Below are 115,343 nucleotides of genomic sequence, written 5' to 3' on the forward strand. Positions count from 1 at the left end.
AGCCAGAAAAATCATTGAGTTGATGGCATATTTACAGGCTTTGGAAAACATCTTCTGGTGGAAATCTGAATCAAATGTAAAAGAATTTTAATAAAAGACAAAAATATCCTTTTATATTTTTTTAAAATTAGATTGAAATACCCAGAAGGACTTTGGAATTTTGAGGGAAGATTATTTTATTTCAGACTGATTACTCTTAAAAATATGAAAGCACTTTCTCAAGTAGGGAAATATGGATTAAGGGCCATCCTATATTTGGCGGCAAACCCTTCGGAAGGACAATACATGAGTATTCGACAGATTTCAGATGAATTGAAATTATCATTTCATTTTATCACCAAAATCTTCCGTGAACTCACCGCAAAAGGAATTCTGATCTCCTACAGAGGACCATCTGGTGGAGTGGCCCTCGCAAGGCCCGCAGATCAAATCATGTTGATTGATATCATACAAGCTTTGGAAGGAGACGATTACTTTGATAAATGCCTCATCGGATTACCCCATTGTGGTACTGCCAAACCCTGCCCGGTTCATGAGTTTTGGAAAGAGATCAAAACTAAACTCCAAAAAAACTTTTCTGAGACCAGTTTGGCCCTTTTGGGTGAGAAAATCCGAACGCAGGAAGTCAGACTAGACGATTAAAAAAATTTATCCCTATTTGGGATTAAATACTCTTAAATATGAATTAATCTTTACACCCTCGATTATGAAGACAGAACTCAGCTTCTTAAGTTACCTGATGAAGCCAAAAAATTGGTGGCTTCCCTTCTTTCTCATTTTCACGGTGAGTATAAGCGGATTGATTTTCATCGGCTACCAGACTTACAGTGAAGCCCCACCCATTCCGGATTTTGTGGATTCGCAGGGGCAAGTCCATATCTCTCAATCCGACATTCTGGCCGGTCAGGAGGTTTTCCACCGCTATGCCCTCATGGAATATGGGAGCATGTTTGGAGACGGTGCCTTGCGTGGTCCTGATTTCACGGCTCAATCACTTCATATCATAGCAGAATCTATCAAGGATTTTTACCTGATAGAATCCCCTAAAGAAGTCCGGCCTTTGGAAATAGCAGGAATTGAAGCCCAGGTAAAAACCGAAATCAAATTGAATCGATATGATCCGGAAACCAATCAGACGCATCTGAGTTCTGCCCAGGTTTTTGCTATAAGTGAGGTCGGAAGCTTTTATCAAAAGATGTTTTTTGATCCGGATTTTCATGAAGCCTTTAAACCCGCAGGATACCTGACAGATACCAAGGAGATCGAACAGCTCAGTAAGTTTTTTTATTGGGGTGCATGGGTATGCGGTGTAACCCGGCCGGGGGAAACATACAGCTATACTCACAACTGGCCTTACGATCCTGAGGCGGGAAATACACCTACTGCTTCCACCATGCTTTGGAGCATTTTGGGATTGTTTGGATTGATTTTGGGCTTGGGTGCAGTGATGTATTATTACGGGCAATTTGAGCAACTCAGTGATGATTATTATTCAAAAGGTGCCTCTGAAATGGTAACGGAAGCTAAGCTTCGAACCTTCCTGCCAACCCCCACCCAGCGCGCCACTTTTAAATTTTTCTTTGTCGCTATTTTGTTGTTTTTGATTCAGGTGCTGGCAGGAGTGCTCACGGTGCATGATTTCGTAGGTTTGACCAACTTCTTTGGTCTGGATCTTCAGGCCTTGATCCCTGTGACCATATCGCGAAGCTGGCATCTTCAGATTTCCTTGTACTGGATTTCAGCCTGCTGGGTCGGAATTTCCTTTTTTGTCCTTCCTCTTCTGGGAAATGGTGAACCGAAAGGTCAGCTTAAACTCATCAACTTGCTGTTCGGTATTTTCTTTGTTTTAGTAGCAGGGTCTATTGTAGGAATTTATCTGGGGCCCAAAGGATTTTTGGGCGGGCTTTCGCGCTGGATAGGACATCAGGGCTGGGAGTTTGTCGAGCTGGGTCGTGCCTACCAGTACATGCTGCTCCTTGTGTTTGCCCTTTGGGCCGTGATCGTCTATCGGGGACTCAAGGGAGTCATGGATAAAACCAGACCTTGGGAACTTCCAAACTGGCTTGTCTATGCGGTAGTATGTATTTTGCTCCTGCTTATTTCAGGATTTGTTGCCAGCCCTGAGACGAATTTTGTGGTTGCTGATTTTTGGCGCTGGATGGTTGTTCACATGTGGGTCGAGGCTTTCTTTGAGGTTTTCACCACCATCATTGTCGGGTACATGATGGTGGTGATGGGGTTGGTAAGCCGGCAGGCGGTAACCAAAGTAGTGTATTTGGCAGCCCTCTTGTTTTTAGGCTCCGGACTATTGGGTATTTCCCACAATTTCTATTGGAATGCCAAGCCCGTGGCAACCTTGGCTTTAGGATCTGTATTTTCCACATTACAGGTAGTCCCCTTGATATTGCTCACATTAGAAGCCTGGAGAATGCAGCGAATGCCTCAGGTTTTGGCCAAAAAGCAAGAAGAATTTGGGCGTTCCTCGCTCTTTGCTATGCCGGGCGTTTTTCTATATATCCTTGGGGTTAACTTCTGGAATTTCTTTGGGGCGGGGGTATTCGGGTTGATCATCAATCTGCCAATTGCCAATTACTATGAACACGGCACTTACCTTACTGTAAATCACGGCCATGCAGCCCTAATGGGTGTATATGGAAACCTTTCCATCGCAGCTATTCTTTTTGCAATTCGCTTTCTGGTCAAGCCAGAGGTATGGAACCCGAGCTTGGTGAAAATTTCATTTTGGTCGATCAATCTGGGTCTGGCTCTCATGGTTGTATTGGACTTATTTCCAGCAGGCATCCATCAGCTTTTCACCGTCATGGATAAGGGCTATTGGTTTGCTCGCTCTCAAGAATTTATAGGAAGTGTCCCATTCCAGACCATGACCTGGCTGAGAATTGTCGGTGGCTCCATTTTCTTGCTTGGAGGAGTCCTGCCACTGGTCTGGATCGTCCTAAAAAGCACGAAACACCTGAAGCCCAAATCACCTCTTGCATCCGGCCCCTTCCGAAAGGAGCGAAAATCACCCGCACTCAATTAAGCTAAATTAAATTCACTATGCACCAAGCCACCCATGATTATGCAGTCCAACTAGAATGGACGCAGGGCCGGATCGGACAACTCAGCAGCCCCGAACTGGAAACCATCATTGAATGTGCTACTCCGCCTGAATTCCCTCACGGAATACCCGGCATCTGGTCACCGGAGCATTTGTTTACTGCCGCGGTAAGCTCCTGTCTGATGACCACCTTTCTATCGGTAGCGGATCATTCCAGCCTCAAATTCGAAAAATTCACCTGCCGAGCAGAGGGCATCCTAGCCAAACAAGACGGTAAATGGATGATGACAGAAATCCATCTTTTTCCAGAATTGACATTAAGCCCCGGAGAAAAAGAAGAACGGGGGATCAAAGTCTTGGAAAAGGCTGAAAAGGCTTGTCTGATTTCCCATTCCATCAAAACAGAGATCAAAATGACACCAACTATTCTTCAATACGAACTTTATTAAGTTTAACCATTACAACTGATGAAAGGGGCAAACTCTTCGATTTTGCCCCTTTTTTCTGTACAAAGTCCTCTTCGATGACTGAATCATGGAAGGATAACAAATGAGACTTTTATTAGCGATAGTTTTGTCGGAAATGATTTTTATCATACTTTTACTTAAACTTAAACACCCTTTGATGTTTTCTAAAGCCTGCGAATACGGAATTAAAGCCATGATTTATGTCGGTACTCAATCGCTCAAAGGCGAGCGGGTAAAAATTGGAGAGATCGTGGAGAATGTAGGTTCGCCGGAAGCTTTTACGGCCAAAATTCTGAGTGAATTGGTGAAAAATGGGTTAATAGAATCACTAAAAGGTCCATATGGGGGCTTTTACATTCCATCAGATCAAATGGAATCAATTAAGGTCATCCATATCGTGTCAGTGATTGATGGAGATGCCATCTTTTCCGGCTGCGGACTGGGCCTAAGGGAATGCAATGCCCAAGAGCCTTGTCCCATGCATACTAAATTTGTAAAAATCAGATCAGAATTAAAACAAGCTTTGGCAAGTACCAGCTTATTGGAATTGGCAAATGGGATCAAATCTGGCAAAACTATTTTGGTCCGTTGAGTCAACTTTTTTTGATCTTATTGTCGACATTTTTGTCGGAAATAAAGTTCGAAAAATCCGTTCCTTTTGAAGGAACGCATCCAATGGAACAGTCTCTATTTTCTTAGTGAAATCGAGCATGGCTGTCTGCCATAGGCTTATCGGAAGCGACACACACTGGGATGCCCCCCGATAGCTATCGGGGATAATCCATGCGGGATTCTCCCGATCCGCCGAGACGGACAGGACAGGCTATGTGGCCAATGAAAAAAAATATAAATATGAAACGCACTACAATTATTTTATTTCTTTTGGGACTTTCAATCTTTGAGGTCCAAGCCCAAACTGTACCCAACCCAAACACAGCGCAATGGTGGTCAAGTCCGGGAATTATCGGTACAGCTTTGCTCATTGCCATCGTTTCTTTTGTCGCGATTATCATCATTGGGTCAAGGCTTTCTACCCTGATCCAACACCTGCAGAAAAAAACGGAATCCAAAAACAAGGAGTCTCTGAAATCCGAATTGATCAATTTGGAAGCAGAAGAATTGGATCTGATTTTAGAAAAACGAAAAGCAGCGAAAACCTACAGCCTGACGGGCAATGAACTCTCCGGCCCGAACTCCATCGACGACGGCCGAGGATTGGTCACCAAAATCACCCATGATCCAGAAAATCCGCTCGTAGATGAAAAAATGAGGGAAACACTCCGCTTAGAAACTCCCGTAGCACTTCGTAATCTGTTGGTTTGGTACTTGGGGGCTGCAGTTTTTTGGTTGGTTTTTGGAACTCTGGTCGGTCAATATGTCGGAATGAAATTTATCTGGCCGGAAATGGATCAAAGCGCCTGGTTATCCTTTGGTAGACTCCGTCCTGTACACACGAATACAGTCTTTTGGGGCTGGGCCTCTTTGGCTATGGTTGGTCTGGGGTATTTTGTTATTTCCCGTACCTCCAACACTTCCATTTTCAGCTATACTGTGGCCAAGGTTGCTTGGTACCTCATGAATTCTGCCGTATTGGTCGGGAATATACTGCTCATGAGTGGGGTGAACAATGGAGGAGGCGAGTATCGGGAATACATCTGGCCGGTGGCCTTACTCTTCGCTTTGGGTTTGATTTTGACATGTTATAATTTCTATAAAACCGTAGCTGACAGAAAGATCTCAGAAATTTATATTTCCAATTGGTACCTGATGGGAGGCCTGATGTGGACCATCACATTGGTAGTGATCGGGTATTTGCCTAGCTACCAAGACGGACTGGGCGAAACAGTGATTCAAGGTTATTACATGCATCAGGGAGTCGGCATGTGGTTTATGACCTTTACCCTGGGATTGGTTTACTATTATTTGCCCACTGCTTTAAACAAACCAATTTATTCCTACTCTCTTGGGGTCCTGGCATTTTGGACACAGATGCTCTTTTATACATTAATCGGTACCCATCACTTTGTATTTAGTCCCCTACCCTGGTGGCTGCAGACTGTGGCCATCGTATTCAGCGTAGGAATGTTTATTCCGGTACTCGCCGGCACGACCAATTTTCTGATGACTATGAAAGGAAGTTGGAGTGCTATTTCCAAAAGCTACGTTTTGCCCTTTTTCTTGGTAGGCGTGGTGTTTTACTTTGTGGGATCTACGCAAGGAAGTCTACAAGCTTTTCGTCTGACCAATTTTATCTGGCATTTTACGGATTTTAATGTAGCCCATTCGCACATGACCATGTATGGGATCATCACATTTCTTCTATGGGCATGTATGTATTCTATAGTACCAAAAGTCACCGGAAATGAACCTCCCGGTTTGGGAGTAGGTATTCACTTTTGGATGGCGTTTGTAGGGCTTTTTGCCTATATGATCTCCTTGATGGCAGGAGGCACGCTTCGGGGTTTGAGCTGGATAGAAGGAGAACCATTCATCCAATCAGTCGTCTTAATGCAGCCCTATTGGGTTTGGAGGGCGATTGGTGGGTCTTTGATGTTTGTCTCGCACCTAGTATTTGCCTATAATTTTTATGAAATGGCAAAAAAAGACAAACGTCCCCCTGTCCGACCTACCACTCCATTTTCTTCTGCTCAAGCTTAACTTATTCTGCCATGTTTGACTTTCATAAAAATCATAAACTACTCTTTGCAACCGCATTTCTTGGTTTCGCGATGCTGAGTACTGTCATCGCAATTATACCTGCCCTGCAAATGCAGGAAGTCAAGCCTCTACCCGGGATGAAAGACTTAAACTCCGAAGAACTAAAAGGTTTACGGGTCTACGTCTCCGAAAACTGTATGGCTTGCCATACGCAGCAAGTTCGAAATATCGAAATGGACCAAGTCTGGGGCCAAAGACCCTCTTTAGCCTCCGATTATTACTACAGCAAAAAGCGCTTGGATCTCTGGCGCCAATCCCCATCACTCCTGGGAAGTGAGCGAACTGGCCCCGACCTCACTGAGGTGGGCAAAAGACAGCCCGGACAAGAATGGCACCTTCTCCACCTTTACAATCCGCGAATCGTGGTCAAGGAATCAATTATGCCGGCTTACCCTTGGCTTTTTGAAGAAAAATCACCCGCCATGGTCACTCAAAAAGATGTGCTGGTGCCCGTATCCGATGATTTGCTTAAAAACCCTGGCTACAAGCTCGTTGCCAAACCGGAGGCCATGGCCCTGATCGCCTACCTTCAGTCACTAGTCCAAATCGATGTCGGTCAAAACCTAGGGCCGGACTTTATCCCCTCCACACGAAAAAAGAAAGATCAGGCGGATGGACAAGAATCACTTGATCTGGTCGGAGTTCAGCTCTATGCAGAAACCTGCGCAGCCTGTCACCAAACATCAGGAGAGGGAATCGCAGGGGCTTTTCCTCCTCTGGCAGGAAGCAAAATTGTCAACGACCCTGATGCCAATATCCTCGTGCAAATCATTCTGTCCGGTTACGATGCGAGGCCTGAATTTGGCGCAATGCCCGGATTTGCCAATCTTCTGACCGATGAAGAAATCGCTGCCATTGCCAATCATGAGCGAAACAGCTGGGGAAATCAGGCTCCTGCGGTGACACCCGGGCAGGTCGCAGAAATCCGAAAATTTATCCAAAAACAATAATCCCTACACCATGCAATCCTCAGAAATCTACCTCGAATCCCTTATCACTGCTACCCCTCAAGAAGGAAGGGATCTGGCCATCAAGCTTTCCCGAAAATCCATTGCAGCGATCCAAACCAATCCTGATGTGCGAAAAAAGCTACGTGCGGATTACGCCGAAGACACCGCTCAGCTTATTGCCTCAGCACAAGTCATTGCCTTGGAATTTCAAACCATCGCCAGGGCAAATAACTACTGGAAACCATGAAAAAATATATGCTCTGTTTTTTGATTTTTTTTGCATCAGTACTTCAGGTCTTGGCATGTGAGGTATGCAAGCGAAATCAGCCGGAGTTACTTCAGGAAATCAGTCACGGTACCGGTCCACAGGCAGAAAGCGACTATTACATCATAGGTTTGGCAGTCATACTCGTGGTACTTACGCTGATTTTCAGTCTCAAATACCTGCTTAAACCCGGAGAGCGAAATCCAAATCATATCAAAAACATCATTCTAACTCAACAGCCTGACCTATGAATGACAATCGAAAAATCCGGGTTTTTCTAGATGAGGATCCGGTGCCTTTTGCAGAGTTTAGTCCTCCGGTAAAATTTGTTTTGGACACCACAAAAATCCCGGACGGCAAGCATCAGTTACGAATTGTGGCCCAGTCAACATCGGGTAAGGAAGGGATCAAAACAGTTTCTTTCGAGGTTAGAAACGGTCCTTCAATCTCAGTATTGGGGCTACATGATGGAGAGGTAGTCACCGATCAGGTACCCGTCACCATCAATTCCTATGGCAGTGAGCGCAATGATTTCTTCCTGATCCGAGGATCTGAGACCCCCAAAGGAATTCCGGCCTGGGTCTGGGCTACAGTGATATCCTTTGTCGGATTTGCCCTCTTTTACTTTATCATGTACTGGAATCCGGATCAATATAAATCCTTCTTCTAATGAACAAATCAGACATCACCACCCTGAGCGATATCAAGATTCTAGTTGACAGCTTTTATGGGAAAGTACGAAAAAACGAAATGCTGAAAGATATTTTCAACTCGGTGATTGAAGAGCGATGGCCGGAGCATTTGGAGAAAATGTATCGATTCTGGCAGACCGTCTTATTGGAAGAACACACCTATTATGGCAGTCCATTTACTCCTCATGCTCATCTTCCCGTAGACAAAGCTCACTTTGAGCAATGGATTGAGTTGTTTTTTGAGACGGTGGATGAAAATTTCACCGGAGAAAAAGCTGATCGGGCCAAATGGCAGGGACAACGAATGGCGGAAATGTTTAACTTAAAAATCAACTATTACCGCAATTCTTCTGTCCACCCTATCCTATAATTTCAATTCATTTCAACTATCCAAATCATGTCACCCCTAACTCCTCTAAAGCGCGACCCGGCTCTCCGACATCTCAGCCACGACCATCACCATGGACTGTTACTTTGTTGGAAAATCAGACAAGGTTTCAAACTCAGAATCGAACCCTCACGCATGAAAGTGTATTGTCAATGGTTTTGGGAAAATTACCTGGAAGCCCATTTTGAGGAAGAAGAAAAAGTCATTTTCCCAATACTTTCTGAAGAATACCCACTAATCAAGCAGGCATTGAGTGAACATAAAAGACTTAGAAAGCTATTTTCCATATGGGAAGATCCTGAAAAAACTTTGGGTCAGATCGAAGAGGAACTTGAACGCCATATCCGGTTTGAAGAACGAATACTTTTCCCGGTGATTCAAGAAAAAGCTTCCGTGGAGCAGTTGGAGACAATCGCCAAATCCGGAGACCGGGAAAAATTTCAAGAAAACGAAAGTGATCCTTTTTGGATTAGGTAAAAACTAAAGTCTTTTCCAAAATTGGATTTTCTCCAGATACTTCATTTCTCGGATATTGCCCTCCTGATAGGGATACAGCCTGTTTTTTGAAAGATTTTTGATCAAAATCGAGACTACGAACAGTGTCAATACTCCTGTTATAACTGGATTGATCACATAGAAATAGCCCATTTCCCTCACTTCCTCAGAACCAATGTTTGCAATCATTGCAATGGCACCACCGGGAGGATGCAGTGTTTTGGTATACTGCATAACCAAAATGGATAAGGAAACCGCCAAAGCCGGCGAAATCCAAATGTAATCCGTACTCGAGAAAAGCTGGTAGACACTGACTTCTATGAAAGCTGAGATAATGCTGCCGAAAATCAGTTTTCTGGGTTGGGCAGCGGGGCTATTTGTCATCCCAAAAAGTAAAACTGAGCTTGCTCCAAAGGCCCCAATCAGAAAAAGAGCATCAAGATTTCCAATTGCGTAGAAGACATTCTGCATCAATCCAATGCTACCCAATCCCAAAAATGAACCCACAAAGGCCCATAGGTTAACAATTGGATCGTGCGAAGTCTCACGATAGGCAATCAGGCGGGCTTTTCTTATTCCCCTTTCCCATTAAGGGAATGAAAAACAGCTCGATAATGCCAAAGCGAAATTTTTTCTATAGGATGGAAACCGAGAATATTAGAAACGACAAACTTTGCTTGAACTTGCCTTTCCTTGAGACGATGTTTGATCATTTCCAAGGCTGCCTCAGAAATATCCAAGACCGTAATATCCTGAAAACCATCCGCCAAGAGATAGTCCACTAATTTGCTATCTCCTCCTCCTACATCCAGAATTGCTTCGTCTTTTGCTAGTTTCGCTTTGCCAATGAAATCCAGGGAAATCTGTGGCTTAGTCTGATGCCATCCGACTTTGGTGGTGTCTTTGGTCTGATAGACGGTTTCCCAGTGATTTTCCAGCGTAGCTTCCATGGTCAGTTTGATTAGCATCAAGATGAACAGAAAATCACCTGTTTACCGTAACCTTAGTCATAGAGGCAGAAATCGATTCCGTAAAACCCCATCGCTGAAGCTTTCATCAATGGCTTGATAACCCGAGATTTATCCAACTCAATATCACTGCTTATCTCTATGAGAAACTCACTTTGGCTTATCCTTCTTGGTTCCGCACTATTAGTTGCCTGCACCTCCAGTCCTAAATTCACCCAACCCGATCTTGGCAATCGAACTGCTCCCCTCCTTGAGATTGAAGAATATAAGTTTAAAGACCTCAACAAAAACGGTACAATTGACCCTTACGAAGACTGGAGACTGCCGGTAGATCAGCGAATAAATGATCTGATTGCTCAGATGACTTTGGAAGAAAAAGTCGGTTTTATGTTGATCAGCACCACCCGTCTTGCGGGAGATTTTGCTTTTCAACCCGGAGCTCCCAGAGGAGAAATCACATCCGGGTTTAATGAGGAAGATTTGATTCAGCCAAACAATATGTTTACAAGGCAACCCCTTGCCACCCCGCTAATGTCAGCCTCCGGCACGACCAAAGGTGTCAAAGAGCGTCATCTTCGACACTTCATCCTCAGGGCAAATACCAACGCAGAAATTATGGCTGAATGGAGCAATAACCTGCAAGCTCTTTGTGAGGATACTCGACTTGGTATTCCAGCCATTGTGGCTTCCAACCCAAGAAATCACATCACCATGGATGCTGCAATCGGGCTGAGTCAAGGCGCAACCGTCTTCTCGAAATGGCCGGGAGAACTTGGGCTGTCAGCTACCAGGGATTTGGAATTGGTCAGAAAGTTTGCCGACATCGCCCGACAGGAATGGGCTTCAGTTGGGATCAGAAAAGGTTATCAATACATGGCTGATCTTGCCACCGAACCTCGCTGGCAGCGAAACGAAGGTACTTTTGGTGAAGATGCAGATTGGGCAGCAGCTATGATGCGGGAAGTGGTTCTAGGATTTCAAGGGGAAAAATTGGGACTTGGCTCAGTTGCTTTGACAACAAAACACTTCCCAGGTGGAGGTCCGCAAGTGGAAGGACAAGATCCACATTTTGACTTCGGCAAAGATCAGCATTATCCCGGTGGAATGTTTGATTATCACCTTAAGCCTTTCCAAGCAGCCATCGATGCGGGTACTTCTGCGATCATGCCATATTATGCCAAACCGATTGGAACCGAATACGAAGAAGTGGCTTTTGCTTACAACAAAGGCATCATCAAGGATTTGTTGCGGGACAAAATGGGTTTTCAGGGAATCATCAACTCCGACACCGGTCCTATCGAGATGCAACCTTGGGGTATGGAAAAATACAGCATTGAGGAGCGCTATGGAAAAGCGATTGAAGCTGGAGTGGATCTTTTTTCGGGTACGGGAGATCCCACGCAATTGATGGCTGCTGTGACAATGGGGTATGTGACTGAAGAGCGGATCAATGAATCCATTTTCCGACTGCTCAAAGAAAAGTTTGATTTGGGGCTCTTCGAAAATCCATATGTCGATGTAGAGCAAGCCAAAAAATTGGTGGGTAATCCGGAATTTCAGGAAGCAGGTGACCTAGCCATGCGAAAGTCTATCGTTTTGCTAAAAAACGATCAGCATCTTCTTCCGATCAAACCAAAAACCAAAGTTTACTTTGAAACCTATTTTGAAAAATCAAAAGACACCCCTCCATCAATTCCTTTTACTTCCTCTGACCCTTCTTGGGGATTTGAGCTCGTGGCAACACAAGATGAGGCTGACTTGGTCGTCCTTTGGCTTAATCCACACTTCAGCTCTCTATTCAGTAGCGACGGTTCCGAGATCGATGTTCGTCTGAGCAAAAACAAGATCAATACAGACTATGTCAATGGGGTTTTGTCCAAAAAACCAACGGTTACTGTTATCAATTTCACCAATCCTTGGGTTATTTCGGAGATTGAGGGAGAAGGACTTCACACCTTAGTAGCTACCTTCGGCGCAACCCCTGAGGCTATTCTGGACATCTTGAGCGGGAAAGTCAGACCTTCCGGGAAATTGCCTTTCACCATCCCAGTCTCTGTAGAGGCCGTTAAATCCAACCTATCCGACGTACCGGGTCATCAAGAAAAAGAGGGATATGCGCTATTTAAGTTTGGACATGGGTTGAATTATTGAATAGTCCATCTTCACATGATCTGACAATCATCCCACTACTTCTATGACGGTTTTTTTTGTGTTATAATAGTGAAACTCAATTTCTCCAAACTACATCATTCTGATTCAAAACAGGTTTTTGACTTTTCCCCAAATCTTCTAAGGTCTCCTTATCCCCATTAAAATGCTGAAGATAATAGGTTTCGGTGTAGCCTTTTTCTCTCAGCCAATCCTCCATTTTTTCTATTTCTCCTGCAGTCAAAAGCTTTGAATGAATGGTGGTCCGAACTTCAAATCGAAGGGATGAGGAGAGTAGGAATTCGAGCGATTTTTCAAAAGCTAAAAACAAGTCTGATCGGGTAATTTTCCAGTAATTGCCTGCCATAGCCTTAAAGTCCAAGGCTACATAGTCTACCAATTTCTCCTCAACCAACTGGCGAAGTACCTCGGGCCGACTGCCGTTTGTGTCGATTTTTACTTCAAACCCCATGGCTTTTACTTCCATAGCAAAAGATATAATTTGAGGATGAATCGTACATTCTCCTCCACTGAATACTACTCCATCCAATAGGTCCCTACGGGAAAGCAAAAATTCACGAACATGCCCCCAACTCCGCTTACCCTTGCCAAGCACAATCTCGGGATTGTAGCAATAGCTGCAGCGCATGTTGCAGCCGGCAAACCACAGGATGCAGCCTGTACGATCCGGGAAGTCAAGCAACGTAAAAGGGGAGATACTGAAGACAGGCCTCCCCTTTTCCAGGCTACTCGACAAAGTGGGTGCGCTGCTTGTGTTCACCTTTTTTACCGATGTTGAAGCTTTCCACGGGTCTGTGATAGCCCATTACCCGGGTATATACAAGGCATTTTGTGCGTTTTTCCTCATGGTTTTCGAGTAAATACTTGGTGTTGATTTGTTCAGTGCTTGTCTGCATGGTGTATTGGATTTTGGTTTAAATCATTCAAAAGGGCTTCGTCACATGTTGGACAGTACTCATGCTCTCCATTGAGGTAGCCATGAATCGGACAGATGCTGAATACCGGAGTCACGGTGATGTAAGGAAGCTTAAAGTTGGAAAGGACCTTTTTGACTAGTCTGCGGCAGGCTTCAGGCGAGGAGATTATCTCACGCATGTAGAGATGTAGGACTGTGCCTCCGGTATACTTGCATTGGAGCTCATCCTGAAGGAAAAGTGCCTCAAATGGATCGTCGGTATAGTCCACCGGGATTTGGGAGCTGTTAGTGTAATAAATATTTTCACCCATTCCAGCCTGGATAATCTCCGGAAAACGCTTCTTGTCTTCCTTGGCAAATCGGTAAGTGGTACCCTCTGCAGGCGTGGCCTCCAGATTATAGAGGTTACCGGTTTCCTCCTGAAATTCCTTCATTCTTCGCCGTACATGCTCCAGAAGTTCTGAGGCTATTTTTTGACCAAAATTTCCCGTGATATCTTCAGATCCTTCCGTGAAATTGAGGATCATTTCATTGAGTCCGTTGACTCCGATAGTGGAAAAATGATTTCGAAAATGCTTCAGATAGCGCTGAGTATAGGGATACAGTCCCCGATCATACATGTCCTGAATAAAGACTCTTTTCTTTTCCAAGGTTGATTTGGCAATCCGCATGAGGAAATCCACTCGCTCGAATAAGGCAGTTTTATTTCCTTGATACAAATAGCCCAGTCTAGCCATATTGATCGTCACCACGCCAATACTACCTGTCATTTCTGCACTCCCAAAAAGTCCATTTCCCCTTTTTAACAATTCTCTCAAATCCAATTGAAGTCGGCAACACATGGACCGGACAGCATTGGGCTTGTAGGCATGGGGATTTTCGACTCTTTGTCCATTTTCATCTACAGTGTATTGACTTCCGATGAAATTCTGGAAATAAGAAGATCCGATTTTGGCTGTGTTTTCAAAAAGAAGATCAGTATTGGATCCATACCAATCAAAATCCTCAGTGATATTGACCGTGGGAATGGGGAATGTAAAAGGCTGCCCATTGGCATCTCCTTCGGTCATGATCGTGTAATAGGCCTTGTTGATCAGGTCCATTTCCACTTGAAAATGCTTGTAGGTCAATGCTTCCAAAGAATTCACGCCTCGCTTTTTAGCCTTTTCCATCAGCAAATCCGAATCGATACCCATGAAAAGGTGCAGGTCATTTTTAGTCGGCATTTGGTCTTTGAGATCCTCAGGAACAACCCAATCCAGCGTCACATTGGTGAAAGGCGATTGGCCCCAGCGTGCGGGCACATTGAGGTTATAGACAAATGAGCGTACGGCTTTCTCAATTTCTTTATAGGAAAGCTGATCCTTGAAAACATACGGTGCCAAATAGGTGTCAAATGAACTAAATGCCTGTGCCCCTGCCCACTCACTTTGCAATATTCCCAGGAAATTGGCCATTTGCCCCAAAGCCTCCCGAAAGTGGGAAGGAGGCTTACTTTCGACCCTACCACGCACACCGTTGAAGCCCTCATTCAATAAGCCTCTTAGGCTCCATCCTGCGCAGTAGCCTGTGAGGCAATCCAAGTCATGGATGTGAATGTCTCCATTGCGGTGGGCATAGCCTTCTTCTTTGCTGTAAACTTTATCCAGCCAGTAGTTGGCGATGATTTTTCCAGCCACATTGTTGACCAAGCCGGCATTGGAATAGGAGGTATTGGCGTTGGCATTGATTCGCCAATCGGATTGACTGATGTATTCTTCGATAGTCTGTGTGCTGTCCACTAAGGTCGTGTCCTCATTAAGTCCTGCCACATGCTCCCGCTGCATTTTACGGGTATGGCGATAGAGCATAAAAGAGCGCATTACATCAAAGTATCCTGCGACAAAAAGTTCTTTTTCAATAAGATCCTGGATTTCTTCAACGGCCCAGACAGTCTTTGATTCAAGATGACCGAGTATTTTGTTGAAAATGGACAGGTCATAAGAAATTGAAACAGATTGAAAACCCTTCTTCAGGGCATCTTCTATTTTATAAGGAGCAAATGGTGCGTATTCTCCATTGCGCTTGATGACAAAGTGATCCATAGATTGAAGGTTTTGGGAGAAATTAGACAAAGTAATTTTAGAGAAAAAAACAGGCCATTCGGGAGATTTTGGAGGTAATAATGGTCAGGACAGACACTGATTTAAATCATACTTTTTTGTCTGAAATAAGAGCCTTCGGGCTTGCGGTCTCTTGCTTTAAAGGGTATTTTTATCTTTTTATTAACAACTAAAATTGGGAATTCGGCTCATACTATCCTTGGCTTTGGAAGACAACAAGTTTCAACACGGGCAGATGTCTGATTTTCAATCTATCAAGTCTGAATAGGTATGGATTTTCCAACTTGAAACCCCACGAAAGTATGAGAATTTTACAGGAGCAGATCCGAAAGAAATTAAAAGAGAAAAATGCAGTCCTCTTGGCACATTACTATCAGAGACCTGAGATTCAAGAAATTGCGGACTTGGTAGGAGACAGCTTGGAATTGGCCCGAAAAGCCTCCCAAGCAACTCAAGAAGTAATTGTCTTTGCAGGTGTTCATTTTATGGCTGAAACTTCCAAAATTCTAAATCCAAACAAGAAAGTGCTTATTCCGGATTTAGATGCCGGCTGTTCCTTAGCCGACTCTTGCCCAATGGACGAATTTCTGAAATTCAAAAACCTTTACCCCGAACATCTGATTGTCTCCTATATCAATAGCAGTGCTGAAATCAAGGCACTCAGTGACTACATTTGTACCTCAGCAAACGCTGTAAACGTGATCAAATCCATTCCCGAGAACCGTCAGATTATATTTCTCCCGGACAAAAATTTAGGAAATTATTTAATCCGGGAGACAGGCCGGAATATGCTACTATGGGAAGGTGCCTGTTCAGTCCATGAAACATTTTCCATAGAGAAGCTCATGCAGCTGGTCCAACATTACCCAAATGCCAAAATTTTAGCTCATCCTGAATGCAAACGCGAACTCCTGCTTCTCGCAGATTTTGTAGGCTCCACCTCCGGTATGCTCAAATGGATTCAGCAAGACGATCATCACACATTTCTTATAGGTACTGAAGCAGGAATCCTTCACCAAATGCAGCTAAAGGTCCCACAAAAGACCCTGATTCCTATTCCTGCACATGAAGACAACTCCTGTGCTTGCAGTGAATGCGCATATATGAAGGTGAACACACTATCGAAACTTTTAATCTGTCTAGAAACCGAATCCCCGGAGATAGTGCTGGATCCGGAACTCAGTGCCAAAGCTCTGATTCCAATTCAGCGCATGCTGTCGATATATTAATATGGAAGAACCGGAAATAATCATAATTGGAAAGGGAATTGCGGGAATGGCTACAGCCATTTACTTGGCTGAAAACAGCAACAGCCTAAAAATTCTATTGCTTGATAAAAGTGATGACAACGACTGCTCCACTCGATTTGCGCAAGGTGGACTTTCGGCTGTTTGGTCAGAAAAGGACAGTAAAAAAAAGCACTTGGAAGACACACTTCGCGCGGGAAGATATCAAAACAACAAAAGTGTGGTCAAGGATTTTGTCGAAAATTGTCCAAATCGAATTCATGATCTAATCCGATGGGGTGTAAAATTTGATCTAAATGCAGATTTCTCCCAATCACTCCATCGTGAAGGAGGGCATCAGGAATCTCGTATCCTCCATATAGGCGATCATTCCGGGCAGTCAATTCATAAGGTTTTACTTTCGAAAATTCAACAAATTAAATCCATCAAGGTCTGGAATTCGGCCTATGCTGTGGATCTGATTCAGCAAAACAAGTCCTGTTGCGGAGTCAAGGTCTGGGATGAAATTAGTGAAACACTCTACTTCCTGAAATCCTCCGCTGTAATCCTGGCCACAGGAGGTTCCGGTCAAGCTTTTCCCATGACTACCAATCCGCCCGTCGCTTCAGGAGATGGCATTGGGTTGGCAGTTCGGGCTGGACTTCTCACCGAGAACATGCACCATTTTCAGTTTCATCCGACTTCCATATGGACAGGACACCTAGGCACCGTCCCCCTCATTACGGAGGCACTTCGTGGCTCAGGAGCACTGATTATCAATAATTTGGGAGAGCGATTCTTATTTCGGTACGATCCCCGTGGTGAATTGGCCACTAGGGACGTCATTTCCCAGGCTATTTGGGAAGAGCTTAATTCCAGCCCAAGCAGACAGATCTATCTGGACGCGAGACACCTGGAAGAATACTTTTTAAAAGAATATTTTCCACACGCCTATGATACATGCGAAAAACTCGGATTGAACTTAGCCATCAACCTAATCCCAATCAGCCCGGCAGCACACTATCAATGTGGCGGTATACCTGTGGATCCAAATGGAGAAACCCGCATGAAAAATTTATTTGCGGTTGGGGAAATAGCCTCCACAGGACTTCATGGAGTCAATCGACTCGCCTCAAACTCTCTACCGGAAGCTTTGGTTTTCGCCAAAAAAATTGCTGATAAAATTTGCTCAAAAAGGAATGAAATATCACCTGAATATGTAGTTTTATCCGGTAAACCTACTACTCCTCCCATTGTTTCCAATTCTGAGATTTTTAGGTTTAAGGTTTTCGTTCAGAGGGTTTTACTGGGCGAAAAATTAGACGTTGTACCCATTCTCCTATCCATTCAGACTACCTATGAAAAACTGGATTTATTCATAGATCAGCATATCATTGACCAAAACCTTTTATCTAATCGAAACATCCTTTACACCCTGTATGAAATCTTAAATTCATTTCTTGAAAATGATTTACCTCACCAAAAAAATCGAGTTCGAAGCAGCACATCGAATCAGTAACTATCCAGGAACTTGCAGTGAAATCCATGGACACACTTATTACCTTGAAGTAACTGTCTCCGGAAAAGTCGACTGGAATACGGACATGGTTCTGGATTTCAAAATATTGAAAAGCATCATCCAAACAGGTGTAATTGATCATTTTGACCATGCCCTGATCCTAAAAAGGAATTCAGAAAATGAAAAAATATTTTCTTCTTATCCCGGAAAAATCGCCTGGATGGAATCGGAACCGACTGCTGAACAAATGCTGCTTTGGATCGTGTCTTCAATTTCACCCCTTCTACCCGATGAAATATCTCTGGCCAAATTGAAACTACACGAAACCTCCGGAAGCTGCGCATCCTGGAAAGATAATAAAAGATAATTTTATCTTTTATTAAAATAATTCTTAAATTTGGGTACTCAAGGGCTTCATCAGTTCTTTTTCTTACACTTAATCCCGGACAACTTTATCCGTTTAATATGGAAACACTTGCCCAATTACCCATTCGAGAGATTGTTGCCAAAGATTACAGAGCTGCCTTGGTTTTCCGGGCATTTGGAATTGATTTTTGTTGCAAAGGAGATCTCACCCCTCTGGAAGCTTGTACCCGGAAAAAGATAGACCCTAAGGAACTATTAAATAGGTTGATAGAAGCCTTTACTTCTCCAAGAGAAGAACAGTTTGATTTTGCTTCCTGGCCACTGCCGCTTTTGGTAAAATATGTAGAAACCAAACATCACAAAATGATCAGAGATAGAATCCCCATGATTCAAAATTTTCTCAAGCGCGTCGTCAAAGTGCACGGAAACCATGAACCCCACCTTCGAAAGGTTAAGCAGCTTTTTGACAAAGCAACCCAAAACTTGGCTGAGCATTTGAAACGCGAAGAATTAATTATTTTTCCCTATATCAAAAAAATCTCCGGGGATCAGAATCGGAGAAGTCTACTACTGGGCCCGGCATTTGAGCCCATTAGAGAAGCTATTCACAAACTTATGGAGGAGCATGAACAGGAGGGAAACTACCTGAACGAAATCAGAGTACTCACCCATAACTTCACACCGCCAGAATATGCCTGCAACACTTATAAAGTAGCTTTTTCTCTGTTGGAGGAGTTTGATAAGACTATGCAAAAGCACATGCATCTAGAGCATCATATTCTTTTTCCAGCAGCTTTATCCATCGAATTAGACCAAGACTTCAATTAACCCAGAATTCCCGAATCAGTATTCCCGCCTTTCTCTTGCCCGTCGTGTTGATAGGGCTTGTTGCCGGCATTTCGGGAGGATGGATCCGATTGGGAAGTCCGATAATTCCTCTGGCTGAAGCCGGATTGAATCACGGACTGCTTATGGTGGGAGAATTTTTGGGTTCGCTGATATCCCTCGAACGGGCCATGGTCATGAAAAAAAAGATCTGGCTGATCATTCCCCTTTTCACTGGTCTTTCCGGCATATTCTTTCTGATTAATCTGGACCAAGCGGGCATGGGAGCCCTATTGGCCGGATCTTTTGGACTGAGTGTGATCATGCATTTTCAGACCATTCGACACCCTTTTTTCCACAGTATTCTCCTCTACCTGGGAGCTGTTTGCTGGTTTATCGGAAATTTTCTTGCCTGACATTTTGGGATGATTGCTGAAGGAAGTACTCGGTGGATTGGATTTTTGCTTTTCACAATCGTCGGAGAACGATTGGAGTTAAGCCAGTTTCTACCCGTACCCACCTGGTCTAAGCAGGCCTTGGGCATACTCCTGAGTTTATTTTTCATCGGTCTAGTCCTACCCTTTCACGGTATCGGAAATGAAGTCATGGGAATGGCAGGGCTACTGATCTCCGTATGGCTGTTAATTTTTGACATGGCAAAAGTTGCCGCAAAGAAAAAGGCTCAATTCCGATACATCGGTGTAGGACTTCGAGTCGGATATCTCTGTCTAGGAGCTCAGGGATTGATCTTGCTATTCATGGAAAGTCACCCGCTATTTTATGACCTGGTGCTTCATACTTTCTTCTTGGGATTCACTTTGCTGGATCTAAACGTAAGTTATCCCCTTGGCAAAATGCTCCTCCTCAAAGGGGGCATCCAAAGTCTCCTGGATGAAACCTTTTTCGAACACTTGTCATGCCCGATAGGCTTGGATAGAAGTCCGATGTATGCGCCGGGAAGAAACTTCTTTGTAATGGTTAGTTTTAAGTTTCCATGATCGGATGTAATAAAAAAAGTCAGATCTACCGGGTTTTCAAAACCTTATAGTTCATATTTGAAAAAAAAAGTGGCTTGAATTCTATTTCAAGCCACTTTTTTTTAGTGTCAAGAACTCCTCTTTAATCAGGCCTAGCCACTTCCATGACCTTAAAAATATGAAGCAAATCAGGGAAAACCGCATCCATGAAAACATTAAAAAGGTGATTGGTGCCGTATTGTGGTAAGAAGGAACGGTCTTTTTCCTCTCCGTTTTTCGAGTCGCTGAGGATTTCTCTTCCCAAGGCAAACTCCACCTTTTTACTTTTTACCGAGTCCAAACTGAACTCTTTTTTAAGATCCACCCCTAGATTCCAACCTGAAATCGGGAGTTGGTTGAAATTCTCACCGGTTTGCATATAAGTAAAGCCGCTTGTTTTCAGCTTTTTGGGGCTCCCAGACTGAAAACCAGAAAGACCGAATGTTTGCCTAAAAAAACCTCTCCGGTATTTTTTCTCTTCCCTCATTCCAAATAAGCAAAAAAAAGGAAATAGCCCTCGAACCTTTCTCGTATCGCACAAATTGAGCCGTTTTAAATTGATTAGGCTGCTCGTAAGTGGTCTCCGAAAGCCGGGCATTTGCCATCTGGAAAAATCCAAACATCCAAAAAACCTCAAGCAAATTCCATTTTGATTTCACAATCTTAGCTTTAGTGGTGATCTATTTTATCTGCCAAATCAGGTGCTTTTGACTGGAGCATATTTTTGGTGACAACAGACATCCACCAAAAGCAGCCAATTGAAATCACCAGCATCAACATCCAGCTGCTCGTCCAAATTCCTGTACCTTCCAAGAGATAGCCAAAAAGAATGGGACAAAAGAATCCACCAAGCCCTCCGATTACGCCTACCATTCCCCCTACAACTCCGACTTCATTAGGGAAATAGTCAGGAATAAACTTATAAACGGATGCTTTCCCGATTCCCCATTCAATTCCCACGATCAAGGTAAGCAAAGCAAACACCCACATATTAGCCTCAAAATTGATCCTTGTTATCCCTTTTACAACAAGTTGCCTTTTTTCCACTTCATCCCCTGCTTTCACAACTGGTTCTTGCCAGGAAGATTTTTGGGGGAAGATGGGGGTATTCAACGACTGGACTTGGTCTGAGGAAGTCATTGGATAAAAAGAATAGGTCTTTCCATTGTCCATGACGATTTCATCAGATGCTACCTCAGCGACAATTCCCTTTTGAGTGGCATTGATTCCTTTTCCGGGAGAGAAAATTTCCATTTTAGGAACCATCAGTAAGGTGCTGATCACTATTGACCATTTGAAGACTCCAAACATGACCTTTCTCGCACCAAATTTATCACTCATCCAGCCTCCCAGAGCCCGGATAATTCCAGAAGGAAGACTGAATAAAGAAGCAAATAGCCCAGCAATGACCAAACTTGTCCCATAGACATTGGTGAAATAGGGCACCAGCCACTGAGAAAAGGCAACAAAACATCCAAAAACAAGGAAATAATACAGTCCGAATCTCCACACACGGATATTTCCCAATGGCTTGAGCGTTTGGGCCATTGTCCGGGTGGATAGAGCCGGTTTTTTATTTTTTGCCAAAAGGGCAAGCACCACAGCCATCGTTACTAAAACCGCGGCATAGATCATCGGCAGCATCTTCCATGCCTCCGGATTTTGACCGTTTTGAGTGAAGGTGTTAAGTAAGGTGGGTGCTAGCAAGGTGGTAATTGCGGCACCTGCATTTCCTGCCCCAAAAACACCCAAGGCTCTTCCCTGCCAATGTTTTGGATACCATACGGAAGTGTAACCAATTCCCACTGCAAAACCTGCCCCAGCAAGCCCAAATCCAAAACTCATCAAGGCGTACCAAGTAAATGAACTTGTAAAACTCAGGAGAAACATGGGTACCGAAGTCAATAGAAGCAGGCCCACAAAAATCCATTTTCCGCCGTATTTGTCAGTAAGGATCCCTATAGGCAGCCTCATCACCGAACCAGTTAGAATCGGGATTCCCAAGAGCCACCCGATCTGAACTTGGCTCCAATTAAAGATACCATTATCCACCAAGTAGGTGACCATGACCCCGTTGAATGTCCATGCGGCAAAGCAAAGCGAAAATGCGAGGGTATTTAAAATCAAAATCCGGTGTGCGCCGGCCGGGATAGATTCGTTCATGATCCAGCTGGTTCAATCCTACTTTTTCATTTTCCGTTTGATCGGTTCCGGCAAGTACTTCATAAGCCAGAATGAAGCAAAAGCAAATACCAGAGACCCTACAGCGGTGGTAATCGCAAAATTGAGATTTTCCTGAAGGGCATTATTGAGTGTACCGAATAGAAACCAAATCTGAATCGTGACAAAAAGGATCAACAGAAAAATAATTCCGGTCATCAGCGTGTTGGTCTTATTGGGATGTGCCTCGTTTTGAGATTGTCTGAAATCACTCATAGCTTTTTGAGATTAGGATTGTTGGGCTTTAACAAATACTTGACCTTCACGGATCACCACTTCCAGTTGGGGAAGACGTCTAGGAGGCGGTCCCTGAATTACGTCGCCGGTGCGGGGGTTAAAATAGCCCTTATGGCAAGGACACTCTATCTGACCGAGGTCATGACGGTACTTCACAGCACAGGATAAGTGGGTACACTTTTGTTCAAAAGCTCTCCATTCTCCATTACCGAGGTTGATCAATAAATAAGGAATAGTCTTGGATCCTTCTATTTCAAACATGAATGAATCTCCCTCCCTTACTTCACTTTCCATGCAGATGGCATGTTCGCCTTCCAGTGGTTTTTCGGGAAAAGCCAAAGATTTGACTACGATTGCTGTGTTACCTACAGCCAATGCCCCTGATAATAAGGTTAGAAATTTGGCAAATTCCCGGCGGGAGACGTGAGTCGCTTCTTTTTGTTCAATTGGGAAATCCTGCTTCCATTTGGGGATTTCTGAATTTGGGTCTTTGGACATAGTGAAGGGAAAATTAATCGTGAATTCTCAGTTCGGTGCTGCCTTTTGGCATCATGATATTGACTTTGGTATTGACTTCTTCCTGACCAAAGAGAAATTTATTGACTGGAGTACTGTTTGGACGGAGTTTTTCTATTTCTTCACGGGTACCATAAAAAAGGGCCTGACTGGGACATACAGTCGCACACATGGGTTTTTTTCCGGCACTGGTCCGATCATAACACATGTTGCATTTCATCATTAATTCAGCTTTTTCTTCTTTTTTAGGTACTCCAAAAGGACATGCGAGTACACAATTGGAGCACCCAATGCATCTGGAAGTATTGGCAGTATGCACGACACCAAAATCATCCTTGGTGATGGCATCTGCAGGACAGACATTGGCACAGACTGGATCGTCGCAGTGCATGCAGACTTGGACAGTGGTCTGCACAGAAACTGCCCGCTCCACATAGTGAATGTGTATCATACTTTCCTGTCCGTTAGTTTCACACTCAGCACAGGCCATTTCACAGGCATGACAGCCAATACAGCGCTGCATATCCACAAAAAACTCCATCTGCTGATTATATTGAGGGTTTTGCATGGTTTGGGTCGTTAGGTTAAAAACTTTGAAAGGCTGATTCTTTGATCTTTATGGAGGCTATTTTGCCCGTTGGTACTAACATACAGGCACAGACTTTGAACTCAGGAATCTTACTCACCGGGTCTAATGTCCCGATTGTCAATTGGTTAGCAGATTGTTTCCCACCCCAGTGGTAAGGAATGAAAACAGTATCCTCACGGATAGTCTCAACCAATTGGGCTGGAAATACCGCTTCTCCTCTACGGGTTTTGACCATTACCTCATCGCCATCTTTAATCCCATACTGATAGGCAAGTTTGGGATGGATTTCCAAGAGGGGTTCGGGATATTGGTCAACCAGCTTACCGATTCGTCGGGTCTGTGAGCCACTCAGGTATTGGGATACCACCCGGCCCGTAGTCATGACCACTGGATATTCCATATCCACTACTTCAGACGGTTCACGGTATGGAACGGGGTTGAAATGAGCTTTGCCGTCAGGCGTTTTAAATTTTTTATCTTCCCAGAGTCTCGGTGTACCGGGATGATCCTCTGATGGGCAAGGCCAAAACACCCCCATATTTTTCTCTATTTTTTCATAGGTAATGCCAAAATAGTCGGCAGTACCACCCTTGGAAGCTACCCGAAGCTCATTGAAGGTATCCTCTGCTTTTTTATAAGCGAACTTATCCCCCACTCCGAGTCTTTGGGCCAGTTCAATTAGAATATCACTGTCTTTTCGGGCCTCTCCCGGAGGAGTTACTGCTTGATTTATCTTCACTACCCGACCTTCAGCTGTAGTCACCGTCCCCTCTTCTTCCTCGTGAAGTGAGCCAGGAAGGATCAAGTCTGCATGCCTTGCAGTTTCATTTAAAAAAAAGTCAATGGCAACGTAATATTCCAATTTTTCAAAGGCTTCCCGGACAAAATTATTGTTGGGTAAGGAAACCAACGGATTAAAGCAAATCGTGATCAAGCCCTTTATTTCTCCCCGATGAATGGCTTCTATGATTTCATAAGCCGAAAGTCCTTTTCCGGGCATTTCTTTTTCATCAATCCCCCAGACCTCCGAAATGTATTTCCGATGCTCCGGATTGGTAATGTCACGATTTCCAGGAAGTTGATCGCACTTGTGTCCATGTTCACGCCCCCCCTGTCCATTTCCCTGTCCGGTGATGGTTCCGTAGCCACAATAGGGCCTTCCGATTCGACCCGTGGCCAACACCAGATTGATGCAGCTCAGGACATTGTCTACTCCTTTGGAGTGATGTTCAATTCCTCGGGCATGAAGGAGGAAACTGGTTTTGGCCTTTCCCCACCACTCAGCGGCTTGTTGGATTTTGGCAGCCGGAATCCCGGTTTTCTCCTCAGCCCAAGCCAAATCGTAATCCTTTACCGCATCGATTGACTCCTGGAATCCTGAAGTATAGTTGTCAATAAAATCATGATCCAGCCAGTCATTATCTACGAGGATCTTCAGCATTGCTCCAAAAAGTGCGGAGTCTCCTCCGGGTCTCACAGGAAGATGAAGATCTGCTGTTCGGGCAATAGGTGTCACCCGAGGGTCTATCACGATGAGTTTTGCACCATTATCTCTTGCCTGCCAGATGTAGTGGGTAAGCGTGGGAAAGGTTTCTGAGACGTTTGTGCCTGCAATGATGATCACTTCTGCATGTTTGAGGTCCTCCCAAGTATTAGAAATCCGATCCAGGCCAAAAGCCTTTTTATTTCCAGCCCCGGCACTGACCATACAAAGTCGACCGTTGTAGTCAAGATTTGCTGTTTTCAGCGCTACCCTGGCAAATTTCCCGACCATGTAACTTTTCTCATTGGTCAAAGAAACTCCGGAGAGCATGGCAAAGGCATCTCTCCCATGAGAATTCTGGATTCGCTGAATTTCACTGACCGTTTTGCTCAACGCCTCCTCCCATGAAGTCCGCTCGAATCCCTTCCCTTCTACCCTTTTATAAGGTGCTAAAAGCCTGTCACGATGATTGTTTTGGAGGTAGCGCTGCACCCCTTTCGGACAGAGACGACCTTCATTGAATGGGAACTCCATCCAGGGCTCAAATCCAGTTACTTTATTATCCTTTACTTTCAGTTGTATACCGCATTGCATGCCACAAAAGCAACAATGCGTTTTGACGAGTTTATCAGGTTCATGAACCCCGGGAAAGCCCTCTTTTGGTGTATAACCTTTATGAGGACCGAACTGATCGATAATTGATTCTACTGAAGATGGTAATTTTGCCATGATATTATTTTTTATCCGAAGAATGCTCCTGCATTTTTTCTTGCCTCAAAATGTGCTTTTGCCAAAGCTGCCCGCTTTCCTTCCGGACTTAAATCTAAATGACTACTGCCATCTTTGAGCGTGAAATCAAAACCCAATTCCTTGCTTACTTCTTTCAGATCCTGAATGTGAAGTTGAGTAGCAAACTCCTCTTTGGTATGGGGGCAGACTGCCATACCACGTTTTCTGCCTTCATATCGATACAAATTGGCCCCTAGCTGTGCCAGGCGTTGAAAAATATGAAAGAACTTGCCAAAGGGGATCCAAACTAGAAACAGGATGACTGTTACCGCATGAATCACCGCCATAAATTGGTAGGTTTTTCCCTGAAGGAAGGTATAGTCGTATGATATCCCCAGTCCGGTGATGGATATTGCTATCAATAGAATCAAGGGCAACCAGTCTCCTTCAAAAGTCTGCGTTGCGATCAGGCCACCATCGGTCAGACGTCGCTTCACCATCATCACCGCACCAATGGTCACCAATACAGAACACCAGACAAGTGCATGAAAGGCCATAAAAGCAACAAAGGAGCCCAGCTCGAATGAACCCATCTCAAAGCCAAAGACCTTGGCATAATATAGCATGTTGTTCCCCGGCTTAAACTCAAAGTGAATCCATCCCAAAGTCAAGGGGATAGTGACAGCAAATGCGATCAAGCATCCTGTAGCCAACAAAAAGTGGCCAATCCAACGGGTACGGCTACGATGATAAATAAATCGCTGAAAAAGGATATTCTGGAAAAACAGCCTGATACTTCTGACAAAATAAAAGGGGAAATCACGGCTAAAAAGAAACTGCATGCTTCGCCTCCAATACAACCTCGTCGGTGGCCGCTGTAGCCAAACTGAATACCGATAGGCAACTCCAAACACGGCAAAAATGGCCCCCATTAAATAGGCAATAAGGGCCGCGTCGAAATTCTGAAGGTTTCGTGAACCCAAGACGACCAACACTATCACTGCAAATGCAGCTATTGTTGCTTTAATAAAGGCCGTTCGATTTAAAGTTTGAATTAATCTATACATCTGGATCAATATTTAACAAGGTTTTTCAGCTCCTTTTCTATTATAAAAGTACCAGTTGATCAAAGTAGCTACGATCAGAAAACTAGCCAATACCCAGAAAAACCCTGTGGCATAACCAGATGCCCCTATGAAGGCGCTAATCGTCATGGAAAACACAAAAGGACCATAGGCCCCGATTGCAGCGGTCCAGCCGATTACCCCTGATGCATGAATAGGATTCTCTTTAAAAATGACCGGAAACTGCTTGAACGTGGAGGCATTCCCAATCCCAGTGAAAAAGAAAATCAAAAACATCAAGGCGATGAAAAGCCCCATTTGGTCAATTCCCGAAGGCTCCAATAAGTTAAAGAAAATAATCAAAACTGTAACTATAAACATCCCTATTCCTGAAATAGTAGTGAGAATTGCTCCTCCGGTCTTATCAGCCACGAATCCAAAGCCGACACGGGCAGCAGATCCGATAAGGGGGCCGTAAAAGGCATATTTCAAAGGATCGAGCCCAGGATCAAATTGACCGTAAACGGATTTTAACAAAAGAGGAAAAGCAGCTGAAAGCCCTGCAAAGGTCCCAAAGGTCATGAAGTAAATAATGGTACAATACCAGGTGTGTTTTTTAGAAAAAATCTCAAGTTGCTGCTTAAAACTGGATTTGATCGGTATACTTTTTAACAAAAACCAACACAAAACAGCAACGACTATCAAAAGAGGAGCATACCAAAAGGCAGCACTCTGAAGGTAAATTTCACGGCTGACTGACTCGCCGGCTCTATTGCTCAAAGTTAAAACCTGAGGTGCGCCATATAGAGCTACTCCAAGCATCATAGGTGTCATAAACTGCGCGATACTTACGCCGAAATTCCCAATACCGGCTTGTATGCCCAAGGCGGCTCCTTTCAAGCGAGCGGGAAAAAATAAATTAGTCGAAGGCATGTAAGAAGAAAAGTCACCTCCTCCAAATCCTGCAGTCAAAGAAAGAACCACGAACACCCAAAATGGGGTATTGGGATCCATTACCGCAAACCCCAACCCGAGGACTGGGATCAGTTTGATGATGGTTGAAATCGAAATTACATGACGGCTACCAAATATCGGAATTAAAAAGGTATGGATAATTCTGAGGGTTCCGGCAGCCAAACCTGGAAGTGCAGCCAACCAGAAAAGCTGACTGGAAGAAAAATTAAACCCAATCCCATTCAGTCTGGTGACAATCGCGCTCACCATAAACCAAGTGGCAAAAGAAAGGGTCAAAGAAATGGTCGTAATAGTCAGGGTACGCCAGGCGACCTGCTTACCTGTGGAGTTCCAGAATACCGGATTTTCCGGTTCCCAGATTTTGAGCCATGTATTCATGCTTGAAATTTATTTAGGAGAGAAGAGTAGTTTATCTTTGCAAGTTAAATTCAGTATCCTCGAAAAAACATGATATAAGTCAGGAGGCAACTTGATCTTTCAAATTCAACATGGCTGATCTGGATGGGAAGTCTGAAGAATACCCGGACATTCACCGGTTAGCCCTTAGTTCAGTAGACAAATTCGGCCTATTTCACCCGTGTGGACCACCGGCAGGGCATTTTCTGGATGGCAAACTACACACCGGAGTCAGTCTCCGCTTTGTAACAGTCCAAAATCAAGTCACTGAGGTATTTGGTGAAAGAACCACTCCCGGATTCACTTTGCTGGATCTAAACGTAAGTTATCCCCTTGGCAAAATGCTCCTCCTCAAAGGGGGCATCCAAAATCTCCTGGATGAAACCTTTTTCGAACACTTGTCATGCCCGATAGGCTTGGATAAAAGTCCGATGTATGCGCCGGGAAGAAACTTCTTTGTAATGGTTAGTTTTAAGTTTCCATGATCGGATGTAATAAAAAAAGTCAGATCTACCGGATTTTCAAAACCTTATAGTTCATATTTGAAAAAAAGTGGCTTGAATTCTATTTCAAGCTGCCTATATAATTTACGAGACCTCCTCTTTAATCATGCCTAGCTCCTTCCTTGACCTTGAAAATATGAAGCAAAGCCGGGAAAACCGCATCCATGGATTCTGAGGCTCCATTCGTGGACCCGGGAAGCCCCAATACCAGCGTATCGCCTATCAAGCCGGCCACTGAACGGGAAAGCATGGAATACGGCGTCCGCTGTTGGCCATAATTTCGGATGGCTTCCTCGATGCCGGGAATTCTTCTTTCTAAAATCCCTTCCAAAGCTTCCGGGGTCACGTCCCGCTGCGAAAGCCCTGTGCCACCTGTAAAAATCACCAAATCCATTTTTTCGCCGACAAATTGGGCGCAAAGTTGCCGGATTTGATCCTTCTCATCCGGAATGATCCGGTAAACGGGTACATGAACTCCCACTTTCTCCAGTTTTTCTTTGATCACCATCCCTGCCCGGTCTCCTTTTTTACCGGCCGAAATGGAGTCTGAACAAACAATGACGGCTGCTCGCAGGGACTGATCCAGATCCTTTTTACGATCAGACTTCCCTCCATTTTTCTCTACCAATTTGATCTGCTCAATGCTGATTTTTTTATCGATAGGCTTTAGCATGTCGTATATGGTCAATGCAACCACCGAGGCGGCATGCATGGCTTCCACTTCCACTCCCGTTTTATAAATCGTGTGGATTTCCACAAAAACGGTCACTTCCATCACTCCTAATTCATAAGAAATCGCAGTGAATTCGACGGGTAGCGGATGACAATCCGGAATCATGTCTGCCGTCCGTTTAGCCGCAAAGAGCCCAGCCACACGGGCGCATTCGAGCACATTGCCCTTGGGGACTGTCCGGTTTTGGATGGCCTGGATCGTTTCGGGCAAACTTACTTTTACGATCGCCTGGGCAATGGCCTTTCGCAGGGTGGGAGATTTATGGGTAATGTTGATCATTGATTCAATTCATTTAAATAATTACCAGTTACTAATGTTAATGTTCTTCTGCAAAAGAGCCTTCGGGTTCTTTTAAAAAAAACAGGCAATATATAGTACTAAAGGACGCACCTGCGGAAGCAATAAAAAAGAAAGTATTGGTGTCAACCAGCGAGTAAATAATCAAATAGATAACTGCCCCAACATTGCCATAAGCGCCTGCCATACCTGCTATTTGTCCAGTCATCTTTTTATTGATCATAGGTATGATAGCAAAAGTAGCTCCCTCTGCTCCCTGAACAAATATCGAACATGAAACAGTAATGATTACTGCCACAACCAACCACCATAAACCATTGAAAGTCGGCACGAGTTCATTGATGCCATTGTATTCAACTGGACCGGCTTTGCCTATAAAGCCCATCAATATAAAGCCTATGGCAATCCCTACCATATAAATAATCATGGTACGTTTACGGTTTTTCATAGTATCGGACAAAAATCCTCCCAAGGGACGTGCAAACAAATTAACAAAGGCAAAAGAAGATGCAATTATTCCGGCCAAGGTAGCTGTCATGATGGGTTGATTGTTTGCTCCAACAAGTGAAGAAAATGTCGTTTCGAAAAACATAGGCAGCATGGAAACAACTGCAAGCTCGGCCCCGAAATTAGCAAAATAGGTACTGTTTAATGCGGCTACACTTCCCCAGTTGTATTTTTCATTTTCAGGTATGCCTTTTTTTAAATTGGGTAAATTCACCTGAAGGGTTTTAATTACATGGCCTACATACAGTAAGACAAGGACTGCATAAATAACATAAAGCCCTTCATCTGGAATCATCGCTTCTCCGTCAATTTGTATCTTTCCTATCCGCCATGCCAAAGCCCCCATAGCCCCTACCAGAGGAAAGGACCAGAGCAGGTATTGTATTAAATCTCCATAAGAAGTTACTGTCATAGGTTCTGCCTTTCCTTTTACCGCTTTACTGCGCTTATTTTCAGGCATGTCTTTGACCAAAAAGTAATACATCACACCATAAACCAATGATACCATACCATTTAAAGCGAGTGCATAGCGCCAAGAATCTTCACCAAGATTAATCCAATCTTTCAATACAGTTAAGGCAAACCAAGGTAAGGTCATGGCCGCAAAGGCAGATCCAAAATTACCCCAACCTGCATATAAGCCTTCAGCCCGACCGATCATTTTGGGAGGAAACCAGTTAGATACCATTTTTATACCTATTACAAAGCCTGCACCAATAGAACCCAAAAATAAACGGGCGACAGCCAGCTGAATGAAAGAGTTGCCAAATGCAAAGAAAATTGCAGGTATGGCCATAATCACTAATAAACCTGAAAATACCACACGAGGTCCATATTTATCAATCAGGGCTCCAACTATTATTCGAGCGGGTATTGTTAGCGCCACATTACAAATTGCTAATATTTTTATATGCTCAGGGGTGAGCCAGTCTAAGGAGTTTAACATGGTGGTGGCTATCGGCGCCATGTTAAACCATATATAGAAAGTAACGAAGAAGGCTATCCATGTATAATGTAATACTCTGATTCTTTCCTGGCTAAAGTCCAAAAATTCTGGTTTTTTCATAACATGAAGGTATTAGGTGTGTAATTATTTTTCTGCTATACGTTTTGATAATGATCAATTATTCTCAATAAATTTATAGACTTAGCTCCGATAAAAACCGAATAGGATTGATAGTCTTCAATATTGCTTATGCTTCAGTATAGCTTATGTTTTTGTTATCTAATTTCAACATACCTATAGATTAGTTAAAGTTTTTTATTTTGCCATGTCATGGCATTTTCCTTGTCTTGTAGGGTATTGATATTTTGGAAGGATTCAGGGTTTTGAAGAAAATCTTTATCCAGATTCAGCTTCAAATGGGGTGAATTATGGATGAAGTGCTGAAATTTCAACTTATTTTCTTGGATATGTAATCTTAGACTGGGAAGAAGGTATGCAGGATAGATTCCAGGAAAGGGCATGATTTTACCGTGCAGTTCTGTGATGAGCATCTGATTTTCATCCGATTGGGAGATGAACCTTTGAAGTACCTCCAGACTCAAGAAAGGCATGTCACAGCTTAACAGTAAAATAGGACTGCTAGGAATAGAATGGATTAATGCCGTATACAATCCCCCCATGGGGCCTTTTTCAGGTATAATGTCTTTGATTACTGGTACGTCAAACTGTTTGTAATCTTGATGGTGTGCAATAATGGTTATGGGAAGGCCAAAACCGGTGACTTTTTCCAATAAATGCCTGACCATGGGTTTGCCGAAAATTTCTACCAGCCCTTTTTCCTGTTCCATTCGGCTGCTTTTCCCTCCGGCTAAGATGTAAATATTCAATGCCTTCATACCACTATCAATTTGATGGCAGCAAACAACAGCATAACCGTGAGGATGTATTTGAGTACATTCAAATTAAGACAACTAGTTCCCAAATAAATTCCTAAAGCTCCTATCTCAAAACTCACCCCAGTGAATTTGACAGGAAGCGGATGACAATCCGGAATCATGTCGGCTGTCCGTTTGGAGGCAAACAGGCCAGCCACACGGGCGCATTCGAGCACATCACCCTTGGGGACAGTTCGGTTTTGGATGGCCTGGATCGTTTCGGGCAAACTTACTTTTACGATCGCCTGCCCAATGGATTTTCGCAGGGTAGTACTTTTATGCCTGATGTTAACCATTTAAATGGGGCTTAGATTTTTGGATGATATCAAATCCTGAATAAAGTCTTTGAGATGTTCGATTTCCACGTGATCCATCAGGACGATTTTGTACCATTCGTTTGATTCATCGTGACTCTTGGGAACCAAGTTGTATTTGTGTGCCAATTCTGCCGAGATGGCCTCTGCATGAATAGTCACAATGTTCATTTCGGGCTCACGGAAATAAGAGATCCCCAATTGGTCTAGCTGTCGGCAAAGCCAATTGGTTCGCATCTTGATCACGGAGATTTTCTCAAACCATTTGTGGGGGCCATAAGTGGTCAATATCACCCATACTGCTACGGCATTGGCTCCGGACCGACTACCGCACAGGGTCAGATCCATTCCTTCCACATACTTTGCCTCATCAGTGAGCGCATTTTCAATCAGCCCTTTTCGGCAAACAAAAATGCCTGTTCCATAGGGAGCCTGAAGCATTTTATGGGCATCAATTGTTAGCGAAGAAATATCAGGATTGGTAAAATTGATTTCGTTTTCAAAATCACCAAAAGGATACACAAAACCCCCATAGGCCCCGTCTATATGAAGCCTGAACGGCAATTGGTATTCTTTAAGAATCCGGGTGTATTTTTTGGGATCATCCACCGAGCCAAACATCGTAGTACCCATATTCGACACCACAATGAAGTATTTTTTACCCTTAGCCAAAGCCTCCCTGACCGAATCCCGTATGGCCGATTCTTGAAGTTCGCGAGTTTCAAAATCAACAGGTACTTTGATCCAGTCCAACATCAGCAGGTTAGAAGCCTTGGGAATGGAATAATGGGTGTCCTCGGATGCCAGAATGACTATTTCCCCCAGCTTGGCTTGATGATATTTGATATACTCGTTTCGATAAATCCAAATCGCCTGTGCATTGGCCTCAGTCCCTCCGGGAGATATGTATCCATCATACTGCCCTTCCTCAATTTGAAAAAGGTCTACGGCAATCATATTCAGAACCTCCCGCTCAATGGCCTGTGTGCCTTTAAATGCAAACTCAGAGGTACCAAAGGTATGGCAGCCGATATGATTTGGATTGGCTATATAGGTACTCAAGACAGGCATCTCCCTCAAAAAAAGAGATTCATTGGAAAAAACTTTCTCATCTAATCGAGAGGCTGGGTAACCCAGATTGGCATCTTTGGAGAAATCCACGTTATCTTTCAGGGCCTCCTGAACCCGACTCAACCGTTCCTCGGATGTGAGCTTTTTCCAATATTTCATTTGAATTTTCATAGCTGAATGATTATATGGGTAGTTTTCCAAGCTCAGAAAAATGGAAGTCTAATTCCTTGGAAGATAAAAGTTTTGCGGCCTGTGGGAAAATATGATTATCCTCCCGAAATATGTGCAATCGGAGCAATTCGATCAATTCCCAACCACTGGAAAAAGCTTGCTCAAAAACAATCATACGAGAGCTGGGATCCGGGATGCGGGTTCCCAATCCAAGAAGATTGAACACTAAGGCTCCCAATTGGATAAATTTGACATGATCATCTTCCAAAAGATCTATTCCGGTCCTTGGAGGATTGCTGTGACTATGTTCACCTGTCTCAATCAGTTTTTTGTGTAAAGCCGGAAATATACTTTTTTCTTCCTTGAGATTATGGAGCAATATTTTGTTGTCAAAAAACTCAAAAAACTTCCCGAATGCCTGATTGATCTCTTTGTCAAAATGATATCCCAACTCCTTGAAATTCCTGATGGCTAACTCAAACAGTTGGATTTCCTGCAAGGCAATTTGATGTTCTGCTCGGAAAAGCTGCAAAATGGCATGCTCAGAAAGGTCAAAATCAGGGGACGCCAGCCGGTAAGCCTCCGGAGGATCCATAGGCGAGTTTTCGATATGTTCAAAATCCTTGTCTCCCATTTTTCGGACAGGATCGTTCTTTTTCATACTCTTGATGGTTTCCGGGTCTGTCTCCACTAAGCGCTTTCCGGTCTTAGGATCAATGGTTCTCATAAATGATTATTTTACGCCAAATTGGTCTATTTTTTATCCAAATTCCCTGTCGAAAATCAGGTCTCGGGCTGAGATTTGCTTGTAAATCCTGGAAAAAAAAAATTAAACTTTATGATTATCCGCTTCTTTGCCGGTAGATCAAAGCGATTATTGGAAATTGGCCTAAATTCTAATTTTCAGCCCCTCTTCGGTCTTCGGTCTTCCAGCCCCTAACCTATGGAAAATTCGCCTACTGGCAGAATAGCGTATATCCAAAGTAAACTTTACCCATTGTATTCAAAAAGCAATGAATCCCCAACCAGAAAAAAATAAACTGAGTTCATCCGCCCTTGTCCAGGAGACTTTCAGGCATTGGCTTTCGGATCACGATCAAGTGAGGTGCCCTTTTCCCATGGAAATTCATCAAGTACTAAGGAAAAAGACTTTTGATAAATTCTATGAATGGATTGACACATTGGATCAAAAAGGAAAGGAAGAAATGGGGGATGATTTTTTCAGGGAAAAGTTGGAGGAACTCCTCTTCGAAACCGGACTCGAACTGGTTGAGTCGGAGGATGAGAAACTGAGTATTTATTTTCCCTTTCTGATGCGTGTCGGAGATCAGGTGCAATCGGGGGACAATGGTGCTGGGGAAATCAGTAAAGTCATCAGCAGAAGAATTGAAAAAGAGGGGGATATTAAGTTCTTTACCGTCATCCTGGAAAATCAAAAAACCAAAAGAAGCTGGGAGTCGAAATTTGAACTCCCAGCCTGAGGTTAAAAGCAACTACTCAATTGTTTGCTGGCTTTTTTCCGGGAAAATAATTCTTGGATTTTCGGATCATTCGGTTGTTATAATTCCAATAAACCAATTGATAGCTTCTCCAAATATAGTCCAAAGGAGCAACGAGGAAGTGCATAAATCTGGTAAACGGAATGATTGCCACGATAAAAAAGGCAGATGCAATATGCAATTTGACTAATATGGGCATATTTGCTGCTATTTCAGTTTTAGGAGAAAAGGCAAATACTGACCATAAATAGGGTGTGAGTGAACTGGCAAACCAGGAGGATCCCCACCGATCAAAATAGGCCACTCCAATGCCTGAAATGATCTGAACCAAAAGAATTACGTAAACAACTAAATCCATCTTGGAAGAAACCATCATGATTCGATCCGTAGTGAATCTCCGGTAAATAAATAGAATCAACCCTGCCAATGCTGAAAGTGCAAATGAAAATGCAGTGGCTTCGAGAATCACCAACCGAACCGGTTCCCCATTCCATAAAATCACAGATCTGGGAAAAAGAAACGCCACCAAATGCCCAAAGAAAAGGAACAGAATTCCCCAATGGAAAAGCTGTGATCCCCAAAAAAGGCATTTCCCTTCCAAAAACTGGGAAGAAAGCGAAGAAACCTGAAAGCCGTTTTGCCGATATCGATAAATGGATCCGATCAAGAATACTCCTAAGCACAAATAGGGAAATGCGGTAAAGAAAAAGGTATTGAAGACTGTCCCGGAATTTTGGAAACCAAAGGCCATGCCTGTGATAATCAGCCCACTCAGGACAGCAAATCCAATGAAATACCCTACCATCAGTACTCTTTTATGAGAGGCTGTATCCAGCCTTTTTTTAACTAATATACCCGAGAGGAAAAAAGCATAAACTACAAAAAGCAAAAGAATAACTGACAAAATTCCTACAGCCAGTCCCAGCAGTGATTCTGCTTGTGTCATAGATTCAAATATTTTTTTCATAACCTATCGGATTTTTGTTTGGGTGAAGTAAAATTTTGATGACCATACCCGGGAGGTCCTCCACAGGAGTTGAGAAAGGGATTTATTATAGGAGGTTTAATAACAGGTAAATCTACCAACGCTTCTTTATACATGAATTCCATCAGCTCCAGCAAGCTGGAGAGTACATGCTGGTAAATGTTCCCTCCCAATTGGCCTACCATCAACAATGCTTTGTGTTTCTGCAGGATAGCTTCCTCCCTGCGCTTCATTTTTGCCGAATCAAACTCATTTAACATTTTTTTTAACCCCGGAATCAAGATCATTGTGATCAGTTCCTCCTTAAGGTCTTGTTCTTTCAGCAGGGGTAAAAGTCTAAGTATTTTCGGTAAATTATCAGGAAGTTCGGTACCACAGTCATTCCCAGCTTCCCGCTGTTCTCGTTTCATATGGGCTAAAAACTCTCCTCTCTTATAGTCTTCACCAAAAATCACATAGCCCAAATCCAAAAAACAGATAGCCTGAATGTGAAAGGTTTTGGTGTATAGCTCTTCCACTTGCTCAAGTTTACTTTGGTTAACGAAATCACCAAATGGAAATAAACTAGTCGTAACTTGAGGATATTCAGCATTGATCACCTCCATGCAATGTTTGATTTGATTTGCTAGTTGGGCAGTAGGATATTCCAGAAGCGGAGCAAATAAGGGGAATAATTGATCTTGGGTAGTCATGCTTTTGTGTTAAAGTCCTCTGACCGGCTTAAATTTGAAGCCGAATCCTGTCTCTCCTTTGGTATCGGCAGTAGCCTCGATCATCTCTATGGATTCCTCCCGATGTGCCGGAGGAATCACAAAGCGTTCCTCAAAGGTTGCCAGAGAAGTCAATCTGTAAATGGCTTCTGCCTCCTCCCCACTCATATTGACTGCCGACATGGCTCCTGTAACTTCTTCCTGCGACAGGTCACCGACGGTTACGTCTCTTCGGTAGATTTTGACCCCAAGTAATTTCTTGAGTACCTGCTTTACTTTTTCCTCATTTCCTGCTGTAAATAGATTTGCGAGGTATTTCATGGGTAAGCGGGACTTCTCAATTCCTGCCCACAGGGATTCAGTGGTGGAATCATAGATGCCATCCGCATCTACACTTGCCATGGCTGGCAACATGGGTGGCACATAGAATAAATTGGGGAGAGTTCTGAACTCAGGGTGTAGGGGAAGCGCGATTTTCCAGACCTTCACAAACTTATACACCGGAGAATCCTGAGCAGCCTTGATCGTGGAATCTGCAATACCGTTTTCCTTGGCCTGTCGGATCACTTCAGGATCATAGGGATCCAGATAGATATCCAATTGGGCATCCACCAGCTGATCTTCATCACAGGAAGCGACTTGCACTATCTTATCCGCATCGTAGAGCATGACCCCCAAGTACCGGATTCTTCCTACACAGGAATGCATACAGGCAGGGGCCTGTCCGGATTCCAATCGGGGATAGCAGAGGATGCATTTTTCGGATTTGCCTGTACTCCAGTTGTAATAACTTTTTTTATAAGGACAGGCTGTTACGCACATTCTCCAAGCCCGGCATCTTTCCTGATTGATCAGGACCACGCCATCTTCGCCTCTTTTATAAATGGCTCCTGAGGGACAAGAACCCACACAAGCCGGATTCAGACAATGGTTACAAATCCGGGGTAAATAGTGGAATGTCATCCGTTCCAACTGGAAAAGACTTTCCTGCTCGGCGGCACTGAGGTCTTTGAAATTGACGTCATTCCGGGCATAGTCAGGCGAACCGCCCAGATCATCGTCCCAGTTGGGTCCGGCTTTGATATCGATGGGCTCTCCTGTCACAAGCGAAACCGGCCTTGCAGTGGGCTGATCGTCTCCCTCGGGAGCATTGAAAAGATCCTCGTACTTGTATGTCCAAGGCTCGTAGTAATCTTCCAAAATGGGCAGGTGGGGATTGTGGAAAATGTTTTTGAGACCACGAAGTTTTCCAGCTCCCTTGAGGGAAACAGAGTTTCCGTTTTTCTCCCAGCCTCCTTTGTAGATGTCCTGATCTTCCCATTTGGTAGGATATCCGGTGCCGGGCTTGGTTTCCACATTGTTCCACCACATGTATTCGGCTCCTTTTCTGTCGGTCCAGATGTTTTTACAGGCAATCGAGCAGGTATGGCACCCAATACATTTGTCGAGGTGGAAGACCATTGATATTTGCGATCTGATATTCATGTCTGAGATACTTTGGGTTAACGATTGATTAGAATACTACCTTGTCCATTTTCCTGACCAGTAAATGGGTGTCCCTGTTTACCCCTACAGGCCCCCAGTAATTGAAGTGGTAGGTGAATTGGCCATAACCGCCGACCATCAGGTTAGGCTTCAAATGGACTCGGGTGAAGCTGTTGTGTCCACCGGCCCTCCTGTTGCCTCTCACTTGTGATTTGGGCACAGAATAAGTCCGCTCCGGAGAGTGGTACACAATACAAACTCCCTTCGGAATTCTTGCACTGACGCAGGCACGGGTACAATAGACTCCATGGTCGTTGTAGCATTCTACCCAATCGTTGTCCTTGATGCCCAGTTCTGCGGCATCTTGTTCATTGATCCAGCAGGGTTCCATCCCACGGGATAATGTCAGCATCCTTAGCGTATCCCCATAGGTGGAGTGTATATGCCATTTTCCATGTGGGGTGAGACAATTGAGCATCTTGGCTTTGCCATCATTGACCGTCTTTCTTAAGTCTCCATATACCTCAGGCAAGGGGGATGGCTTATATGTAGGCAAATGCTCCCCAAAGGCGATATAGCCATCGTGATCGAGGTAGAAGTGCTGCCTTCCGGTCAAGGTGCGCCAAGGAACTAACCTGTCTACGTTATAAGTGTAGGCCGCATAAGCCCTGCCATCGTTCATCAGTCCGGACCAAACCGGGGAAGTGTTGTACCTTCGGGGCTGGGCCTGAAGAGCTTTGTAATCTAAAAGAACATCCTTGCTTCCTTCTCCAAGGTCCGCCAATATCAGTCCGGTTTTTTCCTCCATGTTTTTGTAGGCACGGTAGTTCAGCTTGCCGTTGGTCAGGGTAGAGAGCTTCAATACCGCATTGGCTGCTTCCACATCTTCTTTGATGGAAGGATAGGTGGTGCCGTTTTCCTGAAGAGTATTTCTAGGGGCATTGACCATTTCGGCATAGACATCCTCGCACATATAATGGTTGCCATGGGCTCCAAGTCCTTTTTTGGCAATGTTGGGGCCAAGGGTAATGTACTTTTGATAAATGCGTGTGTAATCCCGTTCCACCAAAGCCATTTTGTGCATGGTCTTGCCTGGGATGGGTTCGCATTCTCCTTTGGACCAATCCTGAAGTTTGGTCTGGGAAATCTCATCCACCGTATCGTGAGAAAGCGGCAGGTTCACCAGATCGGTTTTGGGTTCCGGGATGTATTTTTCGGCCAATTCTGAGACCTTTTTTGCAATTGCCTGGAAAATCTGCCAGTCGGTCTTAGACTCCCAGACCGGAGGAATAGCTTCTGAAAGCGGATGGATAAATGAGTGCAGATCCGTACTGTTCAGATCGGCCTTTTCATACCAAGAGGCTGTAGGAAGGACAATGTCCGAATAGAGTGCAGAAGTATCCATCCGGAAATTGATGTCTATCACCAGGTCCATTTTCCCGGAAGGGGCAGATTCTCTGTATACAATGTCTTTGACAAACTCTTCTGCCACTTCATCGGCAATGTCATTGTGATGGGTACCCAAATAATGGTTGAGCATGTATTCATGTCCTTTGGCTGAAGACATCAGGGCATTGCCCCTCCAGATAAACCATACCCTGGGGAAGTTGACCGGATCATCAGGATCTACCACAGAGTGAAGCAATTCTTTGGATTTGAGCTTTTCTACCACATGCGCGAATACCTTTTCATCCGTGTCTGCCCCGGCTTTTCTGGCCTCTTCGACGATTGCAAAATTGTGCTTGTTGTATTGGGGATAGAAGGGCATCCAACCGTTTCTCACCGACATTACCACCCAATCTGCGGAGTGCATGTTGCCGAGAGGGTTTTCTCCCTCAGGAATGGAATTGTAGGTGGCCTGATTGCCATCATAGCGCCATTGGTCTGAATTGATATAGTGCCAAATGGGTGCTTGCTGAAGCCGGTTGGCCCCTTGCCAATCTTTGGCACCCATGATGGCCCCCCAGCTTTCGGCCGGTGCCAGTTTTTCCTGCCCCACATAGTGGTTCATGCCACCGCCATTGACGCCATTGCACCCGGTGAGCATTTGTGTCATGATGGAGGCACGGTACATGAGGTTGCCGTGGAACCAGTGATTGATCGCAGCACCTACAATCACCATACATTTTCCATTAGTGGCTTCAGCAGTACTTGCCCATTCTTCGGCAAATTTAATCACTGTTTTCCGTCCTATTCCAGTGAATATCTCTTGCCAAGCTGGAGTATAGGCTTCCTCTTTGTTGTCATAATCCTCCGGATAGCTCCCTTCAAGTCCACGCCCTACCCCGTAATGTCCCATCATGAGGTCGTAAATGGTAGTCACCGGAACTTTTCTTCCATCAACCGTATCGATGTAGCGGACAGGAACACCACGTTTGCTATGCTTGCTTAAACCATACTCCGGAAAATCCACCATCAATACATCATCCTGTTTTCCTAAAAGTGTCAGGAGCGGATCATATTGTTCATTGGTCTCCCCATCCTCATACTTGAGGTTCCATTTTCCTTTTTCCTTTCCCCAACGATAGCCTACTGTACCTTTTGGTGATTTTAGGTCCTCACTTTCTGCATCAATACACAAAAACTTCCAATCCCCGTGCTCCACATCCTGATACTTGGGAATATGGTTGGCGCGAAGGACTTTCCCTGCTTCAAAATAATTGTCTTTTGGATTTAACTCTACGAGAAAAGTAGCATCGGTGTAGCGTTTGGTGTACTCGAGGAAATAAGGAGTCTGCTTTTGGTGGTGCCATTCTTTGAGGATGATATGTGTGACCGCCATCCAAAATGCCCCATCCGAACCTGCATGACAGGGAATCCACTGGTCTGCATGTTTGGCGACCATACTGAAATCCGGGGACATCACCACTGTCTTGGTGCCATTGTGTCTGGATTCGGAGAAAAAGTGGATATCAGGTGTCCGGGTCATACCCAGGTTGGCACCCATGGACACGCAAAACTTGGAATTGTACCAGTCGGCACTTTCGCAGACATCGGTCTGCTCGCCCCAGATTTCAGGAAACGCATTGGGCAGGTCACAGTACCAATCATAAAAGCTCAAATTAACCCCGCCCATCAACTGCAGGTATCGTGCACCGGAAGCGTAACTCATCATGGACATGGCCGGAATCGGGGAAAAGCCGATCAGACGGTCAGGGCCATAGGTTTTGACTGTGTAGAGATTGGAGGCGGCAATCAGCTCCAAGACCTCATCCCATTGAACCCTCCGGAAGCCGCCTTTGCCCCTTGCCCGTTGGTATCTAGCCCGCTTTTCCGGATCGTTTTGGATATTGGCCCAGGCCTGATAAGGATCCCCGGTTTTGGATTTTTCGGCTTTGTATAAATCCAGCAATGCCCCCCGCATCAAGGGGAATTTGACCCGAATAGGGCTGTATAAGTACCAGGAATAAGAAATGCCACGTTGACAACCCCGAGGCTCGTAAGGAGGTAATCCGTTTTCCAAAAGAGGGTAATCCAAAGCCTGCATTTCCCAGACGACGATGCCGTCCTTAACGTGAATATTCCAGCTACAGCCGCCCGTACAGTTCACTCCGTGGGTACTTCGTACGACCTTGTCATATTGCCATCTGTTTCGGTAAAATTCCTCCCATTTCCGGGTTTTGGGGGAGATGATATCTTCTATCCAGCTCATTTTGGGAGTATTTAGGGTTAAATGGATGTTAATTGACGTTTAAATATTTTTGACTTTACAGAGGAAGGCTTTCTCTTTTTCCAAATCAATCCTACTAAGAAAATGATTAAAGCAAATCCGCCAAGTCCCCATTTGAAGAATACAAAATCAGCGCTTACCAAGGCTTGATTGGATGATTTTGAATCTACATCCTGAAGAAATGCTGTCAAGAAAACCACTTCTTTATCTGTCAGTTTGTGTGATTTATAAGCCTCGGACATAACAGGATAGGGAGGGAAATTGACGATGCTTCGAATGGCGTCGTCACCAAGTCGAGTATAAACCTCCGTGAGATCTTTGGCCAGCAGTCCACCGGCTGCCACATCCTTATTGTTGGCATGATGGCATGAAATGCAGGAAGTGCCTCCATTTTCAAATGAATCAGATCCCGAAAACAAGGCTCTTCCCATTTTTACCTCCTGGTGTGAGTAATTAATAACCAATGCTGGAGCAGGAAGAGTTGAAGCTGCGGTTCCTGAAGCAGCCTCACCGGCCAAATAAGCGTACAATGCACTCAGATCAGCATCGCTCAAGTGAGGGTTGTCCGGCATGACCAACTGGTTGAATTCCTGAAAAATTGCCTGAGCATCAGGATTTCCCGAATTGATAAAAGCCCGGGAACTTTTTACAAATTGTTTAAACCACTCTTCTGACCTTCGGGTGGTCACCTGCTTCAAATCAGGCCCGACCAATTTCATCCCTAGCTTATGGCAAGCAGAGCAGTCACTTTTAAAAATTGTGGCTCCATCTTGGCCAAATGTCAAACTTGGCAACAAAAAGAGTACAACAAAACCAATTTTAAGATTTTTTTGTCTTAAATAATGAAAGAGCTTTTTCCGTTCTGTATTTTGGTTTTTTTTTACAAGGTTCTGATCCATATTCTCAGGATTTAAATTGAATTCAACGATTACAACGCAACTCCAATATAGTCCAACTTAAAACCAATAAAACTGACAATCGTCATGTTCTTAATTGAAAAATCTCATGAAAAAAGGATTATTTTATCCTTTATTAAAAAGAGAATACTAATTCTTTGGTTTTCTGATTTTACTCCATTCCCTAAAAGAAAGAGTATTTCAAATTTTTATTTGAAATACTCGTGTCATGTCATAAATACTTTGACGGTTAAATGGTTTTTTGTAGCTCTATAAAAAAACTATGGCAAAGTACTAGGTTACCTTATCCCAAAAGGAAAGATAAGAACTGCAGTCCTTCACTGAAGGAGGGACACAAACTTCAAAAAAAGTAATTCATGAATTGATATTACTCAATTGTGATGAAGGTGCATTTTCAGATAAAATAAAGAATGAAAAATTAGCCAGAATTCTTTAAACCGGTGAAAGGACGCTCGATCTGTTGAAAAAGAAGTTTGTAGAAGTTAGGCAATGATGCCGCATTGGAAAACAGGCCTACCACCAGAGTATATTATCGCAAAGCAGATGGGATTGTACCAACAATATGCATGGATGAGTCACCCAAACAGCTGATTAAAGAAACCAGACTGCCGATATAGATGAAGCCCGGTCAGGAAACCAAGGGGGACTTTGAATACGAGCTCTGGGGGGTAGCCAACACATTTTTGGCATCAGAACCATTAACAGGCAAAAGAAATGTCGAGGTTACAGATCGGAAAATAAAAAAAGATTGGGCTAAGTTTACCAACAAATAGCCGACGACTGGTTTAAGGATGCCCAAAAAATAACGCTTGTAATGGATAATTTGAGTACTCATAAACCGTCAACCTTATTTGAAGCTTTTGATCTTTAAAATTCGAATACCCCTATTGTACATTAGTTGAATTACCCAATTAGATAGTTATCTGTGTATTTTGTTTTCATAAAAATCAAACTTAAGACAAGATAAAAAATAATAAGGGATTTATTTGTCTTTTATTATTTGATTAAATACATTTGATCAAGCAAAATAGTAGGCTAAAAAAGTGAAAGTTTAAATTTCGGACAAAAAGATCCACTATAACCCTTTATTCCACAGAATCATGAAAAAGTTGTTTTATCCCCTGATGCTTGGTTTGGCTTTCGCAGGATTTTCCTGCGGAAGTTCATCCTCTGAAAATCAAACCCAGAATACTGGAGCTGCGGCACTGAACCCTGGGCAGTCCGCTGTTGTAGATAATGTTTCCAATCCAAACGTGGTACAAGTGGCTGTGGGATCCGCAGATCACAGCACCTTGGTGGCTGCACTAAAGGCTGCCAACTATGTGGATGCTCTTTCCAATGTGGGGCCGTTTACAGTTTTTGCTCCGACCAATGCAGCCTTTGATGCGCTTCCTGCCGGAACTTTGGACGACCTCGTAAAACCTGAAAATCAGCGCACTTTGCGGGATATTCTGGAATATCATGTACTCTTAGGAGTCTACAAGGTGGAGGATTTTGCGAATGGCAGAAATCTGGGAACGGCTGATGGAAGGTCAGTTACAGTAACAAAAGCAGCAGACGGATCAATATCTATCAATGGTGCAAAAATCATCGGAACAGTTTCGGCTTCCAATGGAATCATCCATGTAATCGATCAAGTGTTATTGCCAAAGTAAAAAAAATAGGTTGTGGTTTTCTTATTCATTAAGGCCGGGTTGAACTTAGATCCGGCTTTTCTGTTTTATTGAGGAATTCAAATTAATTTTAGCAAATATCACCTTACATGTTTTCGCAAGCCACTAAATACGCCACCAAGGCGGTTATATATATTTGGACTCAAAGTCTGGAAGACAGAAAAGTCGGAGCCAAAGAAATAGGCAGAAAAATAGATACTCCGGAAGCTTTTACTGCCAAAATCCTCCAAACTTTGGTTAAAGCGAAGTTGATAGGATCCGTAAAAGGACCTAACGGAGGATTTTTTGTGGATGAAAGCCATGCCAAAGTCACGCTAATAGACATCGTCAAAGCTGTTGACGGAGACTCCCTTTTTTCCGGTTGCAGTCTGGGCCTCCCAAAATGTTCCGAGAAAAACCCTTGTCCTTTGCATTTTGAAGTAGTCAGAGTCCGAAAGGAACTCGAAGTAATGCTCACCTCCAAAAGTCTCAAGCATTTAGCTGTAGAAGTGATTAAAGGAGAAACCAGACTGGCAAATGTGGTTTAAAACCCAACTCCCAGACTGATTTTCTACCCTGAAATCAACAAAACAAACTCTTTTATTTGTAAAAGCTAAAGCTCGAAAAAGCTAGCTAAGCAGATCCCATTACAGCTAAGGCTACACGCTTAATCAAGCTTATATTCCATCCTCCGTCCGGATTTTTCCAAGATCTCTTTCACGGTTTTCTGATTTGCATTAAAAGCTTTATTCTTGGAGACATAGTCTAAATAGGTATCAATATAGTGCTGGCTGAGCTCGGAACTGTCCCCATATTTTACCCGAAGTTTATCCAATTGATCATGCAGATCCCTTTTGATTTCAGCATAAGCAGGATCATCATACACATTTTTCATTTCACTCGGGTCATTTAGCCGGTCTATCAACTCCCACTCGTCCGTATCAAAATAATAATGAACCAGCTTGAATTTTTTGGTCACAATGGCATAATGACGCTTGACCATGTGTACCGATGGATATTCATAATAGTGATAATACACCGCGTCTCGGATCCAGTTCTTTTTTTGCCCTGTCAGCAGGGGAATCATACTCTCCCCCTGCATATCAGCGGGCACCTGAATCCCCGCAGCCTCCAGAAAAGTTTGCGCAAAATCCAAGTTTTGAACCATCTCATCTGACTTAGTTCCAGCCTTAATTTTCACTGGCCAAGAAACCAAAAGCGGGGTTTTGAACGACTCATTGTAGATAAACCGCTTGTCAAACCAGCCGTGTTCACCCAGGTAAAATCCTTGGTCAGAGGTATAGACAATGATCGTGTTTTCCATCAGTCCATTCGCCTCGAGATAATCCAAGACCCGACCGACATTTTCATCTACTGACCTGATTGTTCCCAGATAATCCTGCATGTAGCGCTGATATCGCCACTGCATTTTTTCCTTTTCGGTCATGGTTGGATAGGACTTTTTGAAGTCTTCGTTGACTTTCATGTAGGCCTTATCCCAATTGGCCCGCTGCGAAGGATTGAGTCTGCCCACTTCCCGCTCAAAAGCAGCTTTATCCCCGCCAGAAGCATCAGGAATTCCCATTTCATCCATCACCTGGGGATAAAGCTTGGAGTCGCCCGCCCAGTTCATGTGCTTCAACAGGTTCATTTCAGCTTCTTTGGCAGCCCTTCCCCTGCCCGAATAATCATCAAAAAGCGTGGCAGGTTCGGGGAAAGTCCTAGCTGTAAATTCCTGTAAATGCCGTTCTGCCGGAAGCCACTCCCGGTGTGGTGCCTTATGCAAATACATCAGTAAAAATGGCTGATCGGCTTTTCGCTCCTTTTCAAGCCAATCCAAGGTCATGTCCGTGACGATATCAGTTACATAGCCTTCCACTGTGATATTGCCTTCATGTTTGGTGATAAAGTCAGGATTGTAATATGAGCCTTGTCCCGGTAAAATTTTGAACTGATCAAAGCCCATGGGATTGTTGCCAAAGTGCAGTTTGCCAAACATCGCCGTCTGGTATCCGGCATTTTGAAGGATTTGGGGAAAAGTGATATTGGTGGTGTCAAAAGGAAAATGGTTATCCACTTTGCCATTCAAATGGGAATGTTTTCCCGTCAAAATTGTAGCTCTTGACGGCGCACAGATTGAATTGGTCACACTGGCATTGGTGAACAGCATGCCCATTTTTGCGATTCGATCGATATTGGGAGTCTCTATGAGGTGGTTGCTGTAGGCCGAAATCGCCTGATACGCATGATCATCTGACATGATAAAAATGATGTTGGGACGTTGATCACTCTTCTTTTCAATCTGAGGCGAACATGAAGAGAATAAGCCTAAAGCTCCAAAAATCAGAAAACAGAATACAAAATTCTTCATGGCTATCTTTGGGTAAGTTGGAATTGGATCAATTCTTTAAACCTACTTACATTTTATAAATCTTTTTGGAGTTTTTATATAAACAAATCCCTAAAAACATGATGAGTAGATCTGCAATGACTCCACAGCCAACTTATATTTTGATCACTGCGCGACAAGCTAAGTGTCCGGATTTAATGTTTGTAGAAGACGAGAAAAACGCAGCGGCCCAGCAAGGGTCGGTGAAATCAATCCGGCCTATTCCAACTCCACGATAGGCAATGGCCCGCTACATCTGATAATCCACATGGAGTTCAAAGGTTTTTTCATTCCACATATTGAACCGAATAAAATTACTTGTGCATGTACTTCCCTGCCCCAAGACCTGAAGAATTGCATTGTGCACCGGGCCGTTGGAGTCAAAACTGAATGACATTGGGGTTACCGTGTTCGTAATAAATTCCTTTTGGACACCTACCTGGGTCTATCTTTGGAGTAGAGCTCTTTCATTACCTGAATTTTCTTGGGGTCCTCGACGAGGGACTGATCCGAAAACATCATTATCCCGGAAGAAGGAGTTTTTGAACCCTCGATCATCACTTGACGAAATTCCTCAGGAATGACGATCCCGGGATTGTTATGAGATTGCACAATCGGCCAGATTTGGGTTTTGGACAATCTTTCTTGCCCGAGAGTTTGACCTAACCAAGTTACGTATTCACCAACCCAAGAGGTGGGTCTTCCCTTCATATGATGAAAAAGCATGGGTGCCAAAACATCTGCTCGTTCTGCCAAAGCCAACGGGTCCAAACCCATGGTTTTGTATAAGGCCGAATCATAATCTGTCGGATACCAAGCACAATGAAACACTCCCAATTTGGCTGTGGGTTGATGGGACTTTAGGATTTTACCCATGTCTTCTACCCAAGTGTTGAGTACTCCAACTCTCCATTTTCTCCATTGGGAATCGGCATTTCCCAATATCCAGTCGGCCTGATGGGGAATACTTTCACCGGGAATTTCCGTCTCGATAGCTGCCGCAAAAGCACCTGTACAGCGATCACAAAAGCAAGTCTCCGGTAAAATCGGCTCGGGTGTCTCAAACTGGGCATGCCAATGCACGTAATCAAGAAAAATCCCATCCACCTCATACTCCTTGAGGATTTCCCTTAGCTGCTCAGCGCGGTATTCCCTGAATCCGGGATGAGTAGGACAAATGCCCATAAACCAATCCGCAGGAGGAGCCTTTTCCCCCTTTTCGTTAATAGGCCAGGCATCGGGATGATCCTTTAAATATTCTTTCCCATTCAAGGTGGGAAACTCCACGAAAACTTTTACTCCTTGCCTTTTGGAGGTCTCATAAAATTCACGGTTTAGGGAACCACTTCGGACAAAAACCGCATTCATCCCTAGGGAATCAAAGGAATATCCTGCTTTCAACAGGGTGCTGGGGTTGCCATAAACACCTTTAATATATTCCTGCTCACTTTTCTTTGGGGATGAAGTCTGACAAGAAAAAACGGCGAGCATCGAAAGGAACAAAAAGGCGGTTCTCATAGCAGCAGGGGAGTTATACGATGGTGAATCTCTGCAAAATATACCAAACCTGAATAAAAAACTTCAGCCAAGATTTTTGGTCATACACTTAAATCAGGAAAGACTTGTTCGGCTATTTTTGAAAAAAACCACCTCCAAAAATTGAAGGTGGCTTCAAAAATTCTTGAACATTCAATTTAAAACTTCAAGGCAAAGGTCATATAAAAGGTACGCCCATCAGCAGGCATAATGCCTGGCCCGGGATAGCCACCAGCCCTTCGGGTAAAATAAGTTTCGTTAGTAAGGTTATTCACTCCTGCCTTTAAAGAATGCTGCTTCCACAGATTCCAGCTTGCAGAGAGGTCCTGAACCTGATAGGCTGGAATGAGCCCAACCGTGGCAGCTGCATTTGGAGTTTCTGTATTGGATGCATCCGAATAAGCTTTGCCGATATCGCTCATTTGCCAGGTCATAGAGAATTTGCCCAAATTATAAGTGGCTCCATATCGGTTGATCTTTCTTGGCGCATTTTCCACCTGATTGCCTTCCAGATTTCGGGTGGTGATTTGTCCATTACTTACCGAGGTCACTTCAAAGTCTCCATAGGTAGCATCAATAAATGCCAATGAGGCAAAAAAGTGAAGGTATCCGATTCTGGAGCTACCAAACAGGGCTGTGATCGGATCAACTTCAATATACCCTTCAAATCCCTTACTTACAGAATTACCCAAGTTAGTTCGGAACTGATAAATACTGCCAGCTGAGTTGGTCTGCGCAATGGTACCTATTCGGTCCTTGTAATTCAAATGAAAATAGCTGAGGTCAAATTGCAAATAGGAAAGTAAAGTGCCACGGTAACCAAAATCCACATTGTACCCTCTTGAATCCTTTAGGCTGGGATCAATCACATCCGTAGTGGCCGGAGGAGTAAGATCGGAAATCAACACCGGACGGTAGGCTTGGGAAAAGTTGGCGTAAAACTCTGTGCCCTTAGTCACGTGATACTCTGACCCTACTCCCAACAGGGCGAAGGATCGGGTTCTGGTGATCCGATCCAGCAATTGAGGACTTCCGCTGACTAAATTCAACTTCCCTTCCATAATAGATCTGATATTCTCTATTCTTATACCGCCAGTGACCAGAAATTTATCTGAGAATCGGAAAATATTTTCGGCAAATGCAGCCAAGTTGATATTAGAAAAATCCAAGTCTCTTCTGTAATCTCCTGCTGCTACTGAAAAATCCATATTTGATCCTGTAGTGCCTACTCCTAGCTGTTTTCTGTCGATATGCCCGTTGAAGTAGCGAAGTCCGGTTACGAGGGTATTCTCTTTTCCAAAAAACGTGTATGAAGAACTCAGTCTAAGTTCCGAACCGTATGTGGTGTAATAATCTCGGTCTACCTGACGGTTTCCCAAATCATCTTCCACATTGATCGGTCTCATAAAGCCCACGCTATTTCGCTCAGCAAGTGTTCCAAAGGCCTTCCAACTCAGTTTAGTGTTGGATGAAATCAGGTATTCAGCAGAAAGTGAAGGCACAAACCAGGGAGTACTGAACCAGTTTCTGTTTCTGGTACTTTGGCGTGAATCTTCACCAAACTTTGCATCGGTCAAGCCTCCCGGCTGTTGACTTTCCGCAGTCATGTAGGTCATTTCCATTCCTAATTTCAGGCGGTTGCTCGCAGCGTAATTTACCTCCATGTGCGCATGATCTGTATTGAAATACCCGTTCTCTCTCCATCCATTTCCGATTCTCTTTTGGTAATAGGCAGTGTAATTCCATTTTCCCTCAGTACCTCCTATATAGTTAAAGGAACTGAATAGGCCATTGCTTCCAAAAGTATTGATCGTCTCGGCTGTAAATCGGGTGGACTTATCCGGCTTTCTCAGGACAAAGTTCATTAAGCCTCCGAATTGAGGCCCAAACTGTAAAGAAGAAGCTCCGCGTATGATTTCAATCTGCTCCACTACCTCCATCGGAGGAGTGAAATAGGCTTCTGGATAACCCATAGGGTCAGGCGTAATGTCGTAGCCGTTCATTCTGACATTGAATTCCCAAGAACGATTGGGACTCAAACCTCTGGAAGCTACGCCTAGCTGGATACCGGAACCGTCGCTTTCCCAAATGGTAATACCTGGGGTTTTGGCAAAAATCTGTCGGCTGTTGTTCATGGCAAGGTTTGCATTGAGTTCAGCAATTCTGATCACCTCATTCTTTTTGCCGGCGTTGATCCTATAGTCATCCACCTCAGGCAAATGTCCATGTCCCAAAATACCTCTACTGGAATGCAATTCAAAAGAGTCCAGCCAAAGCGGCTCTTCTGTCAAGACGAGATTAAGAACCTTGGTCTCTGCTTCAGTGATAGAGAATGGCAAAACTGAATCTTCATACCCAAGTAGGGAAATTTTAAGCTGGTAATCGCCTTTTGGGAAATCTTTCAGCTCATAATTTCCATTCGCGTCACTCTGCACACCACGGACAGTACCATCCAGAATAACAGAGGCAAAAGTCAATGGATTTTGGTTTTTATCAGTGATTTTGCCCTTTAACAAATTCTTCTGCGCCATTGTGTTCAAGGCCAACAAAACAAACATCACAATCAGCGAAATCTTCTTCATCAGTAATTCTTATCTAGATTAATTATAATTAGCGCACAAATATAAATGCACAAGTTTGAACCAAACAAATTATTTTTAATAAATCTAAATAAGAAAAGGGAAGTATGAATAAAAATGGAATTACCACCTTGATAATCTGTTGAATACAAATTTTACAGGGCCTATAAAAGCTGATCCGAACCCCCTGAGAATCAGAAAAGCTCCTGAAATCGAGCATGTCTGCTACAGGCAGGCGTGACTAAAAAGTCAAACACTGGGATGATTATCGACCCTGCGAGATTCCCTGTCCGACTACAGGCGGGCATCTGACCAATGAAAAACAAATTATAAACAGATCAAATTAAGCTGGAATTACTGCTTCACTCCTGCGTGAGGGTTTCTTCATTTGTTTTTGGGCCACCAAAGAATCCAGCCCGAAATCACCATCACCAAAAAGACTAATGTGAATGAGGCTACCACGGGCTGACCGATTTCCGCAGGGAGCCAAAGGTAAAAATGTCCGTCCAACACCAGTCGGAAGAAATCTGCAAACTCGTCTTATACTTTCTGCACCTTTAATCTTAATAAGAAATTAAACTCATCCCCTTACAAAGCCCGAAGCAGGGCTTCTTTTCGTCGGGAGGCCACTTCCACCTCAGACCCATCCTTGAGAATCAAAAAACCTCCCTTGCCCTTGTTGTAAAATTTGACTTCGCGGAGGTTGACCAAATGGGAATTGTGCACACGAAAAAAGCCCTGATCAGCCAATAAGGACTCGTATTCTTTCAGCGTTTTTGCGACGGTCAACTTTCTCCCTCCCTTTAAAAAAATATGGGTGTAGTTGACATCGGCCTCACAGCGGATGATCTCCTCAGGTGTCACATATTCCTGACCGAAAAGTGTCGGCAATCCGATTTTTGACGGGAGTTTTTCTTTTTTCAAATCAGCTATCAAATCCAATATCTGTTTGACTGAATCTGATTTTTCTCTACTCTTCTCTACTTTTTCGATTGCCTCGGCTAGCTCGGTTTGATCGATAGGTTTGAGCAGATAATCCAAAGCAGACACTTTGATTGCCTTGAGCGCATATCCCTCATGTGCTGTGGTAAAAATTACTTTAAATTCAATTTTGGGCAGTTGACTCATCAGCTCAAAGGCCGTTTGATCTCTGATTTCCACATCAAAAAACACCAAATCCGGTGAGTTTTTACCCAAATATTCCAAGGTCTCTTCCGGAGTTTTCAGCCACTTTTCCACATGAATATGATGGAAATGATATTTTCCCAATAAAATCATCAGCCGCTCTGCACTCTGAGGCTCATCTTCGACAATTACGCAGTTCATCATGTGAATGGGACAGAATTAGGTTGGGAAAGTGTAAGTCGGACCTCAAATCCAGGGGATAGATTTTCCCAAAAAATTGACCAGGCATTAGTTTTACTTTCAATATTCAAGTTATCAAGACGGTTTTTCACCAGCTTCATCCCCATGGATTGATGCTTTTCGGGGATTTCCACAAATTCTTTCATCCCAGATCCATTATCCCGCAATACCAAGAGGCAGGAGTTTTCCTGTTGGTGAACCTTGAGGGTGATCAATCCGGGTGCTTCAATATGGGCTATGCCATGCCAAATGCTGTTTTCTACCAAAGGCTGCAAAAGTAAGGGCGGGATCATTAAGTGCATTTCATCCACTCCCTCTCCAATCTGGATTTCAAAATCGATCTTCTTATCTAATCTGAGTGCTTCGATGGCAATGTAATCCTGAAGCAGGATGATTTCTTCACTGAGTGATATTTCCCTTAAGTCGGAATATTCGAGGATTCTTCGGATCAAGCGTGAAAAGCGTGTCAGATACCGATCTGCTTCTTCAGCTTGATTTTTAAGTAAAAAATTACTGATCGAACTCAGGGCATTGAAGATAAAATGCGGATTCATCTGTGCTTTGAGGGCTTTCAACTCCAATTCGGCTACCTGAGCCCGGAATTCGGATTCCAGCTTCTTCCGTTTGTTTTTTGAATGCTTCCTAAATCCCCACAATCCGCCTCCGGCGATGAGCAATAGCCCTCCGATTCCGAGCAGGTACAGACTGGCTTTGAGCCGTTCACTTTCTTTTTCCAGTTGAAGCAGTTGCTTTTCGGACTCAAACTCAGCAGTCAATTTCTTTTCCCGCATTTCAAACTCATATCCAATCTGTAAACCAAGAAGCTTCTTTTCGTTTTCATCATTGAAAATACTGTCCTGAAAAGCCTGAAAATTCTGATAGGATTCCAATGATTTTTGAAATTGGCCAAGCCCTTTTTGGGTTTCAGCCATAGCTTTCCAGGCAGATCGCTGCGCCTCAAGTGACTCCGTTTCCTGTGCAAGTGTCAAAGCTTTCTGCTCCAATTCCAGTGCCTTTGATAAATCATTTCCTGCCCAGTCACTTTTTTCAAGATTTGCCAATTGAAGCAATACAGTAGATAAACTGAGTTTCTCACTGATTTCTGAATAAAAATTAGCCGCACTGTCCAGGTATTTCTTGGCCTTGTCCAAGTCCTTATTTTCCGAAAATAGGCTGCCCAAGGCTGTAAAGTCAGAAGCTATCCTTCGTTTGTTGCCGATTTCCTTGTTCAGCCTCAATGCCTCCAAAAACAAAGTTCCCGCTTCACTTTTTTTACCCTGAATTTGAAGAATCGCACCCAGATTCCCCATCGAACTGGCCTCCATTTGCTTGTATCCTTCTTTTCGATAGAGTTCGATTGCTTTTCTGTGATATGATTCAGATTTCTCTAATTCATTCAGATTTTTATAAACCAGGCCAAGATTGGTAAAGAGATTCCCGAGCTCCCACGTATCTCCTGCTTCGGTCAAGCTCAAGGCTTTCAGGAAATATTCTATCGCTTTGGGATAATCTGCCAAGGCCAGAAATACCACGCCGGTATTCATTTGACTGTTTAGGATATTTTTCCGTAATCCCAAGTCTTCAAAAATAGCAGTGGCTTTTTCGTGATTTTCGAGTGCACCCCGGTAATCTCCCTGATTGTACTTGATGAGCGCCATGTTGTTCATGGCACTGGCTTGACCTTTTCGGTTTCCGGATTTTTGATGGGCAATCATCACCGATTGATAGGCTTTTAAAGCCAGGGTGTCTTGGCCCTGATACCAATAATTCACCCCTTTGTTATTGACTGCAGCAGTAGCGCGGGCGACCAATCCCAAGCTGCTTGCTAATGAATAGGCTGAATCGGAATAGCTGAGTCCAATGACCGGGTCAACTCCCGCAAAATAAAATGAGAGGTCGTTAAAAATATCCACCCGGGTACTGTCCGGCAGTCCGGATTTTCTCAATTCATTCCGAAGTGAATCGATTTGCTTTTGGCCCCAAGCCGGACATACAAAAAGCACCAGAACAATAAAAAAAGACAATGGCTTCATCTGCTGGGAAATAGATTACAAAAATGTAGGGAAAATTTGCAAAAAATGAGCAATTCTGGGCATGAAATAAGGAAAATACCCCAACAAATAAATCTGGAAAGCAAAATCATAAAGTGAGAAATAACTTCCCTTTTTAAAACCTTACTCATAGTATGAAAAATCTAAAATTTTACTTTCTGGGATTAATCCTGAGCTTGGCAAGCACAGCAGGGGCACAATCTTTTGACAAAGGCACCAAAGTGGCTTCTTTGGGAATCGGCATCGGTAGCTCACTTGGGAGTTTTGACTACAGCACCCAAATCCCCGGAATCAGCCTAATGTATGAACAGGGAATCGCACAGGCAGGCAACGTGGGAGTCATCGGTCTTGGAGGATATGTAGGCTTCAAGAGTTTCAGTTGGGAAACCAAATCCGGTACTATCGAGTCCAAATCAAAGTGGAATTACACCATCATCGGACTGAGAGGGGCATTACACTTTACAGGAATTGATAAGGAAAACCTCGATCTCTATGGCGGAGTGATGGCGAGTTATAATTTGCTCAACTACAGCTATGAGGACAATACGGGTTTCAACTCGGGCAATAGCGGAAATTTCGGCAACTCTGCAGGATTGACACTATTCGCAGGAGCGCGCTATTATTTCAGCGATAATTTGGCCGGCTTTGCAGAATTGGGCTACGGCGTATCCTACCTCAACCTGGGACTTGCGGTGAAATTTTAAAAAGCTTGCCCCTTTTCACTTTGAGGCCTTGAGAAGGATTGATTCCTTACACAGCCTGAAGTACATTGGTCACATAGAAAGCATAGCAAATTCCTTGAGAAAGAGAACGCTATGTTTCCCTATGTTTCTATGTTTTTAAAAAAATCTCTTTTGAGATCCTTCGTGTCCTTTGCGGGAAAGAAGCCAATCCTCAGCCCCATCCTATTCACTAAAAAATCTCGGAAAGACGGAAAGGCGCAAAGTCCTTTTTTTTTTGGCGGCTTTAGTGGCTTAAAAAAAACTCCGTGGTAAAAACCCGCATCAAAGAGCGAAGCGAATACCTCCGCGACCTTGAAAAAGCCACCCGAGCCGATAATCTTTGAAGTTCATTTCCAGCACAAATCCCCCGATCTCTTTCCTCTTTAACCTTTGTGGTAAAAAATCTTTTCGCTCTTTTGCGCCCTCCTTACTCAGGGGGTCAGGTTTACCAGTTTGATGCTAAACTGACCCTCTGAGATAATCCGCTCCTGATTACCAATACCCGAGGTGGTGACAGGGCCGATCAAAATCGCAGTAAACGTGCCTTCTGCCCAATCCTTGGTTATTTTGGTAAATCGAACGGTCGCATCATTTTTGACCACAATACTCGGAAGGTTTTGCTTTAACAAAACAGCATTAAACACCTGACCCTGTTCATCAGCATAAGTGAAATTAATCCGGGCTATACCAACTCCACGATAGGCAATGGCTTGCTGCATCTGGTAATCCACATTGAGTTCAAAGGTTTTTTCATTCCACACATTGAACTGAATAAAATTACTTGTGCCTGTACTTCCAGGCCCCAAAACCTGAAGAATTGCATTGTGCACCGGGCCATTGGAGTCAAAACTGAATGACATCGGCGTTACCGGGTTTGTCTTAAATTCCTTTTGGACTCCATTGACTTTAAACCGGATAAAACCTTCGGCTATTGGTTTCGGATCCTCTGTTTTGCTTCCACAGGATAGCAAAAGAATTCCGAAAAGAATGAAAATTGAATATTTCAGATATCTCATGGCTTTTTTTTGAAAAGCTACAGTTCAGATTTTTCAAAAAAATTCTCCATTTATTATCTGATTCAATAAATCCATTTGCTGAATCAAAGGCTGATTGAATGATCTCTTTTCCGGGTAAAAAAATGAGAAATTGGAGCAAATCCGGTAGGCTGAATTTCAAATCATCTGATATTTACCGACTAGGCAAAAATCGATCTGACATTACGCTTTTGCACTGAAAACATATCGCTTGCAGACACGGGGTGCCGGGCAGAATGGGTAGCCTGACTATCAATCTGCAAGACTTGAAAATCTTTCTGCCCTTTTGAAATTTGATAAGTCATTACTTAGATTTCTTTTTTATTTGTCCATACCAAGCCATCACACCTCTCATGTTCCACAAATTCGTCTGCACTTCCTTATTGGTTACGCTTTTGGTTTTTTCTCTTTTTGCACAGGAGCAGCTTGTATTTGTTTCAGGGCAGGAAGGACACGCCACCTACCGTATTCCTGCAATAATTTCATTACCGAATGGTGAGCTGTTGGCTTTTGCCGAAGGCAGAGTCAACGGCAGCGACGACTACGGAGATGTCAATCTGGTCATGAAACGAAGTTCCGACCAAGGAATCACCTGGTCCGGCATTGAGACTCTTTTGGACTATGATTCCCTTCAGGCGGGCAATCCTGCACCTGTGGTCGACCTCTTGGACCCCAGATACCCACAGGGGGTTGTTTACCTTTTTTACAATACCGGAAACAACCATGAGTACGATATCCGAATGAATCGCGGGGTAAGGGAAGTCTGGATGATGCGGTCTTTTGATTTGGGAAAAACCTGGGCAGCACCACAGAATATCACCCTTCAAGTCCATCGGCCCAATAATCCGGAATTCAATCCCAACTATAAAAACCCGGCGGACTGGAGACATTATGCCAATACTCCCGGACATGCTTTTCAATTTCAAAGCGGAAAATACAAGGGAAGAATTTTTGTGGCAGCCAATCACTCCGTCGGCAATCCCCGGGAAAATTTCGCGGAATATCAAGCCCATGGCTTTTTTACCGATGACCATGGCAAAAGCTTTCAATTGTCCGAATCTGTGGACATCGACGGATCCAATGAATCCATCGCCGCCGAACTCAGCAATGACCGAATGATTATGAGTATCCGAAATCAGAAAGGAGACATTCGAAGCCGAATTCTGGCCTTTTCTTCCGACGGAGGTCAGACTTGGGATGAGGCGTACTTCGAAAGTCAACTACCCGATCCAGTCTGTCAGGGTTCGATCCTGAACCTCGGAACAGAAAACGGCAAGACTATCCTCGCGCATTCCAATCCTTCAGACCCCAAAGACCGTAACAATCTGAGTGTGAAAATCAGCTTCGATGAAGGAAAAACCTGGAGCAAAACTATCGTAGTAGACAGGGCCTCAGGACATGAAAAGCAAAGCTGGACCGCTTATTCGGATCTGGTAAATCTCAATGACACGCAAATCGGGATTATCTACGAACGGGACAATTACCGTGAGATTGTATTCAGACAAATCAATTGGAAGGATTAAAGCACCTTCCCGGTCTTTGATGCCAAATTCCCCGAAAGTATTAACAAAGAAAAATAGGGTTTTCTAAAATTTAATTTTTTTAGATCAAAACTTCATTGAATTATTTAATGAAGCTAAAATATTATTAGGCAATTTTTAAAAACAACCAAACTTTATTCAGATGTTTTGCGAATAAATTTTTAAAACTTATCAAAATAATCTAAAGCCAAGTGCAACCTTCAGTCCTTAACCCGCATCTACTTAGTCAAAGGCTGATGCATACTAATTAAAATTAGCTACTCAAGTACTTAAGCCCTTTCAGTGATCCACTTCTACACCACAATTACTATGAAAACGAACTTTGTCTCTAGATGGTTAAACAGCCTGGTAGTGGGAGTATTTCTCCTCGCCGGCCTTTTGGTTTCGCAAAATGCAACTGCAGAATCCTATAACGGTGTGAGCTTTCAGGTTTTCTACGATGAGCTTGCACCCTACGGGGATTGGGTAAGGGATGCCCGGCATGGCTACATCTGGCTTCCTGCGGTAGACCAAAATTTCCACCCTTATGGAACGGACGGACACTGGGTCATGACCGAGTATGGCAATACCTGGGTCTCATATTTTGACTGGGGATGGGCTCCTTTCCACTATGGAAGATGGTACTTTGATGACTACTTCCGCAGCTGGGCATGGATCCCCGGGTATCAGTGGGGTCCGGCATGGGTGAGCTGGAGAACAGGTGGTGGCTATTACGGTTGGGCACCTCTTGGACCTGGCGCTTCCTTTAACATGATAGGAAATTATAGCAGCTTCCACTGGGTATTTCTTCCCAGGCACCGCATTTATCATCACCATGCCTACAGATACTATGCACCTCACCGAACCAGGGTGAGAATCTATAACAACACTACCATCATCAACAACACCTATGTCTATAACAATCAGACTTATGTGACCGGCCCTTCACGTAGAGAATTGCAGCAGGTAACCCGCAGAAATGTGCCGGTCTATCAGGTTCAGGCAAGCAATACGCCGGGTCGGACTTCCGTATCCCGAAACACGCTCAATGTCTACAGACCTGAAGTTCAGGAGTCCCGAGATCGAACTGTAGGCGCGAGACCTTCCCGAATATTGGAAGCAGATCAGGCAAGAGGCGGCAGATCCTCTCAGGTTCTCAACGCCCCATCCCGGACAAGTGCAGCAAGTGGGACTTCTGGTGGAAGAACCCTGGAATCTCCAAGCAGATCTTCGATAAATACTGATGGAACAGTTGAGAGAACTACCCCAAGCAGATCAAGTAATCCTGCGGTAAATCAGGGAACTCAAAGACCTGTGATTACGCCAATGCCTGATGATTCACGCAGCCGAAGCACATACACTGCTCCCAGTCGGGTGCAAAGCTCAGGAAGCAGGGAGGAAGCTCCGGCCAGATCTACTCAGGTCAGACCGACGCCAAACCCAAGTCAGCGGACGACTGCTGCTCCAAGCAGGCCTAGCAACGAAGTGAGAAATATGGAACAGAGAACTCAGCCAAGTACGCCAGCCCGCGAATCTGTACAACAGTCCCGACCTGCACAAGCACCTGCCAGAACTCAGGTTCAGGAGCGAGCCCAAACTCCGGCCCGGGTCCAGGCTCCGGTGAATCGCAGCGAACCGGCGAGGACTCAAGTGACTCAGCCCTCAAGAATACAGAGTGGCGGTAATTCATCGGAAGTAAAAGCACCTGCACCTGCCAGACAATCTGCTCCTGCTGCTCCAAGCACAAGCGGCAGCACTCCAAGCAGAAGCAGTGGCAGGGGTAATTAAGAATTGATACTAAACCAATTATTGGGCATGGATTCGAAAGGATTCATGCCTTTTTTATGCTTTTGTTTTTTTAAACATTAAGAAATTTAGAGCATTAAGATTACTTTAACTTAAACCGCTAAAAAATTCAATTCTTAATTCCCAAAATGCCTTAATGGTTAAATTTTGACGAAGCAATCATCGGACATCTGTCATCTGACACCGGACAATATTGACTTCTTTCGCCTTTTCCATATCTTATCGTTTCAAAACCACCGATTGAAAAATGAAACGTTTTTTATCCCTCCTGCTGCTGCTCAGCAGCATCACCGCCCATTCCCAAACTTTCGATACTTCCCTCCCTCTGAAATACCGAAATATCGGTCCTTTCCGAGGTGGACGCTCGGTCGCTGCCACAGGGGTGGTCAATGATCCACTTACCTACTACTTCGGTACCACGGGTGGCGGAGTCTGGAAAACCTCCGATGCAGGACAGCATTGGGAGAATATCTCTGACGGATTTTTCACCACAGGTTCGGTCGGTGCAGTTGCTGTCGCCGAAAGCAATCCCAACATCGTCTACGTCGGTATGGGCGAGCATGCGCCACGTGGCGTGATGACCTCCTACGGCGATGGCATGTACAAATCCACAGATGCGGGCAAAACCTGGAAGAAGCTTGGTTTGGAGAAAACCCAGCATATCTCCAGAATCCAGATTCATCCAACTAATCCTGATATCCTCTATGTCGCCGCTCAGGGAGCACTTCACGCACCCAATGAGGACCGGGGCGTGTACAAATCCATTGACGGTGGTTTGACTTGGGAAAAAGTCCTCTTCGTAGATGCCAAAACCGGGGCAGTCGAACTCTCTATGGACATGAATTATCCTGAGATTCTGTACGCTGCGATGTGGGAGCACCAGCGTCTGCCTTGGCAGGTGATCTCCGGAGGTCCGGGTTCGGGCCTGTACAAGTCCACTGATGCGGGCAAAACCTGGAAGAAAATCCACAAGGGGCTTCCTGAAGAAAAAGGAAAAATGGGCATTTCCGTCTCCCGAGCCAATTCCGACAAAGTTTACGCACTGATCGAAAGCGATACCGAAAAGGACCTCGGCGGACTATTCGTCTCCAATGATGCGGGCGAAAGCTGGACTCTGATCAACAAAGACAACGAACTCACCCAGCGGGCTTGGTACTACATCGAAGTGTTTGCCGATCCCGTGAACGAGCACAAAGTCTATGTACTGAGTGCGCCGTTTTTGGTATCAATTGACGGTGGAAAAACCTTCGAAAACATCGACGGAGCACACGGCGACTACCATGACCTCTGGATCAATCCCAAAAACGCCAACAACATGATCCTCGCCGATGACGGCGGAGGCTCCATTTCTTTCAATGGCGGTAAAACCTGGTCTACCCAAAGCAATATGCCTACCGCCCAATTCTACCGCATCAACACCGATAATCAGTTTCCCTACCGCATTTACGGAGGTCAGCAGGACAATACTTCTGTGGTGATTTCCAGCATTGGCTTGGGCCGTGGTGGGATTTCTCAGGAACACTGGAACTACTCCGCAGGGGGTGAAAGCGCCTTCCTGGCATTCGATCCAGATGATCCTCGATACGTCCTCGGCGGAAGCTATCAGGGCACGATCGAGGTACTCGACATGCAGACTCAGGGCTCAACCAACATCATGGCCGCCCCAATCCAATACCTCGGCATGGATGCCAAGGACATGAAATACCGATTCAACTGGAATGCGCCGATCATCTGGTCTCAGCACGAGCCAAACACCTTCTACCATGCGGCCCAAGTGCTGCTGAAAACTCAGGATTGGGGAAAAACCTGGACGGAAGTATCACCCGATCTGACCCGAAATGAAAAAGCCAAACAAGGAAAAGGCGGTGTACCCTACACCAACGAAGCCGTGGGTGCAGAAAACTATGGTACTCTTGCCTATGTAATCGAATCCCCTCACGAAGCCGGAGTGATCTGGACCGGTTCGGATGATGGACTCGTCCAACTCACTCGAGACAACGGAAAAACCTGGACCAATGTCACTCCAAAAGGCCTGACCGAATGCCTAGTCAATGCCATCGAAGTTTCCCCCCATGATCCGGGTACTGCCTACATTGCCACCACAAGGTACAAGTTTAACGACTACACCCCGGCGCTATTCAAAACCACGGACTACGGAAAAACCTGGACCAATATCTCCAAGGGAATTCCTTACGGGGCCTTTACCCGGGTAGTGCGAGAAGACTCGAAGGTGAAAAACCTACTTTTCGCAGGAACCGAAACGGGTATGTACATTTCCAAAGACGGTGGTACGAATTGGGCTCCTTTCCAACTTAACCTGCCACTCACTCCGATCACCGATCTGAAAGTCGCCCACAATGACCTAATTGTGGCTACAGCAGGACGATCCTACTGGATTCTCGATGACCTGAATCTGGTGCGGGAGATCCAGGCAAAAGCCGATAAAATCACCATTTACACGCCTGAGGAGACAATTCTGGGAAGTTGGGGAAGCCCGATGAACGGCAACCTGGATGGATTCAAGGGAACTGATCCATTTCAGGGAATCAACCCGGCCAATGGCATGGTGATCTACTACCACCTTCCGAAGACCCTGAGCGATTCGACCGCTTTAACCCTGGAGATTTTGGATGAAAAGGGAAACCTGGTCCGAAAGATCAGTTCCAAGAAAAACCCCGACTTCCAATCCTATCCGGGCGGACCTTCACCCGAACCTATCATCGCTGTGAAAAAAGGAGTCAACCGCTTCGTGTGGGATCTCCGCTACCCTACCATGCCCGGGGTTCCAACTGCATACATTGAGTCCAGCTATCGGGGACACAAAGCCATACCGGGCATCTACACGCTGAGGATTAGTTCAGGTGCCGAGACTGCCGAAACCAAAGCCATCATCAAAGATATCCCTGCCTACAACCTGACTCCGGCCGACTACCAAGCCTACCACGAATGGATGAGCAAACTGGAAGCCGATGTCACTACCATGCACACGATGGTCAATACAGCCAAATCCTATCAGGATCAGCTGGCCGAATTGCTGAAAAAACTGGAAGGCAAAGCCGAGTATGTTGCCCTAAAAACCGAAGGCGAAAAGCTGATCAAGGAACTCAAAGCCTGGGATGAGGACATGGTACAACGCAAGTCCACCGCCTACGATGATGTGGAGAACTTCCCGAATAAGTTCACCGCCAACTTTATGTTTATGCTAAACCATGGAGAAAGCAGCATCCCTCGAATCAACGAAGGCACCAAAGCCCGCTACACTGAATTGATGGACCAGTGGAAACCCCTCCAAGCCGAAGGCAAACGCCTAATCGAAACCGCTGTACCGGCATTCAATAAACTGGCAAGTGAGAAGGGAATTGGGGTGTTGTTTGTGAAGTGATTTAAAAAAATTATTTGAGCGCTGAGTGTAGTTGCCAACTACACCCAGCGTCTATTTGAGCTTCAATGCAAAAAGAAGTCAACTGCTCTCAGGGGGGATTTGCTTATAAATGAAAATCAAATGGATTTGAACCAATTTAAAATTGTTAAGAATACGAGGGTAGAATTGCAAATCCCAGCCAGATTAGACCTAAAATTAACTACACCGCGAGGGGGGTATTCATAGTTGCTGGTTTTGTCAAGAAATAATAATAAATCAGAGATCACAACAATATTAAAAAAATAAAAATGTGTAAGAGATTATAACAATGCCAAAATCGTATCTATTACTCTTGTTTCTAATTTCCGTTTCAAACCTAAGTTTCGGTCAAGATCAGAAAAGGCTGAATGTTTCAATTGGAATTGGACCTAATGAATCTTCTGATATTGGTATTAGGTTTCAAAAAAATCAAATGCAATATGGCATTGGATTCGGTACAATCTTCGCTCAAAGAAGAGGAACAAATAGACCTGAAATTTTTACTGGTGAATTTTTTTATCACTTTGCCGGAAAGGCCGAACTCAGTACCAGAAGGTCATGGTATTTAAGGAGTGGGTTGGTTCTGTACAAGGACGAAACATCTAGCTTAAGAACTTTGACATGGCTAATTAATTCGAGAATTGGTAGAGAGTTTAATATTTCGAAAAGAATCGGAATTAGCCTTGACGCAGGAATAATAACGAGAATTAAAAGTAGAAGTAAAGAAATTGGCCCCAATCCACAATACAATGATGAAATTGTATTTCCAATTTTCCCAAGTGCCGGGCTTAATTTGTGGTATCGGATTTTTTAAAACTGCCTTTTCTGGCTGTTTAAACGATGGACTAGTTTGGCCCTGGCCTGAGCGTAGATCCCCCTCCCTGCAAGCTGGCCTCTCGCTAAAAAGCTTCACTGAAGCTTTTTTGACGCTCGATCCTGCTCGACTATCCAAACGAATTTGTAATTCGCCAGAAATTATCAATTTAGATATTTAGCCAATTAAAAATTGGTTAGAATATTTGGGTGTTTTGCAAACTACACCCAGCGTCCTGAGTACCTTCAAAGCAATTACAAGTAGCAGTCTTTGCAATTTGAGGGTCAAAATGTAAATTTCTTTTATGGGTGAAGCATATCAGATACGGGACCAAGAAATGCCTTATTTTTTGACTTTTCAGGTCGTGGGCTGGGCTGATGTCTTCACACGGAAAATCTACCGGGATTTCATTCTTGAAAACTTGACCCTATTCCCGAAAAGAGAAGGGATTGTATTTGTATGGTTATGTAATCATGAGCAATCACATTCATCTGGTTGTTCAGCAAAAGGATGGAAAATTATCGGATTGGGTACGAGATTTTAAGAAATTTACGAGTAAGAAACTGTTAAAAATGGTTCTTGAGAATTCACAGGAAATGCCCTGACAAAATTCTCACGCTGTCAAAAGATTTATTAGGGCATTCCATCTGACCAATAAAAACAGATTATAAACAGATGAAAGCCGAAAAGAATGGCTAAAAATGATCTTTGAATATCATGCTGAATTCAAAAAGCGCTCAGGAGATCTGCAGTTTTGGACCCATGAAAACCATGCCATCGAGTTACATCGGCCAGAGATGATAGAAAGTAGGATGACCTATATTCATGAGAATCCGGTCAGAGCAGGTTTAGTAGAAAAACCAGAGGATTATCTTTATTCCAGTGCTAGAAATTATTCTGGAATAAAAGGATTGATAGAAGTGGATTATTGGTAATCCGAGTGCATTAGCCAATGGCAAATTGGTTTTGATTTATTCCCAAACCCAACTTTTCCTTGACAACTTGTCAAGTAAGACTTAACTTAGCTTAAAATCAGACAACAATGACACTGACGATGCACATAGGAGAGTTTAAAGCACGCTTTTCGGAGGTGGTAGAACTCATCAAAAACGGCGCAACCATCAAGGTCATCAAAGGTAAATCAGGCGATCTGGTCGGTTATTTTGGCAAAAACCTGGAACCATCGGCACCGGCAAAACGAACCCTCGGATTTTTCAATACGCAAGGAGCGACCATCAACCAAGAAGACCTTCAGTGGTCTGATCAAGAATTGGAAGAGTTTGGGCTATGAAGTACCTACTCGACTCACATGTTATCTTGTGGCTAGCCTACGAAGACGACAAACTCAGTAAAGCGGCAAAAGAGATTCTGCTTGATCCAAAAAATGAGATTTTCTTGAGCGCTGTGAGTTTTTGGGAAATCGGTTTGAAATTCCAGTCGGGAAAATTAGACTTAAAAGGCCATAATCCAGAAATTCTAAAAGCGGGATTTGACCAATACTTTGATTTCCGGCAGTTGAATCTAGACCTGGCTGATGCAACGACGATCTTCAAACTCGATGCTTCCATTCACAAAGATCCCTTTGACCGAATGCTGATCTGGCAAGCGCTAAGCCATGGACTGACTCTTATCACAGCTGATGAAAACATCCAGCGCTATCGCGGAGTCGGTCTAAAGGTAGTCTGGTGATTTGAAAAACTTAAGGAAATCAAGTTTTTGGCTAAACTAGATCTGAACTAAATTCTCCATTCCCAACGACTAATTGACTAATCCAATATGAGAAGCCAGCTCTGAAGGAGCCCAACCATTCATGACCGCGGGTGCTGCCCTCCTGAGTGCAGTTGGCCGCTTGCCTGAGCGAAGTTTGCCTGCCTGCTCCCCATCCCCATCTGAGTGTAGTTTGAACGCTGGTCTAGGCGTAGTTTGCAACTACGCCTTTATATCCAAACGAATTTGTAATTCGCTATATCCATTCCAAATGAATAGTTGACTAACTCAATTGGGAATTCGGCTCCGAAGGAGCCTAACCATTCCTAACCGGGGGTCCAACCCGTAGTAAATCCTGAAAACAACAAACAATAGCCCCGCAAGGGTGAAACTTGTTTTTCAATACATTAAATCACCCCTTCGGGGCTCTCAAGACTTACCATCACCTTAACCTCCGGCTCCTTTCAGTCACCGGAGGTCATGAAAAGTAGCAATCCTTCGGATTTTTTCTAAAGTCAAATTAGGACAAATTACAAATCAACCTTTTCCTATGAATCCTGTATATTTAAAAAAAGCTAGCTATGAAAATCGAACGGACAAAGAAGGAAGTGATTATTCGGATTCCTGCCTCAGTCAATGTGGACGATATGCAGGATTTGACGGATTTGCTCCGATACAAGGAGATATCAAGTAAGTCGCAGGCTACTCAAGAAGACGTAGACCATCTCGTCAGTGATATAAAAAGAGGTCGCTGGGAAAAAACGAAGAATAAATTGGGACTGTGAGAATTGTTATTGACACCAATATTGCTTTTAGCGCAATACTGAATAGCAACAGCAAAATTGGAAGGATTATCCTCCATCCAAAAACCAATTTAAATTTTTACTCCACCCATCAACTTTTGGAGGAATTAGAAGAACACAAAACCAAATTAAAACTTATCTCTGGGTATTCGGATTCTGAACTTGATGAAGTTATACGTCTGATTACTCAAAAAATCCGGTTCATTAACATCAAATTGATACCGATAGAAATTTTCGCTATGGCAGAAACCATTGTGGGGGATATAGACATTGACGATACAGAATTTGTAGCTCTGTCTGAGCATGCTAAGGCCAAATTATGGACGGGAGACAAAAAGCTTATTGCGGGATTAGCTAAGAAAAACTGGAAAAGGTTAATTTCTACCGATGAGTTGTTTCTTCTCATTCAAAAGTGATCCAACTAGTATGCCTAAGCGGAGTTTGCCCAACTGAATTCAAAAAATTCCTCAAAGACTGATTTACCCGTTCCCCAGATTTTACAATTCCGAAGAACTGTTTCAGAAACTATGATCCGAATCCTCAGTCTGACTGTAGTTTGGCGTTATAGCCTAGCCATAGGCATTAACTTTTATAACTAAACCTTTCTATCAAACCGAGTTTTACAATAGTTGAAAATCCTATGTAAAAGCGATTCCGGATTTCAATCAATAATACAATCTGGATTGAATCCAGCATTCAATTGAATTTCAAATCTCCTAAGGGTAACAGATTTTTTGATTTTTACTTACAATTACATTTCAGACCTCATCCTTGGTGGTTTTGACAAGGCCAATACCAGCTATGAAAAATAATAGACCTAATGATCCAAACACAATCATTTCTTTAGCGTCTGCTGATTCATTGGCAAATGTAACAGCGGCATAAATAAGTCCTACTATACCCAAAATTGTAAGTATGGCTCCGAAAATTCTTTTTAAGTTCATAAGTAAGAAATATTACAGTTCGACTATATCCACAATCATGCCAGCAAGGATTGAAGTAGGTAGCTTTCGGCAGTTGGGTACGCAAGCACAATGGTATTGCGATTGAATGCCTGCCCCACTTGACTCTTGTTGTTTCACTTTCCTGCATTCCAGCCTTTGGCTATTACGTAATCGGCATCATCGAAGCCAACAATCGAAGAATTCATACGCTCGAGGAGTTTGCATGCAATATTGAAAAAAATCAAGGTGGCGCGGTGCTGATAGAATGTCGCAGTGGTACACTAGGTTATTTCAAAGTTAACGGCCAACGCTAGGCTTGGAATACTGGCCTAGGTATAATTTGCCCCGCCTGTGTGTAGCTTGAGGCTTGCCCGAGCGTAGTTTACAAAATGCTCGACTATCATTACGAATTTGTAATTCGCTTTAGAACAAATTACAATACCTAGAAATAGCCTGGCACCTTATGGATCTGTATTCCTTTCCTGGCTTAGAGCTATAATTCAAATTTTATCTTTTGAAATACTCCATCAAAGTATATACTTTTGATACATACATACTCTTCGCAAAATGAAAACTCTTTCTCTCAAACTTGATGATCAGATCTTTCAGGAAACTGAAGAAGTAATCGGAGCACTTGATAAGCCGCGAAACCGGTACATCAACGAGGCAATTCAGTACTACAACCGAATCCAAAAAAGAAAGCTGCTCTCCAAGCGACTTGCCTTTGAGTCCAATCTTGTAAGCGAAGAATCGATGAAAGTACTTTCGGAATTTGACGATATAGAGGAGTATGACTACTAAAAAAAATGAGATTTGGCTCGCAAATCTTGACCCAAGATTTGGTACTGAGGCAGGAAAAACCAGACCCGTTCTTATCATCCAAAGTGACCTGCTGAACAAATTTCACCCCTCCTCCTTAATCTGCCCCATTACCACGAATGTAAAACCCGAAAGCAAAATTCTGAGGGTTCAGCTCAAAAAAGGTGTCGCAGGAGTCATTGAAGACTGCGATGTGATGATTGATCAAATCCGGGCTATCGACAACAAAAGACTGCTTAAGAGAATCGGAAGTCTGTCAAACGAACTCTCTCAAAAAGTCAAGGAGAACCTTAAAATTGTATTGGATCTGGAGGATTGATCCCCACCTGAGCATAGTTTGTAAAACACTCTTCCATCCAACCTGATTTGTAATTCGCTACATAAACTTGAGTGAAAATCGGGTGATTCAATTACTTGTTGATCGGAATATTGAGATGTAGAATTCCATCCAGCTGGGGACAAAGCTTGAATTTGGCCTGTTGGGAAGTCCCTGAAATTGATTGGATTTCTAAGCGATTTCTAAGCGATTTCAAAGTATTAGTTATCGCGAAATATTGATGAACTATTTATGAAGAATTACTTTTTATTTATCCTTCTATTTTATACCGGCATAGTAGAGGCGCAACAGTTTAATGTGGGCATTCGCCTTCAGAAAACCCATCAGATGTATTGGGAAAATGGGGTTTCTACCCAGTATTCCTTTGCGAATTTCAAACCGGATCGGCTTTTTGTGGGCTTTGATTTTGTGACTTCACGACTTGGATCAGCCTTCAATTCCAATGCACTCAAGCAAGACAGTTATATATTTTCGGGAAGTTGGCATTTCTTCAAAAAGCGCCAAGTGCATCTTGTCGGAAGATTGAATACGGGTTATTTGACTACTGATTTGGAAGAGGATATTTTTGCCCAACTCCCATCTTCTGCTTTTCTCCTGGCACCTGAATTGGGCTTGAATTATTCGCCAAAGCAGTTCCCATTTTCCTTGAACACCGGAATTGGGTTTTATGTCAATATGCAGGAGGAAAGCAAAACTCCCGGTACCTTTCAGCCGCTGTATTACCATTTGACCTTGTACTACAAACTTTTTGAAAATAAAAAATGAAATCAAGCATGACCCTTCGGTGTCACACAGAGGGATGCCCCGATAACTATCGGGGAATGCATGCGAAGATTCCATGTGGCCTTTAAAAATCAAATTATAAACACATGAAAACTCCCTTGAAAAACATATTGATCGCGGGTCCTCTCTTTTTGGCTGTTTTACTCTTTTCTGCTTGCAGCGATGCACCGGAAATCAATGACTCGCTTCTTGATGGGAATGTGATTTTTGACCCCTCCCTTTATTCCCCTGAGGATTACCTGGCCTCTGCAAAATTTCCGAATCCGAGTGCTGAAGACCTGGACAAACACATTTTGATCGCTTCCCATGGTTACTCTGCTTCCACCTTTGAGTGGCAGGAATTTGTGGATTGGTCAGCCGATGCGGACTATCGGGTTTCCACTCTCTTGTTGGATGGGCATGGCCGCAGCTATGAAGATTTCAAAGCCTCCAAGTGGGAAGATTGGCGTGCCGCCATTATTCGGGAATTTGAGTTATTGGAAAATCTGGGCTATACAAAAATCAGTTTTGTGGGATCTTCCACAAGTGGAGCATTGCTTTTGGAGTTGATGGAAACCGGTTATTTTGACAATCATGTGAAACCCAAAAACATTTTCTTTGTCGATCCCATCAGAAGAATCTAACACAGTGACTCCTTCCACATTTTACAAATCCAGAGTTTCATCATTTCGCCTAGTCAGAAGATCACCTTTGTAAATAATCGTTCAATTGGCTTCCATGAAAGGGTTGAGTTGATTTTTAATCGAAATTAAAATCACAGATTGTCTTTACAGCCAAATGAATTTGGAATTCGCTCAAGGCTAAGTAACTTGATTCTTTTGGGAGAGGAGTATCCTCGACCGCTCTGAAAAAGCCTTAGCTACAAAAAATATGAAAAACCTTCTTTGGGTCGCTGTTTTCTCTATGTTGATCGCCTGTAACCAAAAAAAAGATGCAGGTGATCTATCTGAAAACCAAATCCTGCAGGATTCCATCTTCACTACTCCTTTGGGAAAAACCTTCCCTATTCCTGTGCCTTCTGAAAAGCTTTTGGCTCAATATCAGGAAGCAAAAACAAGTTTTGAAGCCAATCCTGAGAATGTGGATGCCCTCATCTGGTTTGGGCGGCGGACAGCCTACCTTGGGCAGTATCAGGAAGCCATAGCCATCTACACGAGAGGTCTGGAGAAATTCCCCAATGACCCAAGACTCTACCGACATCGGGGACACCGCTACATCAGTATCAGGGAATACGATCGCGCGATTTCAGATTTTGAAAAGGCTGCGCAATTGATCGAGGGAACCGCAGATGAGGTTGAACCCGACGGCATGCCCAATGCGCTGAATATTCCGGTAAGCAGCTTACACGGCAACATTTGGTATCATCTGGGATTGGCCTATTACCTCAGCCATCAATATGAAAAAGCCAATACCGCTTATCTGCGCTGTCGGGAAAGTGGCAATCACTATGATAATATTGTTTCAAGCACACACTGGCTTTACATGATTCAGCGGCGGCTCGGCAATTCCCAAAAAGCTGAGTCCATGTTATCCCCCATCCATCAGGACTCCACCGTAATCGAAAATCAAAGCTATGCCGATCTCTGTCGCCTTTACAAAGGCTGGATCCCCGTGGACTCCCTATTGCCGGATGGACCTGCGAGCCCCTCCAATGACGCGATTCGCTATGGGGTAGCCAATTGGTTTCTATACAATGGAGATACCGCTCAAGCAAGAAAAATGATGCAGGAATTAGTCGACGATAAAGCATTTTCCTCCTTTGGGTATCTTGCAGCGGAAAGTGATTTGATCCGATACTTTGGGCAGAAACAGCGCTGAAAAACTTATTAATAAATCGTATTCAAATGCATGTTTGCCAAACTTGAGCGATTTTATCAGCTGACAAAAGCGAATACCGGAAAATTATTCTGAAAATGTATCAGTTTCCGTTGAGGAAATCATCAGATATTCATTTTTCCGTCATCCCCGGATTCGACATAAATTTCATGAAGACTAAATTATTCCATTATTTTTATCAAAGTATAATTTGATTAAAGTAGTCAGACCTGTCTTCCTTCAGTGTGAATAATGTACCAGTTTATGACGCTTGTGCCATGCCTTTCCACCTAAGACAGGTGTGCAAGATTTCATTTTAATTAGCAAGATTTCAGCATAAAAACTCATCATAGTATGAAGTTTCTAGGAGCACAGATTTCATTTTTGCTACAGAATAAGCCTGACCGAAAAAACTTACGGTTACTGTTTAATTTTCTCTTGGTACTCCTTGGAATGATTACGGTATTCTCTGTGATTTTTCATCTTTTGATGCTCAGGGAAGGACAGACCTTTTCCTGGTTGACGGGATTCTATTGGACACTTACCGTGATGTCTACGCTTGGATTTGGAGACATCACATTCCACAGTGATTTTGGAAGATTATTTTCAATAGTGGTCTTACTGTCGGGGATGTTGTTTTTATTGGTATTGTTCCCATTTACCTTTATCAACTTCTTTTATTCTCCTTGGATAAAGGCACAGGATCAATCCCGTGTTCCCAGAGAACTTCCGAAAACCATTCAAGGGCATGTTATTCTAACCCGCTACGGCCCGATCACCGAACCGCTGATCAAAAAGCTTCATCGGTTTAATTACGAATACGTTGTTCTGGTAGCAGATCTAGCAGAAGGGCTACGTCTGAAAGAAATGGGGATAAATGTCATGCTGGGAGATTTGGTTGATCCCCAAACCTACAGAAACGCCAGAGTTGAAAAAGCCGCCATGGTAGCGACGACAGAATCGGATGTACTCAATACTAATGTTGCTTTTACAGTAAGAGGAATCAATAAGGAGGTCACCATTATCTCCACGGCTAATACCGATGCAGCTGTAGATATTCTAAAGCTCGCAGGCAGCAATAATGTTCTTCAATTAGGAGAAATAATGGGCTTAATACTATCACGAAGAGCGAATGCCGGAGATGCCTGTGCGCATGTGGTTGGACGTTTTGGGGAGTTACAGATTGCCGAAGCCCTCGTCACCGGATCAGCTTTGGTTGGAATGACCTTAAAGGAGACCGAACTGAGGCAAAAAGTCGGAGTCAGTGTGGTTGGAATCTGGGAGCGGGGAAACTTCCAAACCGCCAGGCCTGAGACTCTCATTTCCCAAAGCACCGTATTGGTTTTGGCAGGTTCGGGAGATCAGATGGAACTTTACAACAAGACATTTGGTGTGAAAAGAGAATTAAATGCACCTGTTTTGATTTTGGGAGGAGGAAGGGTCGGTCGGGCTACCGGAAAAGCCCTGTCTGTAAGAAATCTTGACTATAAGATTGTTGAAAAAGATCCCTCTCGGGTCAAAGGCGTAAGAAATTCGATTGTTGGTGATGCTTCAGATCGGGAAGTACTGCACCATGCCAGAATTATGGAGTCTCCCTCCGTGATCATCACTACCCATGACGACGATGTCAATGTGTACTTAACCATCTACTGTAGATTGATTCGGCCTGATATCCAAATTATCACTCGCTCGACTCTTGAAAGGAATTTGGGAAATATGCATCGGGCAGGTGCCGACTTTGTCATGTCATATGCTTCCCTTGGTGCAAACACCATATTGAATTTGTTGCAACGAAGTGATATCATGATGGTGGCTGAGGGCCTCGATTTGATCAAAGTAAAAATCCCCAAACAACTCACCGGCAAAACTATCAAAGAATCTTCGATAAGAAAAGAGACGGGGTGTACGATCATTGCCATTCGAACCGGTGAAGAAATGACCATCAACCCTGAACCAGAGATGATAATGGAAGAAGGCGCTGAAATCATACTGATCGGAACCGTCGAAGCAGAAAATCAGTTCCTCCGCATTTATGGGGCAAATTAGGCAGGCAATACCTTGGCAGATAGTTGAGCATTCAATACATCTCCCAATAATTGTCAGCTACATAAGTTGAACTATTTTTTAAAAAAATTATTATCCTAATTGTGGAGGAAGGTTTGGGAATTTTCAATTCCATCCAGTTTACCTCCAGGAATTCCAATTCACTCGCTGATCTCCGACTCGCACATACCAGCAGCAGAAATTCTCTGATTTCAGTCAATCAACAATTGGCCATTGGGTTTGGAGTAGCATTTGGTTTAATTCTTCTCAAACTTTTTGAAGGTGATGTACATCTAGTCCAAGGAGTTATTCATCAGGCATTTCGATATACATTTTTGGTATTTGGAAGTTTAACTATGCTTTCGCCCTTGGTTTTCCGACGATTACACGGGTGAGACGGGGAGAGTCTAAGAGCCCAAGGATGATTTATCCCACCGTAATCACTTTTGTCAAGGTAAAGCCGTCATTTAGATTTCCGGACACCGAGTCGGCCATATTGCCTGCCAAGCTGTTACGGAAAACCCCGTCTGTTTCGTTTGGAGTATCTTCCTTGCCTTTGTATCCCCGACTGGCATAGACTTCCGATGTACTTTTCTCCGGAAATGCAATCTGGGTACTCAGAACAATTTTGTTTTCTCTCAGCACATCTACGTGAAGATGGGGAGCGCGACCGGGGTACCATCCCGGAAAAATACTGATGAAAGAAACCTCGCCATTGGCATCAGTAGTCTGACGACCTCTGAGAAATGAAACTTTTGTAAAATCTGCTTTTTGGAGCGGGTGATTGCCATATTCAGAGTAATATCCCTCTGCATCACAGTGCCAGATATCTACCTGAGCACCTGTAATCGGCGAGCAACCCACGCTTTGATCCTGGATTTTCAGATTGATCAGAAGCGCAATACCCTGTCGATCGGCTACGATATTCGCTCGCATCAGTTCCGCAGGTGATTTATTGGGAAAAGGGCCCCGAGTTTCTTTCGGTGAAACTTCACAGGCAGGATCATCTCCCTTAAGATCACTTTTGGTGTCACAGGCCATCACAGGTATTGCCACGATCGTACCAAAACCTGCTAAGGTTTTCTTCAAAAATTCCCGCTTTTTCATACTTTCTTGGATTAGTACACTGCAAAGGTTACTGAATTTCAGGTATTTATTTTAGAATTTGTGACCAGCCCGGTTGAAATCCTCACTCTAACTGGTTGGAGTTCTCACCAACCACATTGTTATTCAATTAAAGCAAACACCATCTGTCTAAACTTCCAGCCCGTCTCGTCCCCATTTCCGGCACCGGATGTCTGCTTGAATAGCAAACCGATGATTTTCTCCTTAGGATCTGCGAAATATTGCGTATTGAAATATCCTCCCCAATCAAAGGTACCCAAACTGCCGATTCCGCCCAATTGCACGCCTTTTTCATCAACCAGTCCAAAAGCTAATCCATAATCTTTGCCTCCTTCGCCCAGTAAATCGCCCACTTGATTGGTCATGATCGTGGTGATGGTATGTGGGCTCAAGATGCGTTTGCCATTGTAGATTCCCCCATTGAGGTATAGCTGTAGAAACTTGGCATAATCCTCGGTGGTAGAGGATAGTCCTGCCCCTCCTGAGAAAAATGCCTTGGCCCCGGTCTTTGGATAAGCCGGATCGTAAAAAGTAACCGGAAAAGGCACCCATTTGCCGTCCTTGCGGGTGTGCACGGTGACCAGTCGAGGTGCTTGAGCCTCATTGAGGTAAAAGCGGGTATCGTTCATTCCCAGCGGGTCAAAAATACGCTCCTTCAAAAACACGTCAAATGATTTTCCCGAGATAATTTCCACCAAATAGCCCAAGACATCCAGGCCTTCACTGTAGGTGTATTTAGTACCGGGCTCGTGATGCAAAGGTAGTTTGGCCAATCGCTTGACACTTTCCCCGATGGTGATATTTTCTGTGGTGAAGAGGTCCATTACTCCAGCCTTGTGATAGATCATTTTCATTCGTTCATCCCCATCGATCACACCATAGCCCAAGCCGGAGGTGTGGGTTAAAAGATGGCGAATAGTGATTTCCCTTGAGGAAGCCTTGGTGCTGTAGGTTGTGTCACCATAGCGAAAAGTATTCAGCACCTGTGGATTTTTGAATTCCGGGATGTATTTGGATATCGGATCATCCAATCTGAATTTACCCTCCTCCCACAGCATCATGATAGCAGTTGAAGTAATGGCTTTAGTCTGGGAAGCTATACGAAAAATGAAGTTTTTCTCCATTTTTTTTCCACTCTCCACATCAGCCAGTCCTTTGGCTTCGTGGTAAATAATTCTACCGTCTTTCACAATCATAGCCACCAATCCGGGGATTTGTTGGCTGACAACAGCCTCGTCCAGCATGGCGTTGATTTTGGTAAGTCGCTCTTTTGAAATTCCGGTGACAGGTTGATTCCCGGCAGAAGTCAGTGTCTGAGAAAACAATTGGGAAGATATTCCAAAGAGGAAAATCAAAGGGAGTATAAGCCTTTTCTTCATAAGCTTAGGTGGGTTTAAGATCGATGAAAGTAGGAAAAAACAGGCATAAAAAAAGCCGGCTCACACCGGCTTTTTACGACATTACAGAAAACTCAATTCCTCTCTACCTCGAAGTAGTATTCTGTACCATCCGGGAACATTCCCAGAACTACAATTTCTTCTCCTTTGGATTTTTCCAGAAAATCGATCATTTCCTGTGCATTGTTGATTTTGGCTCTGCCTTTGTCTGAAATTACTGAGGTGATAATAAACCCATTTCTGGCACCCGCTTTTTTCCAATTTTCATTGCTGTTCATTTTGATGACAGCACCACCTTTGATCTCCAGTTTCTGTTTTGCATCCTCTTTGACATCTTCAAACTGCAAACCTTCGAAGGTATAGGTTTTAGGTATTTCCCGCTTTACAATATTTGTATCCCCGGAGAAATTCTTCAGCGTTGCAGAGGTTTTTGAGGTTTTTCCGTCACGGATGTATTCTACATCAATCTTGTCACCGGGACGCTTTCGGGCAACAAGTTCTTGCAGGTTGGCTACATTGTTTACTGTTTTACCATCAATTGCAATGATGATGTCCCCTATTTTCAAACCAGCTTCCTTGCCTGCTGAGTTTTCATTAACCCCTCCGACATACACTCCCCTTTCGACCGGAAATGTCAAATTCAAGGCATCAGCTAACTCCGGACTCACGTTGTTTATGCTCACCCCAAGCAGACCTCTCTGAACTGCACCATGCTTCATGAGATCGTCCATTACCTTTTTGACAAGGGTACTTGGTACAGCAAACGAATATCCGGTAAATGTGCCGGTATTAGTAGCAATCGCAGTGTTGATACCGATCAATTCACCGGCGAGATTGACCAATGCTCCGCCTGAGTTGCCCGGATTCACTACGGCGTCAGTCTGGAGAAAGGATTCGATTTGCAGATTATTCTCTACTCCCCTTAGGATACCGATATTTCTGGCTTTGGCAGAAATAATCCCCGCAGTGACGGTCGAGTTGAGATTGAAGGGATTTCCAACAGCCAAAACCCACTCACCTACCATGGTATCATCCGAATCTCCAAACCTGACAAAAGTAAGACCAGTGGCTTCGATTTTCAAAAGGGCAAGGTCGGTAGTAGGGTCTGTACCTATCACAGTGGCTTCATAGCGCTTATTGTTATCAAGTGAAATATCAATCTTGGTGGCTCCTTCCACGACGTGATTATTGGTCACGATGTATCCGTCCGCTGATATAATCACTCCCGAACCGGAACTTACGGGCATCTGACCGCCCCGTCCCTGTCCCCCGTCTCTACGCGGATCGGGAAACCCGAAGAACTCCTGAATAGGGTCTCTTTCAGTTCTCGGGGTGATGGCAACCTGACTGTTCACGTGTACCACTGCCGGAGTGACTAGCTGCGCTGAAGCCACGAAATTGATTCCATCAGGAATTTTGAATGATTCACCTGACAATAAGTTCACAAATGAAGCTTGTTGCTTTTCGTCAAATGTCCCGGCATTCTGTGGTTTGATCAGGAAACTTACACCTGCCAGTGCGACTACCCCGCCGATCAGGGCCGCCAGTAGCATCCCCAAGAAAAACTGTTGCTTGTTCATAATTTTAATGGTTTTCTTATTCTACAACAAAGTATCAAGGTATAGACTCAATTTGAAACTTTTTGGATTAGTCCAGTGGGCCAAATTAACAAGAATTAACCGCTTTTGAGGACTTGAATTACTTATAACCCAAATAAGAAGAGTGGGTTTTCCCACTCTTCAATTATTTCACTTCAATGACAGCTTTATTGACTTTCTTTTCTTGTTTCGGCAGCAAAAGTCTAAGCAGTCCCTCTTCATAGCTTGCTACTACATTTTCCACGATTACATCCTCAGGGAGGAAAAAGGACCGTTTAAATGAACCATACTGGGTCTCGATACTGTGGAAGTTTTTACCTTCTTTTTTTTCTTCCAATTTTCGCTCTCCGGAGATGGTCAGTTTGCCATCCACCAAATCAATTTTGAAGTCTGCCTTTTTCATCCCAGGCACTGCAACATGGATTTCATAGGATTTTTCATCCTCTGCGATATCCACCGCAGGATTAAACTGCTTCAAGGTAGCACCCACCGAATCGCTGAAGAATCGATCCAACATTCCACTGAATGAGGCAGGCATTTGGGGTTCGAGTTGGTTGTATCTGACGAGTTTCATAACGTAATTGGTTAAATTGTTACACAGTGCATATCCCTTAAATTATGTTCCACACCTATATTCAAGCCTTTTTGTCTTATTTATTTAAAAATTTTATCTTCATTCAGTCATTATGGCCGAAATAAGAGCGGGATATATGACTTAAGGTTGACAGAAATCATCGCGATCACTCAGCCCGCAAACCTAGATTTAATACCTATTTATATCTCAAGAAATCCACCTGATGAAAAACCTTCTGCTATTATTAATCTTTTTTTTCATTTTCTTTCAAATTCCCGCTTTTGGTCAAAACACTACTGCTAATCAAAAAATAGATAGTCTACTCACTTCCATAAAAGACAGTTTGATCATTTTAGATCCTGACCTAAGTGGCACCAATTCCGATACACTTTACATTACCCCCTCGCTGGAGGTACTCATCAGGAAGGGAAGAAAGTATACGCTTCTGGCAAATGAAATCATGCTGGAGCTTCAAGAGTCACTGGATACTACGAGATTCGTCAATGAAATCCCCAACATGAACGAGACCTTGGCTTCTATTCGGGATCGGATTAGGACAGCCAACACAAAATTTAATTTCAGGTATGTCAATGCGCTCTTTCGCCTTTTGGAAACTACCGAAGAGACCAACATGGACTTGGACAAAATCATTGAAGCGAGATTAGATCGCCTTCAGATTTTGGACAGCCTTATGACGATGGTGAAAAATGATGATTTTTTTAAATACAAGATCCGGGACACTCTTTTGCTACCGATGTATTCAGGAGAGATTCAAAACCTCAAAGAAAACATCTATCGGATTGACAGCACCATTTACCGTCAAGAACTTCAAGCCGCTAGGTATCAGTCTGATATCAGTCGTATTTCAATGGGAATTACAGAGCTTAAGCGCTATGTTACTATCAACAAATCAATCCTGGAAAGAAATCTGTTCAAAAAAGAAATCAATTACATCTGGGAGAGTTATTCAATTCCTTCCCCAAAATCAATTCTAGACATCACTTCCGACTCTATTCAGTTAAATTTTTTGATCCTCAAAAAGGAACTGATGGCAAATCCCATAATTTCCTATCTCGCCCTTCTAATTTTGATCGCTGCCAGTATAGGGATCAGAAGAGTGGTCAAAAGCATTGAAAAAGATAAAGAATACGGGAAAATAATTCTTAACCGATTAAAATACCTGGATGTTAACCCTATTTCTTCGGTCCTGGTCGGCTTGCTTCCACTGGTGTTTTTTATGTTTGATACCGGTTCTATAGCCTTGCTTACTTTTTTTATCTACATGCAAGTACTTTTTTCTTCGGTGTTGATTCACAGTTCCTTTCCAAAACCCACCTTCCTGCGATGGATGGTATTGGTAGTCATTTTTGTCTTTTTCACGATCAGCAATCTTTATTGGGAGATCGCCTATCAGGAGCGCGTATATTTTCAAATCGGGAATATCGTCATCATTTACATCCTTTGGAAAATCCCCGAAAATTTCTCCTCAGATGACCCCAAAGAGTTGAATTTTTTAAAAAACTCTCGAGTCCTGATTATGATCTTATTGACATTTGGGATTCTTGCAAACCTATTGGGAAGATACAGTTTGGCTAAAATCCTCAGCGTTGCCGGATCAGTTGGATTTGTACATGCGATCACACTCTATTTTTTCGTAAAAGTGATCATGGAGATAATTTATGTGCTGCTTGAAAATAAAAAAGAGTCAGATTCCTTTACCTCATTTATTGATTTCACCAGTATTCAGAAGCGGATAAGGGGAGTTCTACTGTTTTTGGGTTTTGTATTTTGGATCTTCATCTTATTACAAAATCTGGCTTTAAGCGATTATGTATTTGAAACACTTGAGAAATTTCTGGTAACGGAGCGATTTCTCGGTGAAACCAGTTTTACATTCCGGAGCATATTCCTTTTTGGTGCTTTGATTTACGTCGCGTACCTCTTGTCAAACAACATCGCGTATTTTGTCACAATAAAAGACCAGCAAAAACCTTCTACTAGAAAAAAACGGCTTGGAAGTTCTGTCTTATTGATCCGATTGGCAATCCTGATTGCCGGATTTATAATTGCCACTACGGCGGCAAACATCCCATTAAATAACATCACCATTGTACTCGGAGCATTATCAGTCGGTATAGGTTTCGGTCTTCAAACCATCATCAACAACCTAGTCTCGGGCGTCATTTTGGCCTTCGAGCGGCCCATTCAAATCGGAGATGATATTGAGGTGGGTGCCATGACCGGAAAGGTAAAAGAGGTCGGAATACGAGCCAGTAAAATCCAGGGGTACGACGGGTCGGAGATCATTGTACCCAATGGTGATTTGCTTTCCCAACAATTGATCAACTGGACGCTTTCTGATAAGCGCAGAAGGGTGGAGCTTCTTATCGGTGTTGCGTACAACTCGGATATGACTCTTGTCCAATCATTGATTAAAGATGCACTGGAAATTGACAAAATCTCGAAAGATCCGGCCCCAAAAGTACTGATGCAGACATTCGGGGATAATTCAGTGGATTTCAGAGTACTCTTTTGGGTGGACGACATGGATATTTGGCTGGATATGAGGCATGAAGTCATGAGCTCCTTCTATGCTTCTTTTAAGAAAAATGGAATCGAAATTCCATTCCCACAGCGGGACATAAATTTTAAAAATATACTCGAATTAAAAATTGACGAGGAAACCGGTTCAAATCGAATAGAAAAAACAAAAAAATCCCCTGACCAATGATTCAGGGGATAATTTACACTAATACATTCTCTTGAATTTCTTAGGCTTTTTTGACGTTGATGGCGTTTGGCCCTTTTTTACCTTCCTTGATGTCGTAGATTACTTTGTCGTTTTGTTCGACTTTGTCTACTAACCCGGTAGCGTGTACGAATACGTCTCCCTGAGTCTGGTCATCAACGATAAATCCGAAACCCTTGGCTTCATTGTAAAATTTTACTGTTCCGGTAAACATAATGAATTGTTATAAATTGTATGTAAAATAGCATTAAAAGTAAAGATTAGATCGAAAAAAACAAATTAATAGTATATAAATGGCTCAAAGGAAGAAATTAATTTTGGTAAGGCATGCAAAATCATCTTGGGATAACCCTTGGCTAAATGACCACGATCGGCCTTTGGCCAAGCGCGGACTTGATGATGCTCCAAAAATGGCCAATCGGCTTAAGAAAAAAGGAATTTATCCGGATCTGATGCTGAGTTCTACCGCATTAAGGGCCGCTGAAACAGCTAAAATCACAGCTAAAATATTGGAGGTTCCAGAGGATGACATTTCTTGGGAAAAGGGTCTTTTTCATGCTTCCCCACATCAAATCCTCAAGATCATCCGAATGCAGAAAGACTCAGTCAATACCTTACTGGTCTTTGGTCATAATCCCGGATTTAACGATCTGATTACATACCTCGGCGGAGAATTGGATAATTTACCAACTAGCGGACAGTTTGGATTCAAATTAAAAACTGAACATTGGGCAGAACTCAAACCGGAAACTGCCGAGATATGGTTTTTTGATTTCCCAAAAAAGAAAAGCTAAGGCAAATCAAAATTTCGGACATCCTGAACGACTTCTTGAAAAAGTATGGGGTTATCCAAAAGGTAATAGACTTTTTCGGCTACTTCTGATGCCGAACTCAAATGGCCCTCTGACTTGTATTGAGCAAAACGCTCCAAAGCAGGGAAATCCGATGGATCTGCCTTTCTGATGTCAGCCTGCATCTCGGTGTCGATGATTCCCGGCACCAATGAAAAAACCCGAAATCCTTTTTCCTTAAGATCTTCTGCTGCCACTTTGGAAAACATCGCCAAGCCTGCTTTTCCGGCACAGTATTCACTCCATCCCGCCAGAGGCTTGTGCGCAGCACCGGAACTGATCGTGCAGATCAGCTTTTCGCTTTTGGTTCCGGAGTAGGCCGCCACAAAAGCATTGGTGAGAATCATTGGCGCAAGAAGATTCAGATTCATCACGCCTTGGATTACTTTCAGTTGAAGCTTTCCTATAGATTTGACTTCGCCGATCCTGCCTGCATTATTGATCAGGATTACTTTATCAAATTCCCCTCTTGGAAATAACGCTGGAAGTATAGACTCCAGTGCGTCCAAATCACTCAAATCCAACTGTACTTCTGTCAGTTTCGGATTTTGCAAATTCAATATTGATCGGGATACAGCAACTATCCTGATATTATCAAGCGCCAAAAATCTTTCCAAAATGGCTTTCCCCAGACCTTTGGTGTGTCCGGTGAGGATGAGAAGGGATTTCATCACTTATCTTGATTTGTAATTATTGAATTCAAGTGCTTTCATAATGAAGTTAAAGAGGCTGTCTCAAAAGGTCTTAAGATGTCAGCCTGACCTATTGACTCCACTCACCCTGAGCAGAGTCGAAGGGTCAGGATGACAGAAGCCGAAGGCCATTTACAGCTAATGAAGCCACATTTCGAACTTCGTAACTCTCGTTGCTCAGGTGCTCAATGTGACAAACAGCAATTATGAGACAGCCTCTTTTTTTTCTATCGCCTTACAGAATGTATTGCGACAGGTCTCTGTTTTTCACCAGCGCATTTAATCTTTCCTCTACCATTTCCTTGGTGACCATGATCTTGGAATTGGCCTGGATGACATCCGGGACATCAAACAGGAAATCATTCAGCAAGTGACTCATCACAGTATGAAGTCTCCTTGCACCGATATTTTCCACCTCCTGATTGATCAAAAACGCCAGTCTCGCGATCTCTTCAATGGACTCATCATTGAATTCAAGGGACACCTGTTCGGACTCAAACAGCGCTTGATATTGCTTGGTCAAAGCATTCTTTGGCTCCCGCAAAATGCGAGAAAAGTCCTCCTGTGTCAAACTTTGGAGTTCAACTCGGATCGGGAATCGCCCCTGCAATTCAGGAATCAAATCCGATGGTTTGCTCACGTGGAATGCTCCAGCAGCAATAAACAATACGTGATCGGTATTCACTACACCATACTTGGTATTCACAGCGGTACCTTCTACGATTGGGAGCAAATCACGCTGCACTCCTTCTCTACTGACATCGGGGCCACTACCACCTTTTCCGGCTTTGGAAGCAATCTTATCGATCTCATCGATGAAGATGATTCCGTTATTTTCGGCAAGTTTGATGGCTTCCTCTTTGACTTCGTCAAAATCCACCAATTTGGAGATCTCTTCTTCCAAAAGCACCTTTCTTGCTTCAGCTATTGTCAATTTGCGCTTTTTAGTTTTCTTGGGCATCATACCGGAGATCATGTCCTGAAGTCCCGCCATGCTGGCATCATCCATCATCCCATTACCGATCATCCCAATCCCCACAGGCGAAGAAGCTTTGACATTAATTTCAATCTTTCGTTCGTCCAATTCGCCATTTCTCAGCTTTTCGCGAAAACGCTCCCGAGTCCGCTCATTCAGTTCGGAGTCAACAGCCGGCTCAGATTGAGTTTCGATATTGATCGACATTGGACGTGTAAATCCCGCACTTTTTACCGGCGGAATCAAAATATCCAGGATCACTTCCTCTACGGCTTCAGTTGCTTTTACTTTTACTGCTTCGTTTTTTACCTCTTTTACCAAATGAACAGATTGCTCCATGAGGTCTCGCACCATACTTTCCACATCGCGCCCCACGTATCCAACTTCTGTGAATTTTGAAGCTTCCACTTTGGTAAAGGGAGCCTGGGCAATGTTAGCCAATCGACGTGCGATTTCTGTTTTTCCCACCCCCGTGCTTCCGATCAGTAGAATATTATTTGGAACGATATCTTTTTGAATATCTGACTTCACCATCATGCGACGTATTCGATTGCGCAAGGCAATCGCCACGTTTCGTTTTGCGTCCTTTTGTCCGATGATGTATTTGTCAAGCTCTTCAACGATTTGCCTTGGAGTAAGTGAATCAAGTTGCCTCATGGGTAGTGTGTGGTGCTGAAAGTGAAACTGATTTTCGTATCAAAAAGACTTAAAAGGCTTCCCCTTCAATCGGGGAAGCCTTTTTTGGTTATTCCTGAGCAGATTTAGGCTCTGAAAATGTGAATTTGAGTGGATTGTCGACCTTGTTTTGAGTCAGAGCGATATTGAGTACCTCTCCCACTTTATCGACAAAATGGAATTCAATTCCTTTAATATATTGCTGATCTATCTCTTCTATGTCCCGAAGATTTTTTCTGCAAAGAATGATTTCCCTTATTCCGGCACGTTTGGCAGCAAGGATTTTTTCCTTGATTCCCCCTACAGGCATCACTTTACCGATCAAGCTGATCTCTCCGGTCATTGCGACTTTTGATTTCACTTTACGTTGGGTGTACACTGAGGCCATAGCTGTCAGCATGGTGATGCCGGCGGATGGTCCGTCTTTTGGTACAGCCCCTGCCGGAACGTGGATGTGAAGATCATATTGATCAAAAACACGGTGGTCAATACCTAAGGTTTCGGCTTTTGATTTCAGGTAAGAGAGTGCCGTCATGGCAGACTCTTTCATCACCTCTCCCAATTGACCTGACAGGGTCAATTTGCCTTTTCCCCGGCTAAGACTTGACTCAATGAAGAGAATTTCTCCTCCTACGCTCGTCCAGGCAAGCCCTGTCACTACACCTGCAATACTGTTATCCTGGTAGGTTTCTTTGTCAAAAATCTCGGAGCCGAGAATTTTACGAACTGCCGCCGGTGTTATTTTATGATCGTATTCCTCCTCCATTGCAATGGACTTGGCAATATTTCGTATCACTTTACCAATTGCCCGCTCCAAGCTTCTCACACCTGATTCGCGTGTATAGTCTTCGATGATTTTGGCCAATGCAGCCTTATCAAAGCTGATATCTTTGGCTTTCAATCCATGTTCTTTTCGCTGCTTGGGTACAAGATGACGCTTGGCGATTTCCAGCTTTTCTTCCTGAGTATATCCCGACACTTCGATGATCTCCATTCGGTCCCGCAAGGCAGGCTGAATCGTATCCAGAGAATTTGCTGTAGCTATAAACAGAACCTTGCTCAGGTCATATTCTACTTCCAGGTAGTTATCCAGAAAAGCGAAATTTTGCTCCGGATCCAAGACCTCCAGAAATGCGGAAGAAGGGTCACCCCTGAAGTCAGAGGAAAGCTTATCAATCTCATCCAGCACAAATACCGGGTTGGAGATTTTTACCTTTTTCATATTCTGAATGATCTTACCTGGCATCGCCCCGACATAGGTCTTTCGATGTCCACGGATCTCCGCTTCATCATGAAGACCTCCGAGTGACATTCGAATATATTTTCGCCCCAAAGCCGCAGCAACAGATTTACCAAGAGAAGTTTTACCTACGCCGGGAGGTCCGTACAGGCAAAGAATCGGGCCTTTCAGGTCATTCTTTAATTTCAGTACGGCCAGGTATTCGATGATCCGCTCTTTTACTTTTTCCAAACCAAAATGATCCGCATCAAGTACGGACTTGGCATGCTTTAGATCAAAATTATCAAGCGTAAACTCATTCCATGGCATATCTACCAAGGTTTCAGCATAGTTGAGCGCAATGGGATATTCAGCCGCGGCAGGATTGATCCGAAGGATTTTGTCCAGCTCTTTTTCAAAGTGCTTCTTGACTTCAATTGGCCAATGTTTCAATTCCCCTCTTTCTCTCAGATCCTCCACTTCTTTTTCAGGACCATCTTCTCCAAGCTCATCCTGCAGGACTTTCATCTGCTGACGCAGGAAATAGTCCCGCTGCTGCTGATCGATATCTGTGTGTACTTTCTTGTGGATTTCAGACTTCAACTCCAGCATTTGGATGTCTTTCATCATGTATTCCAAAAGAAGGGTCGCACGCTCTATTCCGTCATTGATCTCGATCAGGCGCTGCTTGGATTCTACAGGAGCGTTGATATTGGAAGAAAGGAAATGCGTCAGAAAAGGCGTGTTGTCAATATTATCCAAAGCCACCTGAGCTTCGCGGGGAATCTCTGGGTTGAGATGAAGGATTTTGCTTGCAGCCTCTTTTAGAGATTCCTCCAGGGCTTTGATTTTTCTGGAGTTCTTCGGAAAACTTTCCTCCAAGTAATCAACCTTAGCCATGAAATAGGGATCGTCTGTGACTTGCTCCCGGATTTTAAAGCGCTTTTTGCCTTGAATAATGATCGTAGTGTTCCCATCAGGGAGCACGATCATTTTGATGATTTTGGCCAATGTTCCCACTTGGTAAATGTCTTCCCATCCAGGATCGTCATTGTTAGGGTTGATCTGTGCACATACTCCAATGAGCTTACTGCCCTTGTGGGCTTTCTTCACCAAGCGGATAGAACGTTGCCTACCCACGGTAATGGGAATAACTACACCGGGAAAAAGGACGGTATTCCGAACTGACAGAATGGGGATTTCTTCTTCAAAAGACTCATTGTTTGGATCACCTTCTTCCTCGTCAGTGATCAATTGGATGAGATCCCCCTCCCCAGCGTAATCACCGGACATGAGATTTTGAAATAAAGAATTTGCGAATTGGTTCATATAGACAGATTGACAGCCGGGCTGTCAGTGAATAGCTAAAATAAAAGAAGAACCCTCTATATACGAAGGTTCTCCCCAATAAGTCAAGGTCAATGCCAAAAGAGGATCGGGTCAAATTGGCAGATAAGATGCCGAATAAATTGCGCTTATATCGGATTGTTAGGCTTTGATTGGATAATGATCAACTAAACAACTTCAAAATATCATTCCCAATAGCGAAGACCATCAAGGCCAACAAAATCACCATGCCGACTTTCTGCGCATTTTCCAGAAACTTATCAGATGGAGTTCGGCCGGAAACCATTTCATAAAGCAAGAATACCACATGCCCACCGTCAAGAGCAGGAATCGGAAGCAAGTTCATAAAGGCTAGAATCATCGAAATCAAACCAGTAATACTCCAAAATTTCACCCAGTCCCAAGTGGAACCGTAGATTTTCGCCATGCCTACCGGACCACTTACGTTTTTGGCGGAAACTTCCCCTGTGAACATTTTACCCAAGGCTCGGGCATTCACGATTACCACACCAAATGCTCTGGAAGTCCCTTTACTGATTGCTTCCCCAAAGCCAAATTGCCTACGCGTTGGCTCAAGGAGTGTCTGTACAGCGATGCCAATTCGGGCTTCATTCGTAACCGCAATTGCCAAGGTGTCTATTCCGGCTTCATTTTGTCTGACCACTTGTGCCGTCTTTCCCACCAAAGGCTGAAGTGCTGACTGCATCTCATCGAAATACTCGATCGGCTGATTGTTGACCGCCAGAATTCTATCTCCCGGCTTTATTCCCGCAGATTCTGCGCCGCTTCCTTTGTCCACTGCACCCACTTCAAACGGAAAGCGGATCTGAACAAATTTGCTAAATGACTCCTCGCTATTAAAGGTGTTAATAAATCCACGCGGGATGTCAATTTTAATTTGCTCACCATTTCGATCTACCGTGTAGTAGCCGTTTTCGCTAAGCAAAACCGAACCGCTCGTCAAGTCGTTGATTCCCTGATAGGGTTCCCCGTTGATGTATAGGACTTTATCGCCGGTTTTAAAGCCAATAGCTTCCCCGTATTCATAGGCTACGATCCCGTTTTGGATGACCTGATCTCTGGAATAGAAGGTTTCTCCGTTTTTGTAAACCAAAACCACAAAAATGATAATCCCGGTGACCACATTGACAATGATCCCACCCAGCATTACGATCAATCGCTGCCAGGCCGGCTTGGACCGAAATTCCCAAGGCTGCGGCTCGGAAGACATCTGGTCGGTATCCATGGACTCATCTACCATTCCGGAGATCTTCACAAATCCTCCCAAAGGAATCGCCCCTATCGAATATTCGGTTTCTCCCCACTGGAATCCAGCAATTTTGGGAGGAAAACCGATTGAAAATTTCTCTACTCTCATGCCAAACATCTTGGCTGTAAGCAAGTGACCCAATTCATGAAGCCCTACCAGGATCGATAATCCCAGGAGCAATTGGCCCACCATAATCAATGTTTCCATTATTTTCTACGCTTAATTAGTTGTGTTGTAATTTCTCTTGACTCCTGATCGGTAGCTATGTAATCTTCCAAAGTAGGATGTGCAAGAAAGGTTGCTTTTGCCAAAGTATCGGCTATCAGGTCAGACATCTCCAAAAATCCCACTTCCTTGTTTAAGAAAGCCGCCACAGCAATTTCGTTGGAAGCGTTTAGGATACATGGAGCGTTTCCTCCCTTTGCTAAAGCATCAAATGCCAGCTGAAGGTTCCTGAAAGTTTTCAAATCCGGCTGCTCAAACGTCAGTTGTGGATAGTTCATGAAGTCAAATCGCTCGAAATCGCTTTTCAACCGATACGGAAAACTCAAGGCAAACTGAATCGGGATACGCATATCCGGTAAGCCAAGTTGTGCCTTGATCGATCCGTCTTCAAATTGTACCAAAGAATGGATGATACTTTGGGGATGAACGATGACTTCGATCTGTTCGGTTTTCAAGCCAAAAAGCCACTTTGCTTCGATTACCTCCAAGCCTTTATTCATCAGCGAGGCGGAGTCAATGGTGATTTTGGCACCCATATCCCAGTTGGGGTGTTTCAAAGCTTGCTCAAGGGTGACAGTTTCGAGAAAAGCTCGATCTTTCCCACGAAATGGCCCGCCCGAAGCAGTCAGGATTATTTTCTCAATCGGATTTTGATATTCACCGACAAGACACTGGAAAATCGCCGAGTGCTCTGAATCTACAGGGAAAATATTAACCCGGTTTTCTTTGGCCAAAGCGGTAATTATCTCTCCCGCTACGACCATCGTCTCTTTGTTTGCCAGTGCAATCTGCTTTCCCGCTTTGATTGCATTTACCGTTGGAATCAATCCCGAATAGCCTACCAATGCGGTAAGCACCACATCAATGGTTTCCATTTCTACGATTTGTGCAATAGCTTTTTGCCCGGCAAAAACTTTGATATCGTGGGGAAGCAAGGCCGCTTTGACTTTTTGATAATTGTCCTCATTCCCGATCACCACGGCGTTTGGATTGAATTCCAGCGCTTGGGCAATCAGCAAGTCACAATTATTTTGAGCCGTGAGTACTTCAACTAAAAAATCTTCGGGATGTTGCCGAATCACCTCGAGGGTTTGAGTGCCAATGCTTCCGGTACTGCCCAAGATGGCTACGCGCTTTTTATCTGTCATTCGAAGGGGGTTACATTCCGATTCAAAACTCTGTCATTTGGCTAAAGTTCGGTTTCGGGATGACAAAATTACCAATTGACCAGACTTTTCCTTGTACAATTCGTCACTTTTTGGGGAATGGGATGATTTTTGGTTTTTTTTATTCCTGGATCATCTTAAAAAATGTGAAGTAATACAGGCCCAGAAACTATCAGTGCGCTTATTGAGTAACTTACCATACTATGAACTCACTCATCAAATCTATCGGATTACCTTTTCTGGCAGGGATTGCCGGAGCGGCTTGTTGGTCTTTCCTTGAAATTAATCCTGCTCAGACCAGTGAGATTGGATCGGCAAATTACCCAAATACAGAGATGCAATTTACTTCTGCGTTTCGCCCGGTGACTCAAGCAGATGGATTAACGCTACCCGTTTCCTTCGTCGAAGCTTCGCAAAACAGCACCGAGTCGGTCGTTTTCATCAAAAATTTTTCCGGAACCGATCCGAGACGCTACAGCATGTTTGATTATTTCTTCGGCACAGGGCCCACCCAGCAGGTCAGCACCGGATCAGGAGTGATTATCTCCAAGGATGGGTACATCATCACCAACAACCACGTGATCGATCGTGCCGAGACCATCGAGGTGGTCCATCAAAAACGAACCTACTCCGCCAAACTGGTCGGAACTGACAAAAACACAGACATCGCAGTCCTCAAAATCGAAGCAACAAATCTACCCGAAATCAAGCGTGGCAACAGTCGAAGTCTCCAAATCGGTGAGTGGGTTTTGGCTGTTGGTAATCCATTTAACCTGAAATCCACTGTCACTGCAGGGATTGTGTCAGCTAAGGAGCGACAAATCAATATTCTCGGTGGAGATTTTCCATTGGAAAGTTTCATCCAAACCGACGCAGCGATCAACCCCGGAAACTCAGGAGGGGCTTTGGTCAACATAAAAGGCGAATTAGTCGGAATCAACACGGCGATACTTTCCCGTTCCGGTTCATACACTGGCTACGGATTCGCAGTACCCGTAGATATCGCCCTGAAAATCGCCAATGACCTGATCAAGTTCGGAGAAGTTCAAAAGGCCATCCCGGGAATCGACGTTGTCGAATTGACACCCGAACTGGCGGAGGAAATGAAATTGAAATCACTGGACGGAGTAATTGTCACTCATATTCTAAGAGGAGGTTCTGCGGAAAAAGTCGGAATGCAAAAGGATGATGTCATCATCAAAATCGACGATTGGAAAATCACCGGAAAAGGAAGCTTTGAAGAGGCACTTTCCTATTTCTATCCCGGAAGCAAAGTTACGGTTGAATTCATGAGAAATGGCAATTTGAAAACCGCCCAACTCACCCTTCAGAATCTCGAAGGAGGAGAAGGCGAGATTAAGCGGGAATTTTTCACTTCGGTGCTTCTGGGTGCCAAATTGGAGTCTGTAAATACAATCGAAAAAGACCGTCTCAAAGTACATTACGGAATCAAGATCACCTCCATGACCCACGGATATTTACGTGACTTGGGATTCCGGGATGGCTTTGTGATTACACATATCAATCAGATTCCTGCCAAAGACCCAAAAATTGCAGGAAAATACCTGGAGGAATTCAGTGGAAAGCTGAGACTGGAAGGCGTGGCACCAAATGGTCAGCCTTTCATGCAGAGCTACAATGTGAGGTAATTTCAGAACTGATTAACTTTCGTTAGAAACTTAGTATATTCAATTATGCAACCGGATTTGAATAAGCTCTTGGACTTGGAAAAATTAATACCCCTTTTGGAAAACCATCAGGTAAATAAAGCCTATTTATTTGGGTCTATTCTTAATGAAAATTTTGACTCAAATACCAGCGATTTTGACTTTTTGGTAGAAATCGATGAAGCCGATCCGTTGGTAAAAGGTGAGCTATTAATAAGTCTTTGGGATAAATTGGAAAGTTTGACTAATCGGAAAGTGGATCTTCTTACTCCTGAGAGTTTGACAAATCCAATTCTAAAGAAATCGATTGATGCCAATAAAATGAAGATCTATGACAGATCGGGAGCAGAAGTATTTGATTGATATCATTAATTCATGTTTAAGAATTGAGAGTTTCTTGTCAAATCAATCTTTCGGTGAATTTTCGGTAGATATCAAAACACAATCAGCAGTAGAAAGACAACTTGGGATAATAGGCGAGGTTTTGAGTCAACTTAGAAAAGCAGAGTCAAACCTTAAATTTACAAGTCAATCAGAAATAATTGGATTGAGAAATCGATTGATCCATGCTTATGATGGGATTGATCTCACAATAATTTGGGCGATCGCTAAAACCCATCTCCCAAAATTAAAAGTAGAAGTAACAGAAAAACTAAACTCAAAATGAAATCGAGCAAGTTTAAGACGACACACGGGGAATTGATTATCCGTAATGCGAGAATCTCCCGGAGAAAAATCGGGATGCTACCCTGCCGGCAGGCCGGTCTGGCCTTTAAAAATCAAATTATAAACAGATGAAATCGAGCATGACTAAAAAGTCACACACTGGGATGATTATCGACCATGCGAAGATTCCCTGTCCGACTACAGGCGGGCATGTGGCCTCTAAAAAACAAAAAATAAACACATGAAATGCCCATAATCCCGTAGGTACGGGATCACACAGGGGGATGCCCCGATCTATCGGGGCAGGGCATTCCATGTGGTAAATAAAAATCAATTCATATACACATGAAATGCCCATGAGAAAGGCTTCTCACACAGGGGAATGATTATCCAGGGCATTCCATCTGACCATTAAAAAACAAAAATATAAACAGATGAAAACCCTACCCCAAACCTGCGAGGAATGCCTGGAAAAATTTAGCAACGCATTGGAAGAGCTTGTGATTTTTGCCAGTCGAGGTGACAAATCCGGATACACTGAAACTCAGTCCAGGGATTTGATCAGAAATTTTGAAATAACCCATGAATTGGCACTGAAAGTGATCGCCAAGTTTTTTGAAAAGCATAAAAAGGGCCCTTTCTCAGGATCGAGAGACGCCACGGTTGAGGCTTTTCACGCCGAACTCATCGACGATGGCAAAGGCTGGCTGGACATGATCATCGACCGGATTCAGTACAATCCGGTATACAACATTGACTCTCAGGCTACTTTTCTGTCAAACATCCGAAAAAAATACATCCGTCTACTGGAGCGGTTCGAACGAACAATGACAAAAAAGCTGGAGGAGTGAAGGGCCTAATCAGTATGCAGTGACAGTAGGCAAGTAGGCAGTGGCAGTAGGTGGAAAAATTGCCACTCCCAAATTGATGATTATTTTCTGAAAATTAGGAAGAGAGATCTGCGAAAATCTGTGTCTTTTTCTGTGATAATCTGCGGGAAATAATTTCAAAAAAGCCCGATCTATCGACCAGGCCAAGTAATTTTTCAATCCGGCACGTCGGTCAAGTTCTTCCAATCTGGAATTTTTCAATCTTCCAATCATCTGAACATAAACCCTGAAGGCCCTCTGCCCACTTCCAACTTTTTCACGGCTACGCCAGCTTTACTGAATATAGCCACTTCACCGTTGCCCTGAAATCCTTTCGAATTCGAAACGTAGATTTCCTTCCGATCCTTATCGTAGCCCAATCCATAAAAGCCTGAACCCGTCTTCCAGCTCGGAATCAGTGTGCTGTCATAGATCGAAACCACCGCAATCCCATCATTATAATTCGGCCAACCTGTGCTGGTCAAAATATAAATTCTGTCGTCCTCACCCAAAGCAATTCGCCCGGTTGCTTTGGAAAGTGGCAATTCACGAAATTCCTTTTTGGTCAGATTTTCCCTGTGAAACGATTGGAAGTAAATTTTTTCGGAATCATAAGAATACACCCACAAATCTCCCCGCTGCTCAAAAAACTGAACTGGCTTACCTTCAACATCGATTGTTTTGGTGAGCGTTTCAGTATCAGCATCGATGATTTCAATTTTCCCTCCTTCTGATCCGGCCACAAATACATATTTACCCGAAGTGAATAAGTCCTCGGGCTTATTGGATACTTTGATTTTTTTCTTGACAGTACCCCCATCCAAACCGATAACTACAGCAACGTAGGAATCCGGTGTTTTAAAGCTCGCATCGTATGGGCCATAGTCGGAGATAAACAATTTTCCACGGGAAGTTGCCAATGACCTCGGCTGATTCAGATCTCCGATCACTGCACCCCTTGATTTGAAGTCTCCCGGGTTGACGATTTCCACTTTTCCGGTGTTTGCGACCAGATAAAGACGATCCTCCTCCAAAACCATATCTTCCAAAAGCCCGGCAAAAGGACGGTTGTTTTCGGCTTCAAACACATTCACTTTCGCCGTACCGGTAACTGGGTCAAAATGAAACACTTCTCCGTCATTGGCCCCGAAGGCACCTTCATTCATGATCAATATTCCGGTATCATAGACCCCAAGGGGTCGTTCACTTCCTGACTCGTTGCAGGAAAAGAGCAGGAAAATCAGAGCCAAAGCTCCAAATTGGTTTTTCAAGGTAAACTTCATAAGTGTATGGTTAAATTAAGTTGATACGAGCGGCCGGGCATAGCCCGGAGGTAGAGGACTTGGTAGTCTCTGTCAAGGAGATTAAGCACCTGAAAACTGATTGGAAAGCGGGTTTTTCCCCATTTCAGATCCGAAAATCTCAGACCCGCATTCCAGATTTGATAGGAATCGAGGATCCGGGTATTTCCTGTTCCGATGGCCCGCTGACCCACATAGAAGGAACTGAGGTTCACTGCAAGCCCTCCGATTCCTGCCGAAAGATTTCCGTTTGCCTGATGTTGGGGAGTATAGGGCAATTGACGTGGATTCGCGGGTTCGGAAGTCAGGTCCAGAGCCTGTGAAAAAGTGTAACTCAAGCCCATTTCCCAATTCAATGTACCCCACTCCCACTTGGTATTTCCCTGATATTCAATGCCCTGATTTTGCACTTCGCGGATATTTTCAGGGCTCCAGATCGATCCCCGAGGTAGCCAGATGATCCAGTTTTCGACCTGCATGCGATAGTAAGTCAGACTTTGATCCCAGGAAAACGCCCCTTTTTTGAGCCAATTCAGTCCAATCTCCCCATTTACACTTTCCTCAGGCAATAGATCAGGATTCCCTCCGGGGTTCCAAAATCGATCGTTGAGTGTCGGTGCTTTAAATCCCTTTCCCAGAGAAGCTTTGAGCAAAATTTCCTGCTTCTCCCCTTCCCAAAACTTCCAGTCCCCCCCAATTCCGGGCAGAAAAGGAATAAAATTATCGAGGTAGGCGAATTGGCGAAGATTAAGTGAGACCGTGAGATTTTCAGCTGTTTGCCAGCGGGCGGATTGATAAAACTCAAACCGCTGGTCCGTGGCAGCATAGGTGCTCAGATCGCCTCTGATAAAAGTGGATCTCGCTCCAGCTTTAAACTGCCAGGATTTCCCTTTTGCAAAATCCCAATCCGAGGCTAAAAAGAACTGTCGGGTTTGATTTTGGCTTTCATTAAAAAATTGATTGTCACGTACAAATCCCGTTTTCAGATTCCAAACGGAGGTTGTGCCAAATCTGAAATAATCCAATACCGCACGGACATTCTCATCAGACTGCCGATCCGTTGTGTTGGAACCCATCACCGGCTGTATCTGACGATCGGCTTTATTCCACCAGAACGCCGCTTTAAACTGACCTTTGGCACTCACGTTCCAAGCAAAATCCTGAACAAAGCCAAGCTGTTCCACAGCGGCATTCTGAGCTTTTGTTTCAGGAGTACCCGGCCTGGAAATGTCCCTGTAGCTAAAATCATTTTGAGCAAACTGCCGATAAAATCGACTTTTGGTACTGAACATTTTCGAAGAAAAGCCTCCGGAAATGGCCGAATTGAACAGACCAAAACTCCCGATAGTCTGGGAAATTTTTCCCTGAAATCCTTTTCCAAATTCTGTTTTCGAACCCAAATGCAAGCTTCCGCCTATGGCTTCATTTCCAAAAAGTGCTCCCGAACTTCCAAAATGCAATTGGGCTTGATCGATCGCCTCCACAGGCAGAATCGACAAATCGCTTTGCCCAAGTGAGGGGCTGTTGACGGGAAGTCCATTCCAAAAAATCGCCGTATGGCCCGCAGAAGTGCCCCGAAAAGACGGAGAAGCCAACATCCCTGCTCCGTATTGACGGACGAAAACAGGGCTTTGCTCCTGCAACAAATCTCCCAACGATCGGGCAGCATACGCCTCCAAAACTTTGGAATCAAAGTTTACCAACTTCTGCCCTTTGGCAAAACGATCCAGAGGAGGTGCGTAAACCTCCACCTGTTCCAACGAAACGGTGTCTTGCATCGGCACAAAGCCGAACACAGAAACAACCCAAAACAACACAGTCATGCCTGATCGAATAAGTTAAAACTCAATTCGATTCGGGCTTGAAGAGAAATGGGAAGAAATGAAAACTATCCAAACCTAAACGCAATCAGTACGAAGGCAACCCGGCTGGAAATCGACATGTCTTCTTCGCTTTTCCTCCGAAAGCACAGAATCAACAGATCAAGGCAGGTCTCCTGGCTCATCTGATTTTTGCCGGCCTTCTCATCCCGATACTTGTCCGCCGTGGCGGATCGGGACAATGGCATAGTGGAGCAAAAACTATTTCTTCCCAAAAAGCAAGGAAAGACAGACTGACAGTTGCGGGGACAGCTCCGGTTTTACACCGGATTCCCTTTTAATCCCCAGAGCCGATCCCGATAGCTATCGGGAGGATGGGGAACCTTCATCGGGGGCAAAGTAAAGCGATTTTGATTTGGTAAAAAAGCAGGAGACCAATACTAATTTTGGAAAGGAGGAATTATCTCATTTACCTTGGTAGAAAATTTCGTCAGGTTAGTCCTATGTTAAAAAAATTCGAAAACAACATTTTTTCCTCAAAATCAACAGCTTACCTCCTTCTGATCTGCGCTTGGCTACTGTTTTTCTCCTGCGGAAAAAAATCAGAATCCAGCACTGAAAAAACTCCGATTCTGCTGAGTTACGCTCAAGGGTTTGAAATTTTTCAGGGAAAAGACTTCTGGGAAATCCACGTGACTCAAGGCTACACCGGAGCTGACAAGACCTTTCGATATTTGGTTTTGGAGGAAAATTCTGAGGCTGAAAAATCGGGTTTTGATGCCATAGTTCAGTTGCCAGTTTCCAAAATAGTCGTGACTTCTACCACTCATATCCCCCACCTGGATTTGCTTAATTCGACTGAAAAACTGATCGGTTTTCCCCAAACCAATCTGATTTCCTCCGAAAACACAAGAAAGCTGATTGACACCGGAAAAGTCACTGACTTGGGAAACGGACCTTCCGCCAATCCGGAGATGGTCATCGACCTGCAACCGGATTGGATGATGATCTCCACTTTGGGAGAGGATTTGCGGTATTTGGATCTCTTTGCGCAGGCGAAAATCCCGGCGATCATCAATGGGGAATACGTGGAGCAAAACCCACTTGGACGGGCCGAATGGATCAAATTCACGGGAATTTTGCTTGGGAAATATGAAGAGTCGGTGGCGGTTTTTGAGGAGATCGAAAAAGCCTACCTAGCTGCCGAAAAACTTACTGAAAAATTGCCCAAAAGCGAAAAACCAACCGTCCTGAGCGGGGTAATGTATCAGGACATTTGGTATGCGCCGGGAGCCGAAAGCTGGGGGGCTAGGATCCTCGAAAACGCCGGAGGAACTTACATTTTCGCAGATCAGAGCGGCGCCGGAAGCCTGCAATTGAATTATGAATTTGTCTTGGACAGAGGCTTGGAAACTGACTTTTGGATCGGTTCGGCGGACTTTGCTGATCTGAAAGCAATGGGGAATTCCGAACCTCGATATCAAGCATTTACCCCTTGGAAAAACGGTCAAGTCTATACCTACACTGCCAAAAAAGGAGCAACCGGAGGATTGGAATATTTCGAACTCGGCTATGTACGACCTGACTTGATTCTCAAAGATTTGATCAAAATCCTCCACCCTGATTTGCTGCCGGAATATGAGTTGTATTTTTATCAGAAACTTGAATAATAGATAATCATCGCCAAGGTTCGTGTCTCCACGAACCTCTTCCAAAATAAAATTTAATGCCCAACCGTTCCTACCTCTTCCCCTTCTTCCTCCTCCTACTCATCTTGAGCTTTCTGCTCAACTTGAGCTTGGGTTCGGTATGGATTCCGTTTGGGGAAATAGTCTCGGGTTTATTTACCGGCGATTGGAGCAAAATCTCATGGGAGCAAATCATCCTGAATTATCGACTTCCCAAAGCTTTGGTAGCCATTTTTGCAGGAATCGGATTGAGTCTGAGTGGACTTCAGATGCAGACTTTCTTTCGCAATCCACTGGCTGGCCCCTTCGTTTTGGGGATAAGCAGCGGTGCCGGACTGGGAGTTGCTATTTTGATGCTTGCAGGATCAGCATTCGGCTTCGCAATGAGCGGGATCAATTCCTGGGCGATCGCTATAGCGGGGATTTTTGGGGCGGGATTAGTTTTGACAGCCGTTAGTTTGGTCGCTTGGAAAGTAAAAGACAGCATGACGCTTTTGATAGTAGGATTGATGTTTGGTTCAGCTGTTTCAGCAGTGATTTCAGTTCTTTCTTACTTCAGTGGAGCAGAAGCCTTAAAGCTATTTACGGTTTGGTCAATGGGTAGTCTGGGAGCTTTGGGCTGGTCACAGGTTGGGATATTGGCAATTTTGATCGTCATAGGAAGTATTCCTGTGTATGCGTCGGTCAAGTCTTACAATGCGCTTTTGCTTGGGGAAGCCTACGCCAAGAGCATGGGAATCCGTACTGAAAAAATGCGCTGGCTGATGATCATCAGCACAGGAATATTAGCCGGTGGAATTACGGCATTTTGCGGGCCAATCGCTTTTGTGGGGATTGCAGTCCCGCACCTGGCGAGAATTGTGTGGAAAAGTTCGGATCACCGGATCCTGTTTCCGGCTTCAGCATTAATCGGCGCGATTCTGCTCTTACTCTGTGATGCAGCGGGTCAACTTCCGGGCTTTGCAAGCACACTTCCTATCAATGCGGTGACTTCGCTGGTCGGTGCACCGATTGTGATTGGGTTGATTTTAAAACGGAACTTTAGTCGGGATTTTTAGAATGAATTCATTATTTACCAGTTTAAAAATCCCCCTTGCCCCCTTTGGAAAAGGGGGAGTTCGTCAAACAAGCACCAAAAGTAAAAACGAGGAACTCTATCTTTTGAAATGACTAAATTCCTGAAACATATCGCACTGGAAGGTAAAGGATTGACACTTGGTTATTTTCACCAAAAAGCCAGAAAAGAAATCCTTACCGATCTGGATTTTCAGCTCTTTTCAGGCGAACTTACCTGCCTTCTCGGCCCAAACGGTGTTGGGAAATCCACCCTGATCAAAGCTATTATGGGCCAGATCAAACCTTGGCAGGGAGAGATTTTTCTAGGCAGTCAGGCCATTCAAACCCTGAAAACAGAAGACCTCGCCAAACAGATTTCTGTCGTTTTGACAGACCCTGTTTTTCCCGGAAATATGACTGTCGGGCAACTCGTAGCTTTGGGAAGAACTCCCCATACGGGCTGGTCGGGAAAGCTCAGTGAAACTGATCGTGAGATTGTCGAAAAGGCACTTTCGGACACCAAAATCACCTATCTCCGCGACGAGCGACTCAGCGAAATCAGCGATGGGCAGCGCCAAAAAGCAATGATCGCCCGAGCTTTGGCACAAGACGGACAGCTCATGATTCTGGATGAACCGACCGCTCACCTTGACTTGGTCAATCGCTTTGAAATCATGCAGCTCCTCCGGGAGATAGCTTCCGAAAAAGGAAAAGCAGTGCTGGTAGTCACGCATGATCTCGACATAGCAGTGGAAACAGCTGACCGGTTTTGGTTACTGAATTGTGGGACACCCCTAATCTCAGGCAAGCCGGAAGATTTGATCATTTCCGGAGAAATCAATCAGTTGCTGCCGGGGGAAAAGTTTAAGTTCAGCGTGGAAAGAGGGAAATTGGAATTCGAGATTCTGGATTCGGGATTTGAAATTGAGGGGCCACCCGAACTCGTTTTTTGGGTGAGAAAAGTTCTTAACAAGGCGGGAATTAAAAAATTGGATTCGGTGCTTTCTGTTTCCGGTACACCATTTTTGATGTTGTACAAAGGACAGAAGTTCTCCAAAGTAGAGGAATTGGTACAGTATCTTTTTTGACACCTTTTTTAACTAGAGGATTTTTAAGCAAAACCAAAATCCTTTTCGCCTAAATCCACCTAATTTCTGCCAGGGAAAATTTTTCTTAAAAACATTCTTTAACCCCTCTACCACCTTTGCTCTTTGATCTCATAAGCATTCCTCCTATTTTGTAAATCGATTGATTTTCAAAAGAAATCAAATGCGATGACCCCAAAAACCTATGAAGAAACCTATTCTAGCCCTGGCTACACTCAGCCTCCTGATTTTTTCCTGCGAAAAACCCATTCCCCAACTCACGGCAGAAGAATACGCCGCCCTCACCGACGAACAAAAACGCTCTGTGGAACATGCACTCGACGGCATCGACCTGATGGACGACCGACTCGAACTGACACTTTTTGCCTCCGAACCCATGATGACCAATCCCACCAATATGGACATCGACGACCGCGGCCGGGTTTGGATCACGGAGGCCTACAACTACCGCACACAACTCAACCCAAAAAATCCAACCAAAGCCGAAGGTGATCGGATTCTGATCCTAGAAGACACGGACGGAGATGGCAAGGCGGACAAATCCACGGTTTTCTACCAAGGCACTGACATCAATGCCGCTTTGGGCATCGCCGTTTTTGGCAATAAAATCTTCGTCTCCGTCAGCCCGAATGTCTTTGTCTTCACGGACGAAAACGGGGACGACGTGCCGGACAACAAGGAAGTGCTCTTCACCGGAGTCGGTGGCGTGCAGCATGACCACGGCATGCATGCCTTCACTTTTGCGCCGGACGGCAAGCTCTATTTCAACTATGGAAATGAAGGCAAAGGCCTGCACAAAGGGGACGGTACGCCTATCCTTGATCCGATGGGCCGACCGATCAATTCCGAAACAGCACCCTATCAGGAAGGAATGGTTTTCCGCTGCGATCCAGATGGAAGTAACGTGGAAATCCTCGGTTGGAACTTCCGAAACAACTACGAAGTGGCCGTGGACAGCTACGGACGCATGTGGCAAAGTGACAACGATGACGACGGCAACCGCTCCACGCGCATCAACTTTGTGATGGACTATGGCAACTACGGCTTCAAAGACGAAATGACCAAGTCCGACTGGAGAACCCGCCGGATCAATATGGAAGACTCCGTCTGGCAGCAGCACTGGCACTTGAATGATCCCGGTGTCGTACCCAACTTGGTGCAAACCTATGCAGGTTCGCCGACGGGCATCCTCGTCTATGAAGGCAAACTCCTCCCTGTCGAATACCAAAATCAGGTCATCCACGCCGATGCCGGACCCAATGTGATCCGCATGTATCCGGTGGAGACGAGCGGCGCGGGTTTCACAGGTTCGGTGACCCCGATCCTCGATGGCAACAAACGGGACAACTGGTTTCGCCCTTCCGATGTGACGGTCGCACCTGACGGTTCGGTCTTCGTCTCCGACTGGTACGATCCGGGCGTGGGCGGTCATGCCGTGGGCGACTTGGACAAAGGCCGGGTCTATCGTCTTGCACCCAAAAAGTCCAAATACAAGGTCTCCACTCCCGACTATACTTCCGTCAAATCCCTGATCGAGTTGGTTCAGAATCCAAACCGAGCCATTCACTTCAAGGCTTTTATGGCGCTGAAAGAAAAAGGAGCAGAGGCCAAAGAAGCCTTGGAAAAGCTCTACGAATCCAAGGACTCCCGCATGAAAGCCCGTGCATTTTGGTTGCTGAGCAAGTTGCCGAATGGAAATGAGTACATCCAAAAAGCCGCTGCCGATTCTGATGAAAATATCCGTGTGGCTGCCGTCCGCGCTTCGCGAATCAACAACATGAAGGATGCCAACTTTCTGCTCACCATGGCAGGAGATGAATCGGCCCAAGTCCGTAGAGAAGTGGCTGTGGCAATACGCTATGAGGATCAGCCTGCCGTCTGGCAAAAACTGGCCGATTCCTACAAATCCGGCGACCGCTGGTACTTGGAGGCGCTTGGCATTGCAGCGGAATACCGATGGGACAGTTATCTGCCTGCCTATTTGGAGAAAGCCGGAGCAAACTGGGCTACATCCCCCGAAGCCAAAGACCTGGTCTGGAGATCCAGATCTGCGAAAACTCCCGAACTGCTCGAGCAAATGATCCTGGCAGAAAATAGCCCAGCCGATCTTCGCTACTACCGGGCACTGGACTTCCAAAATACAGACCTGAAAAACCAGACGCTCAAAAACTTGCTTGCCAAAGGCCAAAATGAAGATCAGGTCATCATCCTCCGACAGGCTTCCTTCGACAACAAAAAGCCTGATACCCAACTTCTGAACTTGGCCAAAGCCAAGTCCGGTGAAATCACCGACGATCAGGATTTCCTCGATATCGTACGCAAATACCAACTCAAAGACCAAAAGGATCGACTGCTAAGCATCGTTTATCAGGAGAACAATAACAGACAAGCCAGTGCCGCAGCTGGAATCTTCACCAGCCTCTATGGACTGGGAGAAGTGGAAAAAGCGATGAAGGATGCGGATCAAACCAAGGCCATCGCTGCGATCCGCAAGTTTGGCGTGGTTGATAATACCGAAATGGCGATGCTCCTGAGCAAATTCTGGAATGATGCAAATGCCCCGCTAGCCATCCGAACTGCCGCTATGGAAGAAATGAAAGGCTACCAGTCCGAGGGAGCACTTTGGGAATTTGCCAAAGTGGATAAGATTCCTTCTGAGCTCCTGCCTATCGCTCAGAAAATCCTGATGTCCACCTGGAACTCTAATATCCGTCAACTTGCCACCGAGAAGTACGGCAGTAGCATGAACACAGCTTACGACATTCCCAAACTCCTCGCCGCAAGCGGAAATATTGAAAAGGGAAAAGTCCTGGCTACCGGCTACTGTACGGCCTGTCATAAGATCGGAAACGAAGGCATAGACTTCGGTCCTGCCCTAACCGAGATCGGCAACAAACTCAGCAAGGAAGCTTTGATTAACTCCATCATCAATCCATCCGAAGGGATGGGCTTCGGCTACGAAGCCCAAGTGGTCAAGTTCAAAGACGGCAAGGAAATCCGCTGCATCGTCAACTCCAAGACCGAAAACGACCTGATCGTGAAGCTAGTCGGTATGGGCGAACAAACCATCTACAAGCTAGCCGACATCGAATCCATCACCCAATCCAACGAATCTCTGATGCCCAAATTCCCACTCAGCGAAGAGGAATTGGTGGATCTGGTGAGTTATTTGGAGGGTTTGGGGAAGTGAGGGATAATTAGCCAATTGCAAATTGGTAAGGATATCTGGGTGTAGTTGCTGCAAACTACACCCAGCATCCTGAGTACCTTCAAATCAATTGCAAGTAGCAGTCTTTGCAATTTGAGGATCAAAACGTAAATTTCTTTTATGGGTGAAGCATATCAGATCAGGGAGGTTTTTCAATTCTAAATTCTTGATATCGGCCATGCCTACGGCATTTTGGGAAACCGATGCTTATCCTTTTTAACCAGCCATTGAAATGGCTGGCTATATAATCGGTCATGCCTACGGCATTTTTTCAAGAATATTCCTCCCACCCTGCAGCTTGGCTGCTCGCTGAATTTGTCCACTGGGAAATTTTTCTTTACAGTCCCGTAGGGATGCCCCATCTTCTAGCCAGAGGTTTCAACCTCTGGATTTTGGATTGACGATGAATTTCTGGCATAGTCCCATCGGGACGGACGATATCGATTCAAACGCTTTTAACCAAATCGTGATTTTTAAAATTACATATCGGCCATGCCTACGGCATTTTGGAAAACCAATGCTAAACCATTTTTCCAGCCATTGATGGTTCGACTTGATTCGACTTCGCTCACCAACCACCGCTCACCAACCATGGCTGGCTATATAATCGGTCATGCCTACGGCATTAATTCCGAAAATATCCTACCCTACTTCCGTAAAATTGTCGCGACTGGCTGCTCGCTGGATTTGTCCACTGGGAAATTTTTCTTTACAGTCCCGTAGGGACGCCCCATCTTCTAGCCAGAGGTTTCAACCTCTGGATTTAGGGTCGACGACAAATACAGGTAAAGTCCCGCAGGGACGGCCGATATTTTATTCCAATTCTTTAAAAAGGTATTCAGGTGAAAATTCCACATTATGGGCTTTAAGCATCATAGGATATTCCTCTCTAAATGTCATTTTTTGATGATGGATTTCCTGATTTTTCACATAGTTAAAAACACCCGCAATTTCTTTTTCACTGTAGGTAAAAGAACTAAAACCGGATTGCCATTCAAATCTATGCTCAAGTAGCTTTGATTCATTTAACCACTTGGATGATTTGGATTTGGCATTTTTCATTATTTCCGAGATAGCTTGCTTCGGAAAAAACCGGAACAGACAATGAACATGGTCGAAATGTCCATTCACGATTAGCGTTTTTGCCCCTGTCTCATTGATCAGATTGCCTATCACTGCATATAATTCGCTTTTGAAGGAATCTTGAATAACTGCTTTTCTGTATTTCACCGCAAAGACGGCCTGACAATACATCTTTGAATAGGTATTTGGCATGACAAATTGGGTTTGGCCTTGAACTAATTTAAAAAAAATCGGCTATGCCTACGGCATTTTTATGAACTCCTTATTCCTTTTACCAGCCATTGAAATGGCTGGCTAAAGTATCTCGGTCATGCCTGTCTGCCGAACAGGCAGGCCTACGGCATTTTTTCAAGAATATTCCTCCCACCCTGCAGCTTGGCTGCTCGCCCCACCTGGGCGTAGTCAACTCCCCCACCTGAGCGTAGTCTACTTCCTCCTGAGCAAAGTCCTTTCTTTCTCGATCAGTGACCACAAGAGCGCTTGCCTAGGCGTAGTTTGCCCACCCTGCTCTTGTACGGTTGTCGGGACTGGCCATTCGCTAAAAAGCTCTTTACTTCTAGTATGACTACTGAATCGGTAAAATTCAAGACAGCACAGGACAATTCCTGAAGGCACTTTTCATATCTACAGCGGTCCAACAATCCTGTCATGCTAAAAATAACCGGTTTTTTACTGCTCCTGATCAGCCTCTTCCTTCTTGAATCACAGCCATTGCTTGCCCAAGGCGGGATTCGGGCAGTAGATCCGGATTCACCTGTGGTAAGCTTTGGACCTACACCCCGGGAGGCCTTGCTCGTGGGTGAGAAGGATGCTGGCCGTCTGGTGATTATCGATCCCGAAACACTTGAAATAGTGGCGCGAATTCCGGCAGGGGGAAACCTTCATGAACTGGCAACCGATGGGCGGTATGTGTATATAGGATCCAATTTTCCCGGAATTACAGTGGTGGATGTGATGGCTCAAAAGCGGGTTGAGCCCATTGACATCAGCGCATTTGGAGACCGTCATGCCATTACTTTTGCAGGAAGTCACCTTTATGTGGGTCATGAGACCAACCGCCTGATCTCACGTTATGATCCGGTGAAAAAAAAGTTTAACGAGGTCATCGGACTTCCCGGCGGATCCCACATGCTCATCGTCACTCCAGATGAACAGCGCATTTTCACTGCAAGCAGCAATGGCAGGATCATCGCCATTATCGATCGGGTAACAAATGAAAGAGGCCAGAAATATTTAGACTTCACTACTTTTCCCGGCGACACACGCATGGAAGGGATGGCGCTTTCACCGGATGGAATGGAGTTTTGGACCCTTCACATGAATGCAAAAAAAATATCGATCATCAACGTGCCTGAGAAAAAACTGGTCAGCACAATTTCCTTTGAAGGCGGATTGAACAACCGGATCAAGTTTACCAAGGACGGAAAATATGTTTTAATGAATGAGCTTCAGGGCAAGGAGCTACGTGTCTGGGATGTCGCTGCCCGAAAGGAAGTCAAACGTATTGACGTGGGTGCCGGTGGGGAAGGAATCTTCATCGATCCGGTACGTCCTCGGGCATACTATACCGTAAGCGCCGGCGACAAGCTTGTCGTGATTGACACCGACACGTGGACGGTAATCAAAGAAATACCCGACCTTCTGAATCCTGATGGAATGGATTGGTTTAGTGCGAAATAAATATCAGTGCGCGGGGAAAAATTCTAAATTCCCGAATTAAACTTTAAAACCTAACCCATCCTATGAAAGCTTTTCTTAGAATCACCTCTTTTGTTTTTCTTTTTTTCCTGGTTTCGGTAAGTCTCAAAGCCCAAGAAATAAGGAAAATGGAGGAACTAAGAGGATCCTTTAATTATGGAAAATCTGTTGCCGTTTTTGGAGGTTCAGTCTCCGTTATCCCTCCAAGTGACAGTGCCAAAGTGCAGTGGGAAAAATATCTCAATCTCAAAATCACCAATTATGGAGTTCCCGGAGCAGGGTTTTCTTCTCTGCAAGGGAAATCCCTCCAAAAGCAAGTAGATGAGGCAGGAGTCTTTGATATTTACATTCTCTGGGCCTCTACGAATGATTATACAAATAATCGAGCTGTTGGAGAATACACAGATTATACAGAGTTGGACGGGTATGACGAACAAAAACTAATCACTCAGGCAGGAGGGATCAACTATTGTATTAAAAAGATTTATGAAAAAAATCCCGATGCAACCATCTATTTCTTTACCTCAAGCAAGGCTTTTGTGAATCGAGGTGCCCACGATCCTTCAGTTGAAATTGGTATGTCAAGATTTGTGGAAAACCAGAAGAAAATATGCGCTTTACATGGCATCCCCGTTTTGGATCAGTTTACCTTAGCTGGGTTCAACACCTACAATCAAGACAAATTCTACCGAGACCCGATTCACATGAATTATTTGGGCTACAAAAAATTAGGGGAGTTGCAAGTTAGCTTTTTGGCATTTCCAAAATGAGTGTTGTTTAGCCCTCTCTGCTCGTAAGCTTTCCTTTTCCCGTCCGAGCGAAGTTTGACGTTTGCTTGAGCGAAGTTTGCCCTACATGCAAGTCTGCAATTCGCTTTAAAAAGAAAACCTTGAATAGCTAAATCCAATTACAAACTGGAAATAACACAGGGAATATATTTTCCAAAAAAGAAAAAATCAAATAACTATTGCGCAACCAAATAATTGCACATAAATTAGCAACCACTTGGTAGCATAAAAAAAGAATGGAAGTAAGACGAGACGTATTTCAAGCGATAGCAGACCCAACAAGACGGGCAATCATCCTACTCTTGACTGTTGGCGCATTAACACCAAATGCCATTGCAGAACACTTTGATTCAAGCAGACAGGCAGTTTCAAAACACCTTCAAATTCTCACCGAATGCGAAATACTGAAGCAAGAGCAACAAGGCAGGGAAATCCACTATCACCTGAATGCCGCCAAAATGCAAGACATCGAAAAATGGCTGGAGCAATTTAAACAATTACTTGCCAAGCGTTTCGACCAATTGGACGTCGTTTTAGAACAACTTAAAACAAAAAGAAAATGAATAGCCTACTACAATTTGACTTTATCGTCAACAAAGAGACCAACACCGTTAATGTAACCCGTGAATTCGCTGCCAACCTAGATTTGGTATGGGAAGCGTGGACAAATCCCGAAATTCTTGACCAATGGTGGGCACCAAAACCTTACCGTAACCAAACCAAATCAATGGATTTCAGAGAAGGAGGAATGTGGCTGTACGCCATGATAAGCCCTGAAAATGAAATCCATTGGTGCAAAAATGACTACCACAAGATAATCCATCAGTCCATGTTTTCGGGTTTGGATGCATTTTGCGATGAAAACGGTACAGTGAATACCGAAATGCCCAGAACTGTTTGGACAAATGTGTTTACAGAAAAGGAAAATACAACGCTTGTAAACATCACTGCCAGGTATGATCAACTTTCTGACTTGGAAAAAGTAATTGAAATGGGCTTTCAACAAGGCTTTACAATGGCTCTTGAAAACCTTGACCAATATCTTGAAGCACAATTTCGGTTAAGAAAGCAAAAAAAGTCTGACATCAAAGCAAGAGTAACCACCTATTTAAACTTTCCGGGCAACACAGAAGAGGCCTTCCTGTTTTACAAATCTGTTTTTAAATCAGATTTCATCAATGGAATTCAACGCTTTGAAGATATTCCGGCTGATGCTGGGCATCCACCCGTCGCTGACGCTATCAAGAAAATGGTATTGCACGTAGAACTTCCCATTCTTGGCGGGCACATTTTAATGGGAACCGATGCCCCCAAAGAAATGGGATTTACTTTAACATCCGGGAACAACATGCACATCTGCCTTGAACCGGAAACAAGGGAGGAGGCCAAACGCCTGTTTGATGAACTCTCTGCCGGAGGGCAAGTATCCATGCCCTTAGCAGACATGTTCTTTGGTGCCTACTTTGGTGAATTCAAAGACCAGTTTGGAATCAATTGGATGATTAACCACCAAAAAATATGACTAGACTATGAAATCATGCATGATCCCGTACGTACGGTATCACACAGGAGGATGATTATAATGCATGCGAAGATTCCCTGTCCGACTACAGGCGGGCATGTGGCTTTTAAAAATCAAATTATAAACACATGAAAAATAAAATTCTCGACATCATCTCGTTTATTTTCAGCCTCTTACTTATCAACGGAGGGTTAAATAAATTCTTGAACTACATGCCTATACCTGAAGATTTACCTTCAGAATTACTTAAGGATAATACAGCTCTTATGGAAATAGAATGGTTGATCCCTTTGGTGGGATTAGCAGAAATAGTTGGTGGCATTCTTATCGCTTTTCCAAAAACAAGGGCATTGGGAGCATTGGTTATCTTCCCTGTAATGGTTGGCGTTTTGCTAACTCATATTTTTGTAGCCCCAAGTGGATTTCCCATCGCCCTTGTAATTTAGGCGGTATTGTTTTGGATAATTTATGAGAATAGAAAAAGGTATTTTCATTTGATGACATAATAGCTGAGGAAGTCTAACCAACCCACCTAGTTAAGGTCCATTTTTCCATGTTCTATTTTCAGATTAATAATGGATTTGGGATAGTTTGACTCCACCTTCTCTTAGTCATCTAGTTTCCGACTGCTTACCAAATTGACGCTGAACTGAGCGTGATTTGCCCTGCCCTGCTCAGTACAGTTGTCGGGAATGACCTATTTCCGGTCCTAAGCATTTCTATTTCTCACTACCCCCTATTAGTTTTAATTTTTTCTTTAATTTATGAAAAAATCAAAGTCTAGGCCATGAAATATCTTCCGCTTTTTCTCCTTTTATTTTTCACCATATCCTATTCATTTGCCCAGAAAAAAACCTCTCCCGATCGGTTTGCAGGCTTGGATGCTGAACTCGAAAAAGTCCTGGACACCTGGAAAGCTGCCGGATTTGCCGTGGCGGTGGTGGAGAAAGATAAAATCATCTACTCCAAAGGCTTCGGGCATCGGGATTATGAAAATAAAGTCCCGGTAACTCCCAACACACTTTTTGCAATCGGCTCAAGCAGTAAAGCTTTTACATCCGGGCTATTGGGGATTTTGAGGGAAGATGGCAACTTGTCTTTTGATGACAGTCCGATCAAACACATCCCCGAACTCAGGTTTTACAATAATGAAATGAACAACGGGATCACCATCAAGGATCTGATGACGCATCGAACCGGACTTCCAAGGCATGACCTGAGTTGGTATTATTTCACTACCCAATCGCGAGATTCTTTGATGCAACGTGTTCAATATCAAGAACCTTTCGCCAAAGTCAGGGAAAAATGGTATTACAATAATTTTATGTTTTTGACACAAGGGGTAATTGCCGAACGGATTACAGGGAAGTCCTGGGAAGAGAATATTAAAGAAAAGTTCTTTGATCCCTTGGAAATGAAAGCCAGTAATGCGGTAATTGAAGGTCTAAAAAAGGGAAATGATGTTTCCTTTGGCTACGAAGTGAAAAACGATTCCATTATCAAAAAGATGGAGTATTACGACATCGCCGCCATGGGTCCCGCGGGAAGTATCAACAGCAGCATCAATGAAATGTCAAATTGGTTGATCGCCTGGATCAATGGGGGTAAATTCAAAGGCAATCAAATCCTTCCTGAAGCCTATGTCAAGGAAGCCATGAGTCCTCAGATGATCATGGCAAACAGTATTCCTGACAAGGAATTTCCAGACATGCATCTTAGTAACTATGGGTACGGTTGGATGGTCTCTTCCTACAAAGGACATTACCGGGTGGAACATGGCGGGAATATCAATGGATTCTCTGCAAATGCTGCCTTTTTCCCGATGGATAGTATCGGCATCGTAGTTTTGTCCAATCAAAACGGTTCAGCTATTCCCGGAATTGTTCGGAATATCATCAGCGACAGAATGTTGAAAGTGGGCAAAACCGATTGGAACAAGATCCAAAAAGAAAAAGCCGATGAAGCCAAAAAGCAGGCTGATGCTGGTCGGGCACAATCCAGTTCCATTCAAAAAAAGGGTACTAAAACTTCTCACATTCCTGCAGAATTTACGGGAGACTACACACATCCGGGCTATGGAACTGTTGATGTACAGTTTGAACGGGATTCCCTTTTTGCCACCACCCCTTATGAAAAAGTCTGGCTGAAACACTTTCACTACAATATCTTTTCCTTGGTGGGCATGGAAAATGGAAAGGTGGATACCACGATGGTTTCACCCATGCAGTTCAACTTCAGGATAAACAACATGGGTGAGATCGCTTCCCTATCCTTCAAGGCAGAACCTACCATCGATGCCATAGAATTCAAGCGAAAGCCCAAAGAAATCGGGGTAGACAAAGAAACACTGGAAAAATATGCGGGGGATTATGACCTCAGTGGACAGGTGGTAAAATTTTACCTGAAAGAGGGAAATGACACGACGCTTTTCCTCTTTGTACCCGGCCAGCCGGAATATGACTTGTTGTCAATTGGCGAGGATAAATTCACGCTGAAAATTGTAGAGGGCTTTGTGATTGAGTTTTTGAAAGATGACGCAGGGAACATCAAAGAAGCCAAATTTACGCAGCCAAATGGGGTATTTGTGGCTAAGAAAAAGTAGAAGTCCAGTCTGAGCGTAGTCCAGTCTTTTCCTGATCAGTTACCAAACGACAGCTGGACTGCCGGTAGTTTGCCCACTTCCCTCCGGGACGGGTGACATTTTCTTTGACCCGAAATCTATTCTTTGCTCCCACAGTTTCTTTCCGGCACAGTCCAAAGCCATCCTTTTTCGATATATCCCGTAAATTAGATTTTCGAATACATCCCTTAAACTAATTTCATTAATTAAAGAAGTATTATGATCGTACAGCTCAACACTGACAAAAACATTGAAGGCACCGCAGGACTGGAAACATTTGTTTCTGAAAAGGTCAATAGCGGCTTAAAACATTTCGTTGAAAATATCACCCGAATAGAAGTGCACCTCTCCGACCAAAATGCCGATAAAGGCGGTAGTGACGATATTCATTGCAAAATAGAAGCCCGACTGGAAGGTATTCAGCCTGTAATCGTGGTGGGCAAAAGTGGTTCAAAAGAAAAAGCCCTGGATGAAGCTGTCGACAAAATGAAGGCAAAATTGGGCACTATCATGGGAAAAATTAAGAACAAATAAAAAATCACCAATCGGGTATCGGGTTTATGACCGTATACCCGGTTGGTTTTTTGCGTTCACCCTCCATCCTATTTAACTTTTCCGACCATGTCACCCACCCTTTCTTACCTGATACTACTACTCCTGTTTTTTCAACTCAATACCCACCAAATCCTTGCTCAGGAGATGAGGATCGTCTATACCTCAGAAACACTCCAAATCGGGCAAATCAGCACAAACACCTTCGTCCATATCAGTTATCTGAACACGAACGACTTTGGCAAAGTCGCCTGCAACGGGATGCTTGTCGTCCATGAGGGGGAAGCCTTGGTTTTTGACACTCCCGCCAATGAGGAGGCAAGTGTAGAACTGATCAACTGGCTGGAAAATGATAAAAAATCCAAAGTGAAAGGAGTGGTAGCTACGCACTTCCATTGGGATTGCCTTGGCGGACTGAATGAATTCTATGCCAAAAAGATCCCATCTTATGCCTCCACAAAAACCATTGAATTGGCAAAGGCCGCCGGATATCCCACTCCAGAGAAAGGCTTCAAAAAGAAAATGAATCTGAAAGTCGGAGACCTCATCGTAATCAATCAATTTATGGGGGAAGGTCATACCAAGGATAATTTCGTGGCTTACGTCCCATCGGACAAGGTGCTCTTTGGAGGATGCATGATCAAAGAATTTGGAGCGGGAAATGGCTACCTCGGAGATGCAAATGTCCCAGCCTGGCCAAGCACTGTGAGAAAGGTGAAATCAGCATTTCCTGAAGATATTCTTGTGATTCCGGGACATGGTAAGATCGGTGGAACTGAATTACTGGATTACACGATTGAGCTATTTGAGAAAAAATAAGGAAACAGAATCACCTTTGAATACGATCTGCGGCATTTTTGGCTAATCACAGTGTCTTCATTTTTTCAGCACTTTGGCAGGGCTCCTCTCCTCAAGCCAAGCTTTCAATTCAACAATAAGTAGAAGGTGTTTTTTGATTTATTCTTAAACCAAAGTTTAGACTTACTTTCAATCAAACTAACAAAGCCATTTCGCCTTTCCGGCCGTTTACAAACCTTTTAAAATGTCGCCAATCACAAAAGCTGCTATTAATTCCTCATTTATTCGGTCGGGGGAGATTCATCTTTTTTTGGATTGAAGGAAATGTGAAGTGTCGCCGGACCAGAAGGAAAATATTTGTTGCAATTCTTATGACCTTACACTACAAGAACCAACACCTGGAAGCGGAATTCTCCCTGATAGTGGAAAATGAGGCATTGAAAGCGTACTTTAATCGACCCGGTTACTTGCTAATCCTATGGAATTCAACCGATCATGCAAAGAACTTGATTTTGGATAATCGGATTATCAGCGTGCTTTCCCAGCGAATTATTTTTTCAACCTCCAATCAAAAGGTAGACTTTGAGGACCACAGGTCAAACTGGGTTGCATTGGTTTTCAACAGGGCATTCTATTGCATTCACACTAATGACAGCGAAGTCAGCTGCAATGGATTGTTGTTTTTTGGATCTAATTACAGCCCGATATTGAGCATTAATGCTGGGGAGAGGATAAAGTCTTGGATTGTACGATTTATTCCCCAAACAGCATTGGTTAATCTTCTGTCATAAAGTTCCTATACATACCCCTTCATGAGAGTATTCCTCCCTCTCCTCCCAAGCTTGAAATTCCAGACCATTTTGCAAGTCTGGAGCAGGTGATTAGTTGAGTAGTTTTTAAAGATTCGTCAGCACCACCCTCCGATACGCGGTTAAGGTGGGAGTTCCTGAATCCCGAATTTCCAAAATCAAATGAAGCTCCTGCCCCTCCCCTAACTTGGGCATCCGGAATTTGATTGCTTCTCCATAAGGATTGAAAATCTCCAAGTTACCGGAGAATCTTCCCGCTTCCCGATAGATCCACCATTTCAGCTGAATCTGATCTCCGTCCGGATCATGGCTTCCTTTTGCTGAAAGGATGACCTCTTCCCCGTCTTTGACTTTTGCCCTTGCCCAAGCTCTTCCTTCGTTTCCGTTAACAACAACAATTGGGTTATGATTGGCTTTTTCAAAAGAATCAGCAATGTTCCAGTCCATTTTCGCAGCAAAATCATACTGAAAGGCATCCCGAAATCTCCAGATGGTTGCCTGATTGGAAGCTTCTTTTCGTCCATCAGGCAGCGTCACTTCATCCTGAGTGTCGATGGAAGAAGTCCAGATTTTATCCACTTCACCATAGGATTTCCAGAGCTCATACCGTCCTGCCCAGCCTCCCCAAGCCGGGCTTTTATACCAAGCCAAACCGTTTTGGATCAAGCCGATAAAAGAAGGCGTATCTCCCTCCATGATGTACTCGGCAGGCAAGTAATTGGCTCCCAATGGACCGTGATTATCCCGGATATTAGCCATTAGCCAAGGATTGTCCACCAGCTCAAACTGATACATCGGAGCATTTTTATACCATCGATCTCCACTGATTCCAGTCCAGGTCGCTTTGTAGTATTCCCGCCAGTTATCCCCTGCACTTGCATCGACGATGTAAAAAATCCCGGGAAAATTGTGTCGGATCCAAGGACCTGCAAAATCCTGATCGGAGATGGTGTAGACTCGGAGTTTTTCTACAAACTTCTTCAATCCTTCTTCAGATCGGGTATCTTTCACCTTCCACAGCGCCTGCGCAAGACAATTGGCTCCACCCCAAACCGAGACCCAAAGTGGCCGATCGTCGGCTTTGTCCACGGCTTTGATCAGCAGTTCCGAACCCGGAGAATCCTTGCCCTCTCCCACTCCTTCCATGCTGAAAAGGGGCAAGTGCCGGGTGGTCACGCTTAGCAATTGTTCCATGCTAGGAAATCCTTTGGCATGCTTGTCCAGATTGGGCTTCACCTTTCCATAGTTCCGGATCAACTCCTCGATCTTATCCTGTCGCACCTGAGTCCTCAAGTGTGTAGAAGTCGTTGCTACGATTCCTTCGATGTCATATTCATTGGCATAGACCAGAAATCGAACCAAGGACTGTTGGTCGTCCGGCTCATTGGTGATGTCTGTCAGCACTAACACCCGCTGCTTGACGGGTTCTTCGAAGGTCAGGGGTGTTTGGGAAAATGCAAATCCTGTAAGAAAACAAAAAATCAGCGTGATGAGATTTTTCATAGGTTTGGGGTTTGAGTATGGCATAAGTTAGGATTTCTGCCTCAAAAATTAAAAATAGACCTTTATTCAGGGAATCTGATTTCCTAAGAGTAGCAATTTTCAATTACCAAACACCAATCTAAAACTGTACTTTTAGGGTGAGATTTTCAATTCCGACGGGCTTTGGAATTCTTTCCTAGCATCTCGAATTGATGCTCATTTTGCACAAATCCCACCGATATTTTAGGGATAATCACCAATATTCCCCAACTTCATTCATCTCCTTAATCGAGAGGATCCAAACTCGTTTTGATTGAAAAATCGCCCTATCCGAACCCAAAATGGACAAAAGAACTTTTCTTAAAAACACATCACTTCTGATCGGAGGGGCTGCTTTTCATCCCATCCTAAGTTGCACTCCCAAAAAACCTGTGGAAACTATCACACCTGAACGATTGAAAAACTGGGCTGAAAACTTTGAGTTCAGCACCTCCAATGTCCACTATCCTAAAACTGTGGAAGAAGTTGGCGATATAGTCCTGAAATGCGATCACTTAAGTGTTTTGGGCTCCCGACATTCCTTCAACCGGATTGCCGACAGCACAGACAACCTGATTTCCTTTCAGCACTTGAATAAAGTAATCTCCTTGGATCGGGAAAAAAGTCAGGTGACCGTCGAAGGAGGAATAAAATACGGAGACCTTTCTGCCTACCTCCACGAAAACGGTTTTGCCCTGCACAACTTGGCTTCTTTACCACATATTTCGGTAGCGGGAACGATTGCCACGGCTACCCATGGTTCGGGCCTTGGCAATGGCAATCTTTCCACCAGTGTAGCGGCCATCGAGTTTGTGAATGCCAAAGGAGAACTCGTCACGCTTTCACGGGATAAAGATCCCGAATTTTATGGTGCAGTGGTCGCTTTGGGAGGGTTAGGACCGGTCACGAAAGTGACTTTGGATCTCTTACCGGCTTTTGAAGTAGCTCAGGTAATCTACCTCAACATGCCCATGGAATCGCTGAAGGATCATTTCAACGAAATCATGGGGGCAGGATACAGTGTAAGCCTTTTTATTGACTGGAAGAGTAATTCAATCGCTGAAGTTTGGGTGAAAAAGAAGCTCCTCCCGGGAGAAGAACCTGCGTTTCCGGAGGACTTATTCGGAGCTAAAAAAGCTACGGTAAAAATGCATCCGGTTCCTGATATGGATCCCGAGAGTTGCTCTGAGCAGCTGGGAGTAGCCGGACCTTGGTTTGATCGCCTTCCGCATTTCAAAATGGAATTCCAGCCCAGTGCCGGAAAAGAGCTCCAGTCGGAGTTTTTTGTTCCCCTCGAAAATGGCTACGAGGCGATTCTTGCCGTTTCGGAAATGGCTGAACAAATCAATCCCTATCTTTTCATTTCAGAAATCCGGAGTATCAAAGCGGATGAACTCTGGATGAGTACCTGCTATCAGCGGGATTCAATTGCAATTCATACTACCTGGAAGCAGGAAATTCCCGAGGTGATGGCTTTTTTGCCTCAAATGGAA

Annotated in this window: 110 protein-coding genes, 1 pseudogene and 1 riboswitch (2 of these 112 cut by a window edge); of the genes and pseudogenes, 62 read left to right on the forward strand and 49 right to left on the reverse strand. The window is 44.1% G+C overall.

The window, feature by feature from the left end:
* Positions 1-51, reverse strand: the 5' portion of a protein-coding gene (locus tag BLQ81_RS03050) for an RrF2 family transcriptional regulator (RefSeq protein WP_092728479.1). Its footprint begins 381 nt before the window's first position; 51 of the gene's 432 nt are visible here — the first part of the coding sequence; it begins with the start codon at positions 49-51; its stop codon lies beyond the left edge, outside the window.
* 153 nt (positions 52-204) lie between these two features.
* Here BLQ81_RS03050 and BLQ81_RS03055 point away from each other — a divergent pair, with 153 nt between their 5' ends.
* From BLQ81_RS03055 to BLQ81_RS03105, 11 genes are all read left to right on the forward strand, one after another.
* On the forward strand, positions 205-642 hold the full coding sequence (locus BLQ81_RS03055) for an RrF2 family transcriptional regulator (protein ID WP_092728604.1): 438 nt from the start codon (positions 205-207) through the stop codon (positions 640-642).
* 64 nt (positions 643-706) lie between these two features.
* Complete coding sequence (locus BLQ81_RS03060; protein ID WP_092728480.1) at positions 707-3,043, forward strand: nitric-oxide reductase large subunit; 2,337 nt, start codon at positions 707-709, stop codon at positions 3,041-3,043.
* A 17-nt stretch (positions 3,044-3,060) separates the two neighbouring features.
* Positions 3,061-3,510: an OsmC family protein gene (locus tag BLQ81_RS03065; RefSeq protein ID WP_092728481.1), complete on the forward strand. Its 450-nt coding sequence runs from the start codon at positions 3,061-3,063 to the stop codon at positions 3,508-3,510.
* A 175-nt stretch (positions 3,511-3,685) separates the two neighbouring features.
* Positions 3,686-4,120 carry an RrF2 family transcriptional regulator gene (locus BLQ81_RS03070; RefSeq protein ID WP_092728605.1) on the forward strand — a complete coding sequence of 145 codons (435 nt, stop codon included), beginning with the start codon at positions 3,686-3,688 and terminating at the stop codon, positions 4,118-4,120.
* A gap of 260 nt (positions 4,121-4,380) precedes the next feature.
* Positions 4,381-6,186, forward strand: a complete 1,806-nt coding sequence (locus tag BLQ81_RS03075; protein WP_245693151.1) for a cbb3-type cytochrome c oxidase subunit I — start codon at positions 4,381-4,383, stop codon at positions 6,184-6,186.
* Positions 6,187-6,197: 11 nt separating this feature from the next.
* A complete protein-coding gene (locus tag BLQ81_RS03080; RefSeq protein WP_092728482.1) occupies positions 6,198-7,196 on the forward strand; it encodes a cbb3-type cytochrome c oxidase subunit II in 999 nt (332 codons plus the stop codon).
* A gap of 10 nt (positions 7,197-7,206) precedes the next feature.
* Positions 7,207-7,443: a hexameric tyrosine-coordinated heme protein gene (locus tag BLQ81_RS03085; protein WP_092728483.1), complete on the forward strand. Its 237-nt coding sequence runs from the start codon at positions 7,207-7,209 to the stop codon at positions 7,441-7,443.
* Positions 7,440-7,712 (forward strand): hypothetical protein, encoded by a 273-nt coding sequence (locus BLQ81_RS03090; protein ID WP_092728484.1) that lies wholly within the window; start codon positions 7,440-7,442, stop codon positions 7,710-7,712. Before BLQ81_RS03085 ends, BLQ81_RS03090 begins: the two co-directional genes overlap by 4 nt.
* Positions 7,709-8,131: a cytochrome C gene (locus BLQ81_RS03095; RefSeq protein ID WP_092728485.1), complete on the forward strand. Its 423-nt coding sequence runs from the start codon at positions 7,709-7,711 to the stop codon at positions 8,129-8,131. Before BLQ81_RS03090 ends, BLQ81_RS03095 begins: the two co-directional genes overlap by 4 nt.
* Entirely contained in the window at positions 8,131-8,523 is a 393-nt protein-coding gene (locus BLQ81_RS03100) for a group III truncated hemoglobin (RefSeq protein ID WP_092728486.1), read from the forward strand. Before BLQ81_RS03095 ends, BLQ81_RS03100 begins: the two co-directional genes overlap by 1 nt.
* 27 nt (positions 8,524-8,550) lie before the next feature.
* The gene (locus BLQ81_RS03105) at positions 8,551-9,018 is read left to right on the forward strand and encodes a hemerythrin domain-containing protein (RefSeq protein WP_092728487.1); all 468 of its coding nucleotides are present in this window, start codon (positions 8,551-8,553) and stop codon (positions 9,016-9,018) included.
* Between the two features lie 3 nt (positions 9,019-9,021).
* On the opposite strand, the gene BLQ81_RS03110 is transcribed toward BLQ81_RS03105, so the two are convergent.
* Positions 9,022-9,612: an HPP family protein gene (locus BLQ81_RS03110; RefSeq protein ID WP_092728488.1), complete on the reverse strand. Its 591-nt coding sequence runs from the start codon at positions 9,610-9,612 to the stop codon at positions 9,022-9,024.
* Positions 9,609-9,986, reverse strand: a complete 378-nt coding sequence (locus tag BLQ81_RS03115) for a class I SAM-dependent methyltransferase (RefSeq protein WP_175454161.1) — start codon at positions 9,984-9,986, stop codon at positions 9,609-9,611. The genes BLQ81_RS03110 and BLQ81_RS03115 overlap by 4 nt, the downstream gene beginning before the upstream one ends.
* A 159-nt stretch (positions 9,987-10,145) precedes the next feature.
* Here BLQ81_RS03115 and BLQ81_RS03120 point away from each other — a divergent pair, with 159 nt between their 5' ends.
* A complete protein-coding gene (locus BLQ81_RS03120) occupies positions 10,146-12,155 on the forward strand; it encodes a glycoside hydrolase family 3 protein (RefSeq protein ID WP_092728490.1) in 2,010 nt (669 codons plus the stop codon).
* Positions 12,156-12,231: 76 nt separating this feature from the next.
* Here BLQ81_RS03120 and BLQ81_RS03125 read toward each other — a convergent pair whose 3' ends face one another.
* From BLQ81_RS03125 to BLQ81_RS03130, 3 genes are read right to left on the reverse strand one after another with little or no spacing between them, the layout of a single operon-like run.
* Positions 12,232-12,933: an anaerobic ribonucleoside-triphosphate reductase activating protein gene (locus tag BLQ81_RS03125; protein WP_245693153.1), complete on the reverse strand. Its 702-nt coding sequence runs from the start codon at positions 12,931-12,933 to the stop codon at positions 12,232-12,234.
* Positions 12,899-13,069, reverse strand: a complete 171-nt coding sequence (gene nrdD, locus BLQ81_RS22900; RefSeq protein WP_139183554.1) for an anaerobic ribonucleoside-triphosphate reductase — start codon at positions 13,067-13,069, stop codon at positions 12,899-12,901. Before nrdD ends, BLQ81_RS03125 begins: the two co-directional genes overlap by 35 nt.
* Positions 13,053-15,173, reverse strand: coding sequence for a ribonucleoside triphosphate reductase (locus BLQ81_RS03130; protein ID WP_092728491.1), 2,121 nt, complete (start codon positions 15,171-15,173; stop codon positions 13,053-13,055). Before BLQ81_RS03130 ends, nrdD begins: the two co-directional genes overlap by 17 nt.
* A gap of 320 nt (positions 15,174-15,493) precedes the next feature.
* On the opposite strand from BLQ81_RS03130, the gene nadA reads away from it, so the two are divergent.
* The 6 genes from nadA to BLQ81_RS03160 all read left to right on the forward strand — a co-directional run bounded on the left by nadA (position 15,494) and on the right by BLQ81_RS03160 (position 20,125).
* Positions 15,494-16,420, forward strand: a complete 927-nt coding sequence (nadA, locus tag BLQ81_RS03135; protein ID WP_092728492.1) for a quinolinate synthase NadA — start codon at positions 15,494-15,496, stop codon at positions 16,418-16,420.
* A 1-nt stretch (position 16,421) separates the two neighbouring features.
* Positions 16,422-17,936 (forward strand): L-aspartate oxidase, encoded by a 1,515-nt coding sequence (locus tag BLQ81_RS03140; protein ID WP_092728493.1) that lies wholly within the window; start codon positions 16,422-16,424, stop codon positions 17,934-17,936.
* Positions 17,884-18,303 (forward strand): 6-carboxytetrahydropterin synthase QueD, encoded by a 420-nt coding sequence (queD, locus tag BLQ81_RS03145; protein WP_092728494.1) that lies wholly within the window; start codon positions 17,884-17,886, stop codon positions 18,301-18,303. The genes BLQ81_RS03140 and queD overlap by 53 nt, the downstream gene beginning before the upstream one ends.
* Before the next feature lie 98 nt (positions 18,304-18,401).
* The gene (gene ric, locus BLQ81_RS03150) at positions 18,402-19,130 is read left to right on the forward strand and encodes an iron-sulfur cluster repair di-iron protein (RefSeq protein ID WP_092728495.1); all 729 of its coding nucleotides are present in this window, start codon (positions 18,402-18,404) and stop codon (positions 19,128-19,130) included.
* A gap of 35 nt (positions 19,131-19,165) precedes the next feature.
* Positions 19,166-19,543 (forward strand): hypothetical protein, encoded by a 378-nt coding sequence (locus tag BLQ81_RS03155; protein ID WP_175454162.1) that lies wholly within the window; start codon positions 19,166-19,168, stop codon positions 19,541-19,543.
* 9 nt (positions 19,544-19,552) lie between these two features.
* Positions 19,553-20,125: a TonB-dependent receptor gene (locus BLQ81_RS03160; protein ID WP_092728497.1), complete on the forward strand. Its 573-nt coding sequence runs from the start codon at positions 19,553-19,555 to the stop codon at positions 20,123-20,125.
* Between the two features lie 121 nt (positions 20,126-20,246).
* Here BLQ81_RS03160 and BLQ81_RS03165 read toward each other — a convergent pair whose 3' ends face one another.
* The 8 genes from BLQ81_RS03165 to BLQ81_RS03205 form a co-directional block, all read right to left on the reverse strand.
* The gene (locus tag BLQ81_RS03165; RefSeq protein ID WP_139183555.1) at positions 20,247-20,522 is read right to left on the reverse strand and encodes a hypothetical protein; all 276 of its coding nucleotides are present in this window, start codon (positions 20,520-20,522) and stop codon (positions 20,247-20,249) included.
* Positions 20,523-20,812: 290 nt separating this feature from the next.
* Positions 20,813-22,306: an MFS transporter gene (locus BLQ81_RS03175; protein WP_092728500.1), complete on the reverse strand. Its 1,494-nt coding sequence runs from the start codon at positions 22,304-22,306 to the stop codon at positions 20,813-20,815.
* 18 nt (positions 22,307-22,324) lie between these two features.
* Positions 22,325-22,579, reverse strand: a complete 255-nt coding sequence (locus tag BLQ81_RS03180; protein ID WP_092728501.1) for a DUF6755 family protein — start codon at positions 22,577-22,579, stop codon at positions 22,325-22,327.
* Positions 22,580-22,591: 12 nt separating this feature from the next.
* Positions 22,592-23,098, reverse strand: coding sequence for a QcrA and Rieske domain-containing protein (locus BLQ81_RS03185; RefSeq protein ID WP_092728502.1), 507 nt, complete (start codon positions 23,096-23,098; stop codon positions 22,592-22,594).
* Positions 23,099-23,111: 13 nt separating this feature from the next.
* Positions 23,112-23,684, reverse strand: coding sequence for a 4Fe-4S dicluster domain-containing protein (locus tag BLQ81_RS03190; protein ID WP_092728503.1), 573 nt, complete (start codon positions 23,682-23,684; stop codon positions 23,112-23,114).
* 16 nt (positions 23,685-23,700) lie between these two features.
* Positions 23,701-25,917 carry a molybdopterin oxidoreductase family protein gene (locus tag BLQ81_RS03195; RefSeq protein ID WP_092728504.1) on the reverse strand — a complete coding sequence of 739 codons (2,217 nt, stop codon included), beginning with the start codon at positions 25,915-25,917 and terminating at the stop codon, positions 23,701-23,703.
* Between the two features lie 11 nt (positions 25,918-25,928).
* Positions 25,929-26,984 (reverse strand): MFS transporter, encoded by a 1,056-nt coding sequence (locus tag BLQ81_RS03200; protein WP_092728505.1) that lies wholly within the window; start codon positions 26,982-26,984, stop codon positions 25,929-25,931.
* A gap of 12 nt (positions 26,985-26,996) precedes the next feature.
* The gene (locus BLQ81_RS03205) at positions 26,997-28,334 is read right to left on the reverse strand and encodes an MFS transporter (protein ID WP_092728506.1); all 1,338 of its coding nucleotides are present in this window, start codon (positions 28,332-28,334) and stop codon (positions 26,997-26,999) included.
* Between the two features lie 110 nt (positions 28,335-28,444).
* Between BLQ81_RS03205 and BLQ81_RS03210 the strand changes: the two genes are divergently transcribed.
* Positions 28,445-28,837, forward strand: a complete 393-nt coding sequence (locus tag BLQ81_RS03210) for a TonB-dependent receptor (protein ID WP_092728507.1) — start codon at positions 28,445-28,447, stop codon at positions 28,835-28,837.
* A gap of 118 nt (positions 28,838-28,955) precedes the next feature.
* Here BLQ81_RS03210 and moaCB read toward each other — a convergent pair whose 3' ends face one another.
* The 6 genes from moaCB to BLQ81_RS03240 all read right to left on the reverse strand — a co-directional run bounded on the left by moaCB (position 28,956) and on the right by BLQ81_RS03240 (position 34,556).
* Complete coding sequence (gene moaCB, locus BLQ81_RS03215; protein WP_092728508.1) at positions 28,956-29,867, reverse strand: bifunctional molybdenum cofactor biosynthesis protein MoaC/MoaB; 912 nt, start codon at positions 29,865-29,867, stop codon at positions 28,956-28,958.
* Positions 29,868-29,904: 37 nt separating this feature from the next.
* Entirely contained in the window at positions 29,905-31,458 is a 1,554-nt protein-coding gene (locus tag BLQ81_RS03220; RefSeq protein WP_092728509.1) for an MFS transporter, read from the reverse strand.
* A gap of 185 nt (positions 31,459-31,643) precedes the next feature.
* Complete coding sequence (gene mobA, locus BLQ81_RS03225; RefSeq protein ID WP_092728510.1) at positions 31,644-32,234, reverse strand: molybdenum cofactor guanylyltransferase; 591 nt, start codon at positions 32,232-32,234, stop codon at positions 31,644-31,646.
* Positions 32,231-32,569, reverse strand: coding sequence for a cyclic pyranopterin monophosphate synthase MoaC (locus BLQ81_RS03230; protein ID WP_092728511.1), 339 nt, complete (start codon positions 32,567-32,569; stop codon positions 32,231-32,233). The genes mobA and BLQ81_RS03230 overlap by 4 nt, the downstream gene beginning before the upstream one ends.
* A complete protein-coding gene (locus BLQ81_RS03235) occupies positions 32,570-33,829 on the reverse strand; it encodes a pyridoxal phosphate-dependent decarboxylase family protein (protein ID WP_245693154.1) in 1,260 nt (419 codons plus the stop codon). It abuts the gene before it with no gap.
* 10 nt (positions 33,830-33,839) lie between these two features.
* Complete coding sequence (locus BLQ81_RS03240) at positions 33,840-34,556, reverse strand: hemerythrin domain-containing protein (protein ID WP_092728512.1); 717 nt, start codon at positions 34,554-34,556, stop codon at positions 33,840-33,842.
* Positions 34,557-34,842: 286 nt separating this feature from the next.
* Here BLQ81_RS03240 and BLQ81_RS03245 point away from each other — a divergent pair, with 286 nt between their 5' ends.
* Positions 34,843-35,310: a hypothetical protein gene (locus BLQ81_RS03245; protein ID WP_092728513.1), complete on the forward strand. Its 468-nt coding sequence runs from the start codon at positions 34,843-34,845 to the stop codon at positions 35,308-35,310.
* Positions 35,311-35,326: 16 nt separating this feature from the next.
* Here BLQ81_RS03245 and narI read toward each other — a convergent pair whose 3' ends face one another.
* Genes narI through BLQ81_RS03270 form a run of 5 tightly spaced genes read right to left on the reverse strand, consistent with a single transcriptional unit; the run spans position 35,327 to position 43,077 of the window.
* Positions 35,327-36,295, reverse strand: a complete 969-nt coding sequence (gene narI / locus BLQ81_RS03250; protein WP_092728514.1) for a respiratory nitrate reductase subunit gamma — start codon at positions 36,293-36,295, stop codon at positions 35,327-35,329.
* A complete protein-coding gene (locus BLQ81_RS03255; protein WP_092728515.1) occupies positions 36,292-37,005 on the reverse strand; it encodes a hypothetical protein in 714 nt (237 codons plus the stop codon). Before BLQ81_RS03255 ends, narI begins: the two co-directional genes overlap by 4 nt.
* Positions 37,006-37,014: 9 nt before the next feature.
* Entirely contained in the window at positions 37,015-38,508 is a 1,494-nt protein-coding gene (gene narH, locus BLQ81_RS03260; protein WP_092728516.1) for a nitrate reductase subunit beta, read from the reverse strand.
* Between the two features lie 28 nt (positions 38,509-38,536).
* Positions 38,537-42,160: a nitrate reductase subunit alpha gene (locus BLQ81_RS03265; RefSeq protein ID WP_092728517.1), complete on the reverse strand. Its 3,624-nt coding sequence runs from the start codon at positions 42,158-42,160 to the stop codon at positions 38,537-38,539.
* Between the two features lie 17 nt (positions 42,161-42,177).
* A complete protein-coding gene (locus BLQ81_RS03270; protein ID WP_092728518.1) occupies positions 42,178-43,077 on the reverse strand; it encodes a cytochrome c in 900 nt (299 codons plus the stop codon).
* A 1,118-nt stretch (positions 43,078-44,195) separates the two neighbouring features.
* Between BLQ81_RS03270 and BLQ81_RS03275 the strand changes: the two genes are divergently transcribed.
* Together BLQ81_RS03275 and BLQ81_RS03280 are read left to right on the forward strand one after the other, a co-directional pair.
* Entirely contained in the window at positions 44,196-44,750 is a 555-nt protein-coding gene (locus tag BLQ81_RS03275) for a fasciclin domain-containing protein (protein ID WP_092728519.1), read from the forward strand.
* 107 nt (positions 44,751-44,857) lie between these two features.
* Entirely contained in the window at positions 44,858-45,295 is a 438-nt protein-coding gene (locus BLQ81_RS03280) for an RrF2 family transcriptional regulator (protein ID WP_092728520.1), read from the forward strand.
* 119 nt (positions 45,296-45,414) lie between these two features.
* On the opposite strand, the gene BLQ81_RS03285 is transcribed toward BLQ81_RS03280, so the two are convergent.
* Positions 45,415-47,118: a sulfatase family protein gene (locus BLQ81_RS03285; protein ID WP_092728521.1), complete on the reverse strand. Its 1,704-nt coding sequence runs from the start codon at positions 47,116-47,118 to the stop codon at positions 45,415-45,417.
* A 101-nt stretch (positions 47,119-47,219) separates the two neighbouring features.
* Here BLQ81_RS03285 and BLQ81_RS22190 point away from each other — a divergent pair, with 101 nt between their 5' ends.
* Positions 47,220-47,375: a hypothetical protein gene (locus BLQ81_RS22190; protein ID WP_175454163.1), complete on the forward strand. Its 156-nt coding sequence runs from the start codon at positions 47,220-47,222 to the stop codon at positions 47,373-47,375.
* Between the two features lie 11 nt (positions 47,376-47,386).
* On the opposite strand, the gene BLQ81_RS22195 is transcribed toward BLQ81_RS22190, so the two are convergent.
* The 6 genes and pseudogenes from BLQ81_RS22195 to BLQ81_RS03310 all read right to left on the reverse strand — a co-directional run bounded on the left by BLQ81_RS22195 (position 47,387) and on the right by BLQ81_RS03310 (position 54,649).
* Positions 47,387-47,533 carry a hypothetical protein gene (locus BLQ81_RS22195; RefSeq protein ID WP_175454164.1) on the reverse strand — a complete coding sequence of 49 codons (147 nt, stop codon included), beginning with the start codon at positions 47,531-47,533 and terminating at the stop codon, positions 47,387-47,389.
* Between the two features lie 38 nt (positions 47,534-47,571).
* On the reverse strand, positions 47,572-48,654 hold the full coding sequence (locus BLQ81_RS03290) for a family 10 glycosylhydrolase (protein ID WP_092728522.1): 1,083 nt from the start codon (positions 48,652-48,654) through the stop codon (positions 47,572-47,574).
* 176 nt (positions 48,655-48,830) lie between these two features.
* A complete protein-coding gene (locus BLQ81_RS03295; RefSeq protein WP_092728523.1) occupies positions 48,831-51,254 on the reverse strand; it encodes a TonB-dependent receptor in 2,424 nt (807 codons plus the stop codon).
* Positions 51,255-51,638: 384 nt separating this feature from the next.
* A pseudogene (locus tag BLQ81_RS03300) lies at positions 51,639-51,791 on the reverse strand (PepSY domain-containing protein); the annotation flags it as partial.
* Positions 51,792-51,839: 48 nt separating this feature from the next.
* Entirely contained in the window at positions 51,840-52,580 is a 741-nt protein-coding gene (locus tag BLQ81_RS03305; RefSeq protein ID WP_092728524.1) for a LytR/AlgR family response regulator transcription factor, read from the reverse strand.
* Positions 52,577-54,649: a tetratricopeptide repeat-containing sensor histidine kinase gene (locus BLQ81_RS03310; RefSeq protein WP_092728525.1), complete on the reverse strand. Its 2,073-nt coding sequence runs from the start codon at positions 54,647-54,649 to the stop codon at positions 52,577-52,579. Before BLQ81_RS03310 ends, BLQ81_RS03305 begins: the two co-directional genes overlap by 4 nt.
* 152 nt (positions 54,650-54,801) lie before the next feature.
* Here BLQ81_RS03310 and BLQ81_RS03315 point away from each other — a divergent pair, with 152 nt between their 5' ends.
* The gene (locus BLQ81_RS03315) at positions 54,802-55,371 is read left to right on the forward strand and encodes a hypothetical protein (RefSeq protein WP_092728526.1); all 570 of its coding nucleotides are present in this window, start codon (positions 54,802-54,804) and stop codon (positions 55,369-55,371) included.
* 449 nt (positions 55,372-55,820) lie between these two features.
* Here BLQ81_RS03315 and BLQ81_RS03325 read toward each other — a convergent pair whose 3' ends face one another.
* A complete protein-coding gene (locus tag BLQ81_RS03325) occupies positions 55,821-56,405 on the reverse strand; it encodes a hypothetical protein (RefSeq protein WP_139183556.1) in 585 nt (194 codons plus the stop codon).
* A gap of 371 nt (positions 56,406-56,776) precedes the next feature.
* On the opposite strand from BLQ81_RS03325, the gene BLQ81_RS03335 reads away from it, so the two are divergent.
* The 10 genes from BLQ81_RS03335 to BLQ81_RS03380 all read left to right on the forward strand — a co-directional run bounded on the left by BLQ81_RS03335 (position 56,777) and on the right by BLQ81_RS03380 (position 66,889).
* A complete protein-coding gene (locus BLQ81_RS03335) occupies positions 56,777-57,946 on the forward strand; it encodes a sialidase family protein (protein ID WP_092728530.1) in 1,170 nt (389 codons plus the stop codon).
* A gap of 327 nt (positions 57,947-58,273) precedes the next feature.
* Complete coding sequence (locus BLQ81_RS03340) at positions 58,274-59,731, forward strand: DUF6600 domain-containing protein (RefSeq protein WP_092728531.1); 1,458 nt, start codon at positions 58,274-58,276, stop codon at positions 59,729-59,731.
* Positions 59,732-59,996: 265 nt separating this feature from the next.
* Complete coding sequence (locus tag BLQ81_RS03345; RefSeq protein WP_092728532.1) at positions 59,997-63,131, forward strand: VPS10 domain-containing protein; 3,135 nt, start codon at positions 59,997-59,999, stop codon at positions 63,129-63,131.
* A gap of 331 nt (positions 63,132-63,462) precedes the next feature.
* Positions 63,463-63,963: a hypothetical protein gene (locus tag BLQ81_RS21925; protein WP_139183557.1), complete on the forward strand. Its 501-nt coding sequence runs from the start codon at positions 63,463-63,465 to the stop codon at positions 63,961-63,963.
* A gap of 473 nt (positions 63,964-64,436) precedes the next feature.
* Entirely contained in the window at positions 64,437-64,568 is a 132-nt protein-coding gene (locus BLQ81_RS22610; protein ID WP_245693155.1) for a hypothetical protein, read from the forward strand.
* A gap of 96 nt (positions 64,569-64,664) precedes the next feature.
* Positions 64,665-64,898 (forward strand): hypothetical protein, encoded by a 234-nt coding sequence (locus BLQ81_RS22615; protein WP_245693156.1) that lies wholly within the window; start codon positions 64,665-64,667, stop codon positions 64,896-64,898.
* A 107-nt stretch (positions 64,899-65,005) separates the two neighbouring features.
* A complete protein-coding gene (locus tag BLQ81_RS03365; RefSeq protein WP_092728535.1) occupies positions 65,006-65,254 on the forward strand; it encodes a hypothetical protein in 249 nt (82 codons plus the stop codon).
* Positions 65,251-65,652, forward strand: a complete 402-nt coding sequence (locus BLQ81_RS03370) for a type II toxin-antitoxin system VapC family toxin (protein ID WP_092728536.1) — start codon at positions 65,251-65,253, stop codon at positions 65,650-65,652. Before BLQ81_RS03365 ends, BLQ81_RS03370 begins: the two co-directional genes overlap by 4 nt.
* 599 nt (positions 65,653-66,251) lie before the next feature.
* On the forward strand, positions 66,252-66,455 hold the full coding sequence (locus BLQ81_RS03375; protein WP_092728537.1) for a hypothetical protein: 204 nt from the start codon (positions 66,252-66,254) through the stop codon (positions 66,453-66,455).
* Positions 66,452-66,889: a putative toxin-antitoxin system toxin component, PIN family gene (locus BLQ81_RS03380; RefSeq protein ID WP_175454165.1), complete on the forward strand. Its 438-nt coding sequence runs from the start codon at positions 66,452-66,454 to the stop codon at positions 66,887-66,889. Before BLQ81_RS03375 ends, BLQ81_RS03380 begins: the two co-directional genes overlap by 4 nt.
* A 342-nt stretch (positions 66,890-67,231) precedes the next feature.
* On the opposite strand, the gene BLQ81_RS03385 is transcribed toward BLQ81_RS03380, so the two are convergent.
* The gene (locus tag BLQ81_RS03385; protein ID WP_092728539.1) at positions 67,232-67,417 is read right to left on the reverse strand and encodes a hypothetical protein; all 186 of its coding nucleotides are present in this window, start codon (positions 67,415-67,417) and stop codon (positions 67,232-67,234) included.
* A gap of 567 nt (positions 67,418-67,984) precedes the next feature.
* Between BLQ81_RS03385 and BLQ81_RS03390 the strand changes: the two genes are divergently transcribed.
* The 7 genes from BLQ81_RS03390 to BLQ81_RS03420 all read left to right on the forward strand — a co-directional run bounded on the left by BLQ81_RS03390 (position 67,985) and on the right by BLQ81_RS03420 (position 73,609).
* Positions 67,985-68,218, forward strand: coding sequence for a ribbon-helix-helix domain-containing protein (locus tag BLQ81_RS03390; RefSeq protein WP_092728540.1), 234 nt, complete (start codon positions 67,985-67,987; stop codon positions 68,216-68,218).
* On the forward strand, positions 68,208-68,555 hold the full coding sequence (locus BLQ81_RS03395) for a type II toxin-antitoxin system PemK/MazF family toxin (RefSeq protein WP_092728541.1): 348 nt from the start codon (positions 68,208-68,210) through the stop codon (positions 68,553-68,555). The genes BLQ81_RS03390 and BLQ81_RS03395 overlap by 11 nt, the downstream gene beginning before the upstream one ends.
* A gap of 249 nt (positions 68,556-68,804) precedes the next feature.
* The gene (locus BLQ81_RS03400; RefSeq protein ID WP_092728542.1) at positions 68,805-69,338 is read left to right on the forward strand and encodes a hypothetical protein; all 534 of its coding nucleotides are present in this window, start codon (positions 68,805-68,807) and stop codon (positions 69,336-69,338) included.
* A 104-nt stretch (positions 69,339-69,442) separates the two neighbouring features.
* Positions 69,443-69,979, forward strand: a complete 537-nt coding sequence (locus BLQ81_RS03405) for an alpha/beta hydrolase (protein ID WP_175454166.1) — start codon at positions 69,443-69,445, stop codon at positions 69,977-69,979.
* A gap of 247 nt (positions 69,980-70,226) precedes the next feature.
* Positions 70,227-71,174: a tetratricopeptide repeat protein gene (locus tag BLQ81_RS03410; RefSeq protein WP_139183558.1), complete on the forward strand. Its 948-nt coding sequence runs from the start codon at positions 70,227-70,229 to the stop codon at positions 71,172-71,174.
* Between the two features lie 351 nt (positions 71,175-71,525).
* The gene (locus tag BLQ81_RS03415) at positions 71,526-73,217 is read left to right on the forward strand and encodes a potassium channel family protein (RefSeq protein ID WP_092728544.1); all 1,692 of its coding nucleotides are present in this window, start codon (positions 71,526-71,528) and stop codon (positions 73,215-73,217) included.
* 101 nt (positions 73,218-73,318) lie between these two features.
* A complete protein-coding gene (locus tag BLQ81_RS03420; RefSeq protein ID WP_217636640.1) occupies positions 73,319-73,609 on the forward strand; it encodes a hypothetical protein in 291 nt (96 codons plus the stop codon).
* Positions 73,610-73,640: 31 nt separating this feature from the next.
* Here BLQ81_RS03420 and BLQ81_RS03425 read toward each other — a convergent pair whose 3' ends face one another.
* The 4 genes from BLQ81_RS03425 to BLQ81_RS03440 all read right to left on the reverse strand — a co-directional run bounded on the left by BLQ81_RS03425 (position 73,641) and on the right by BLQ81_RS03440 (position 77,908).
* The gene (locus tag BLQ81_RS03425) at positions 73,641-74,321 is read right to left on the reverse strand and encodes a dioxygenase family protein (RefSeq protein WP_092728545.1); all 681 of its coding nucleotides are present in this window, start codon (positions 74,319-74,321) and stop codon (positions 73,641-73,643) included.
* A 119-nt stretch (positions 74,322-74,440) separates the two neighbouring features.
* A complete protein-coding gene (locus tag BLQ81_RS03430) occupies positions 74,441-75,718 on the reverse strand; it encodes a serine hydrolase domain-containing protein (RefSeq protein WP_092728546.1) in 1,278 nt (425 codons plus the stop codon).
* A 92-nt stretch (positions 75,719-75,810) separates the two neighbouring features.
* Positions 75,811-77,316, reverse strand: a complete 1,506-nt coding sequence (locus BLQ81_RS03435) for a trypsin-like peptidase domain-containing protein (protein ID WP_092728547.1) — start codon at positions 77,314-77,316, stop codon at positions 75,811-75,813.
* Between the two features lie 163 nt (positions 77,317-77,479).
* The gene (locus BLQ81_RS03440) at positions 77,480-77,908 is read right to left on the reverse strand and encodes an Hsp20/alpha crystallin family protein (protein ID WP_092728548.1); all 429 of its coding nucleotides are present in this window, start codon (positions 77,906-77,908) and stop codon (positions 77,480-77,482) included.
* Positions 77,909-78,131: 223 nt separating this feature from the next.
* Between BLQ81_RS03440 and BLQ81_RS03445 the strand changes: the two genes are divergently transcribed.
* Positions 78,132-80,639, forward strand: coding sequence for a mechanosensitive ion channel family protein (locus tag BLQ81_RS03445; protein WP_092728549.1), 2,508 nt, complete (start codon positions 78,132-78,134; stop codon positions 80,637-80,639).
* A gap of 40 nt (positions 80,640-80,679) precedes the next feature.
* Here the strand turns inward: BLQ81_RS03445 and BLQ81_RS03450 are convergent, their stop codons facing one another.
* Positions 80,680-80,871, reverse strand: a complete 192-nt coding sequence (locus BLQ81_RS03450; RefSeq protein ID WP_092728550.1) for a cold-shock protein — start codon at positions 80,869-80,871, stop codon at positions 80,680-80,682.
* Positions 80,872-80,950: 79 nt separating this feature from the next.
* Between BLQ81_RS03450 and BLQ81_RS03455 the strand changes: the two genes are divergently transcribed.
* A complete protein-coding gene (locus tag BLQ81_RS03455; protein ID WP_092728551.1) occupies positions 80,951-81,451 on the forward strand; it encodes a SixA phosphatase family protein in 501 nt (166 codons plus the stop codon).
* On the opposite strand, the gene BLQ81_RS03460 is transcribed toward BLQ81_RS03455, so the two are convergent.
* The 5 genes from BLQ81_RS03460 to BLQ81_RS03480 all read right to left on the reverse strand — a co-directional run bounded on the left by BLQ81_RS03460 (position 81,448) and on the right by BLQ81_RS03480 (position 89,060).
* Positions 81,448-82,179, reverse strand: coding sequence for an SDR family NAD(P)-dependent oxidoreductase (locus tag BLQ81_RS03460; RefSeq protein ID WP_092728552.1), 732 nt, complete (start codon positions 82,177-82,179; stop codon positions 81,448-81,450). The two genes, BLQ81_RS03455 and BLQ81_RS03460, sit on opposite strands and share 4 nt — an antisense overlap.
* Positions 82,180-82,435: 256 nt before the next feature.
* The gene (gene hslU, locus BLQ81_RS03465; RefSeq protein ID WP_092728553.1) at positions 82,436-83,833 is read right to left on the reverse strand and encodes an ATP-dependent protease ATPase subunit HslU; all 1,398 of its coding nucleotides are present in this window, start codon (positions 83,831-83,833) and stop codon (positions 82,436-82,438) included.
* A gap of 88 nt (positions 83,834-83,921) precedes the next feature.
* Positions 83,922-86,399 carry an endopeptidase La gene (lon, locus tag BLQ81_RS03470; RefSeq protein WP_092728554.1) on the reverse strand — a complete coding sequence of 826 codons (2,478 nt, stop codon included), beginning with the start codon at positions 86,397-86,399 and terminating at the stop codon, positions 83,922-83,924.
* Positions 86,400-86,580: 181 nt separating this feature from the next.
* Positions 86,581-87,894: an RIP metalloprotease RseP gene (gene rseP, locus BLQ81_RS03475; RefSeq protein ID WP_092728555.1), complete on the reverse strand. Its 1,314-nt coding sequence runs from the start codon at positions 87,892-87,894 to the stop codon at positions 86,581-86,583.
* Positions 87,894-89,060, reverse strand: coding sequence for a 1-deoxy-D-xylulose-5-phosphate reductoisomerase (locus BLQ81_RS03480; protein WP_092728556.1), 1,167 nt, complete (start codon positions 89,058-89,060; stop codon positions 87,894-87,896). Before BLQ81_RS03480 ends, rseP begins: the two co-directional genes overlap by 1 nt.
* A 221-nt stretch (positions 89,061-89,281) precedes the next feature.
* Here BLQ81_RS03480 and BLQ81_RS03485 point away from each other — a divergent pair, with 221 nt between their 5' ends.
* The 4 genes from BLQ81_RS03485 (at position 89,282) to BLQ81_RS03500 (ending at position 92,262) form a co-directional block, all read left to right on the forward strand.
* Positions 89,282-90,727 (forward strand): S1C family serine protease, encoded by a 1,446-nt coding sequence (locus tag BLQ81_RS03485; RefSeq protein ID WP_092728557.1) that lies wholly within the window; start codon positions 89,282-89,284, stop codon positions 90,725-90,727.
* 45 nt (positions 90,728-90,772) lie between these two features.
* Entirely contained in the window at positions 90,773-91,108 is a 336-nt protein-coding gene (locus tag BLQ81_RS03490) for a nucleotidyltransferase family protein (RefSeq protein ID WP_092728558.1), read from the forward strand.
* Positions 91,077-91,412, forward strand: coding sequence for a HepT-like ribonuclease domain-containing protein (locus tag BLQ81_RS03495; protein WP_092728559.1), 336 nt, complete (start codon positions 91,077-91,079; stop codon positions 91,410-91,412). Before BLQ81_RS03490 ends, BLQ81_RS03495 begins: the two co-directional genes overlap by 32 nt.
* Positions 91,413-91,845: 433 nt before the next feature.
* A complete protein-coding gene (locus tag BLQ81_RS03500; RefSeq protein WP_092728560.1) occupies positions 91,846-92,262 on the forward strand; it encodes a nucleotidyltransferase substrate binding protein in 417 nt (138 codons plus the stop codon).
* A 9-nt stretch (positions 92,263-92,271) separates the two neighbouring features.
* On the opposite strand, the gene BLQ81_RS03505 is transcribed toward BLQ81_RS03500, so the two are convergent.
* The 3 genes from BLQ81_RS03505 to BLQ81_RS03515 are packed head-to-tail and all read right to left on the reverse strand — an operon-like array spanning position 92,272 to position 95,404.
* Positions 92,272-92,502 (reverse strand): hypothetical protein, encoded by a 231-nt coding sequence (locus tag BLQ81_RS03505; RefSeq protein ID WP_139183559.1) that lies wholly within the window; start codon positions 92,500-92,502, stop codon positions 92,272-92,274.
* Positions 92,503-92,510: 8 nt separating this feature from the next.
* Complete coding sequence (locus tag BLQ81_RS03510) at positions 92,511-93,563, reverse strand: YncE family protein (protein ID WP_092728562.1); 1,053 nt, start codon at positions 93,561-93,563, stop codon at positions 92,511-92,513.
* Entirely contained in the window at positions 93,560-95,404 is a 1,845-nt protein-coding gene (locus BLQ81_RS03515) for a TonB-dependent receptor plug domain-containing protein (RefSeq protein WP_245693157.1), read from the reverse strand. The genes BLQ81_RS03510 and BLQ81_RS03515 overlap by 4 nt, the downstream gene beginning before the upstream one ends.
* A 146-nt stretch (positions 95,405-95,550) precedes the next feature.
* A riboswitch (cobalamin riboswitch) is annotated at positions 95,551-95,803 on the reverse strand.
* 101 nt (positions 95,804-95,904) lie between these two features.
* Here BLQ81_RS03515 and BLQ81_RS03520 point away from each other — a divergent pair.
* The 5 genes from BLQ81_RS03520 (at position 95,905) to BLQ81_RS03540 (ending at position 103,182) form a co-directional block, all read left to right on the forward strand.
* Positions 95,905-97,071: an ABC transporter substrate-binding protein gene (locus BLQ81_RS03520; RefSeq protein ID WP_092728563.1), complete on the forward strand. Its 1,167-nt coding sequence runs from the start codon at positions 95,905-95,907 to the stop codon at positions 97,069-97,071.
* 56 nt (positions 97,072-97,127) lie between these two features.
* A complete protein-coding gene (locus BLQ81_RS03525; protein ID WP_092728564.1) occupies positions 97,128-98,147 on the forward strand; it encodes an iron ABC transporter permease in 1,020 nt (339 codons plus the stop codon).
* Positions 98,148-98,255: 108 nt separating this feature from the next.
* Positions 98,256-99,233, forward strand: coding sequence for an ABC transporter ATP-binding protein (locus BLQ81_RS03530; RefSeq protein ID WP_092728565.1), 978 nt, complete (start codon positions 98,256-98,258; stop codon positions 99,231-99,233).
* Positions 99,234-99,435: 202 nt separating this feature from the next.
* Positions 99,436-102,441: a PVC-type heme-binding CxxCH protein gene (locus tag BLQ81_RS03535; RefSeq protein WP_092728566.1), complete on the forward strand. Its 3,006-nt coding sequence runs from the start codon at positions 99,436-99,438 to the stop codon at positions 102,439-102,441.
* 510 nt (positions 102,442-102,951) lie between these two features.
* Positions 102,952-103,182, forward strand: a complete 231-nt coding sequence (locus BLQ81_RS03540; protein ID WP_092728567.1) for a hypothetical protein — start codon at positions 102,952-102,954, stop codon at positions 103,180-103,182.
* A gap of 90 nt (positions 103,183-103,272) precedes the next feature.
* On the opposite strand, the gene tnpA is transcribed toward BLQ81_RS03540, so the two are convergent.
* Positions 103,273-103,734: an IS200/IS605 family transposase gene (tnpA, locus tag BLQ81_RS03545; protein WP_092728568.1), complete on the reverse strand. Its 462-nt coding sequence runs from the start codon at positions 103,732-103,734 to the stop codon at positions 103,273-103,275.
* A 456-nt stretch (positions 103,735-104,190) separates the two neighbouring features.
* On the opposite strand from tnpA, the gene BLQ81_RS03550 reads away from it, so the two are divergent.
* The 9 genes from BLQ81_RS03550 (at position 104,191) to BLQ81_RS03590 (ending at position 112,311) form a co-directional block, all read left to right on the forward strand.
* On the forward strand, positions 104,191-105,222 hold the full coding sequence (locus tag BLQ81_RS03550; RefSeq protein WP_092728569.1) for a YncE family protein: 1,032 nt from the start codon (positions 104,191-104,193) through the stop codon (positions 105,220-105,222).
* A 62-nt stretch (positions 105,223-105,284) separates the two neighbouring features.
* Positions 105,285-106,010: an SGNH/GDSL hydrolase family protein gene (locus BLQ81_RS03555; RefSeq protein ID WP_092728570.1), complete on the forward strand. Its 726-nt coding sequence runs from the start codon at positions 105,285-105,287 to the stop codon at positions 106,008-106,010.
* Between the two features lie 254 nt (positions 106,011-106,264).
* Complete coding sequence (locus BLQ81_RS03560) at positions 106,265-106,591, forward strand: ArsR/SmtB family transcription factor (RefSeq protein ID WP_092728571.1); 327 nt, start codon at positions 106,265-106,267, stop codon at positions 106,589-106,591.
* Entirely contained in the window at positions 106,588-107,550 is a 963-nt protein-coding gene (locus BLQ81_RS03565; RefSeq protein WP_092728572.1) for an SRPBCC domain-containing protein, read from the forward strand. The genes BLQ81_RS03560 and BLQ81_RS03565 overlap by 4 nt, the downstream gene beginning before the upstream one ends.
* 128 nt (positions 107,551-107,678) lie before the next feature.
* Positions 107,679-107,996 carry a DoxX family membrane protein gene (locus BLQ81_RS03570; RefSeq protein ID WP_092728573.1) on the forward strand — a complete coding sequence of 106 codons (318 nt, stop codon included), beginning with the start codon at positions 107,679-107,681 and terminating at the stop codon, positions 107,994-107,996.
* Between the two features lie 341 nt (positions 107,997-108,337).
* Positions 108,338-110,152 (forward strand): serine hydrolase, encoded by a 1,815-nt coding sequence (locus BLQ81_RS03575; RefSeq protein WP_092728574.1) that lies wholly within the window; start codon positions 108,338-108,340, stop codon positions 110,150-110,152.
* Between the two features lie 237 nt (positions 110,153-110,389).
* Positions 110,390-110,704 (forward strand): HPF/RaiA family ribosome-associated protein, encoded by a 315-nt coding sequence (locus BLQ81_RS03580; protein ID WP_092728575.1) that lies wholly within the window; start codon positions 110,390-110,392, stop codon positions 110,702-110,704.
* An 87-nt stretch (positions 110,705-110,791) separates the two neighbouring features.
* Positions 110,792-111,541, forward strand: a complete 750-nt coding sequence (gene bla, locus BLQ81_RS03585; RefSeq protein WP_092728576.1) for a subclass B1 metallo-beta-lactamase — start codon at positions 110,792-110,794, stop codon at positions 111,539-111,541.
* A 350-nt stretch (positions 111,542-111,891) separates the two neighbouring features.
* Positions 111,892-112,311 carry a hypothetical protein gene (locus BLQ81_RS03590; RefSeq protein WP_092728577.1) on the forward strand — a complete coding sequence of 140 codons (420 nt, stop codon included), beginning with the start codon at positions 111,892-111,894 and terminating at the stop codon, positions 112,309-112,311.
* A gap of 105 nt (positions 112,312-112,416) precedes the next feature.
* Here the strand turns inward: BLQ81_RS03590 and BLQ81_RS03595 are convergent, their stop codons facing one another.
* The gene (locus BLQ81_RS03595) at positions 112,417-113,832 is read right to left on the reverse strand and encodes a DUF1593 domain-containing protein (RefSeq protein ID WP_092728610.1); all 1,416 of its coding nucleotides are present in this window, start codon (positions 113,830-113,832) and stop codon (positions 112,417-112,419) included.
* 320 nt (positions 113,833-114,152) lie between these two features.
* Between BLQ81_RS03595 and BLQ81_RS03600 the strand changes: the two genes are divergently transcribed.
* A protein-coding gene (locus tag BLQ81_RS03600; protein ID WP_092728578.1) for a D-arabinono-1,4-lactone oxidase crosses the window boundary here: on the forward strand, positions 114,153-115,343 show its 5' portion. The gene runs 180 nt beyond the window's last position; only the first 1,191 of its 1,371 coding nucleotides appear in the window; the start codon lies at positions 114,153-114,155; its stop codon lies off the right edge, out of view.

Source organism: Algoriphagus alkaliphilus, from assembly GCF_900103735.1.
Classification (GTDB): Bacteria; Bacteroidota; Bacteroidia; order Cytophagales; family Cyclobacteriaceae; genus Algoriphagus; species Algoriphagus alkaliphilus.

Excerpts from the sequence above, each read along its gene's own strand:
- BLQ81_RS03055 (WP_092728604.1), top strand. The coding sequence starts at position 205 with ATGAAAGCACTTTCTCAAGTAGGGAAATATGGATTAAGGGCCATCCTA.
- BLQ81_RS03060 (WP_092728480.1), top strand. The coding sequence starts at position 707 with ATGAAGACAGAACTCAGCTTCTTAAGTTACCTGATGAAGCCAAAAAAT.
- BLQ81_RS03065 (WP_092728481.1), top strand. The coding sequence starts at position 3,061 with ATGCACCAAGCCACCCATGATTATGCAGTCCAACTAGAATGGACGCAG.
- BLQ81_RS03070 (WP_092728605.1), top strand. The coding sequence starts at position 3,686 with ATGTTTTCTAAAGCCTGCGAATACGGAATTAAAGCCATGATTTATGTC.
- BLQ81_RS03075 (WP_245693151.1), top strand. The coding sequence starts at position 4,381 with ATGAAACGCACTACAATTATTTTATTTCTTTTGGGACTTTCAATCTTT.
- BLQ81_RS03080 (WP_092728482.1), top strand. The coding sequence starts at position 6,198 with ATGTTTGACTTTCATAAAAATCATAAACTACTCTTTGCAACCGCATTT.
- BLQ81_RS03085 (WP_092728483.1), top strand. The coding sequence starts at position 7,207 with ATGCAATCCTCAGAAATCTACCTCGAATCCCTTATCACTGCTACCCCT.
- BLQ81_RS03090 (WP_092728484.1), top strand. The coding sequence starts at position 7,440 with ATGAAAAAATATATGCTCTGTTTTTTGATTTTTTTTGCATCAGTACTT.
- BLQ81_RS03095 (WP_092728485.1), top strand. The coding sequence starts at position 7,709 with ATGAATGACAATCGAAAAATCCGGGTTTTTCTAGATGAGGATCCGGTG.
- BLQ81_RS03100 (WP_092728486.1), top strand. The coding sequence starts at position 8,131 with ATGAACAAATCAGACATCACCACCCTGAGCGATATCAAGATTCTAGTT.
- BLQ81_RS03105 (WP_092728487.1), top strand. The coding sequence starts at position 8,551 with ATGTCACCCCTAACTCCTCTAAAGCGCGACCCGGCTCTCCGACATCTC.
- BLQ81_RS03115 (WP_175454161.1), bottom strand. The coding sequence starts at position 9,986 with ATGGAAGCTACGCTGGAAAATCACTGGGAAACCGTCTATCAGACCAAA.
- BLQ81_RS03120 (WP_092728490.1), top strand. The coding sequence starts at position 10,146 with ATGAGAAACTCACTTTGGCTTATCCTTCTTGGTTCCGCACTATTAGTT.
- nrdD (WP_139183554.1), bottom strand. The coding sequence starts at position 13,069 with ATGCAGACAAGCACTGAACAAATCAACACCAAGTATTTACTCGAAAAC.
- BLQ81_RS03130 (WP_092728491.1), bottom strand. The coding sequence starts at position 15,173 with ATGGATCACTTTGTCATCAAGCGCAATGGAGAATACGCACCATTTGCT.
- nadA (WP_092728492.1), top strand. The coding sequence starts at position 15,494 with ATGAGAATTTTACAGGAGCAGATCCGAAAGAAATTAAAAGAGAAAAAT.
- BLQ81_RS03140 (WP_092728493.1), top strand. The coding sequence starts at position 16,422 with ATGGAAGAACCGGAAATAATCATAATTGGAAAGGGAATTGCGGGAATG.
- queD (WP_092728494.1), top strand. The coding sequence starts at position 17,884 with ATGATTTACCTCACCAAAAAAATCGAGTTCGAAGCAGCACATCGAATC.
- ric (WP_092728495.1), top strand. The coding sequence starts at position 18,402 with ATGGAAACACTTGCCCAATTACCCATTCGAGAGATTGTTGCCAAAGAT.
- BLQ81_RS03160 (WP_092728497.1), top strand. The coding sequence starts at position 19,553 with ATGATTGCTGAAGGAAGTACTCGGTGGATTGGATTTTTGCTTTTCACA.
- BLQ81_RS03165 (WP_139183555.1), bottom strand. The coding sequence starts at position 20,522 with ATGCAAACCGGTGAGAATTTCAACCAACTCCCGATTTCAGGTTGGAAT.
- BLQ81_RS03175 (WP_092728500.1), bottom strand. The coding sequence starts at position 22,306 with ATGAACGAATCTATCCCGGCCGGCGCACACCGGATTTTGATTTTAAAT.
- BLQ81_RS03180 (WP_092728501.1), bottom strand. The coding sequence starts at position 22,579 with ATGAGTGATTTCAGACAATCTCAAAACGAGGCACATCCCAATAAGACC.
- BLQ81_RS03185 (WP_092728502.1), bottom strand. The coding sequence starts at position 23,098 with ATGTCCAAAGACCCAAATTCAGAAATCCCCAAATGGAAGCAGGATTTC.
- BLQ81_RS03190 (WP_092728503.1), bottom strand. The coding sequence starts at position 23,684 with ATGCAAAACCCTCAATATAATCAGCAGATGGAGTTTTTTGTGGATATG.
- BLQ81_RS03195 (WP_092728504.1), bottom strand. The coding sequence starts at position 25,917 with ATGGCAAAATTACCATCTTCAGTAGAATCAATTATCGATCAGTTCGGT.
- BLQ81_RS03200 (WP_092728505.1), bottom strand. The coding sequence starts at position 26,984 with ATGTATAGATTAATTCAAACTTTAAATCGAACGGCCTTTATTAAAGCA.
- BLQ81_RS03205 (WP_092728506.1), bottom strand. The coding sequence starts at position 28,334 with ATGAATACATGGCTCAAAATCTGGGAACCGGAAAATCCGGTATTCTGG.
- BLQ81_RS03210 (WP_092728507.1), top strand. The coding sequence starts at position 28,445 with ATGGCTGATCTGGATGGGAAGTCTGAAGAATACCCGGACATTCACCGG.
- moaCB (WP_092728508.1), bottom strand. The coding sequence starts at position 29,867 with ATGATCAACATTACCCATAAATCTCCCACCCTGCGAAAGGCCATTGCC.
- BLQ81_RS03220 (WP_092728509.1), bottom strand. The coding sequence starts at position 31,458 with ATGAAAAAACCAGAATTTTTGGACTTTAGCCAGGAAAGAATCAGAGTA.
- mobA (WP_092728510.1), bottom strand. The coding sequence starts at position 32,234 with ATGAAGGCATTGAATATTTACATCTTAGCCGGAGGGAAAAGCAGCCGA.
- BLQ81_RS03230 (WP_092728511.1), bottom strand. The coding sequence starts at position 32,569 with ATGGTTAACATCAGGCATAAAAGTACTACCCTGCGAAAATCCATTGGG.
- BLQ81_RS03235 (WP_245693154.1), bottom strand. The coding sequence starts at position 33,829 with ATGAAAATTCAAATGAAATATTGGAAAAAGCTCACATCCGAGGAACGG.
- BLQ81_RS03240 (WP_092728512.1), bottom strand. The coding sequence starts at position 34,556 with ATGAGAACCATTGATCCTAAGACCGGAAAGCGCTTAGTGGAGACAGAC.
- BLQ81_RS03245 (WP_092728513.1), top strand. The coding sequence starts at position 34,843 with ATGAATCCCCAACCAGAAAAAAATAAACTGAGTTCATCCGCCCTTGTC.
- narI (WP_092728514.1), bottom strand. The coding sequence starts at position 36,295 with ATGAAAAAAATATTTGAATCTATGACACAAGCAGAATCACTGCTGGGA.
- BLQ81_RS03255 (WP_092728515.1), bottom strand. The coding sequence starts at position 37,005 with ATGACTACCCAAGATCAATTATTCCCCTTATTTGCTCCGCTTCTGGAA.
- narH (WP_092728516.1), bottom strand. The coding sequence starts at position 38,508 with ATGAATATCAGATCGCAAATATCAATGGTCTTCCACCTCGACAAATGT.
- BLQ81_RS03265 (WP_092728517.1), bottom strand. The coding sequence starts at position 42,160 with ATGAGCTGGATAGAAGATATCATCTCCCCCAAAACCCGGAAATGGGAG.
- BLQ81_RS03270 (WP_092728518.1), bottom strand. The coding sequence starts at position 43,077 with ATGGATCAGAACCTTGTAAAAAAAAACCAAAATACAGAACGGAAAAAG.
- BLQ81_RS03275 (WP_092728519.1), top strand. The coding sequence starts at position 44,196 with ATGAAAAAGTTGTTTTATCCCCTGATGCTTGGTTTGGCTTTCGCAGGA.
- BLQ81_RS03280 (WP_092728520.1), top strand. The coding sequence starts at position 44,858 with ATGTTTTCGCAAGCCACTAAATACGCCACCAAGGCGGTTATATATATT.
- BLQ81_RS03285 (WP_092728521.1), bottom strand. The coding sequence starts at position 47,118 with ATGAAGAATTTTGTATTCTGTTTTCTGATTTTTGGAGCTTTAGGCTTA.
- BLQ81_RS22190 (WP_175454163.1), top strand. The coding sequence starts at position 47,220 with ATGAGTAGATCTGCAATGACTCCACAGCCAACTTATATTTTGATCACT.
- BLQ81_RS22195 (WP_175454164.1), bottom strand. The coding sequence starts at position 47,533 with ATGTCATTCAGTTTTGACTCCAACGGCCCGGTGCACAATGCAATTCTT.
- BLQ81_RS03290 (WP_092728522.1), bottom strand. The coding sequence starts at position 48,654 with ATGAGAACCGCCTTTTTGTTCCTTTCGATGCTCGCCGTTTTTTCTTGT.
- BLQ81_RS03295 (WP_092728523.1), bottom strand. The coding sequence starts at position 51,254 with ATGAAGAAGATTTCGCTGATTGTGATGTTTGTTTTGTTGGCCTTGAAC.
- BLQ81_RS03305 (WP_092728524.1), bottom strand. The coding sequence starts at position 52,580 with ATGATGAACTGCGTAATTGTCGAAGATGAGCCTCAGAGTGCAGAGCGG.
- BLQ81_RS03310 (WP_092728525.1), bottom strand. The coding sequence starts at position 54,649 with ATGAAGCCATTGTCTTTTTTTATTGTTCTGGTGCTTTTTGTATGTCCG.
- BLQ81_RS03315 (WP_092728526.1), top strand. The coding sequence starts at position 54,802 with ATGAAAAATCTAAAATTTTACTTTCTGGGATTAATCCTGAGCTTGGCA.
- BLQ81_RS03325 (WP_139183556.1), bottom strand. The coding sequence starts at position 56,405 with ATGAGATATCTGAAATATTCAATTTTCATTCTTTTCGGAATTCTTTTG.
- BLQ81_RS03335 (WP_092728530.1), top strand. The coding sequence starts at position 56,777 with ATGTTCCACAAATTCGTCTGCACTTCCTTATTGGTTACGCTTTTGGTT.
- BLQ81_RS03340 (WP_092728531.1), top strand. The coding sequence starts at position 58,274 with ATGAAAACGAACTTTGTCTCTAGATGGTTAAACAGCCTGGTAGTGGGA.
- BLQ81_RS03345 (WP_092728532.1), top strand. The coding sequence starts at position 59,997 with ATGAAACGTTTTTTATCCCTCCTGCTGCTGCTCAGCAGCATCACCGCC.
- BLQ81_RS22610 (WP_245693155.1), top strand. The coding sequence starts at position 64,437 with ATGAGCAATCACATTCATCTGGTTGTTCAGCAAAAGGATGGAAAATTA.
- BLQ81_RS22615 (WP_245693156.1), top strand. The coding sequence starts at position 64,665 with ATGATCTTTGAATATCATGCTGAATTCAAAAAGCGCTCAGGAGATCTG.
- BLQ81_RS03365 (WP_092728535.1), top strand. The coding sequence starts at position 65,006 with ATGACACTGACGATGCACATAGGAGAGTTTAAAGCACGCTTTTCGGAG.
- BLQ81_RS03370 (WP_092728536.1), top strand. The coding sequence starts at position 65,251 with ATGAAGTACCTACTCGACTCACATGTTATCTTGTGGCTAGCCTACGAA.
- BLQ81_RS03375 (WP_092728537.1), top strand. The coding sequence starts at position 66,252 with ATGAAAATCGAACGGACAAAGAAGGAAGTGATTATTCGGATTCCTGCC.
- BLQ81_RS03385 (WP_092728539.1), bottom strand. The coding sequence starts at position 67,417 with ATGAACTTAAAAAGAATTTTCGGAGCCATACTTACAATTTTGGGTATA.
- BLQ81_RS03390 (WP_092728540.1), top strand. The coding sequence starts at position 67,985 with ATGAAAACTCTTTCTCTCAAACTTGATGATCAGATCTTTCAGGAAACT.
- BLQ81_RS03395 (WP_092728541.1), top strand. The coding sequence starts at position 68,208 with ATGACTACTAAAAAAAATGAGATTTGGCTCGCAAATCTTGACCCAAGA.
- BLQ81_RS03400 (WP_092728542.1), top strand. The coding sequence starts at position 68,805 with ATGAAGAATTACTTTTTATTTATCCTTCTATTTTATACCGGCATAGTA.
- BLQ81_RS03405 (WP_175454166.1), top strand. The coding sequence starts at position 69,443 with ATGAAAACTCCCTTGAAAAACATATTGATCGCGGGTCCTCTCTTTTTG.
- BLQ81_RS03410 (WP_139183558.1), top strand. The coding sequence starts at position 70,227 with ATGAAAAACCTTCTTTGGGTCGCTGTTTTCTCTATGTTGATCGCCTGT.
- BLQ81_RS03415 (WP_092728544.1), top strand. The coding sequence starts at position 71,526 with ATGAAGTTTCTAGGAGCACAGATTTCATTTTTGCTACAGAATAAGCCT.
- BLQ81_RS03425 (WP_092728545.1), bottom strand. The coding sequence starts at position 74,321 with ATGAAAAAGCGGGAATTTTTGAAGAAAACCTTAGCAGGTTTTGGTACG.
- BLQ81_RS03430 (WP_092728546.1), bottom strand. The coding sequence starts at position 75,718 with ATGAAGAAAAGGCTTATACTCCCTTTGATTTTCCTCTTTGGAATATCT.
- BLQ81_RS03435 (WP_092728547.1), bottom strand. The coding sequence starts at position 77,316 with ATGAACAAGCAACAGTTTTTCTTGGGGATGCTACTGGCGGCCCTGATC.
- BLQ81_RS03440 (WP_092728548.1), bottom strand. The coding sequence starts at position 77,908 with ATGAAACTCGTCAGATACAACCAACTCGAACCCCAAATGCCTGCCTCA.
- BLQ81_RS03445 (WP_092728549.1), top strand. The coding sequence starts at position 78,132 with ATGAAAAACCTTCTGCTATTATTAATCTTTTTTTTCATTTTCTTTCAA.
- BLQ81_RS03450 (WP_092728550.1), bottom strand. The coding sequence starts at position 80,871 with ATGTTTACCGGAACAGTAAAATTTTACAATGAAGCCAAGGGTTTCGGA.
- BLQ81_RS03455 (WP_092728551.1), top strand. The coding sequence starts at position 80,951 with ATGGCTCAAAGGAAGAAATTAATTTTGGTAAGGCATGCAAAATCATCT.
- BLQ81_RS03460 (WP_092728552.1), bottom strand. The coding sequence starts at position 82,179 with ATGAAATCCCTTCTCATCCTCACCGGACACACCAAAGGTCTGGGGAAA.
- hslU (WP_092728553.1), bottom strand. The coding sequence starts at position 83,833 with ATGAGGCAACTTGATTCACTTACTCCAAGGCAAATCGTTGAAGAGCTT.
- lon (WP_092728554.1), bottom strand. The coding sequence starts at position 86,399 with ATGAACCAATTCGCAAATTCTTTATTTCAAAATCTCATGTCCGGTGAT.
- rseP (WP_092728555.1), bottom strand. The coding sequence starts at position 87,894 with ATGGAAACATTGATTATGGTGGGCCAATTGCTCCTGGGATTATCGATC.
- BLQ81_RS03480 (WP_092728556.1), bottom strand. The coding sequence starts at position 89,060 with ATGACAGATAAAAAGCGCGTAGCCATCTTGGGCAGTACCGGAAGCATT.
- BLQ81_RS03485 (WP_092728557.1), top strand. The coding sequence starts at position 89,282 with ATGAACTCACTCATCAAATCTATCGGATTACCTTTTCTGGCAGGGATT.
- BLQ81_RS03490 (WP_092728558.1), top strand. The coding sequence starts at position 90,773 with ATGCAACCGGATTTGAATAAGCTCTTGGACTTGGAAAAATTAATACCC.
- BLQ81_RS03495 (WP_092728559.1), top strand. The coding sequence starts at position 91,077 with ATGACAGATCGGGAGCAGAAGTATTTGATTGATATCATTAATTCATGT.
- BLQ81_RS03500 (WP_092728560.1), top strand. The coding sequence starts at position 91,846 with ATGAAAACCCTACCCCAAACCTGCGAGGAATGCCTGGAAAAATTTAGC.
- BLQ81_RS03510 (WP_092728562.1), bottom strand. The coding sequence starts at position 93,563 with ATGAAGTTTACCTTGAAAAACCAATTTGGAGCTTTGGCTCTGATTTTC.
- BLQ81_RS03515 (WP_245693157.1), bottom strand. The coding sequence starts at position 95,404 with ATGACTGTGTTGTTTTGGGTTGTTTCTGTGTTCGGCTTTGTGCCGATG.
- BLQ81_RS03520 (WP_092728563.1), top strand. The coding sequence starts at position 95,905 with ATGTTAAAAAAATTCGAAAACAACATTTTTTCCTCAAAATCAACAGCT.
- BLQ81_RS03525 (WP_092728564.1), top strand. The coding sequence starts at position 97,128 with ATGCCCAACCGTTCCTACCTCTTCCCCTTCTTCCTCCTCCTACTCATC.
- BLQ81_RS03530 (WP_092728565.1), top strand. The coding sequence starts at position 98,256 with ATGACTAAATTCCTGAAACATATCGCACTGGAAGGTAAAGGATTGACA.
- BLQ81_RS03535 (WP_092728566.1), top strand. The coding sequence starts at position 99,436 with ATGAAGAAACCTATTCTAGCCCTGGCTACACTCAGCCTCCTGATTTTT.
- BLQ81_RS03540 (WP_092728567.1), top strand. The coding sequence starts at position 102,952 with ATGCCTACGGCATTTTGGAAAACCAATGCTAAACCATTTTTCCAGCCA.
- tnpA (WP_092728568.1), bottom strand. The coding sequence starts at position 103,734 with ATGCCAAATACCTATTCAAAGATGTATTGTCAGGCCGTCTTTGCGGTG.
- BLQ81_RS03550 (WP_092728569.1), top strand. The coding sequence starts at position 104,191 with ATGCTAAAAATAACCGGTTTTTTACTGCTCCTGATCAGCCTCTTCCTT.
- BLQ81_RS03555 (WP_092728570.1), top strand. The coding sequence starts at position 105,285 with ATGAAAGCTTTTCTTAGAATCACCTCTTTTGTTTTTCTTTTTTTCCTG.
- BLQ81_RS03560 (WP_092728571.1), top strand. The coding sequence starts at position 106,265 with ATGGAAGTAAGACGAGACGTATTTCAAGCGATAGCAGACCCAACAAGA.
- BLQ81_RS03565 (WP_092728572.1), top strand. The coding sequence starts at position 106,588 with ATGAATAGCCTACTACAATTTGACTTTATCGTCAACAAAGAGACCAAC.
- BLQ81_RS03570 (WP_092728573.1), top strand. The coding sequence starts at position 107,679 with ATGAAAAATAAAATTCTCGACATCATCTCGTTTATTTTCAGCCTCTTA.
- BLQ81_RS03575 (WP_092728574.1), top strand. The coding sequence starts at position 108,338 with ATGAAATATCTTCCGCTTTTTCTCCTTTTATTTTTCACCATATCCTAT.
- BLQ81_RS03580 (WP_092728575.1), top strand. The coding sequence starts at position 110,390 with ATGATCGTACAGCTCAACACTGACAAAAACATTGAAGGCACCGCAGGA.
- bla (WP_092728576.1), top strand. The coding sequence starts at position 110,792 with ATGTCACCCACCCTTTCTTACCTGATACTACTACTCCTGTTTTTTCAA.
- BLQ81_RS03590 (WP_092728577.1), top strand. The coding sequence starts at position 111,892 with ATGACCTTACACTACAAGAACCAACACCTGGAAGCGGAATTCTCCCTG.
- BLQ81_RS03595 (WP_092728610.1), bottom strand. The coding sequence starts at position 113,832 with ATGAAAAATCTCATCACGCTGATTTTTTGTTTTCTTACAGGATTTGCA.